Source organism: Roseburia sp. 1XD42-34, assembly GCF_009917385.1.
Lineage (GTDB): Bacteria > Bacillota > Bacilli > Bacillales > Amphibacillaceae > Virgibacillus.
Map to the genome: position 1 here is coordinate 57,672 of NZ_QWLJ01000007.1, position 109,154 is coordinate 166,825.

Sequence of the window (109,154 nt, forward strand, 5' to 3'; positions counted from 1 at the left end):
AAAAAAATAAAATATAACGCTGGATAACGTGATTCCTATAAGCGAATACAGCGTTCCTGCAACAGCCCCAAATAGTATCCCACCTGAAATACAAATGAAAATTACCGGTAAGAAAAACAGCGGCCGTAGTAAATGAAAACTGATAAATAATATTGGAGCGAATAAGCCTCCTTTTTCAATGAAAGCCAATAGATAATTCCCCAAAAGTTCCATGCTCTGCCTCCTCCTTGTTGAACTATTACAGATGACAAATCTCTGACAGTAGTACATGTATATGACAGGAGACGAGCCTTTATGACAAGAAAAAGGGATACGCCCACTATTTTAAGGTCTTCTAATATATATCATTTAGTTGAACAAACACTAACCAACTGTGTTTCTGTATAAAAATCAAACTCCTAATGCCCATCTTAAATACACGATCCATATGCAGTAACTAATAAATACCATCGGCACCCCGATGACGAAACGCTTATGTTTGGTTTTATGGCGGAAAATTTTCATTCCAAACCAAATTCCCAGCGCTCCACCTAAAATCGCCAACATCCATAATGTCCGTTCTGGAATTCGATATTGTTGCTGTTTTGCTTTTTGCTTATCGACTCCCATGAACAAAAAAGCAATGCTATTGACGCCAAGCAAATATAAAAAAATTGCATTCCAATTATCCATCCTACTTTTTTCCTCTCTGAGCTTTAACTTGGTTGCTGTCCAAACTACCTTTCGTGTATGTATTCTAATTCATGAAACGGCCTCTAAATATCTCTACTATAGTAGGTTATCCCTTATGCTTTCAAAACATTAAGACTTCCATCCAAGGAACAAAGACGCAGAGCGCCCGTTTAGCAACGTAGCAACTGGAACGAAGCAACTAAAGTTTTAGGAATCATGCTCCTGCAACAGAAGTATGCCGACGCCTGAGCGGCAAGCCCGTTTTAGTCGGCCTTCCTCTTAACCACGAACCGATGTGACTTATCGTAGGGCGATTCGTGAAGTTGCCTAGTTGCTGGGCGCTTAAGCGGGACGTGGCTATTCCGTTTTATCGGTGCCCCAAAGCCAAAATTTTTATACTTTCTTAAAAAAAGGGACCCAAATACTTTGCAGTGGCAAAATATTTGGTCCCTTCTATTTCAATCAAGGGGGAAGAAAAAACCCGACGGATTGAAATTTAACTTATTTTAATGCTTCTTTTGCTTTTGTTACTAATTGAGAAAAAGCTTTTTCATCATTAATTGCTAAATCAGACAGCATTTTACGATTAATATCAATTCCAGCAACTTTCAAACCGTGCATTAGCTTGTTGTAAGACATATCGTTTAAGCGAGCAGCTGCATTAATACGGGAAATCCAAAGTTTACGGAAATCACGCTTTTTCTGTTTACGGTCACGATAAGCGTACTGACCTGATTTCATTACTTGTTGTTTCGCTGTTTTAAATAATGTTCTCTTTGAACCATAATAACCTTTAGCTAATTTAAGGACGCGTTTACGACGTTTACGCGTTACTGTTCCACCTTTAACACGTGGCATAATAATTCCCTCCTAATACAAATCAAAAATAAATTTTACCGTTCCATTCATTCCAATGCTTGCTTATTTATAAGGAAGCATCGTTTTAATTCTTCTAAAATCTCCAGCTGATACTGTAGTTGTTTTACGAAGTTTACGTTTCTGTTTTTGAGATTTATTTGCAAACATGTGGCTTGTATATGCATGCCCACGTTTTAATTTTCCAGTACCTGTTTTCTGAAAGCGTTTCTGAGAACCTTTATGGGTTTTCATTTTTGGCATTGTGTTTTTCCTCCTTGTAACATATCTAACAGTCTCTCATACGCAACAATTGCAATTTATTTTTCACTTACTGGAGCAAGCATCATAAACATATTGCGACCTTCCATTTTTGGCTTTGTCTCTACAGTCGCAATGTCTTTTACTTCCTCAGCAAACCGATCAAGCACTTCTCGTCCTAATTCTTTATGCGTAATAGCGCGTCCGCGAAAACGAACAGCTGCTTTTACTTTATCGCCTTTTTCTAAGAATTTACGGGCATTTTTCAGCTTCGTTTCAAAGTCATGATCGCCAATTCCCGGGGTAAACCGAACCTCTTTCACGTTAATGACTTTTTGTTTTTTTCGTGCTTCTTTCTCTTTTTTCTGCTGCTCAAACCGGTACTTTCCGTAATCCATAATCCGACATACAGGCGGTTTAGCATTTGGAGCAACAAGCACTAAATCAAGGTTACGCTTTTGGGCAATTTCTAGAGCTTCCTGACGTGATTTCACTCCCAACTGATCCCCATTGGCATCAATTAGACGTACTTCTCGAGCACGAATCTTCTCATTAACATTCATTTCCTTGCTAATTATCATCCACCTCCAAATATTTTCGCTGTGATCTTTTTTGACAAGCTACATTTCATCACAATGAGGCACTTAGCTAAGCTTAAGTCTTTAGACGCAGAATCTTGAAAAGTATTTTTCTTCAAGAGAAGCAAATTACTTCCTTCCCCACGTCCAAAAAAAGCGTGGGCAGTAAAGCACCCACACTTCTCCAATCGTCTATATGAATCGGTTAGAACCAGCCAACTGCCTGATGGCGTCGAACAGGTGAGAAGCGGGTGCTTCTACTTGTCTTTAGATCATTTAATTATCAACTACCTAAGAATAGCATATACATCGGATAATGTCAAAAAAAGAATAAATAAAAAGTCTGACGCGTATTCATGGGAGCTCCTCTCACCTGTTAATTTTCTTTTATATAGCTCCTCATTTGAAAAAGCTTTTACGAATTGTCGCTTTTACTTGCGGTGGATATTCATTTCCTTTTCCGTGGCGGTCAACTTCCTCAAAAAAAGAGGTTTTATGTGTAATTTTCAGCTTTCCTCCAAGACTCAACTCACTACAAGTGAGTGGGTCGATCTTTCTTGGTGGGAATCCCATCTATTATATACGACCTATGCCGTTTGCTCCAGGAGGCTCCGTGTATATCCATTGCTTGTTAGCAATTTTAACGCTACCAAAAACTCCACTTAGATTTTTTACACAGCACTCACGCAGGAGCACCTTTCCCAAGGATAACTACCCATCATGTGGCGAGGCTTTTCAATTCGCCTCTCACCCTCATATATAATATTCAAAAGTCTTTCTTTATCTTCCGAAGCTCCGTGTTCGGACAATCTTGCTACTCCACTCATCTAAAGGAAGTTTTTTTGCTATTAACCTTTCTCCTAACGTTTTCACGAAATAGCCTTACAACCATATTTTTCCACAAGTATATTTCTGCTGTATTTCCACTTGCTATCGGTTTCCTAAATCCACGCATAGCGCTTCCTCTTTTCTATTTCGCTACTTTTTGTAAATCTTGTTTATCGCAAAACATTCTATAGTTTTCTATTCACGTGGAACTTCAATCATTTAGGGACTTTCTTCCATCTCCTACAAATTGAAAAGTAAACTATCGGTTAAAATCGCAAACACCTTTAAAAAAAGAGAAATTCTACGTTTGACATTTTACTCGTCCAACGGATTTGGAGTTTTAGATACCGTTATCTTCCACTGAAATTGTCTTACATTTGCCCATAAATGTAGCAGTAGAGGAGGTCTTATAGCACCTTAATTCGGATAAAAATAAAACAGCTTTTTGTTGAAGAACAAAGCTGTTTTATTTATTTTATTCTTTTTTTAAGTGTCCGTTTTATTTCGAATTCCTATGCAACACTTTATTGTCTATTTCTTGTTTAATCATGGCTATAAATGCCTTCAGAGAAACGGTTTCTGTTTCTTTTTCTCCATAACGACGAATGTTCACTGCGTGATCGTTTACTTCATGATCACCAAGGACGAGAGCAAATGGGATTTTTTGCGTTTGCGCCTCACGGATTTTATAACCAATCTTTTCATCGCGTTCATCAACAGCAACTCTTACTCCGTCTAGTCTCAATTTGTCCGCAACCTGCTCTGCATAATCCAAATGTGCCTTAGGAGAAACTGGAATGACTTTAACTTGAACAGGAGCAAGCCACGTAGGAAACGCCCCTTTATATTCTTCAATTAAAAAGGCCACAAAGCGTTCCATGGTGGAAACAACTCCACGGTGAATAACAACCGGACGATGATGTTGTCCATCTTCACCAATATATGTTAAATCAAAGCGCTCTGGAAGGTGAAAATCAAGTTGTACCGTTGATAATGTTTCATCTTTTCCTAAAGCAGTTTTCACTTGTACATCTAGCTTGGGACCATAAAACGCTGCTTCCCCTTCAGCTTCTACATAATCCACTTGCATGTCTTCCATAGTTTCCTTTAACATCGCTTGCGCTTTTTCCCACATTGCATCATTATCCACGTACTTTTCTTTATCTTCTGGGTCACGATACGATAGTCGGAAGTAATAATCGTTGATGCCAAAATCTTCATATACTTTTTGCACTAGCTCAACCACACGAATAAATTCATCTTTTAATTGATCCGGACGAGCGAAGATATGCGCATCATTTAATGTCATAGCTCTTACACGCTGTAACCCTGCTAATGCACCAGACATCTCATAGCGGTGCATGGTGCCAAGCTCAGCAATACGTACTGGAAGATTACGGTAGCTGTACAATTGGTTTTTATATACCATCATATGGTGTGGACAGTTCATTGGCCGCAATACAAGCTCTTCATTATCCATGGTCATCGCCGGAAACATATCTTCTTGATAATGATCCCAATGACCGCTCGTTTTATATAAATCTACACTACCCAATACTGGCGTATAGACATGGTCATAGCCAAGACGCTCTTCTAAATCCACAATATATCGCTCTATGATTCTGCGGATCGTAGCACCTTTTGGTAACCATAATGGTAAACCTTGGCCGACCTTTTGAGAAACAGTAAAAATGTCCAATTCCTTACCTAGTTTTCGATGATCTCGTTCTTTACGTTCTTCCAATAATTTCAAATAATCGTCCACTTGGCTTTGTTTTGGAAAAGCAGTTCCATAAATGCGCTGCAATTGTTTGTTGTTACTATCACCGCGCCAATATGCACCGGAAATACTTAATAACTTAAAGGCTTTAATTTTGTTCGTGGAAGGCACATGAACACCGCGACACAAATCAAAAAATTCACCTTGCTTATAAATTGTTACTTGCTCATTCTCAGGAATAGCATCAATCAGTTCAAGCTTTAAAGAATCACTTTTAAACATTTGTTTTGCCTCGTCACGAGATACTTCCAAACGTTCAATTTCCAAAGCCTCATCAATAATTCGCTTCATTTCTTTTTCAATCTTCGGGAGATCTTCAGGTGTTATCGAATGCTCCATATCCATATCATAATAAAAGCCTTCTTCGATGACTGGACCTACCCCAAAGTTTACATCCTTGTACAGTCGTCTAATCGCCTGAGCCATTAAATGCGCTGTAGAATGACGCATAATGTCAATACCTTCGTCGTCCTTGCTTGTAATAATCTCGATTGAACCGCCATGATCTAATGGACGTCTTAAATCATACGCAACACCATCTAATTTAATGGCTAGCGCCTGTTTTTTTAAACCAGACGAAATCGATGCCGCGATATCTTCTCCATTTGTTCCTTCTGGGAAGTTTTTTTCTGCTCCATCCGGAAAAATAAACGTTAGTTCTTCAACCATTGCAATCACTCCTTGTTCAAATTAAAAAACGCCCATCCCTCTGCATATATGCAAAGGGACGAGCGTTGGTCACGTCGTGGTTCCACCCTAATTCCCGTAATTCAATACGGCTTCATACATCTTTAACGCAGATGCTACGCTACTGCTTGCTTCTTCACAGCAGGGCTCCAAGGTGGTCAATCATTACTAGTAAGCGGGAACTTCCAGCCTATGATTCCCTTCTCTAGCATACATCGTAAATGATTCATATCCTTTTCTAAGCCGTTCGCTAATAAAATAATAATATAATTCGTATTATAGCGCTTGAACATTGAAAAAGCAAGTCCTAATGCTGTTCTTTCTGCATATAGTGAGAAAATGGAAATTGACGGAGTGGTTCAAAAGTTACTTTTTCCTGAAATACATTAATAACGGTTAACGTTTTCGGTTCAGACGGATCGTCCCCGTAAATGTAAATATGCTCTGGAGCCATCGCAATAAGCGGAGCTAAGTTAAATTCATTTTCATCTAAACCAACCAAATATAGGGGTGCTTTTTGCATCAGCATACGTAATTCCAGATGTGAAAGAGCTTTACCGTTTTGATTAAAAAATGAAAACGTATCTCCTTGTATAATATAAATATTAGATACAGTAGATTTGCGATTTAAAACGTATCCTCTAAGCATATTAATAAATTCCTGGTGTTCTTCTTCTCTTTTATACTCATCAATTGCAAGACCGACATAGTGAACGACATAATCATGAAACACTTTCAAACGAAATTTTACTAATGAATCATAGTGAATGGTCGGTGTATCTTTTATATTAGCAATGAAGAGTGATTCGAGAATCTGTTGGGGGTCTTCATTTTTTCGTACAAATAAACTATCGTTGTCTTTTCCAGTCATGACCCAATTTGTTAATTCCATAATTTTTTCTTTTTCGTCTATATCTGTATAAAAGTAAAAATCCTCCATTACTGAAGTAATCCATTTTCCTAATCGATGCGTAATAAATACATTGGTTAAAGATTTTGCAATGGTAGGAATAAGTACTTGATTAGGAACATGTGCATCAAATTGTATATGATTCCCCCAATCTTTATGTGTTTTCCAATACAGATTAATCTGTTTATTATGCTGGCGCATCTTTTCACAGAAACGAATAACCTCTTTGTCTGACTCGATAAATAATTCAATCAATACATATCACCCTCATCCAACCAAACTGTTACATTATATGGACAAAGAGTGAAAATAATGAGTAAACCATCAAAACTAGTAATGGTCAGTAAAAGTAGATATACCTTATCAGAGCTTATCATCATCATAGACACGTTTTACAAAAAATTTAGCACTGTTATATACCTTCTAATATAAATTTTAAAATACAACAATACAGATTTCACTACACACAATGCTATGAAAGTCGGTTACTTATCCTAGTAGTGATGGGGAGTTTACTGCTACTCATTTCATGTATAAAGCAAACGAGTTATTTTCAAGAAGAAAAATACATCCTTCTTTAATCCGTGGAGTTATCTTATCCTTTACTATTCAACTAGGTTTTACCTTGTAGAAGATAGATGTGGAGGGATACTGCCAGTTAAAGGTGGGATAAAAAGGATCCAATATACAGTAAAATGCCAATGATCATAATAAATGCTCGTCTTGATCATTGGCTGTAAGCAGAATCCATGCAGATCGTACTGCAACAGATTCCTATAAGAGATTCCCTGAAAACGGATTAGCGTCATTAGCTGAAAGTCATTTTAGCGGAGGGGACTTTGACCATATGTTGCTGTTCTCCCACAAAGCGTGGAACTTAATCTAGAGTTACGTCCGGCGGTTCTCCGCAAAAATAGCAACTGGTTGACTTACCTGCTTCATCCGTTCAATAATCCGTCCTGCTTTTACTTCTTCCACACCACTTCTTGTTGAAGCCAAATGGGATTCCAGTTCTTCCATACTATAATTGGACGTAAAAAACACAGGCAGCCCTTCCATCATGCGATATTGTAATAAAGACCCTAAAATCTCATCTCGAAACCAAGGGGATAGCATTTCTGCGCCAATATCATCGAGCATCAGCACATCGGTCTTTTTAAAATAATCTAGTTTTTTATTTAGCGAATCATCCTTCATCGATGCTTTCATTTCTCTCACAAATTCAGGCATATAAATTAAAGCGGAAGAAATATACATTTCTTTTAACTTATTAGCAAGTGCACCTAAAAAATAAGTTTTCCCTACACCAAATGGTCCATACAAATATAACCCTTTAGTTGGAATTTCCTGTTCACAATTCCCAATGAATTTCAAAATTTCACGGACAGCCTGACTGCGTTTTGGATCGGAATCAATATAATCAATCTTTGCTTCTAGAATTTGTTTAGGCATATACAAGCTTTGAACTAACTTCTGTTGTTCTCGCTGTTTTTCATAATTTATTCGCTGATAGCATTTTTCATAGGATAAATGGATTTCTCCTCCTTCAACGTGCAAAACAGGTGAATATCCTGGAAGCATATTCGGGCAATTTGCAAAACTTGTGCACTTAGCACACTGCTTAGACTGCGTCATAAACTCATACAATTTTATTAAGCTTTTATTAATTTCTTTTTTGGTTAATGCTGGGTGCTTGGCTAGAAAAGTTTTAATTTCAGGATCACTTAATACTTCCCGGCGAATTTTCGCATAGTGCTCCTGAAAGTTTTCATTTTCTCTCATCCATTTTTGCAACGTCGATTGTACTGGTTTCATATCCATCATCCTTGGTATTGCTTTATTTGTTATGGTTTGAGTATTGTTTTAGCAGCATTTCAATCTCCTTCTGCTCTTGCAACTCGTCTTCTTTATCTTCCTGCGTTGCCGCAACTTCGTGTTTCTGTTGTTTCTTTTGCTGTTTAAACCATTCTGGCACAACCTCTTTCGTCTGTCTATTCCTAGTTACTGGTTTCTTCGCAGTTTTATAGCTGGTTACTTCTTTTTTAGCAAATGCCATTGCTTCTTTCGCCGTTTTCAAGTTCGCCCTAGACCAATGACTGGCAATTTTCGCCAAATAATTTTTGGACAATTTCATGTTCGTCTGCAACAACACATAATGTATTAAAACATTCATCACAGGTGCTGGCAACCCTTGCGATGTCATAACATCTCCTACTAATCGCAAATCCTGCTCTGAGGCATGGTGACCGCCTGATAAATCTTCTAACAGCTGTTTAGGCGAAATAGTTTCCAGATGATTAATCAGCTGCTCCTCTTTTGTATTTGCGGTTGATGGATTTCTTTTTGGCAGCTCTGTCATCGTTGCCTTTTCTACTAGACGTATGTGATTTTCTTTATATTTTGATTGAAATAAATCATAGCAGGCTGCTTTAAATTCGTCTACATGCAGTCTGTTTTCTTCCGTTAACGCCCATAAAATCGCTTTTTCAACCTCATATGTTTCCAATTCATATAGCAACATCATTTGTGTTATTATTTTGCAATTGTAATCAGTAAGTACCTTCTTTACAGGAATCATCCGTTGCTTTAAGCTTTGCTCAATTGGTGTAAAATCCACACTCTCCATGTTTACACCTTGCTTTGGTTGGTCTTGGTTCATCTTAGGCAAGGAATCAGGCGTAACCGTTTGAAAGACGTCTTGAAAAGAAGCAGTTATATTCTTACCGTATGTATCGCTACTGTTTGACGAGTAATGTTTTTCTAAAACGTCGTACTTCTCTATGCCAATATGATGATAGAGAAGCTGGGAAAGCATAGGGTCTTTAAAAAATTGAGCAGGAGAAAAAACAGGCATTAACACATACGTATACATTCGATTTTCCTGCGAATTTGTTTCGTACGTTTTAAGCAAACCAATGCCTTCTAATCTGAGTCTGGCTGCATAGATTTCATCTAAAGGAAGATTTAAGTAATTCATTAATGTATGATGTGTTTGAGGAATTTGTTTTTCAGCTTGTATTTCTTGTTCGTGAAGTAATGTTTGATAAAGGATAATAGCAGCCATTCCTATTAACGGTTGATATAAATGAGTTAATGATTTCGCATAATCTGTCGGCAACGTACCTCGAAATTCTACCCAGTATCCCTCAATGGGTAAAATCTTGCCTATTCTATTCATGTTTCATCTAACCCTTTCCATTCGTTCCCTGATCCTTATTATTATGCATGATGTCTTTTAACTCATCCAAAAAAACATTAATATCTTTAAACTGTCGATAGACAGATGCGAAACGTACATAAGCTACTTCATCGATTTCAGAAAGTCGGTCCATGATCCGTTCTCCTACATCTTTACTATGAACTTCTGAAATACCATCGTTTCTTATTTCTTTTTCTACATTCAAAGCAATTTCTTCGATCGTCTCCAGCGGTACAGGTCGTTTCTCACAAGCTTTGATGAGACCTCGAACTAACTTGTCCCGACTAAATTCTTGCCGGGCACCGTCTTTTTTGACAACAATCAAAGGGACATCTTCAATCCGTTCAAATGTTGTAAACCGAAAACCGCAACGCTCACATTCTCTTCTTCTGCGAATCGATTGCCCTTCTTCTATTGGTCTTGAATCAAGTACCTTCGTGCTTTTGTTATGGCAATTTGAACATCTCATCGTTCTGCCCACTCCTCATTTCAACCGTTACCTGTCTTGTTTTGTGATGAAAGGTAAAGCTTTATTTATTTCGCCATATAATTGTTGAATTACTTTAGTACTATAACCAAAATCCATTGGCAGGGCGGATTCTGTTGTAACAGAAAAGTCTACAGCTGTTTGATAAGGTCGCACCATGATAATTGTTGTAATAATAAAAGCTTTTTTTCCTTTTTTAATTTGAACGCTTATCTCTCCATGTTCTTTAGAAATGGAATGAACTTCATATTTTGAAGATTGTTCAAACATATTTTCAAGGACTTGCATTGCTTTTTCTTTCGTTGTTTTATAGTAATGCGTTTGTAAACTAGTATCCCAATGATTATCATGTGTTTCAGCATGATTACTAAAATATTTGGAAATAGTGTTCCGAAAAGCCATGTCAAATGCCACCCTCAGTACAAAATATATTCTATTGTATAGTAGTTTCATTTTAACATGTTTTTTGGAAAACCTCTATATCATGCAACAGTAAATAATAGATGATAAACAAAAAAGCATCCACACAATACTGATACACGGTTTTTTATCCTTGTTTCTATATATAATAGACAGCAATGGGTTGACAGACGCATTGTTGTCTATCAACCCATTCATTTTATATGCTTTCCAGTTGCCCAAGGCATAGTGCTCCAGTTCCTCTTGTAATTTCCAATTTCTCCACTTGCATAGCTTTTAAACCACGTTCAATAAAACGTACAGCTATATGGGGGTCTACATTTTGACCACACGTATACACATCTACACTTGCATAACCATGTTCTGGGAAACTATGAACGGTAAGATGTGATTCTGAAATAATAATCACTCCACTTATTCCGATAGGTGCAAACTTATGAAAAGTTACTTCTCTAACTTCTGCACCTGCTTTCAAAGCAGCTTCTACAAAAATATGTTCCATATCCTTTATACTATTTAATATATCTCTATGACACTTCCAAAGTTCAACAATTATATGTCTTCCCATTGTATCCATGAATAACTTCACCCTTATGGTGTTCCATTTACTATTTCTCCATTTAACCGAAAAGCCTATGTATATTCTTCTACCATAGGCATTTGTTCGGATACAACGAAAAGTATAAACGTTTTCCCCTCCATTTGCAATCATTTTTATTTCGTAGTGTGTGTCAAGTTTTTCTCGACATCGTTAAATACCAATAGTTCCAACACTCTATTTATGTATACTTTTACTGTGTTAATACACCGTTTGGTTTAGAAAGACTTGGCTTGTCGCCAAGTCTTATGACGGAAACCTTTGTTTTTCTTATACTATAAACCAAAAAAATCTTATCCTTTCCTATAGTAGAACAAAGGCGCAGAGCGCCCGTTTAGCAACGTAGCGAATGGATCCGAATCAACGAAAGATAAAGTGAAGCTTTAATTGAGGATTTTCATTGATCCTCTACGGCTTGTTAGGTACCGGAATAGTATGTTCTAAAGCCTTTTATAAAATAGGGCATTTAGGTGTTGTTATCTCCCACTTAGACTTGTTGCAGAAAAGATTATCCAACTCCTGAAGTGGAAGACTTACAGCACCTTATATACGGGATAAACCAATTGTAATGAGCCTTATAGTGATCGTAGTGGAAAACGCTACGTTCTTGGAAATCGATAAAATCACTTGATCCGTTTATTTAATGCATATAATCTTAATATCGTTAATTCCATAAGAAGGCTTCGTTCAAAACGTATTTGCCGTAAGCATCCATTTTATAATAGAGTGCCTTCTATGTTTGGTTAAGATTACCTTTGAGAAATATTTACACATATTATGCCGTAAAGAGGGGATAACTCAGTAGATATTGGTCCCCCCTTTCTCCTTGGATTAACTTATTTGCACATGTTCTTGAGTAAGGTAATATCCTACATGATTCGTTAAATCAAGCACGCGCTTCGAGTAACCCCATTCATTATCATACCATGCCAACACCTTCAATTTATGATCTTCAATAACAATGGTTGATAGTCCATCAATAATTGCAGAATAATCCGTGGTAGTATAATCGATGGACACTAGCGGCTCATCACTATATTGAATAATGCCACTATAATCAGTTTTAGCAGCTTGCTTAAATACTTCGTTAACTTGTTCAGCCGTAACTGCTTTTTTCACATCCACTACAAGATCAACTAAGGACACATTAGGTGTTGGAACGCGCAACGCCATACCATGTAACTTTCCATTTAAGTGCGGAAGCACTTCCCCTAGAGCCTTAGCCGCTCCTGTAGAAGTTGGGATAATGGATTGAGTACAGCCTCTTGCTCGTCTTAAATCTTTATGTGGATTATCAATGTTTTTCTGATCATTCGTAAATGCATGTACGGTTGTCATTAATCCATTTTCAATTCCAAAATGATCATCAATAATCTTCACAACAGGTGCAAGGCAGTTCGTTGTACACGAAGCGTTTGAAATAACATCATGTATGCTAGGATCATAATCACTTTCATTAACTCCCATTACTATTGTTTGGTCAATTTCTTTACCCGGAGCCGTAATTACAACTTTTTTAGCACCTGCCCGAAGATGCCCCCCAGCACTATCTTTCGTTTTAAATTTTCCAGTAGCTTCTATAACAACGTCAATCTTTAATTCGCTCCATGGTAATTGCTCGGGTACACGAGAATTTACCAGTTTTACATGCTTATCTCCTACCACAATTCCATTATGAAGCGGTTTCACTTCTTCATTCAAAATCCCGTGTACGCTATCATATTTAATTAGATGTGCCAGCGTCTCAGCCGGATAACTGGCATTGATTGCCACTACATCTAAGTTGTCATCTTCTATCGCTTGTCGAAAAACCATTCGCCCAATTCGCCCAAATCCATTAATTGCAAGTCTTGTTTTTCTCATACGACTTCCTCCCACTATGAGTTATACTTTATTATCCTGTTTATTAATTAGTATAACACATTAAAATAAATATGTGACCCTTAATCGCTATTTCCAGTTATGTTTCAGTTTTCGCATAATTATGAACAGGGGTGGCGTACAATCTTTTCATAATTGCAACAGAATTGCTAATTTGACTTATGGTTGGAGACCTCAACCAATCTGCCTCCCCTTCCTGTAACATGGAAAAGAAAGTTTTACTGTCTGTCATATTAGATAAATGCTTTCGATTATGAGAACAATCATCGCTGGTCTGTCATAGACAGGAGTTGTCAAAACCATTATAAAAGAAAAGCAAACTAAGTGAATGAAGTTGCTTTCCTGATATTACTTTAAACTATATTTTTAATGGGTAAATGGCAGGAATATTCCTATAAAAGCACCTAATACAATAGCGATAACAAAGAAAGAATTTCCCATGATCACCCAACCATATTTAATTAAAATAAAAACTAAAAACATGAAAATTGCAGGTGCAACAGTGACAACTATTACTGGGATTAAATAAGTAACCTGTTCATGTTTTTTGTTTAGTAAAGTCCGAGAAATAAAAAGCAATGATGGCTAATATACCCGCAATAAAGAAAACTTCTAGGCCGTTCACTAAAACCCCTCCTTACTAAACCCGTTTTTTTCATTACACAGCTTGCTGGTACCTAAAATCAAAGCCGAAATAACAATAGTACAAAATATAAATTATAAATTTAATATAAATAACGATGTGATACCTACGACTCCCATGTTGTATGCATTTCTTAAGTCGCATCGTTGCTGGAGGTGGATCAGGACCTAGCTATCCGATTATTTCGCTATCCACAAACACCTCATTTTATAGTTTCTTATAAATAAAAAACATTCGCACCAATGGTTGATACGAATGTTTAATTAATTTTAACGAGGAAGTATATTCCATGACTGTAGCAAGTTTTCTAATTGCTGGAAGGTGTGAAATTTGGAACCCGTATTATCAATGACTCCATCTGCTCTTTTTACTTTATCATTAATTGGCATTTGCGCAGCAATCCGTTGCTTTGCTTCTGCTTCCGAGTAGCTATCTCGATTCATTAAACGTTGTAATTGCGTATTTTCATCTACATAAACAACGATCGTTTTATCAACGAGTTCGGTTAAATTATTTTCAAACAAAAGCGGAATATCAAGCACCACACATTGGGCATCCCCTTGTAAATAAGCGTCTCTTCGCTCAACCATTTTCTGTCTTACGGCGGGATGAACAATATGATTCAATTGCTCTCGCTTTTGGTTATCCGCAAAAATAATTTCCCCAAGTAATTTTCGGTTTATTGTTTTATCCTCACGTAGTATGTGTACTCCAAAACGATGAATAATCTCTTCATAGGCCTTTTCTCCCGGATATACTACTTCCCTAGCAATTTTATCTGCATCAATCACAGGAATACGAAAGTCATCAAACATGAGAGAAACGGTACTTTTCCCCGTGGCAATACTGCCGGTTAAGCCTAAAACTTTACACATCTTATTCACCTCTTTAATGGCTGACAGCTCGTACAAATATGTGTACCACGCCCGCCAACTTTCAATTTAGCAATCGTACCACCACATGTTTTACAAGCTTTATTCTCCTGACCATATACATATAATTCCTGCTGAAACATCCCCATGTCACCTTGACTGTTCACATATGAACGGATGGTGGTACCGCCTTGTGATACAGCTTCTTCCAATGTAGCAATCGCTTGTTTACGGATTTCTTTCATTTCTTTTTGGGTTAATTTATTTGCAGGTCGTAATGGATGTATTCCTGCTTTAAAAAGTGTTTCATCTACATAAATATTCCCTAAGCCAGCGACAATCGTTTGGTCTAATAAGGCTGCTTTTATTACGCGCTTTGTTTTTTTCAGCTTTTTAATAAAATAATCAGAAGTAAATGCAGTATCAAATGGATCTGGACCTAGTAGGCATAGCGGTTTTTGGTTCATTTCTTCTCCCTTATAAAACAAATGCATCGTACCAAATTTCCGCACATCATTATAGCGCAATTCTTCTCCATTGGTGAATTGAAAAATAATATGTGTATGTTTTTTAACTGGTTCATCATTTCGATGGACACTATACTTCCCTTCCATACGAAGATGAGAAACGAGGACATAATCATTTAATTGAAACAGTAAGAATTTTCCTTTTCGGTGAATATCTAAAATGGTTTGCCCACTAATTTCTGCTTGAAATTGCTGGATATCATCTGGTTGTTTTACTATTCTCGGCCATTGAACATCAACATGTTTTATGGTTTTATTCATTACAAATCGTTTTAACGTATTTCGAATTGTTTCTACCTCTGGTAATTCCGGCATCTCCTTAGCTCCTTACTTAGCATCAAACCAACTATCTCCATAAGCATAATCGACCTTTAAAGGTACATTCAACGCTACGGTGTTTTCCATAATAGCTGGCACTATCTCTTTTAATGTTTCTATTTCTGACTGTGGTGCTTCTAAAATTAATTCATCATGAACTTGTAATAAGATTCTTGCTTGAAGTTTTTCTTTCTGTAACTTCTCATGCAAATCAATCATCGCTTTTTTTATAATATCTGCAGCGCTTCCTTGAATTGGTGTATTCATTGCAGTTCGTTCAGCAAAACTTCTTTGATTAAAGTTTCTACTAGTAATATCAGGTAAATACCTTCTACGATTCATTATCGTACTCACGTAACCCTGATGTTTCGCTTCTTGAACAATTTCTTCCATATATGTCTTTACACCTGGATAGCTTTCAAAATAACGATCAATAAACTGCTTGGCTTCTTTTCGCGTAATTCCTAGGTTTTGTGATAATCCATAATCACTAATTCCATAAACAATACCGAAGTTAACAGCTTTAGCTTGTCTACGCATATTTGCTGTCACCTCACCTTTATCTACATGAAATACATCCATTGCTGTTTGCGTATGAATATCTGCTTGCTGTTTAAATGCAGCCATTAGTTTCTCGTCACCCGCAATATGTGCTAATACCCTCAACTCAATTTGTGAATAATCAGCTGCAAACATAACCCATCCTTCTTCCGCCGGGATAAAAGCTTGTCGAATTTTCCTTCCTTCTTCTAGCCGAATAGGAATGTTTTGTAAATTAGGCTCAATGGAGCTTAAACGACCTGTTTGGGTCAAAGCTTGATTAAAACGAGTGTGAATTTTATTTGTTCGTTCGTCGACCACTTTTAATAAGCCTTCAATATATGTGGATTGTAATTTACCTAATTGACGATACAATAAGAGCTTTGGTATGATTTCATGCTTATCCTGTAACTGCTCTAATACATCTGCCGCAGTAGAATACCCCGTTTTTGTTTTCTTAATAACTGGCAGGCCTAGCTTTTCAAATAAAATCGGACCTAATTGCTTTGGCGAATTTAGATTAAATGGTTCGCCAGCTAACGCATGCACCTCTTCCTCTAGTTCAGCTAAGCGATTTTTTAAATCTATCTGCATTTCCTCTAAACGCCTTGTATCCACAAGTACCCCTGTATGCTCCATCTCCCCAAGAATAAGAGCCAATGGCATCTCTAATTCCTTGAATAATTCGTATTGCTCATTTTCTTTAAGCTGCTTATCCATTTGCGGTCTCAATTCATAAAGCATGGTAGCTTTTCTAACTATATGCTCTGCAAAAACAGACTGTTCAGGAAGCTTTAGCTTTGCGCCTTTGCCATATACTTCTTCATCCATGTAAACTTCTGTTCTGCCAAAACGATGGCTAATGGCAGGAATATCATGATTATTTTCCGATGGATTGATTAAATAGGAAGCCAATAGCATATCAAACGCAATACCTTTAATATGTACTCCAGCTCGCAATAAGGAAACTAGAGTTTTCTTTGCGTCAAACACATATTTCTTTTTGCTTGAATCCTCCAACCATGCCTTAAACAGATCTGATTGCAATGCTACCTTAGTAGGTAAAAAGAAAGCAGCTTTGTTATTAACGATCGAAAATCCTTGAATGGCTGCTTGATGGTAGTTCTCCTCTAACATTTCAACAATTAATGCTTCTTCTCCTGTAAACATTTCTTCGTTGATCTCATCCACTACTGAAAAATCAATAGGTGTTTGTGGATAGCCTGATGCTGTATGATTTTCATCTGCACCTTGAATACGAGTTAATAAAGATTGAAACCCAAGCTCTGTAAAAATGGCTCTCACTTTATCATGAACGTATCCATTATATTTGACATCATCTGGCTCAATTGTAATAGGTGACGTGCGATTAATCGTTACAAGTTCCTTACTCAGAAACGCTTCCTCTTTATGGTTCGCTAGCTTTTCCTTGAGTTTTTTCCCGCTAACCTGATCCAAATGGTCATACACATTTTCCAATTTATCAAATTGCTTTAATAATTTAACTGCTGTTTTTTCTCCAACCCCTGGCACACCAGGAATATTATCTGAGTTATCACCCATTAATGCTTTTAGGTCAATGATTTGCTCTTGAGTGATCTCCATTTTTTTAAGTAGAAAGTCAGGGGTATACTTTTCCACTTCGCTAATCCCTTTTTTGGTTAAATTCACGGTAACACGATCTGATACTAATTGAAGCAAGTCTTTATCTCCAGAAATAATAGTTACTTCCCAGTCATCTTTTTCTACTTTCTTCGATAATGTGCCAATAATATCATCTGCTTCATAATTATCCAATTCGTAATGCATTATGGAAAATGCGTCCAGTACTTCTTTAAGCAATGGGAACTGCTCTGATAATTCAGGTGGGGTTTTTTGCCTTCCACCTTTATACTCTTTATACGTCTCATGTCGGAAGGTGGTCTTTCCTGCATCAAACGCAACCAACATATGCGTTGGCTTCTCCTCCTCTATCATTCTTAACAACATAGTCGTAAAACCGTACACAGCATTTGTGTATACACCTTTATCGTTATTTAAAAGCGGTAACGCGAAGAATGCGCGGTAAATAATACTGTTCCCGTCAATTAAAACCAACTTATTGCTCATAGTTTCGCCTCCGATAAATTCATCATTAAGCATATTTTATCATTCCATCACTATAAAGTGAAACTCCTGCTTCCTATTAGCCGATTCCTTCAATGAAGAATGGACTAATGGTTTTTACGTAAAGCTTTATGGTTCAACAAAATATATGCTAATAAGGCTAATCCCATCAACAATGAAACCCACCTTGGAAAAAGCCAAATGAAAAAGCATATCATATTAATCTGTAAAAATATGTTCGTCCAGATAGACAGATTAAAAACGACCTCAGCCCTATAGAATATAGAACTAAAGCCGCTTCAATCATGTTTATTATTTCCACCGTCTACTTGACAGATGGCAGTTTATTTATCAAGTTGCCTTTTTATATCCATTGTCGTTCTAACAGATCGGTTGGAATAGCAAATGGGAAAATCAATCTTATAACTTTTGTAAACAGCATCTGTATCAACTGCTTTCAGTTACTCTCTTAGTGCTGTTTTTTGTCAGTATTTTAAACCTTTTAGAGAGGCAATAAGGTCAATCTCTATTGCTTTGTTCAAAGATAAGAAAGTATCAAATGAGGTGTTTGGGGATAATGAAATAACCGAATAAGCCACGTCCGGAGCATGAGCCCAGCAACTTGGCGACTTCACGAATCGCCCTACGATAAGTCATCATTGGTTCGTGGCTAAGAGGAAGCCCGACTAAAAACGGGCTTGCCGCTCAGGCGTCGGCATACTCCTGTTGCAGGAGCATGATTCCTAAAACTTTCGTTGATTCGTTCCACTCGCTACGTTGCTAAACGGGAGCTTGCGCCTTTGTTCATGTTTCGCTTTATTTTTGCATATTATTGATCGGTAAACTTACCGTTATTTTCGTCCCTTTATTTACTTCACTTTCAATTTCAATAGTACCATCATGTACTTCGACAATATGTTTTACAATTGCTAACCCAAGCCCTGTTCCTCCGGTATTCCTGCTTCTGGCTTTATCCACTCTGTAAAATCGTTCAAATATTCTTGGGAGAGCTTCCTTTTCAATACCAATTCCTGTGTCTTCCACTTCGATACAAACAGAATCATTACACTCTGTTATTCGCAAATAGATGTTCCCTTTCTCAGGTGTATAATTCACAGCGTTATCGACAAGGTTGATAATAATTTGCTTTACTTTTTCTTTATCAGCGGTTAATTGTATATGATCATCTACAGCTTTATCGAATGTTAAATGCTTATCTCCAAACCTCTGCTCAATAATCGGCAACACTTCATTGACAACATCATTCACGGAAAAGGTAGAAAGGACGAGTTGGAAGTTTTCTTTTTCCAATCGTGAAAGAATTAATAAATCTTGGATTAATAATTGTAATCGGTGACTCTCTTTATAAATAATTTCTAAAAACTCTTTGCTCTTATCCAAGTCTTTCATTGGGTCATCCAACAATGTTTCCGCAAATCCTTTTATCGACGTAATCGGTGTTTTCAGCTCATGTGATACATTAGCAACAAAGTCTTTTCGCATTAATTCCAGTTTTTTAAGCTCTGTAATATCATAAAGGACGAGAACAGCTCCCTTTAATAAGTTACGATCATCAAAAATAGGAGCCCCAACAATTTCTATATAGTATTTATCCAGACCTTTATAGTGGGTAAATTCTTCTTTAATATTTCGTTCATACAAGAAGGTTTTCTGTACCGTTTCGTGAATAGTTTCATTATGAAGAACATCATAATAAAGATAACCTTGGAAATCTTGGGTCGTTTGACCAAACATAGTTAGAAACTTGCGGTTGACGAAATGAATATAGCCTTTTGCATCGATTAAGACAAGTCCGCTCTGCGTATTTTCAATAATCGTGGATAATTGTTCTGCTTGCATTTGCTCTTGAATTGTTAATTCATTTAAATTACGGGCTAGAGCATTTATTTTAGTACTTAGCTGACCAATACTGTCTGTACTTGGATGATGAAATCTGGCTCGGTAATTTCCCTTTACAATCTCACCAACTGTCTTCGTCGCTTTTTTAACCGGTTTAATGACCGATTCATATAGATGTAACAAAAATAAGAATAAAATAATAAATTGTATAACTAGTACAGAAGCTATTACTAGATAATCTCCAATTAAAACACTTAACAAAATACCGGTTACTGAAACAACTAGGAATATACCTATTGTGTAACCAAATATTGGTTTTTCAAACAAAAATCGCATTAACTAGGGTCCTCCAATTTGTAACCAAGACCTCGTACTGTTTTAATATAAACAGGTTTTTTAGAATCTGGTTCTATTTTATCACGCAAATGAGATATATGGACATCTACGATACGTGTATCACCAACAAAATCATAATCCCAAACTCCACTAAGCAGCTGATCTCGGGAAATAACCTTTCCCTTATTTTTCGCTAAATAATATAACAGCTCAAATTCTTTTCTTGTAAAGGTAATCACTTTCCCTGCCATCTCTGCTTCGTATCTTTCAGGGAAGACGGTTAAATCTCCAACTTGAATATATGAAAAATTGGATTTTTCTACTCTTTTTGCCCTTCGCAAAATGGCTTTAATTCTAGCTACCACTTCCTTTGGGCTAAATGGTTTGGTTAAATAATCGTCTGCACCTAATTCTAGTCCAAGTACTTTATCGAATTCCTCATCTTTAGCGGTTAACATAAGAATGGGCGTATTTATTTGGTTATTTCTTAAATATCTACAAACATCCATCCCATCCATTTCCGGGAGCATCAGATCTAAAACAATCAAATCATAACTGTTGCTTTGTGCTTTTTGCACTGCCTCATAGCCGTCATATGCAACATCAGTCACAAAGCCTGCCTTTTCAATATTGAAGTTTAATAACGTAACAATTGACTTTTCGTCATCGACAATTAAAATTTTCTCGTTCATATCCAGTCCCCGTTTCTACATACATTAATAGGTTCCACATCCATCTTACACTGAAACCTTAAGAATGTGAATACGATAAGAATTTGTAAATTTATTTTTACACAGTATCCATGTTTTTACAAGGCGCCAGTAAATGAACGATATCCTATTCTATGCCCAAAAAGGGGAAAACATGCCATGTTGTTATTTATAAAATAGTAAACGCTGTTTGATGAAGGCAGAACAAAATGTGCTATTAAGAAACAAACAATCTCCTTTTATCGTATCTTTGTGCTGAGCTCACTATGAACGTACTACATTAAAAAAAGTTTTCTAGCGATTGCGCTGTTAATGTGTTTGGTTTATGAGCTGGTGTTACGTACAACTTCCCATTCAACACAATTTCACCTTCCTCATCCTTAGCGGTTACATTCATAGCAAGGCGTTTACTGCTTTCATCGATGGCAATAACCTCTAGCATCATATCGACTTCCGTATTATGATATACTGCTCTAGGGAATATCATTTCGTGGTGAACAATATGACTCCCCGGTCCTGGGAGCTCCATGGATACTAATGAAGAAACCATGCCGTATAGCATTACAGATGGTACAATTGGTCGTTTATAAGGCGTTAATGAAGCATAGTCGTGTTGAAGATACAACGGGTTCGCATCATTGGTCAATCCTAAATATAGTAATAAATCACGATCATTGATTTTGGCCTTTCGATTACACGTATCCCCTACTTGGATATCCTTTAAGGATCTACCTAATGGTCGTCTTTTCCCAATCAATCTCTTCACCCCCTCAACAATGTAAGCGCTTTCTATTATAACAAACATTCCGTTATTTGCCAATTCCAATGGATGGAACATACGAAATATCGTCAACCATAGCTCATGATGTTATAGCATGTACGACAAAACAAGAAAAAGCTTTTATCTACATATAATAAATGTAAAATAAAAGCTTTTTGCAAATCGGATTATTCTAGAACATCCAAGACTTTTTTAACCGAATCTGCCGACTTATTAAGAGCCGCCTTTTCATCTTCGGTTAGATCTAATTCAATTACCTTTTCGATACCATTAGCTCCTAATACAGTTGGTACTCCGAGATAAATATTAGAATACCCATATTCCCCCTCTAGGTAAGCAATCGCAGGTAAGATGCGTCGTTGATCCTTTAATATCGCTTCTGCCATTACAGTTAGCGAGGCTGCAGGTGCATAATAAGCACTTCCGTTACCTAGTAATCCGACAATTTCTCCTCCGCCTTTTCTTGTACGCTCCACAATTGCGTCTAAACGCTCGTTTGATATTAATGTTTCAAGTGGGATACCTCCAGCATAAGAATAACGAATTAAAGGAACCATATCATCACCATGCCCGCCTAATACGAAGCCGGTGACATCCTTTACCGAAACATTTAATTCCTGAGCTACAAATGTACAAAAACGAGCAGTATCTAATACACCTGACTGTCCGATTACTCGTTCTTTTGGCAATCCAGATTCTTTAAATACAGTATATGTCATGGCATCAACCGGATTTGTTAATACAACAATATACGTCTCAGGAGAATATTTCATGATTTCTTGTGTTACAGACTTCATAATCTTAGCATTTGTATTCACTAAGTCATCACGACTCATACCTGGTTTACGAGCAATTCCGGCAGTAATAATAACTAAGTCAGAGTCTTTTGTCTCTTCGTAATTAGATGTTCCAATAATCGAAGCATCAAAACCTTGGACAGGGCTAGCTTCCAGCATATCTAGAGCTTTTCCTTTGGTTGGATCCTCCATATTTGGAATGTCAACAAGCACAACGTCACCCAGTTCTTTTTGTGCGAGCATTAACGCAGTTGTTGCACCAGTGAAACCGGAACCAATTACAGATATTTTATTTCTCTTTATTGCCATTATAAAAACCCCTTTGTTCTAATTGGTATAAAGTTAATCGAGTAGTTTAATTAAAAGCCTCAATGATTGTAACAATGTCTATGTTGTGAAAATTTCACGCAATAGGCACGGGATAACCACCCGCACCTACTGATTGATAAAAATTAGCCCATATTTTTGATTAATTCTTTTCCGAACTCTGAACATTTTACTTCCGTAGCGCCATCCATTAAGCGAGCGAAGTCGTAAGTTACTACTTTTGAAGCAATTGTTCTATCCATTGCCTTGGTAATTAAATCGGCAGCCTCTCTCCACTCTAAGTGCTCAAGCATTAAGACAGCAGATAAAATAACCGATGAAGGGTTCACTTTATCCATCCCCGCATACTTAGGTGCTGTTCCATGGGTAGCTTCAAAAATAGCATGCCCCGTATCATAGTTAATGTTTGCGCCAGGAGCTATTCCAATACCTCCTACTTGAGCAGCAAGAGCATCAGAAATATAGTCCCCATTCAAGTTCATTGTTGCTACCACATCAAATTCATTTGGTCGGGTTAATATTTGCTGCAAGAAAATATCAGCAATGGCATCTTTAATAATAATTTTTCCGGCTGCAACTGCTTCATCTTGTGCTTTATTCGCAGCATCCTTACCTTCTTTTTCAACAATACGGTCGTATTCTGCCCAAGTAAATACTTGATCTGCAAATTCCTTCTCTGCTAATTCATAACCCCAATTTTTAAATGCACCCTCTGTAAATTTCATGATGTTACCTTTATGTACTAAAGTAACACTTTTACGTCCTTCATTTAGCGCGTATTGGATACTTGCGCGCACTAAGCGCTTGGTACCTTCTTCAGAAACTGGCTTGACACCGATTCCAGAAGTTTCTGGAAAGCGAATATTAGTTACATTCATCTCTTCTTTTAAGAAATTAATTACTTTCTTCACTTCGTCAGAGCCCTTTTGCCACTCAATTCCAGCATATATATCTTCTGTATTTTCACGGAAAATGACCATATCAACATCTTCAGGACGTTTAACCGGTGATGGTACACCATCAAAATAGCGAACTGGGCGCAAACATGTGAATAAATCTAATTCTTGACGGAGAGCTACGTTTAACGAACGAATCCCTCCACCAATTGGTGTCGTTAAAGGTCCTTTAATAGCAATTTTATATTCATTAATTTTATCTAATGTATCTTGAGGCAGCCATTCTCCTGTTTTGTCATAAGCTTTTTGACCAGCATATACTTCTAGCCAATCAATTGCTTTTTCCCCATTGTATGCTTTTTCTAATGCAGCTTCAATTACTTCTCGAGCAGCAGCCCAAATATCCGGTCCTGTTCCATCGCCTTCAATGAACGGTATAATTGGACGATTTGGCACATCCATTTTTCCATTTTCTACAACAATTTTTTCTCCCTTTGTCATAACAATGATTACCTCCTAAATTCATTCTGTATATAGTGTAGCAAAAATAAGTCCCTGTGAACATCTTTTGCATATAGACATTTCACAGGAAATATTCCTTCTTGATGATAATGCGGACAATAATCGTGTATGGTTGCCATTTACAAATCTATCGTTTATCAATCGGAATATATTCAGGTGATGTAGGACCATTGTATTCAGCACGTGGACGGATTAAACGATTATTCGCATATTGTTCCAAAATATGAGCGAGCCATCCGGATGTTCTGCTAACTGCAAAAATTGGCGTAAACAAATCGTGATCAATACCTAGACTATGATAGACAGATGCAGAATAAAAATCAACATTTGCTGGTAGACCTTTATGCTTTTTAATATAATCTTCAATTTTTACTGACATTTGGTACCATTTTGGTTCGCCAATTAATTCTGTTAATTGCTTCGACATATCTTTTAAAAATTTCGCTCGCGGATCTCCATTTCGATAAACGCGGTGACCCATTCCCATAATTTTTTCCTTATTATCTAACTTTTCTTGAATGTAAGGGATCGCATTTTCTTCTTCACCAATTTCAGTGAGCATTTTCATAACGCCCTCGTTCGCACCACCATGAAGTGGACCCTTTAAAGCTCCGATTGCAGCTGTAATGCCGGAATACACATCCGATAACGTCGCTACGCAAACTCTGCCTGTAAATGTAGACGCATTTAGCTCATGATCGGCATGAAGCACAAGCGCTTTATTCATAGCCTCAACTTCAATGTCTTTCGGTTCTTTACCATTAAGCATGAATAACAAATTTTCAGCGTAATAGTAATTAGGCTTGGGCTGAATTGGGTCTTTTCCTTTTCTAATTCTCGCGAAAGCCGTTACAACAGAAGCTATTTTTGCCTGTATACGAATTGCTTTCCGTTTGTTTGCTCCTGTATCCATTACTTCAGCTTCTTCATCATATAATCCTAACAAAGAAATAGCTGTGCGTAGCGCTGGCATTGGATGAACAGTTGACAGATCATAAGAGCGTAAATGTTCAATAATTGCTTTAGGAATTTCCATATTCGTAGCAAGCTGTGCTTTAAACGTATCTAGTTCTTCTTGCTTTGGAAGACGTTGGTTCCATAGTAAAAAAACCACTTCTTCAAAACTGGAATATCTAGCCAAATCATCAATCTTGTAACCTACATACGTAAGCTGGTCATCTATTATCGAGCTAATTGACGATTGAGTTGCTATAACTCCTTCGAGCCCTTTCGTTGTTGCTGTCATAACAAACCCTCTCCTTTGTTAAATTATTCAGTTTACTATCTTTCGACAATACTCCTAACAACTAAATAATATCCCCCAATGATAATTATAAAGTATTATGAATCTAAAGTGAATTGAAACCGATTCACTTTACTATTAAATTTTACTAGAAGACCTACGTTTTTGCAAAAAAGAGTTTCTTTTGCTTCAACTTTGGTGCGTGAAAGCAGTTCAATTATACATCTAAGCTCGGTATTATTTACCCGTTAGAATAAGGCTGTAAACTGCGTAAAGACTTCCTTTATCTAGAAAATCATTTATGGGACAATTTCAGGCTATGATCTTAATTTAATACTATTTAATACTATTTTTTGGGGGCCTTGCATAATATAGGAATATATGAGGCATGTAAACATGTCATCATCATTTTATGGAAGGGCTGCTAACTTGAGCACATTTTTGCTAAGCGTTTTGGTTAAAGTAAAACTCCTATTTTAAGCTATCTTTTTAGTCTTGTTAAAATGTAGTTCCATTCAATAGGATTTTTTCTCTTCCCTACTAATAGAAGTAGACAAAAGATAAATTCAGAAGTTCTGCTGAAAGAGAGAGTTCTATTTTTGCATGAAAACATTGCTTCCAGGCTTTGAAAATAGAATACGCTTTTTACGTTTCACACTACCAACGATGTCATCCTACAGATCTAACGAATCGGAAAGGTAGGAGCCACTATCACTCATTTCGGCTGTATTAGCTACAACTCCTGAAATTGGGAGTTTTACTGCACCGTATATATAGGATAAACAAGAAGCTAGAATTACAGATAATTAAAAACAAGGAAAATTTTAAGAAAAATGGGTTGATCGTTCAATTGAAAAAATTGATGTAAGTTTCTTTACAACTGGGCGGATGTTTATAAAGTAATAAGGAAAATGAAAATGGGGTTTTAAAGATGTACAAGCCTATTTTATCTCAAGTTCTTCGTTTTGCAAGTATAGTAGCATGTGTAATTTTGGGTTACGTTTTATTGACAGCAAGCTTTGCTTATTTATATCCAGTAGTTATCGCTAGTATCTTAGCAGCAGGGATCCATCCGATAGCCAGCTTTATGGAAGAAAAAATGAAATTCCCAAGAATGATGGCGGTAATCGGCACAATGCTATTTCTATTTGCAACAATCAGTAGTATATTGTTTATTCTCTTTTCTGAATTTATGCAAGGAACCTTATTTTTGGCTGCCCAATTACCAGACTATATTCAAACGTTTAGCCACTATGTAACAAATATCATGGAACAGAAAATTATTCCCATGTATGAGAAAATAACTTCTTACTTACAAGCGTTGAACCCCTCCCAACAAGAAGCTGTAAGTAAGTCCATTAAACAATTCACACTTAAAGTTAGCACTACTCTTTCAGAATCATTGCAAACCTTTTTATTAAGGATACCTGCTGTGTTTACAACGCTACCAAACTCATTTACAGTCATGATTTTTATTCTATTAGCAACTTTTTTAATAGCCATCGATTATAAAAAGCTTACTGCTTTTGGAAAAGAATTAATTCCGCAGTTTTTTCAAACGAAAATAAAAAATATACAGAAACAGTTAAAAAAAACCATCGCTGCTTATATAAAAGCCCAGTTTATTTTAGTACTTATTTCTGCTTTTTTAGTCTATATAGGATTGAAAATCTTACAAATTAATCATGCGTTTACCATCTCGCTATATGTTGCACTTGTTGATTTGATCCCATATATTGGGTCAGGTGTTATCTTCTTTCCGTGGATGATCTATTTATTTATTGTAGGTGATTATTCTTTGACGATTCAATTAGCGTTCCTATATGGTTTCATTATCATCATCAGACAACTGATCGAGCCCAAAATATTATCTTCCAGCATGGGAATTCATCCACTTATAGCACTGCTCACACTTTTTATTGGCTTACAGCTTTGGGGAGTTATTGGGTTCATCGTTGCTCCTGTTATACTTATTTCGATTAACGCTTTTTATCAAGCAGGTACATTTCACGATATATGGAAATTTATTAAAGGATAATTCTACCACCTTCGATAAATAATGGTTCGTTTTTTTATTAGATGTTTGATCAAGTTTTCTACTCTTTGTTTGAACAATATTCTCGTTGTCGGAATGACTAATAAAAAGCCAACTGCATCTGAAATAAAGCCTGGAGTAACTAATAAAACAGCACCAATTAAAATGCAAATTCCATCAATAATATAACCTGTTGGGGCTTCTCCACGCTGCATCGAAAGCTGCGCACGGTTCCAAGTTTCAATACCTTGTTGCTTTGCTAAATAAAAACCGACTGCTCCTGTAAGGAGGACAAGACCTACAACCCACCATGCGCCAACCCAGCCACCTACCCAAACAAAAACTCCTATTTCTAACGCTGATAAAACAAACGCAATGAGCAAAAACCACTTCATTCTGTTCACCCCTTTCAACTACTATAACATACGTTGTGCATACCGATCTCTTATACACAGTAATCGGACCAAAGACACTGAACAAAGGCGCGGGGTGTCCGTTTAGCAACATAGCGAATGGAACGAATAAACGAAAGATAAAGGGAACCTTCCATCAGCGGGAATTTCTTCATCCCCGCTGATGGTTAATACCATAAGGGTATGACCTAAAAGGCCTTTACGAAATAGGGAATTTAGGTGCTGTTACCTCCCGCTTCGACTTGTTCTTGCATCTTCTATTCTTAGACCCGTGGGAGGCTACAACGCCTTTTTACGGGATAAAGGATCATGCCACTAAAACAGGGGTATGCCGACGCCTGGGCAACAAGCCCTTTTTTAGCCGGCGTTCCTCTTACAGGCGAACCGATGATGCCTTATCGGAGGGTGCATTTCTACAGTCGTATCGTTGCTGGGCTCATGCGCCGGACGTGGGATTTCGATTATTTCGTTATCCCCAAGCACCTCATTTGATACTTTCTAATCTTATAAAAAAAGTGAAAAGAAGAAAGGAGGATTACTCCTCCCTTCTTTAATTATTAAAGCACTCTTGTATGTCCTTGATAAATGTCACCATTTGCACCATCAACTGTAATTATTTCCCCATCTGTAATAGCTTCAAACACATCTTTAACCCCTACAATAACAGGGATCCCTAGGCTAAGACCTACCACCGCGGCATGAGAAGTTAATCCACCTTCTTCAGTTATAATACCAGCCGCTTTTTCAATTGCTGGCATCATTTCACGATCAGATCCATAAGTTACTACGATATCACCTTCGTTTACTCTGTTGACTGCCTCTTCAGCTGATTTAACAACAACTGCTTTACCAAAAGCACTTTTTCTTCCAATGCCTTGACCTTTAGCAATAATATTTCCAATCACATGGACTTTTAACAGGTTCGTTGTACCACTTTGACCAACTGGCACACCGGCTGTAATGATGACGCGATTTCCATGCTCCACCATACCTGAGCGTAAGCCGCGTTCAACTGCTATATCCAACATTTCATCCGTTGAATTAGCTCGTTTGCACATGACAGCGTGAACGCCCCATACTAAAGAAAGTCGTCTGTTAACTCTTTCTGAAAATGTAACCGCAAGAATTGGTGAATGTGGACGATATTTAGAAATCATCCGAGCCGTATGTCCGCTTTCAGTCGGTGTAATGATGGCACTAACGGATAAATTCATAGCTGTGTATGTAACAGATTGACTGATCGCATCTGTTATCGTCATATCGACATTTCTGGAACGATCTTTTAAAATAGACTGATGATCAATTGCCGTTTCTGCCTTAATTGCTATATTGCTCATTGTTTGTACTGCTTCAACTGGATAATTTCCAGCAGCTGTTTCCCCTGAGAGCATAATTGCATCTGTACCATCAAAGATAGCATTAGCAACGTCAGAAGCCTCTGCTCTAGTTGGGCGGGGGTTCCGTTGCATCGAATCAAGCATTTGGGTTGCAGTAATGACAGGCTTCCCTACAGTATTACACTTTCTAATTAACTGTTTTTGGACTAATGGTACATCTTCAGCTGGTATTTCAACACCAAGATCACCACGTGCAACCATAAGACCATCACTTACTTCTAAAATACTGTCGATATTATCGACACCTTCTTGGTTTTCAATTTTAGGGATAATTTGAATATGTGTCGCATTATGTTGTTCAATCAGTTCTTTGATTTCTAATACATCTGATGCACGTCTAACAAATGAAGCAGCTATAAAATCGATGTCATGTTCGATTCCAAAGATTATATCATTAGCATCTTTTTCAGTAATTCCTGGTAAGTTTACTGATACATTAGGTACGTTAACACCTTTTTTATTTTTGATCAGTCCACTATTAAGGGCAACCGTCTTTAATTCTTGATTCGCTTTGTCTACTTTTACAACTTCCAATTCGATTAAACCATCATCTAATAAGATCTTAGAGCCTTCGTGAACATCGTCGATCAGACCAGAATAGGTCACAGAAAATCGTTCAGACGTACCCTCTACTTCCTTCATAGATACGTAGACAATATTACCTTGAACGAGTTCAGCTTGTCCATCCACAAAATCATGCGTTCTAATTTCAGGGCCTTTTGTATCTAAAAGAATAGCTACCGTTTTACCTGTTTTCTCTGATGCAGAACGAATGTTCTGAATACGTTGTGCATGCTCTTCATAATTTCCGTGTGAAAAATTAAGGCGAGCAACGTTCATGCCGCACTCGATTAATTTCTCCAATTTTTCAATTGACTCTGAGGCAGGGCCAATGGTACATACGATTTTGGTATTTCTCATTTTATTTCCTCCTTAGGTATTCCGCAACAGCTGCATTTTATTAAATGGATAATTCTTGTGAAAGCTTATACATATCATCATTGATCGTATGTTTTTCATGAAGCACTTTAGCTATATCATGATCAACTAACACATTCTTTTCAATTCCAACCATTCTACCTGCTTTACCTTCTAATAACAAATCGACAGCCTGTGCGCCAAGTCTGCTCGCAAGAACTCGGTCAGCAGCACTTGGAGAGCCACCTCTTTGAATATGTCCTAAAACAGTGACTCGTGTTTCTAAATCAGTGGACTCTTCAATGCGCTTTCCATAATCAAACCCACTGCCAACCCCTTCAGCTAAAACAATGATACTATGTTTTTTACCGCGCTTACGACCTCGTTTTAGTTTATTGACAACCGTTGAAAAGTCTTCTTTCTTCTCAGGAATAAGAATACTTTCAGCACCATCAGCTAGACCAGCCCACAATGCTAAGTCGCCTGCATTTCTCCCCATAACTTCAATAATATACGTTCTTTCATGAGAAGTTGCTGTATCACGAACTTTATCAATCGCTTCAATTACTGTATTTAAAGCCGTATCAAATCCAATTGTAAAATCTGTTCCCGCAATATCATTATCAATCGTTCCTGGTACGCCGATACAAGGATAGCCTTTTTCCGTGAGCTTTTGTGCGCCTCGGAAGCTACCATCTCCGCCGATCACAATCAAGCCTTCAATGCCGAATTTATTCAGCTGTTCAATTGCTATTTCCTGACCGGCATCGGTTTTAAATTCTTCACTTCTAGCAGAGTAAAGAATTGTACCGCCACGATGAATGATATCACCGACAGAGCCTATTTCCATTCGTTCAATATTACCTTCCATTAAACCTTGATAGCCGTATTTAATTCCATATACTTCAACGTTATGGTAAATGGCTTTTCTTACTACCGCTCGGATAGCAGCATTCATTCCTGGTGCGTCGCCACCACTTGTTAATACACCTATTTTTTTCATTGTTACATTCCACCTCTGGTCTTACAGTTTAATTAAAAAAGGTCCTCTACTAAAAGATAATGGGAAATGATCAAAATAGCAATCGAAAGCATGTAAAATAATGCACATTTTAAAATGTAAACCCTTTATATGAAGAATTTTTAACAAAATCACTTATGATACGCATTTTACCAATAAGAATAGAGGGTGACACACTTTTGCCAGCCCCCTTATTCATGACAATCATTTCTCCCTCTATAAAGATTTACTCTATGTGCTGTGATGATATAGATGCACTAATCCCAAGCTCTATTACTTTTTGAACATAATTTAAACAGCTATATGGCACGAAACGAACCGAATTTTTGTATGAGCTGTCTTATATATCTTTAGGAGGATTGATAGGAACCCATTTGCTTATACTTTTCCCATCTTTTTTCAAGTAATTCCTCAACAGAATATGGCTCTAATGACCGTAAAGAATCGGCTATTACTTGATCCAAGTAACCTGCTTGCTGATTTAAATCACGATGCGCCCCACCTTTTGGTTCAGGAACTATTTGATCAATCAACCCAAGTTTCTTCAAGTCGTAAGCGGTTATTTTCATCGACTCTGCAGCGCGTTGCGCATAGCTTGCATCTTTCCACAATATAGAAGCTGCCCCTTCTGGAGAAATAACCGAGTACGTACTATTTTCTAACATATGGATTTCATCGCCTACTCCCAATGCCAATGCGCCTCCGCTGCCACCTTCCCCAATGACAATGCAAATAATTGGGACTGTCAATCCAGCCATTTCCATCAAATTCCTCGCAATAGCTTCACTTTGCCCTCTTTCTTCTGCGGCTTTTCCTGGATAAGCTCCTTTTGTATCAATGAAGCAAATAATTGGACGAGAAAATTTTTCTGCTTGTTTCATATGGCGCAATGCTTTTCGATACCCTTCCGGGTGTGGCATTCCAAAATTACGTCGAATGTTTTCTTTCGTATCCTTTCCACGCTGGTGCCCAATTATAGTTACTGGCTTTCCTTTATAAAAAGCGATACCTGTAACAATAGCAGCATCATCCCCAAACGAACGGTCTCCATGAAATTCTATAAAATCCGTAAATAATTGCTCAATATAATCTAAGGTCGTTGGTCGTTCAGGGTGTCTTGCTAATTGAACTCGATCCCATGGCCGCAAGTTACTATAAATATCATCTTCCAGCACAGTAAGGCGTTTTTCCAATGTCGTAATTTCTTCTGTTAAATTGATATCGCTATCGGCTGTAAAGCGTTTTAATTCTGCAATTTTATCTTTTAAGTCTACAATCGGCTTTTCAAAATCCAACACTTGCTTCATGATTCTTTCCCACCTTTTTGATGAAACGACAACAATAGCGCTAACGTACTTTTCATATCAGAACGATGCACCACTTTATCCAATTGACCATGCTTCAGTTGAAATTCAGCTGTCTGGAAATCATCAGGTAACTTTTCCCTGATGGTTTGTTCCACTATTCGTCTTCCGGCAAAACCAATTAGAGCACCAGGTTCCGCCAGGTTATAATCTCCAATAGAAGCAAAGCTTGCAGAAACTCCACCTGTAGTCGGATGCGTCATTACAGAGATCATTAAACCACCCGCATCACTAAAACGTTTCACAGCTATTGCCGTTTTTGCCATTTGCATTAAACTAAGTAATCCTTCTTGCATTCTTGCTCCACCCGAAGCAGTAAAAATAATAAATGGGATCCCTTCTTCTTTTGCTCGCTCAATAGCACGAGCTATTTTTTCACCGATTACAGACCCCATGCTTCCCATGCGAAATGTAGAATCCATAACAGCAAAAGCTGTTTCCTTGCCTTCTATTGTACCTTTTCCAGTAATTACAGCTTCACGAAGCCCTGTTTTGGCTTGATCTTTCTTAAGCTTTTCCTCATACCCTGGAAAATCCAAAGGGTTGCCAGTCGTTAACTGCTCGTCCCATTCTTGAAAACTTGCCTCATCAAATAATGTATCAATGCGATGCCAAGCCTGTAATGGATGATGGTAATCACACTTTGGACAAACTTGTAAGTTTTTATTCATTTCTTTACGATAATAAATTTTATGACATCCGCTACACTTTTGCATCAAACCTTCTGGTACATCCGCTTTTGCTTGTTCACTCGGGATGGATGCATACCTCTTTCGCTTGCCAAAAAGATCTTTAAGCAAGACAATTCCTCCTTTTTTCAAAACAACCCCAAATACGTATCAGCTTTTATACGGATTAGAAATGAAATACGTTCCCACTTAAACACGTATTTGAAAGGAATAGCAAATCATTTCCTCGTATATGCGCAAGTCGTCTATTGTCTATGCAACAAAATAAAAAGTTCTTTTAGCCATTATACATAAACCAAAGAAAAAATACTGTCAAAAAACGTCAATCCTATAAGTCATTTCTTTGCTAATTCTAGATACAACAGTTCAATTCCATCATAATGGTTTGTTGCGTATAGCTGAATTAACTCTTCATAAAAACCTCTTGGATAGCTAATTCCTTCAGCTGTCGCCAAAAACTCATACATTAAGCGCCACACTTTTGTTAATAGCCGGTTGTTAGACCTCTCAAAGATATACCGAAAAAAAACAGCATGCGTTTCCTCTAATGTTTGATCTTGTTTACACAGAATTACTTGCAAGTAATTTACATCTTGTTCCGTAAACTTAGAAAAAACTAATTTTGCAGCTTCTTTTTCTAATATTCTTAAGGTTTCTGCTAAATCTATCCTTGTTTTGCTCTCTCGCAAGATGAAGGAAGCAAGTAGCTCGACCGTTTGAAACGACTGATATGTACTTAAAAACGTCCCTTCGCCGCGTCGCGTTTCAATTAATCCTAAAAACTCCATAGCACGTAATGCCTCTCGGATAGAAGATCGCCCTGCTCCAAGCGTCTGCGCAAGCTCCCTTTCTGACGGGAGCTTATCGCCTGGTTGCAAGTGTTGGGTATCCATATAGTGCCGAATCTTTTGTAAAATCCCTTGATACACTTTCTGTTTATGTGACATGGACACTGCCATGGTTCACTCCTTTTAACAGATTATTTATCATCAATTTGAGTGAGTTTTCTTGTCTTTTCAGCGATTTCTTCTGGATCCACTTCTATTCTCGCTACCCCGGATTCCATTGCAGCTTTAGCCACACTTTTCGCTACGATTGGTGCTACTCTCGGATCAAATGGAGCAGGGATGACATAATCTTCATGTAATTCGCTTTCCGAAATAAGAGAGGCAATTGCATTTGCAGCTGCGACTTTCATTTTTTCATTAATTCTCGTAGCTCGAACATCCAATGCCCCACGAAAGATTCCTGGGAAAGCAAGAACATTGTTTACCTGGTTTGGAAAATCAGATCTTCCAGTTCCTATTACTTTCGCACCAGCTGCTTTTGCAACTTCTGGCATAATTTCCGGTTCCGGATTAGCCATCGCAAAAATAATTGGATCATCATTCATTTTTTCGACCATTTCCTTCGTCAATGCTCCTCCGACAGATACCCCAATAAAGACATCTGCACCCTCAAGCATTTCTTCGAGACTGCCTGATTTTTTAGCTTGATTCGTAAACGTCGCTACACGTTCCTTTACTTCATTCATTCCTGCTGGACGCCCTTCATAAATAGCTCCTCGTGAGTCACACATAATCATGTCGCGAACACCGAAGAAATAGAGCAATTTAATAATTGCTATTCCAGCTGCTCCAGCTCCATTAGCAACGACTTTAATATCCGAAAATGATTTTCCAACTAATGTTAACGCATTAATCAACCCCGCCACAGTAACAATAGCTGTTCCGTGTTGATCATCATGAAAAATAGGGATATTAGTTTCTTTTTTTAATCGTTCTTCAATAATAAAACACTTCGGTGCTGCAATATCCTCTAAATTCACTCCACCAAATGTAGGTTCCATTAATTTAACAGTCTGTACAATTTCTTCTACTTCTTGAGTGCCTAAACAAATAGGGAACGAGTCTACTCCGGCAAAGCTTTTAAATAAAACAGACTTTCCTTCCATTACTGGAAGCGCAGCCTCTGCACCGATATTACCAAGACCTAATACTGCTGAACCATCACTGACAACCGCAACCATATTTCCCTTCATGGTATAATCGTAGACCGTCTCTACACGATCGTGAATTTCTTTACATGGCTCTGCAACGCCCGGAGAGTATGCTAAACTTAATTCTTCAGCATTGGTTACAGGTATTTTGGAATGCGTGGTTAGTTTTCCTTTATTTACTTTATGAACATGTAGCGCTTTATCTCGTAAGCTTGCCATTTTTAATATTCGCTCCCTTTCGTAGAAAAAATAATTTCTTCCATCCAACAGTGGTCAGACCACCGGTAACTATTTTATTATAACAGATGCATGTTTTCTGTAAAGTGATGCTATTCTACCGTTTAAACAATGAAATAAGTTAAACTGATCTTAGAAAAACTTGGCTTGTCGCCAAGTCCTATGGCGGAAGCCTTTGTTTTTCTTATACTATAAACCAAAAAAACCTTATCCTTTCCTATAGTGGAACAAAGGCGCAGAGCGCCCGTTTAGCAACGTAGCGACTGGATCGAATCAACTAAAGTTTTATTTTAGGAATCATACTCCTGCAACAGGAGTATGCCGACGCCTGAGCGGCAAGCCCGTTTTTAGTCGGCCTTCCTCTTAACCTCGAACCGATGATGACTTATCGGAAGGCGATTTCGTGAAGTCGCCTAGTTGCTGGGCGCTGGAGCCAGACGTGACTATTCCGTTATATCGGTATCCCAATGCCAAAATTTTTATACTTTCTTATCTCTGAACAAAGGTGCAGAGCGCCCAGTTAGCAATCAACTAAAGGTAAAGGAATCATGCCACTAAAACACGGGCATATCGACGTCTGGACAGCAAGCCCGTTTTTAGTCGACCTTCCTAGTAGCGACGTACCGATGAGGCTTTATCGGAGGGCGGATTTCTAAAGTTGCCTCATTGCGAGGCTCATGCGCAGAACGTGGCTATCCGATTATTTCGTTATCCCCAAGCACCTCATTTTATGCTCTCTTATTCTTATAAGAAAAACAGAAACAAGCATCCATCATTACTTTGGGCTCCATAAAGTTAACCTTCAACCAACGGCGTTTTTATTCATCCCTGCTGGTGGTTAGTACCACAAGGTTATAACCTAAAGGCCTTTTACGAAGTAGGGGATTTAGGTGCTGTTATCTCCAACTTCGACACTTCGACTTATTGTAAGTACAGATGATTATCTAACTCCTGAAGTAGGAGTCTTACAGCACCTTATATCCGGGATAAACTATATTCGTTTACTTATCCAAGACAACCTGCTCCGCCCCAAAATAGGCGCGTAGACATTGTAAACATCGTGGACTTGGATGAAGGTCATAATCATTGGCTAATTGATACGTTTGTTGCAACCTTTCTTGAAAAACAATGACAGGTGTATTCCCCGGGAAATGAAAAGCTATTTCCTTTAACTTGGCTAAATCAGCTTCTATATCTTCACTTGATAATTTAATAAATAAACGACCATGGCAGGTATCACCTAGTTTCGTTTCATTTAAAATTTCTACAGATGATAATAATGTTTGTAGCCCCTTATTTCTGTTTTCTAGCTTCCCTTGTACTATTACGAGCATCCCTTCTTTCCACCAACGATGTACTTGCCGATATAATTCTGGAAAGACGACTGCTTCCATCTCATCCGTTTCATCGCTAATGGTAATAAAAGCCATGGGGTCACCACGCTTAGTACGAATGGTTCTAATGAATTGAATGATACAGCCACTTTGATGCTTATAGCCATTTCCCGCTTTTCTTGCTCTTTGTAATGATATATACCCTGCACGCCGTAATAATTCACGGTAAGCAGTGATAGGGTGACTTGATATATATATACCGAGTAATTCTTTTTCATCAGTAAGCTTCTTGATTTGCGGAAAATCCTCTATATTAGCATATTCCCCTTCCAACTTAAGATCATTGGCAAAGAAGCTTCCCTGTTCTTGAAACTCCCCAAATAATTCACCTTGTTCCATTGCTTGGTCAATGGAAGCTAATAAACTAGCGCGATTATTATATAGATCATCAAACGCCCCAGCCATAATAAGTAATTCGATAACGTGGCGGGTAATTACTTTAAGCGATACACGCAAGCAAAAATCGAACAAATTACGAAATGGCCGATCGTTACGCGCGCGCACAATTTCAGCAACAACCTGATTTCCTATCCCTTTAATTTGCAGCAAGCCCATTCGAATATGCTTTCCTTCCACTGCGTACTTTCCAAAGCTGGCATTGATAGAAGGACCCAGTAATGTTAAGCCTAATTCCTTCATTTCTTTCCAATACAGCGCAAGCTTTTGATGTTGTTGCATGAAAGCACTAAGTAACTCCGCAAAAAATGCTTGTGGGTAATGAGCTTTCAAATAAGCGAGTTGATAAGAGATAATGCTATACGCCACAGCATGGCTTCGATTAAAACCATAATTAGAAAAACGAACGATCCATGCAAACAATTCATTAGCCATTGATGAACTATATCCTTGCTGGGTACACCCTTTTATAAAAGCAGACTTTTGCTCTTCGATTTTACTTTCTTGCTTTTTACTAACAGCCCTGCGGAGAATATCCGCTTTTCCGAGCGAAAAACCAGCAATTCGATGAGCAATTTGCATAATTTGTTCTTGATAAATTAACACACCATACGTTTTCTCTAAAATAGGCGCAAGATCCGGATGCGGATAAGTAACTTTCTCTAGCCCATGTTTTCTTCTGATATAAGTAGAAATAAAATCCATCGGACCTGGACGATATAGTGCGTTAACTGCAACGATATCCTCAAAATCAGTTGGCTTTAATTCTTGCAACACTTGCTTCATCCCTTGAGATTCCAATTGAAACACACCATTTGTTCTAGCCTGCTGTAATAATGAAAAGGTTAATTCATCTTGTTTAGGAATATCCTTTAAAGAAATGTGTTTTCCATATTCATAACCAATTTTTTGGAGTACCTTTTCCAAAAGTGTTAAGTTTCGTAAGCCTAACAAATCAATCTTTAATAGCCCTATCGCTTCTACATCATTCATTGTATATTGCGTTAAATACATTGTTCCTGTTCCAGAAGTTAACGGCGCATACTCCTTTAACGGAGCTTCTGAAATAACAATACCAGCCGCATGCGTCGATATATGTCTAGGAATCCCTTCCAATACAGAAGCTACCGCAAATAACTGCCGTAAAGAGGTTGAACGTTTAATATAATTTCTTAACTCTTCAGATTCATAAATAATTTGCACAAGATTTCGTTTTGATTGTACCGGAATATGACGTAACACAAACGAAGCATCTTGTTTGTTAATATCCATCGTTTTAATAAGCTCTCTCATTAAAGAACGGGCAGCAAATGTTCCAAACGTAATAATTTGTGCTACGTGGTCTGCACCGTATTTTTGTTGCACATACTCCATCACTTCGTCTCGGCGAACATCTGAGAAATCAATATCAATGTCAGGCATTGTCTTTCGATTTGGATTAAGAAAACGCTCAAATAATAAACCGTACTTGATTGGATCAACATCTGTAATTCCTAATACATAAGCAACTAAAGAACCTGTTGCAGAGCCTCTTCCCGGTCCAACAACAATATTGTTTGTCTTTGCAAAACCCACAAAATCCGCAACAATTAAAAAGTAATCACTAAATCTCATTTGCTCTATTATGGAAAGCTCATACATTAACCGCTGATGAATTTCAGTAGTTACTTCTGTATATTTTTGTGGCAACAGTTCAAGGCATTTTGTGGTTAAATATGGATGTGCCTCTTCCTGCTCTGGCAAAGGGAAGGAAGGGATGTGCCGCTTTTCAAAATCAAAGCTGAGATTACATTTTTCAGCAATTCTGGTCGTTTCATCGATAGTCTCCGGCCAGTCAGAGAAAAATTGCCTCATTTCCCCTGCCGTACATAAATGATGATTACGCCACTTTCCATCTATATGATTGCCATCCCAATGCTGTTGTTGTTTCATTGCTTGTAAACAGTCATATGCAATCACGTCCTTCTTGTTAAGGTAACGAACATCATGAATAGAAACTACCGGGTCATGATACATTTTCTGAAATTGTTTTACCTCTGAAAAAAAAATTCGTTCGTCTCCCTCATTTCCATACGACTCTACCCCTAAATAAAAATCATTTTCCTCAAAACAAGCTCGATACGTCGATACATGCTGATTTACATCAGCAAATGATTTCGCCCGCAATTGTTCTTTAATAACGCCATGCTGTAAAGAAAGTATGCCAATACAATTTGCTGTGAATGGCATGAAATGTTCCAGTGGTACAAAAGACTGGTCCTGCGTCTGAATCCATGTACTTAGTTTGACAAGATCATGAAACCCCTGATTTGTTTTAGCCAAAACAATTATTTCATAAGCTTCTGTTTGACTATCTCCAACCAAAACAGTCATACCAATAATTGGTTTTATTCCATGTTGTTGACATGCTTTATAAAATGATATTGCACCATGCAATACGTGCTCATCTGTTAGAGCTAAAGCAGAATACTCTAGTTCCGCTGCTCGCTTCACTAACTTTTCAATCGTTATGGTGCTTTTTAACAGGCTATAGCTGCTCCGTATTTGTAAGTGTGTATAAGCCATTGTATCCCGCCTTTACATGCTCTATCCAATATTATACCAATCTATGTAGAACGTGCATAAGGAAATGCCGTCGTTAGCATAACTTATTCTGTTGCTTCATAAATATATACTAGTCCATTCAAAATGCCATGCTACGTTTAATTCAAGTTTTAGACCTGGTTGTTTTTAGGTCTGCTCTTAGAAACACGGATGAAAAAAGTACAAGCATTGCGCTATGCACTTCCACCTGTGATTCGAAGAGAGATAAAATGAATCATCCAATCAGTGGAATTTTTATTCACCCACACAGCTTGTTAGTAGTAGGGCAGGGGGAAGACCTAAAGGCTTCTTTACGAAATAGCGCATTTAGCTGCTACTATCTCCCACTTAGACTTATTGCAGTACAGATAATTTAACTCCTAAAGCAAAAGATTTACTGCACCTTATATACGGGGTCAACGTGGAAAACATAAATTTCGTCATCCTTAGCATATTTTAAGCTATTTATTTAAACGCTATATATTCCTGAGAATAAGCAGGGGATTACGTATGATTATTCCAGATGAATCTATTGGAAGCAACTGCTACCTTCACAATCTGAAAATTCATTTTGCCGAGGTTAGACGGAAGGAGGCTAATTAATATGGAAGAACGTTTTTTCGAAACATTTATCCATTGTTACTTTATAGCTTTTGGGGTAGTTATAGGCGGCTCCATTATCGGAAGTATTGGTGCCTTTGTTACTGGAAACGCACCTTTAACAGAAATTGGACGAATTGCAGTTCAATTGCGAATATGGGCGATCGTAGCCGCTATTGGGGGTACATTCGATGCAATTGCCAATTTTGAAAGAGGTATTTATGATGGCTCTACGATGGATTTATTTAAACAAGCACTATTCATCCTATCCGCAATGGGTGGAGTGAAAACAGCCATCTTACTGCTTAACTGGCTAACACAGGAGGACATCGCGTAATGCATATTCCACCATATCATAAAAAAGCGACATGGCAACGTTTTTTCGTTGGGGTAATGGTTGGTGGTATACTGGCATATTGTTCTTTACTTTATATGTACGGCAAAATGTATGAAGATCTAATCATCCGAAATCATGAAATGCAAAATGAAATTAGTCAACTGCGAACTCAAAATGAGTCACTTCTGGAGGATAATGACGAACTAAATGAAAAATCAGCAGAACAAGTGAGTGTTGAATCTATTTCATTTACAGTAGAAAACACGGATGAATTGCGAATGGATCGATTAATAGCTGGTAAATTAGAGGAGCTTGTCCAAGAAGAATTAAAGCATATCATCGGTAAAGACTTAACCATCATTGCTGAAAGTGATAGCTTAATCGCAGCTGCACTGGAAAATAAAGCTTTCACCGTAGAAGAATTTGATTACTCCTTTTCCATTACGAAACTCATTATCTCCAACCATATAAAAATAACAGCCGAAGCAGAACGATCCAACTAACCTATGATCCAATGCAAAAATGAAACTATAATTAGTAGGATTTTTCACCTCGATTGGTTGAAGAATACCGAAGGATAAAAAGGATAAAGTAAAACCTTAATCAATTAGGATTTTCATTCATCCCCCATGGTTTGGTAGTTCTGTAATGGCATTGACCTAAAGGCATTTGAACGGATTAGGCATTTAGATGCTATTACCTCCAACTTAGGCTTATTGCTGTATATAGATTATCCAACTGCTAAGGTGAAATCTTAGAGCACCTGAGAGCCAAATTTCTTTTTATTTCCATTAAAATTTATTTTATGAACGTTTTATGAAATATCCGAAAATTATTCATGGTTAGCATGAATATCGTTTATACTAAAAATAACAAAGTATGCTCACTTCAATGCATTTTAATATTCTTGCTATTAACGTATAACAAGAATGGTTACTCTTTCAGTATAATGCATGAGTATGTTGCAACTTGAACAAGATTTAGCTTAATTAAATCCTAGGGAAAGGAGTAGATAAATCATGTGGGTAATCAGCCGCAGAAAGCAAAAAGATGAGAAAATTGCACGCTTAAAACAAGGAGACTCCGCATATGCAGAATCTCAAGAATTAATCCGGTTAATGAAGCGCGATATCGAAAAAGAGCATTTACAAGTCATTTATGAAGAGACCACTTCTGGTTGCTGGTTTATTCCGGTCGACAATAACAAGAGAACCTCATAATCCAGCATACTCTCCTAGATAATCTACTAGTCAATTATCCAATCCTGGAAGGGGCTTTTAGCGTATCAAGTGATGTTCACTTGATACGCTAAAAGCCCCTTCTTTGTAAGATAAGAAAGCATAAAATGAGGTGGCTTGAGGATAACAAAATAACCGAACAGTCACGTCCGGCTCCATCCCCTAAGATAAGCCACCATCGGTTCGTTTCTAAGAGGAAGGCCGACTAAAAAAACGGGCTTACCGCCCAGACGTCGGTATACCCTTGTTTTAGTAGTATGATTCCTTTATCTCGTAAAAAAAGGCGTTGTAGACTCCCATTTTAAGAATGGAAGATGTGAGCGGAACAAGTCGAAGCGGGAGGTAACAGCATCTAAATCCCCTATTTCGTAAGAGGCATTTAGGTCATACCCTTGGGTACTAACCAGCAAGGATGAAGAAACCCCCGCTGATGGAAGGTTCCCTTTATCTATCGTTGATTCGTTCCATTCGCTACGTTGCTAAACGGGCGCTCTGCGCCTTTGTTCGATTTTACAACGCTCACGCTTTCACTCCTTATCAATTTAACCCTGCTAGCAAACTTCAGCAGCTATTCCGGTAAGCTTTACATACCGTTTGTAAATCAGCAATGACCTGATCAGCTTCTTCCCATGTTGTTACAGTTGCACCAGAAGCCATTGGATGCCCCCCACCATTATATTTAGCTGCTAATTGGTTAATGATTGGTCCTTTTGATCTTAAACGAACACGAATACTTTCCTCTTCTTCAATAAATATGACCCAAGCGATTATTCCTTCCACATCACCTAAGACACTAACAAGTTGTCCTGTATCATTAGGTTTAACGCCAAATTGCTGCAGAAGTTCTTTTGTCAATTTTACATAGGTCATGCCCTCTGCTTCCTCATGGAAGTGCTGATAAATATATCCTTTTAGCTTTGCTAAATTACTCTTTATGCTGTACATATTGTCATAAATAGCAGAACGGTTGAAATGATACGTAATCAGTTGTGCAGCGATGTTAAACGTTTTTTTCGTAGTGCTTGGATATAAAAACCTTCCTGTATCACCTACAATACCAGCGTATAGTAACCGAGCAACCTCATCTGTAAGACTTAAATCCTTGTTTTCAGCAGCCGCATAGAGGTCATAAATCATCTCACTTGTCGAACTGGCTGCTGTATTAACCCATTGAATATCTCCATATTCGTCTACGTTAGGGTGGTGATCAATCTTAATTAATTTGTCTCCTAAATTGAAGCGCTGGTCAGAAATTCGGCTCGTGTTCGCAGTATCACAAACAATAACAAGTGCTCCTTTATACTGCTCATCTGAAATAATATCCATTTTTGCTAAAAAAGATAAAGAAGGTTCTTCTTCCCCAACAGCATAGACTTCTTTATCAGGAAAAGAGTGTTTAATCAATTCTTTTAGCCCTACTTGGGAACCAATTGCGTCAGGATCTGGACGTACATGCCGATGCACAATCACTGTGGAATATTGTTTAATTGCTTCTAATATGTGCTCCAAACGATCACCTACTCGAGAATTATTATTGTCTATCTGTAGCAAAATCAATTGAAAAAAGGTAAAATGGACAAAGAATCGATTGCATTGAAATGATAAAAGAATGAAATTCCAAGTTGTAACAAGACTTGTTGAACAGAATTTAACTAAGGAGAGATCATATGCTTATTTTTGCAATCATTACTGTACTGTCATTTGTACTTTGGATCTATTACAAAGTAGCAATTCTAAACACGAATGATGGATTAAAACAAGCTTATTTTCATGCTAAATCACGAATCTGCTTAGGTAGCTTCCTCGTAGCATTCACTATTAATCAATACATTTTTTACCAAACTCGTATTTCATTGTTTGTTGGAATTGTATTTCTTGTTTTTGCTATTCCACTTCTTCATCGCGGTATAAAAGAAGTAAAGTACTACAAAAACGAATGGAAGCGATTAAACATGTCGTAACAACCGAACCTCTTTAGCTGTAGTAAACCGTTGATTTGCGTCTACTACAGATGAAAATTATACGGTTGGCAGATACGTGAATAAAACGCCATCAACTAATATGTTGATGCACTAACTCACACTGGAAATATACTACGTGGTTGGCAAGACTCTCGTACTCTTGAATTGCAAAGTACGAGGTCTCACCGAACCCTAGGTCTACGAAAACTTCCGGAGCTTTAGCATACGATTGGTCATCTTTTTAAATTGCACGTTTCTTTATGTTCTGCCTTCTTTTTTCTAGCGATTCATCAATTGAGCCATTAATAAGCCTTTGCTAGCAAGCTTATGCTCTTCATATATCTCAATATCAATTTTGGCATATACTCTGCCAATTTCCAAAAGCTTTGGTTGGATACGTAATGTACTATCGATTTGCACGGGCTTAATAAAATAAACCGTTAAATTTTCTGCCACTAAGTCACCTTTTTTATATTGCATCAGTAACCTTCTGCTTGCCTCTGTCATCAAAGCAGTACAAACACCGCTGGATAATGTCCCTAATTGATTCGTCATTTGCGGGGCAACTTTGGTTTCAAAAACCCCTTGTTCCCGTTCTGATTCTACTATATTTCGTGATACAATATCATCAATGGTCTCGCCAACTTGCGGCTGCCGTTGATTTTGTTGCAATGCTTTTAAAACGTCCTGTCTTGATACAATACCTTGCAATTGATTTTGCTCATCAGCTACAGGGATCACTTCAATACCTTCCCATACCATTAAGTGGGCGACTGAAGCTAACGATACATTCGTTTGAACCGTTTTAGGTTGTTTGCTCATTACCTTAGTAATCATCGTATCATCTGATTTCCCAACTACATCCTTTGACGTCGCCATTCCCAAAACACGCATTCGATCATCAACCACTGGAAACCTGGTGTGCCTCGATTGTTTATTTAATGCATACCAATCAGCAACCTTGTCCTTATCTTTTAGATAATAGGACTTTTCATAAGGCGTATAAATATCTTCAACCAAAACAATTTCCTTTTTTATCAGCTGGTCGTAGATCGCCCTGTTAATCATAGCTGCCACTGTAAACGTGTCATAGCTAGTAGAGATGATAGGTAGTTTCCTTTCGTCTGCAAGCCTTTTTATGCCCTCTTCTGTATCAAAGCCTCCGGTAATCAGGACTGCAGCACCTTCTTTAATAGCTAGTTCATGTGCTTTCGTCCGATTGCCTACAATCAATAAGGAATCAGCCTCTGTATAACGCATCATGTCATCTAGCTGCATTGCTCCAATAACAAATTTATTTAACGTCTTATGCAGCCCTTCTCGTCCACCAAGCACATGACCTTCTACAATATTGATTAATTCTGCAAAAGTTAATCGTTCAAAATTATCTTTTTTCTTTTGCTCAATTCGAATCGTACCTACACGTTCTATAGTGCTGACGAGTCCCTTATTTTCTGCATCTTTAATCGCACGATATGCTGTCCCATCACTAACATGCAATTCTTTAGCAATTTGTCTAACGGAAATTTTATGCCCGATTTCCAATGAATGAATATGTTCGATAATTTGTTCATGCTTACTTTTCATGGCTCGCACACCATCTTTCAACTGTACTAATAAATTATTTATCACTTATTATACAGTTGAACTGGCAGAAACTCAATGGTTATAGGTTTTTCGTTGCGTTTCTTTTTTCTGTTCCATAATTGGAGGCTGAATCATTTGTAATAACGAAGCACTATTAGCACCGATTACAAGAAGAAAAAAGATTAGCCAACCTCCCCAAAATAATTGTTCTAAAAAGGTAGTACCCTGTGGTATAAATGGCCACGCTACATATAACATAAAACCGGCTAATAAAAGTCGAAGCAATGTATATTGCCCTCGCATATCATTTCCCTCCTTCTCTTATTAATTTATGAGACACACAGGTAATCAAGAACCTGCTAAGAGCAATCATAGAACTAATGCTATCGAAATGATCAGCCTGATGAAAAAATTAATAGCTTACTTTCATTGCGTAAATGCATGCATTACGATTCCTATTAATGCTTTACTCGCCTTTGGAAAGGAAATATTAAATGGTCATGACTGCTTTAATAAAATGTAATGAAGCGTGTTATATACAAGTCAATTAGATTATCGCCATTAAAATAAGCAATCCAAGCACCTATTACAATATACGGAGCAAAAGGTATAGGCTTACCAATACTTACACGTTGATATGCTAGTAATAAAACTCCTATAACCGCTCCAATAATACATGCTAGTACAAAGCATAGCAGTAGCTTTGTTGTTCCTAAAACCAAGCCAAGTAACCCAAATAATTTCATATCGCCCATCCCCATCCCACCTCGACTCAAAATAATCACTAACAATGGAAGTAGTAAGCCTACTAAGGCTCCCTGAAATGGATCCCACCAAGGTTCAAGTGGTTCTACGGTTCGAAGTAATATAAATAAAGGGAGAAAAAATAACAGTAATCGATCGGGGATCATCATGTAAAAGAGGTCTGTCACCAAGCAAATGATAAGCAAAGAGCTAAATAATAAAGCTACAGCTAATTCTAGTTTCCAGCCGAAAAACAAATAACTCATTGCAAATAATATAGCAGTTAATAATTCTATTAGAGGGTAAACCGAAGAAATTTTGTGGTTACATTGCCTGCATTTACGACTCAAGCATAAAAACGATAAGACCGGAATAAGTTCAAACCAGCTTAATCGTTTACTACATTTTGGACAGCGGGATCGTTCTGTAACAAACGACTCCCCCTTCGGTAAACGCATCCCCACTACAACAAAGAAGGAACCAAACACGAAACCACTTAAAGTAACAAATAAAAGCGCAACTGTTTCCAATATACTGTCTCCTTAGTTTTATTTTTGAGATTAAGGTTAGTTTGAGGAATACATAAATGAGGTAGCGTGCAAAAGAACTGTAGCAATTTAAGTCAATTTGCTGTTTCCATATATCGACTGTAAAATGATTCTTTTTTCTTACTTGATGGAAATGGTGGATTAATACGAAGAAGTTAATGCAAGTACCGTGAGCCAGTCGATATGACCCACGGTAATATGAATGACAGGAAAAAATTAAAGACTTACTGATTCTCCAATAGCCATTGCTATCCCCCTACCTGGATCTACCTGACTAGCAAATGCTTTAGCATCCTGTTCAATCACTGGAAATGTATTGTAATGGATGGGAACAACTTTGTTAGCATTTACCCATTTTGCAGCAATTAATGCATCTTCTGGACCCATGGTAAAATTATCCCCAATAGGTATAAATGCAAGTTCAATGTCGTTCATTTCCCCTATTAGTTTTAAATCTGAGAACAGAGCTGTATCACCTAAATGGTAAATGGTTTTTCCTTCTATCGTTAGTAAAATACCTGCTGGCATACCCGTGTAAACAACAGATCCATCGTCTTCTGTATATGCAGAACCGTGAAATGCTTGCGTCAACTTTACCGTTCCAAAGTCAAAGGTCTGCTTACCTCCAATGTGCATTGGATGTACGTTTAAACCTTTACTCCTCATAAATTCAGCCAATTCATAAGGTGCAATAATCATCGCATTTGTTCGCTTTGCAATAGCAATCGTATCTCCTACATGGTCATTATGACCATGTGTTAATAAAATAAAATCTGGAGTAATGGTTGCTGCGTCTAAATCACATGCTTCATTCCCTGAAATAAATGGGTCAATTAAAATCAAATGGGAATCGGTTTGAACTTGTACAACAGAATGTCCATGATAAGATACTTTCATGTTAACCTTCTCCTTTCTTGGCTTTGATCCATTATACCAAATATATATCATTTGTACCCGATTACTTTATTTTTTACACATCCGCTAAGAAAACACTAAAAGCAATGCCTTTGCTTTTATTTGCAAGATGGATATTTGCTATAATAATACATATAAAGTTAAGGGAGTGTCAAAGCATGGACCAAAGAATAGAAACGCTTTTAAAGAAAATGGAACAGAGTAACATGGACAGCATTTTTATCACTTCACCAGCAAACGTATATTACATAACCAATTACTATACCGATCCTCATGAACGGCTTGTTGCGGTATTCTTAAATAAATATTCAGATCCAGTCCTTGTTCTACCGGCAATGGAACAAGAAGATGCTAAAAACGCTGGTTGGAATTACTCTACTATTGCATACCTAGATCATGAAAACCCTTGGGAAATGTTAGCTAAGTCAATCACCGAGAAGGAAACTTCTCCAACTACCATTGGAGTAGAATTTAATCATTTAACATTAGAGCGTAACGTTATGTTACAGCAGCTTTTACCACGTACAGAACTGATGCATGCAGAAGAATTATTGGCTAGTTTAAGAGTAATTAAAAACGAGCAGGAATATAAACGACTAAAAACGGCAGCAGAGCTTGCAGATTTCGGTATAAAAACGGGAGTCGAAGCGCTAAAAGATGGGGTAACTGAATTAGAAATCGTTGCTAAAATTGAATATGAATTAAAAAAACAAGGTGTGCAAGCAATGTCCTTTGCTACAATGGTTTTATCAGGAACAAAAACTGCCTCTCCACACGGGAATCCTTCTATGAAGAAAGTTGCTCATGGGGATATGCTACTGTTTGACTTAGGTGTTGTTTATGAAGGGTATTGTTCAGATATAACAAGAACCGTTGCTTTTAAATCTATAACCGAAGAACAAGAACGCATATATAACACCGTTTTGACTGCCGAACAGGAGGCCATTGAAGCAGCACAAGTTGGGGTAGCGGTAGGTAAATTAGACCAAGTAGCGCGTGACTATATCACCGCGAGTGGATATGGATCCTATTTCACCCATCGAATTGGCCATGGATTAGGAATAGAAACGCATGAATATCCATCTATGCACAGTGAAAACACGTTACCTTTACAACCAAACATGAGTTTCACTATCGAGCCAGGAGTATATGTGCCTCATATTGGTGGTGTTAGAATCGAGGACATGATTTACATGACTGATAACGGTGCAGAAACTTTAACACATTTTCCAAAAGAGTTAATGATTGTAGATTAAGAAATAGGCTTATATTGTCCAGGAAATCTTAACTCATTTTTTTAAAAGCGGCGGGCGACAACCCCGCCGTTTTCGTCTTGGTCATAAAGAAAAATTAAGCGTCAAGTAATGTATGCGGATCTACGTATTCCAAGCCATGAGCTGCAGCAACCGCACTATGGCTTACAAAGCCTTTCCAAGTATTTACTCCTTTTAATAACGGCTCGTTATTTTGACAAGCTGCCACAACACCTTGGTTCGCTAATTGCAATGCGTATGGAACAGTAACATTCGTTAATCCGATTGTGGACGTTCTAGGAACAGCACCAGGCATATTAGCTACCGAGTAATGTAAGACTCCATGCTTCGTATATGTTGGATTATCATGTGTCGTTACATGATCGCTCGTTTCAAAAATTCCGCCTTGATCAATCGCTACATCTACGATAACCGATCCATCCGACATGTTTTTCACCATTTCTTCGGTTACTAATTTTGGCGCTTTAGCTCCAGGAATGAGCACTGCACCTATGACAAGATCTGACTCAGCTAATGCTACACTAATGTTCATTGGGTTTGACATCATTGTATTAATGGAAAATCCGAATATATCATCCAGCTGGCGAAGCCGCTCAGGATTTAAATCAATAAGGGTTACATCTGCACCCAAACCAACTGCAATTTTTGCTGCGTTTGTTCCTACAACTCCCCCACCAATAATCGTTATTTTAGCACGCTTTACGCCTGGGATCCCACTTAAAAGAATACCCTTTCCACCTTTTGTTTTCTCCAAAAACTGCGCACCGATTTGCGAGGCCATTTTCCCAGCTACTTCACTCATAGGCGTTAAAAGCGGCAACGTATTATTTGCTAATTGTACTGTTTCATATGCTATAGCAGTTACTTTTTTATCAATAAGTTCTTTTGTTAATTCTGGCTCTGCAGCTAAATGTAAGTATGTAAACAATATTTGCCCTTCATGAAAATAATCGTATTCTTCTGGCAAAGGCTCTTTTACTTTCATTATCATATTTTGACTCCAAGCTTCTTTAGCACTTGAAACAATTGTAGCGCCAGCATCTTCATATTGTTCATCAGTAAAGCCTGATCCTAATCCTGCGTTTGTTTCAATAAAAATTTCATGTCCTGCTTTTGTTAACGTAAGTACACCAGATGGAGCCATCGCTACTCTATTCTCATTGTTTTTTATTTCCTTTGGCACTCCAATATTCATATTCCCATTACCTCCTAGTTCATTTTTATCTATAATCTAACAGTATCAAATATTGAAAAAAATAGGAAGCAGAAAGGGACCCACAAGGAAAGGAGTCCCCTATCATATTTGTTCAAAAAAACCAAAATTGCCTATGAGCAGGCATTTTTCACGTTTTGAACCACCAAGTGCAGATTAATTTTTCCGATTATTAAACGTATAGATTCCCTTGTTATTATGCAACTGTTCAATAACCCCACTTTGATAGCTTTCATTCAGCTGATTTTTTACTGTAGCTATTCCTTTTTCATCTATGAACAATTCTTCTGAACGCTGATTCGGCTTTTGATTTTTAGTCAATTTCCTCCCACCTCTCTCTTATAGTGTAGCCATTATTTATGGTGCTATTACGCAAATAAATTTAGTAAAAATACCATATTTTGATTGTTGTTACGGCAAAATGGGTATATAGTGGAATTAGGAAGGGGAGATGAAAATGAAATATAAAAACATTGTTGTCGCTGTAGATGGATCAGAAGCGTCGGAGAAAGCATTTAAAAAATCACTCGATATTGCTAAACGAAACGATGCAAGACTTATTCTTGCACATGTTGTTGATTCACGCACGTTTGCTACTGCAGAAGCGTACGACCGCACTTTAGCAGAAAGAGCGGATGAGTATGCCAAAGAATTATTGGATAGCTATGTTAATAACGCGAAAGCAGCTGGTCTGGAAGATTTAGTTCGATGTGTAGAATATGGTTCTCCTAAAATAAAAATTGCAAAGGATATTGCCAAACAATTTGAAGCGGATCTAATTATTTGTGGGGCAACTGGTATGAATGCAGTAGAAAGATTTTTAATTGGAAGCGTATCCGAAAATATAACGCGCTACGCTAAATGTGACGTCCTTGTTGTACGATAAGTACCAAAGTGCAGCGTTTCGCGCGTTTCTTACCTGTTGACGTTGCCCTGCTCGTAAACCAGTTATTTGCGTTTTTCCAGGAGTATTGATCCATTATATTCCAGCCTTAAGAACAAAGGCAAGCGCCCGTTTAGCAACGTAGCGAATGGAACGAATCAACTAAAGTGTTTAGGATTCATGCCACTATAAACAGGGGTATGCCGACGCCTGAGCGGCAATCCCGTATTTAGTCGACCTTCCTCTTAGCTACAACCGATGATGACTTATCGTAGGGCGATGGAGTGAAGTCGCCTAGTTGCTGGGCGCTTGCGACGGACGTAGCTATTCCGTTATATCGGTATCCCAAACCCAAAATTTTTATACTTTCTTATCTTTCAAAAAAGGTTTTGTCATGGTTAAACCACGCAAAACCTTTTATCTCAATTTGTTTCCGTTAAACGCACGGTATCTCTTGCAATCATTACTTCTTCGTTTGTTGGAATAATGATTACTTTTACCGGAGAATGAGGATAATTTATGAATTGTTCTTTTCCTCGCGTATCATTTAAAGCAGGATCCCAGTACACACCCATAAACTCTAAGCCACGCAATACTTTTTCACGAATTAATCCACTGTTTTCTCCGACACCAGCAGTAAAGATAATGGCATCGACTCCACTCATTTTTGCTGCATAAGAGCCTAAATATTTGTGAATGCGCTCTGCAAATACATCTAATGCAAGCTTGGCACGTGGGTCTTCATCTGCTTTTTGCTCGATGTCTCTCAAATCACTAGAAAAACCAGATAAAGCTAACATTCCACTTTCTTTATTTAACACATGAACGACTTCGGAAGCTGATTTTCCGGTTTTCTCCATGATATACGGAATAAGTGCTGGATCGATATCTCCGGAACGAGTTCCCATCGTCAGACCTGCAAGCGGGGTAAAGCCCATCGATGTGTCAATGGATTTTCCACCTTGAATAGCAGCTATACTAGATCCATTTCCTAAGTGGCAAGAAATTAGTCGTAGATTTTCAAGCGGCACACCTAAAAGTTCTGCTGCACGTTGTGATACATATTTATGTGATGTTCCATGAAAACCATATTTACGAATCCCGTAATCTTCATAATAGTTATAAGGTAAACTATATAAATAAGATGAAGGTGGCATTGTTTGGTGAAATGCTGTATCAAAAACAGCAACCATAGGAACATCTGGAAGAATACGGCGAAATGCGTGAATTCCAGTCAAATGCGCTGGATTGTGTAACGGTGCTAATTCAGAAATTTCTTCAATTCCTTCAATTACCTGCTCAGTAATTAACACAGAATCGCTAAATTTTTCTCCTCCATGTACAACTCGGTGTCCAACTGCATTAATTTCATCAAATGACTGAATGACACCTGATTTTTTTAAACCGTCTAACAATTTTTTTACAGCTTCTTCGTGATTAGGGATGTCCCCAACAAACTTTTCCTTTTCCTCATTAGCTTTCATTTCAAATATAGCTTCATGAAGTCCGATTCGTTCTACAAGTCCTTTCGCAAGAACTTCTTCCTCTGGCATTCGGATTAGTTGGAATTTCAAAGATGAACTACCGGCATTAATGGCCAAAACATTACTCATTGCTGTTCAACTCCTCTTTTTGTACGTTTGGAACCAATTATTTATTTGATCTAATATATCTCCCATTGCATTGGTATTTGAAAATGAAGGCATTTTCACCAATAATGGTTGCTTAGGAGTGGTAGTATGGTGACCTTTTTTTTGTAGTATAAAAATGCTCTTTCTATGCTTGTCTGATTGAAAAGCTGTATCAGGTAAGCTTAATATACCTACAATATGTGCATGTTTATGAAGAAATTGCTTTAATTGCTCTGCTTGATCACTTTCAAATAAAAATTCTGGGATGACAAATAGAAGATGCCCTCCTGCTATCGTATAATTAAGACTTTGCTCGATAAATAAATGATGTGCATAGGAATGTCCTTCCTTTGCTTGTAGTTCAAAATTACTAGATCGGATATCATCGGGATAATATCCAACTGGTAAATCTGCTACAATTAAATCAACAGGATCTAGTAAGAAAGGCTGCAGACTATCTTGATGGAAAAATTCAATCTGTTGCTTCTGCATATTCGCATTCCAAGCAGCTAGCTGAATTAAAGTTGGGTCAATTTCACTTGCATATGCTTGTTTAACTTGAGATAATTGACTATATACCGTTGTAAGTAAGTTTCCGGTACCACTTGCTGGATCAAATATACGAATTTCTTTTTGGTCTTCCATCAGTTTACCGCTAAGATAAGCAATAATTAAAGCAACTGTCTCAGGGGTCATCATATGTTGTGCTTGTGTAGTGCCTTTCATTCCTTTTAATATTGCCAGTTGATTAGCCTTTCTTATCTCTTCAATTGTAAATGCCTCGATTGATTTTACTTGTAGCAACTTTTCCAACTTGGAAGATAACTGCGCTTCAAACTCTAACGTAACTTCACGGTGGAATATGATCTCCATCGCATATATCAGGCTGTCCAAATAAGTTTCATTCATATGTTCTTGAATCGTTCCTGTAAGTTCGTCCATCCATTCATACAATGTCTCTACGTTTGACTTTTTCATCAATCGCACCCTCCATTCGGTTGCTATAAAGCGCCATCTATTGTATCAAAAGCGTTAGCTGAATACAATGAATTGCTTTCATCCGATTGGACAGTAAAAATCCCTCTCACAATGGAGAGAGATGTTAAATTGCCTTCTTGGCAGCTTCCAGAGCAGCATCATAATCTGGATGGTTGCTTACTTCATTTACATATTCTACATAGCTAACTTTGTCGTTACTATCAACAACGAATATAGCGCGCGCCAGTAGGCGTAATTCCTTTATAAGAACACCATATTGGTGACCAAAACTCGCATCACGGTGGTCGGATAATATATCAAGTTGGTCAATATTGTGTTGGGTTACCCAACGCTTCTGTGCAAAAGGTAAATCCATACTCACGGTTAATACTTGAACATTCCCTATTGCATCAGCTTCTTCATTAAAACGTTTTGTTTGGTCAGCACATACCCCAGTATCAATCGAAGGAACAACACTAATTAGCTTAACCTTTCCCTTGTAATCGTCCAACGTTACTTCTTTCAAATCATTCGTCAATACGCTAAAGTCCGGTGCTTGATCACCGACCTTTACTTCATTACCTAATAGTGTGACGGGTTCATGTTGGAATGTTACGTTTGCCATAAGAATCATTCCTTCCTAAATAATTGTATTCCTCTACCATTATGAAGTGATTACAAGCTCATGTCCACTAATTTACAGGGAATAATTTGTGAACAAAATAACAACCGCTTTCATTATTGTTGAATATGATGCAACCAAGTTTCTGTAAAAAAACTAAGGAAACGGCAGCGATAAATTTTCCAATCAAACGTTAATGTGTAACCCATAAATTTCTTCTGAAATAGGGCAGTGAGGATAGTGTTCTTAGACAGTTCCCTAAGCAGGAGACTTACATAACCTTAGAGGCCGGATAAACCACAAGCTTCCTACAGTCTTTGCGTTTACTTTTTATACATCATATTGCGTTGGAGCCTGCTTTATTTTCTTTTCGGTGTCCTTCTTTGGTGACTGCTTTTTATCAGATGATTTGATTATCTCTTGGACTTTTTCTACAACTTGCGGCGCAAAATCAAGCATTTTTTCATAAATATGTGTTTGTTGGTCCAAATGCACCATCTTAATTCCTTGCTCACTGACAATTAAGAAAGCAACAGGTGTAATGGATACTCCTCCTCCACTTCCGCCCCCAAAAGGGAGTGTCGCTTCACTATCCGGTGACGAATTACTTGTTGATTGAAATTCACTACCACCTGCAGCAAAACCAAAACCAACTTTAGACACAGGAATGATGATGCTTCCTTCTGGAGCTTGAATAGGATTTCCAATTATCGTATTTGCTTCTACCATATCCTTTAAATTTTCCATTGCTGTCGTCATTAGACCTTGTATAGGATGATCGTCCATTTATTTTACACTCCTTCTCTTTTTTCACTACCTAGTACTCGCAATGAGCTTTACAAAGGTATGTATAGCATGCGTGATTCGGGTTGAAACCATACAAGAAAAAAACATTTCAAAATGACTTTGTTGAAATAAAGGCTTCACTTGTAAGTCGGGCCGACAATCTTTCTTGGTTTTTCTCATAATCCAACTAGTAATGACTCCTTTTATCCCCCATAATCCTCCAGCCGTCATTCCGGTAAGAGCTGCATCTCCTAGTCCTCCTTCTGTGTACCATCTCCAATTTCGAATAACTATATGCTGCAATGCAGTCGTAACAAGTGGATTGACCTTTGGGAGCATTTTGTATAGATCCTGTAATTGACTGAATAAAGCATGGAAAGTGTCCTTTTGCCCCTCTTGCATATGATCAATCCGAATAGACTTGTTAACCATCCGAATAAACATCCAATTTACTTGTATGGTTAACATCAAATAGGATGGGCGATATACGATTTCTATGTTGATTTTCCACTTACTTATAAAAATCATCACGATTAGTATGCAGATGAAACATAAGATAACAAAAACAACCTTCATGTTTACCACCCCATTGCTTATTTTCCCGCAAATTACTATTTTTATCCAAAAACCTAGTTGTATTTCAAGTAATTTTTTTAACATTATAACGAAACATGGTAGAATAAGATGAAACTATGTTGCATTTATAGTGGTAACAAAATGAGGTGAAATAAACATCTTGGGAGGGATGATAGCATGACAGAACGAAATAACATCTTCTTTTATTATGTAACTAGCAAAGGTATTGAAGAAAAATTATCGACACTAAGTAATGTAGCTATTGATAACGGTTTCAAAATTGTAGAGCATGCGAAAAATGCAAATATTATCGTTAGTATTGGTGGTGACGGCGCTTTTTTACAAGCAGCTAGAAAAACAGGCTATCGCCAAGATTGTCTTTACATTGGAATAAATCGATCTGGAGAATCAAGTTTATATTGCGACTTTAATATGGACAACTTTGATGAAATGCTCGACACTATGCAGCATGAGGAACTTGAAGTACGACGTTTTCCTATTATTCATGCAAACGTAAATGAGGAAACAAGTTTTTATTGTCTTAATGAGATCAGCGTCCGATCAACGATCATTAAATCAATTGTGATCGATGTATATATCGATGATCAACATTTTGAAACATTTCGTGGGGATGGCTTAATTGTAGCCACACCTACTGGAAGTACAGGCTATAATAAATCTACAAATGGTGCTGTTATCGATCCGCGTATCCCTTGTTTTCAAGTAACTGAGCTTGCATCTATTAACAATAACCGTTATCGTACACTTGGTTCTTCTTTTGTTCTGAACCAAGATAGAAAATTACGTTTGTCTGTAAGACAGGATGGAAATGATTATCCAATTATCGGTCTGGATAATGAAGCTTATTCCATCCGCAACATACACGATATTACCGTTACTTTAAGTGATAAAGTTGTAAAAACAGTGAAACTGAAAAATAATTCCTTTTGGGATCGAGTAAAACGAACCTTTCTATAGGTGTATGTTTAAACAAGTAAACGAAAGGACTATCCACAAAAGGGATAGTCCTTCTTTACCATTTCTATATTTTTTTAGAAAGTTTGTTGACCACCAAATTGTTGCTCAGCCATTTGTACTAGACGTTTTGTAATTTCTCCACCAACAGATCCGTTAGAGCGAGAAGTTGAATCTGGTCCTAATTGAACACCAAATTCTTGAGCGATTTCGTATTTCATTTGGTCTAGAGCTTGTTGAACACCAGGGACTACTAACTGATTTGAATTGTTATTTGCCATAATAAATCACCTCCTTGGTACTTATAGAATGTGTACCAAGGAGAGAATCCATTCATATTTTCAATTGGTAGTTACTGTAAGTGCTTTTAGGTTTGGCTTTAACAGAACAGCTCCATACCGTGTTTATTTAAACTAATCCGTTATCATCTTCGTTTCTAAAACAAATTTTCGTACGTATTTCCTTGCCCAGATGTAATCTTGATTGTCTCTATGTTTTGCAATGCCTCTTCCACCCATTCCGATAAATCTGCTTTTGCTTCAAAATGGTTTGCTTTCTCCCTTTTCGGTTTTGTTTTCGGTGACTTTGGTACAAAAACCGTACAGCAGTCTTCATATGGGAGGATAGATGTCTCATATGTGCCAATTTTCTTTGCTATATCAATAATTTCTGTCTTATCCATTGCAACTAGCGGTCGCAAAATGGGATAGTTAGTCACTTCATTAATGACGTTCATGCTTTCCATTGTTTGGCTAGCAACTTGTCCTAAATTTTCTCCCGTTGTTATAGATAAAATCCCTTGTTCCTGACACACCTTTTCACTTATGCGCATCATTATCCGACGCATAGTTGTCATTGCATAACCATCTGGAATTTGGCGAAATATTTCCTGTTGTAGCTTCGTAAACGGAACGAGGTGAACTTGAATAGACTTCCCATATTGGGTCAATTGTTTAGCTAAATCAAGCACTTTTTGCTTTGCTCGTTCACTCGTAAATGGCGGAGAATGGAAGTGAATAGCTTCCAATTGAACGCCTCGTTTCATCGCCAGATAGCCTGCTACAGGACTATCAATACCACCAGACAATAACAATAACGATTTACCAGATGTACCAACTGGCAAGCCTCCAGCTCCTTGCACAACACTAGAAGTTATATACGTTGCCTCGTTACGGATCTCGATTTTAATCTCTACATCTGGTTGATGAACATCAACAGTTATACCATTTGTATTCGTTAGCAAATGCCTGCCTACAACATGATTAAATTCCTGTGAACGAATCGGGAAATCTTTGTTAATACGTTTTACTGTAACTTTAAATGTACTTGCAGCAGCATTTTTCTTAAGCGCATATAATGCAGCCTCTTTCACTTTGTCAGGGTCATTTTCTTCTTTAATCGCCAAGCTTAAACTTTGTATTCCAAATATATGCTTACATTTATCGATGATTGGTTTTGGGTCATGCCCATTTAATAGAACAAACATTCTCCCCTGCGTCCGTTTCACCTTTACGTTTTTATAATCTTGTAACTTATTTTGAATATTTTCCTGTAAACGAAGGATAAATGCTTTTATGTTTTTACCTTTTAAAGCCATCTCCCCGTATCGTATTAATATATGATCGTACTGCATAGCCTCTACTCCATTACTTTTTTTAATTGCTGTATGTTTCTCCTTAATATACTCATAAACTGCTGCAATTCTTCCATTGTATTTGTATAAGTAAGACTTACTCGTAGTGCAGAAGTCGTTCTCTCTTTTGGGAGACCACAAGCTGCCAAAATCTCACTCTCATCGGTTTGTTTGGAAGAACAGGCCGATTTCGTGGATATATAAATATCATTCTCTGCTAACAGATGAATTAGTACCTCTGGCTTCACACCCGGAACAGAAAAATTAATGATATGTGGTGCTGCATGTAAAGGGGTATTTACAAAAACACTCGGAAGGTTCTCTAACTCTTCACGAATATATTGCTGCATTTGTAATAATTCATGTTTATGCGTTCTTTCCTTTTCCAAAATTAAACGTAACGCTCTTACAAACGAAACCGCACCTGCCAAGTTTTCAGTACCAGAACGCTTTGCTTGCTCTTGCGCTCCCCCGTGAAAAAGCGGAAATAATGTCGTTCGATTTCTTATATATAATAAACCCGTTCCCTTTAAGCCATGAATTTTATGACCAGACATCGTACAAAGATCTATTCCACTATCTTTCAGTGACAACGGAACCTTTCCTAACCCTTGTACATGATCTACATGAAAAAATAATTTCGGATGTCTTTTAGCAATTGCCCCAACTTCCTTTATTGGCTGTATCGAACCAAGCTCGCTGTTTACATGCATCACACTAATTAAAATCGTATCGTCTTGAATAGTAGCTTGTAAATCGTTTACGTTAATAACACCATCTTGATTAACAGGCAAATATGTGATGTTAAAGCCCAATTTCTCAAGGCTTTTACACGCTTCATATACAGAAGCATGCTCCACAGCCGTTGTAATAATATGCTTACCTCTGTGCTGATGTTCGAGGGCAATTCCTTTAATCGCCAAATTATTTCCTTCTGTTCCTCCAGAAGTAAAAACGATTTCCGAACGAGCAACTTCCAACAACTTTGCCGCCTGGTTCTTTGCCTGATGAAGGAGCTTTTCAGATTCTCCCCCTAAAGGATGTATAGAAGACGGATTGGCAAAAAAATCCGTCGAAACTTTTTCGAAGCTCTTTAAGACAGACGCTTCAGGTTTTGTGGTTGCGCTATTATCTAAGTAAATCATTATTTATTCGCCATACCTTTCTTACGAATGATGCACTATTCCAACCGATCTGATTCCTTATAAAAGTTCAGCAGAACGGATTGTAACATAAACAGCTATTAAAACGTGCAAAAAAGGATACCATCGAATGAATATCCTTTTTCCAAACGACATCTATTTAAGTTATTCTTCCACTCCAGATTGGTGTTCCTCAATTCGTTTTAATGCTCCTGACTCTACCTCTTCCACTGCTTTTGCTGCATTTTCAAGTGCCAATTCATATTCATACTTCCTAAATAACCGCTCAGACTCAGTAAGCTTCTCAGCTAGTAATGGGTATTGACTACGATATCGATTCGCATATTGGATAACCTGTTCCGTTAAATAAGCTTGTTCTAACATCAGATTCGTTTGCTCCATACAGTAGGAAACAGCATTCTTTGCGTCATTTAAAGCCTGTTGTACTTCAGCCATTTCCAAAGGTTGATTTTCCAGTGCCTTTATAACACGTGCATTTTTGTCATTAGCTGTTTCTATCAGATTCCAAATAAAAGTAGGAACTCCAGGAACGTTGCTCTTCTTAAGCTTTCGTTGTATAGAATATAACTGATTTCGCATTTCTGTCAACTTTTCTTTTGCTTCTAACTCATCTTTGCGGAGATTTTGTATCCGTTTTTTAAATGCCTCATGACTCTCTTTTAATGTTTCAATTTCTTTAAGCGCTTCTTCTATTTCATTACGAAGCTTTGTATGAGGTGATTTCTCTTCTTCCATCTCCGAGACAACTGCATCCATTTGGGAATTTAATTTCGCTATGGATTTCTCCAGCGATAAATATTTTTCCATATCGCTATCTTCAAAATAATAAGCCTTTTGCAGCTGGTCTACTTCTTGTTTCGTGTGATGAAAAGTTGCTGTAACTTCTTCCATAACATGTTGATACGTTGGCATCTTTGTTTCTACATAATTTTTAGCAATCGCTTCTTTTTCTAACAGTTGATACATCTCTTTCGAACGTACTTCGATTTCCTCAATTAATATTTCTGCGTTAGTCATATCGCCATTATCAAGTTTTTCCACCATATGTAAAAGCTTTTGCTGATAGCTGCGAATTTCCTTTTCAAACGCAAGATGCTCTACTCTGTATCCTTCACTTTTCATTTCCTTTATTCCAGAAAGAAGATCATCTAATTGCGAAGGAAGCTCCTGCTTACACATCCGATACAACTGAGGGAATGCATCAAACTGTTTTTCCAAATTATCAAGCGAAAGTTTGAGCTTATCTACAAGCTCCTTTGCCTCTAGATAATTTCCATCTTCTACCAATTGATAGTAAGTAGCAAGTTCATTAAACAACTCATCTAACCTTGCCTCAAAATAACTCTCAGCTTTCCCATATTGATAACGGTTTTGCGATAGTCTTTTGCGTAAGTCTTTCAAAGTCGGCTCGACATGTTCTATTTCCTTACGACTTTCCTCTTCAGAATGGAGCAGTTCATCCACTTCTTTAATGATTTGTTCAATTTCCACTTCCACCGTCTGCAGTATTTTTTCCACTTCAGCTAATGTCTGTTTAGCTTTTGAAAAACGGTAACGATCTGCAGCCGCTTCTGCATCAAATAGAAGCTCCTCAATATCTGTTAATTCCTTGGTAACGATATGTTCCCAACGCTCTTTCCAAGCCTCGAACTTATCTTGCGTTTCTCCAGACAAGTTAAGAATTTTTATACGGGAGAGCTCAGCATTGATGTTTCGATCCATAATATCCATTTTCCAAGCTTCATAGCGATCGACTACATCATATACCCTTTTACGTAAAATAAGTCCTGTAATTATAAGTGCAATGACTATAAGTATACTGCCAATGATGTATGCCATAAAATGCCTCCCAACTAAATCTCCTAAAAACTTGTTCAAAAAGTCTCTAAAACACATCTCATTTCATCGATGGCTTATTCCTTTACCTCTTATGTATTGATCACATATACTCTCATTCGCAGTTCTTGAACTTCTTTGTATAAGATTTGCTAGTATCCATACTGTAACTCATTACGAAAAATACAAAGCAGTTCGTCACAAGCAAGCAAAAATTTACTTTTCTTTATTCATAGGATAAGGACAACCAGACAATGATACAACTCATTTTTTCTAGAACTTCTTCGATCTAACCGACTTTGTATCTTTTTTCATTTCTTCTTTTTGAACATCACTATAAGAGATTATGATTTACTCATGAAGTAAAATTCGAATCATAATAAATCTACATATTATAATACCATGTTCGACGCTTCTTTTGCTAAAAAAATACAAATAAATTGGCGATTAGATGAAAAATGATAAAATTTGTTTCGTTTAAGCATTTTTTCTTTTTTTGAACTAGCTTCTTAAAGGGGCTGTTTATTTACAGCAATCCATAAAGTGCTGTTTAAAACTAGGCATGATCTTTTTGCTTTGTTACTAAACAATCCAGCCAATCATGTATCGTTTTCACATAGTTGCGGACGAACCTCTGATGGGAATATTCGCCGATAATTTGGTTTTTCCATTCATTTGGCATCATATATGGTGTAACAAGCATACCTTTTAATTGCATAAATAAATAGGTTCGATCATTAATCGATGATCGTTGCTCATCTAATACAGCATAGAAGGCTTTACTTAAAAGATAATTTTCCTTCGCTAAATATGTAACAGTAATTTCTCTAACAAACACCGAATCTAATGATAACTCTCTATGGATAAAACAGGAGAATTGATGCTTGTTTTGTTTATACTGTATAATGAGGAAAATTAATTCCTTTAGTTGATCCAATGTGTGTAAATCTTGGTTCTGTTGGATGATTGCTTCTACTGTTTCTAGATACTTTTCATAGTAATCTGTAACAGCAAATTCTAGCAAACCTTGTTTTCCTTTGAAATAATAGCTAATTAAGGAAACATTGACTTGTGCTTTGTCTGCAATATCACGAACCGATGTACCATGAAATCCTTTTTGAAAAAAGAGTTCAGAAGCAGCCTCGATGACTTTTTGTTTTGAGGGATTAATTTTCATCTTATTCAACTCCTTATATCACCTTTACGACAAAAGCAATTATTTATCCTGCATTTTTCGCTCGACAAAAATAACACATCTGTCGAAAATAACTTAAAAAGGGGAATGTTTTATGTTTCAAACTGCTCACTATTCCGGAAATAAACAAAAAGACTATGATTTATTAATTCGTCAGCTCCAGGCCTTAAGTGAAAATGAACATGATGAAATCGCCATCTTATCCAATGCTTCTGCATTATTAAATCAATTTCTGGAACATACAAATTGGGTAGGATTTTACATTTGGAAAGAAAAAGAGAATGAATTAGTGCTTGGGCCTTTTCAAGGGCTACCTGCTTGTATTCGTATTGGTTATGGAAAAGGTGTATGCGGGAAAGCGATAGAGGAAAATGCTACACAGCGGGTCGCAGATGTCCATCAATTCCCTGGTCATATTGCATGTGACGGCGCCACTAATTCCGAGATTGTTGTTCCAATTAAAAAAGGCGATAAAATATTTGGGGTACTTGATATCGACAGTCCTTTAACCAATCGATTTGATGAAACAGATCAAATCTACTTGGAACAATTTGTCGAAACGTTACAACGCTATTTGACTAACGCCTAAAGATTAACATTAACCCATTTAACTGGGCTATTAAATAACGGTCTTCCTCTTAGTGACGAACTAATGATGCCTTATCGTGGGGGCGCATTTCTCAAGTCGCATCGTTGCTGAGCCCATGCGCACGGACGTGACTATTCGGTTATTTCGTTATCCTCGAAGCATCTCATTTTATAGCTTCTTATACAATGAATAAGCTCCTCTGTGGACACGCATTACTACATAGGGAGCTTATCTTATCCATAGTAACTAATCAAATGAATTATCTTCACCGCCCACTGATTGAAAAGTAGAGCAAAAGCTAAGCTCGCAACGTTCCTAAAAAGAAAACACTTCTTCTACGTATGCGTTTGAAGCGTCACTTCTGTATTGTTTCTTGTCCCTTGTCCTGGAAAAGAAGGCACTTTTCCTGTGTGACACGCACAAGATCTCGGTGCCGCATAATTGGGAACTTAGGTGTCTTTATCCCCACTTAAACCCATGGAATCTACTCGGGTTCTGCGAAGAATCTTACAGCACCTTACATTAGGGATAATTAGCAATTCTTTTTCTTTCATATGCTTCCTATCCTTGTACGACACTGTTCTTTCCCATTTGCTTCGCTTTATAAAGTGCTCGATCAGCTCGAATAAACAACTCGCTAACGGAATCATCAAGGTCATTTTGCCAAGTAGATACACCACATGAAAGGGTCACGGTCGGATTTGTCATCTTTTCCACATGGTTGCAAATTTTGCCTGCTAATGCTACCGCCTCAGCAACTTGCTTATTTGGTGTATAAATGGCTAATTCCTCCCCGCCCCATCTGGCAGGAATTGCGCTATGGTCAGAATACTGATGAATCACTTCTGCTACTTGCTTTAACACATCATCACCTACATGATGCCCATACGTATCATTTACTTTTTTAAAATCATCAATATCAAATAGAATTAATGAACCTTCAGCGGTAATTTCTCTTTGTTGAATTATTTTTTCCTCTAAATACTTCCTTGAATACAGTTTGGTTAAATCATCTGTAATAACGGCCTTTTGTAATTCTTCTTTTAAAATGGCGTTAAAGAGTGCTAACGAACAATGCTGAATAAGAGACTGCATAAATTTGAACATTTCAAAGGAAAAGAAATAAGTAGATGGATGCATAATAACTACTACACCGTAAACATCTAGTCCTTGCCCCATAGGTATAACTAATAAAGAACGATAAGGTAATCCAGTATAGAAATGGTAATTCCCATGAAATGTTGCATCCTTCTCCTGCTCTAACAAAAACGTGGCAAATTGCAAACTATCTGGTTGGTGAAAGTAATCAGTACTTGCTTGTAAAATGGTAACGTCTTCGCTTCCATTTTTGAAAATAAAACCAATTTCTTGTGCTTGACATAACTCCCTAATTTTATCTCTTATATATTCGGTAATTTCTTTGAGGTCTAAATTAGAGTTTAAATGATGGGTAACATCATTAATTAATTTCAATTCTGAAATATGGTGTTTACTATGTTCCATAAGACTTGCATTTTCAATGGCCTTCCCCGCAGTTTGAGCAACATTCGTAACAAATGGAATTTCTCGTTCTGTCAAATTGCAATCTATATCTCCCAATAATTGAACCACCCCATAAACCCCTTGATTCCCTGTTAATGGTACAAAAAGATTTGAAACAGCATCTGATTGTTTTTCAATTTGTACTTCACCTGATATATATGCTTTTGTACTGGAATTCATTGACTGTTTATCGTTGTAGGCAATTGGTTCTACTGGGAAATCAATATCTATATTTGTATCTTGAGATAGCAATAGTTGTATTTTACACTTGGGATAAAAGTGCATAAATGTGTTTATTACGATCTTTACAATAGCTGCTTTTCGTTTCTTTGTAAACAGTGTCATCGTTAAATAATATAAGAATGGATACTGCGTTTTTTCATCCAGTTTTCCATGCACGACATCCAACATGTTTAGAATTTCAGAACGAATGAACAAAAGACTAGCTTCTCCAACAGGTTCAGTTGTTGTTAGCAATAGAAGGTGATCCGTATTTAATGTTATCCAATACCTATCTGGACATTGTTCATTGTACTGCTGTTTATTCTCAAACTCTTCTATAAATATTTTATCTGGAATAAGTTTGTTTGCATTTGTGTTTGTATATAGAATAAGACGTTCGTAAAAGTCTCCATCCCATCGATAAAGACAAACAGCTGAAACACCATTTAATGTATATATTTGCTTTACGATAAATGATAGGTTGTCCAAGGCATTTCGCTTTAAAATATTACGGAGCAGCTCATCATATGCTTGTTGTAGATGATCTCTTATATATTGTAAATTCATTTTTTCACCAGCTTTTTAAATTGTTTATTAACATAAAATTAATTTTTAATGAATCTCGCTTTTCTTTTACCACCTCTGAGTATCTAGGAACAAAAGCAAAACATTAAGTTCTTTTGAAAAAGAAAAAACACTTTTATGCGCGCGTATACCACTACCGAAGCGTTTTTGCTAAAAATTTTTTCTGCGTGTCTACCTCTCTAAAATTAACACCTTGTAAGTCGAACGAATTAGGCATTTAGGCTTTTCCTAACTTGTTTTTTGCCGCTTCGACTTGAAGTGGGATTTTACAATATCTTTTATCTAGAATAAACGCTAAACAATAATGCATACATCTATTATAAACGATATAGGACTTTTTTCCTATCTTGTGATTGTAAAAATTGTTTTTTCATAAATAGTTGACTTATGAACAGAAAAATTATATACTATTCGTTGTGTAAAATAATAAAGTAGCCTTAGTGATCTGGCGCTTGTAACCATGTTGTTCCTCCGTACAAGGAGGTGTATCGCGTAACTCTTAGCTGCTGGAGCGATGGTACATGAAAACATCATGAGCAAGAGGATAGAACACGCTCTTTTATTTTATACAAATAAAAGAAAAAAGGAGGAAATGTCTTATGGCTCGCTATACTGGACCAGTATGGAAAAAATCACGTCGTCTTGGCATTTCATTAACAGGAACTGGTAAGGAATTAGATAAACGCCCTTACGCACCAGGTCAACATGGACCGAATCAACGTAAGAAAATGTCTGAATATGGTTTACAACAACAAGAAAAGCAAAAACTACGTTTCATGTATGGTTTAAATGAACGTCAATTCCGTACGTTATTTAACAAAGCAGGTAAAATGAAAGGTGTGCACGGTGAAAACTTCATGCTATTGCTTGATTCTCGCCTTGATAATCTTGTTTACCGCTTAGGTTTTGCCCGCACTCGCAGACAAGCTCGCCAGCTTGTTAACCATGGTCATATTACAGTTGATGGTTCTCGTGTAGATATTCCATCTTACATGGTTAAACCTGGTCAAGTTATCGGTTTACGTGAAAAATCTAAAAATCTGGATATTGTAAAAGAGGCTATTGAAGTAAACAACTTCGTTCCTGATTATTTATCTCTAGATGAAGAAAAATTAGAAGGTACTTTTACACGGTATGCAGAACGTGAAGAATTACCTGCAGAAATTAACGAATCGTTAATCGTTGAATTCTACTCACGTTAATTTCAGAGTATATTTTTTAACAGTTTTCAAAACCCTAGAAAGCTTGTCTTATCAAGCATTCTGGGGTTTTATGTTTTTTTATGCTTAGTAAAATAATATATTCTCCCCCATTCATTTGGGGGAGGTTTTTAGCGTTTATTTACAACCATAAAACAAGTAACACTTGTATTACTTTTATTATTTAAAAGCACGGACAGGCGTTATACATAAAAAATTGAATGTATCTTCCCTTAGAGTATATTTCTTATCAATAAATACATTAACTTACCTTTTATGTTAAATAAAAACTTTAAATTAAGTCGAAATGTTATCAATATAGTAATGTTTCTTTAGGAAGTTATTCGGCAAGTAACGCATGTTTTAAAGTAACACTATTCCCTAAGGGAAGTATTCTTATTACCCAGTTGCCACCTTTTTTTGTTTGCAACCTTGTTTCGCTCCCAACCATGCCGTCTTTTCCATGACTTTACGGTATTTATGGAAACACCGTATTTCTTAGCTATATCTTTATACTTCATACCATTGTTGTAGTCTATTTCTGCTTTCTTATGTCTAGCTTCCATTTACATTAACACCCACCTCCATATGTATTCGAGTTGTTTTGTAACTAAGAAAAAGTACTCTTTATTCTATTTCATCTCTCATGCTAACTGAGAACATCCCTAATAGCATTAATCGCTACATAAACAAGTCAAATTTTATTTTAATTTCTTTTCGAGTTAATATAATACCCTTCACAGAAAACCGCTTCATATTGGCTTGTTTTTCGATTTAAGGATGTATTGCAATATTTAACGTCTGGCTTAACAAAGCTATTATTCTATGAATTGTATTTTTCTTTTTCTAAATAAAATCTATTAACAAGTATTTCTTTAATATATTTCTTTAGCATTTTGACATTATTATGAAGAAACTATTTTTGCTGTACTCTACGTAGGGTACGGTTATAGGTGTGCTCTAAATATTATGAAGTTTATTTACATTGACAAGAGCTGGGCTAACCACTTTATTTCAAGCAAAAAGAGATAACTTTTATTCCACATGTAAGGCGCCGTTAGACTCCCATTTCGAAATCTTGAGTGAATACAAAAAGTCTAAGTGAGAGAAAACGGCACCTAAATGCGAGATCCGTTCAAGGGCCTTTAGGATCATACCCTGGCGGTACGAACATCCAGTGAGAGATGGAAGAAAACTCTCACTTTATTATTCAACGATGATTTTATATAAAAATAAAGGACGTTTTTGCTTTGAAAAAATCCTCATAAACCACAACTTAACACACTTTTAATAGCTTTACATGGTAGAATATGATATTTTATTAACATGATTCGTCTATCCATCTACATATACTCAACAAAAGCATTTTTGTAAAGCGAATTCCTTAAGTGCTCATTCTTGGATAGCTGAATATAAACTTTTTACTTGGAGGTATAGAAGTGAAACGTACAGTTGAAATGATTTTTACTGGAATTGGGATAGTTATATTCTTACTCATGTCTATTAGCGTTGGGGTAATTGCATTTACTGATAATGAACAGGTAGAAGTAATGGCAAAAGACTTTGTAGAGCTTCAGGAAAAGACTTCACAACCCGGTGTAGAAAAATTTAGTGAAGAAGAGTTTCAAACTTTACTCGAGAAGGGAACAAACTACCTGTTTTTTGTGTTTTTAATTAACCTGTTATTAGGTGTTCTTGCATTATTTTTCTTAAAAGGAGACAAAAAACCAAAAGCTGCTGGAATACTGTTAATTATTACTGCCATCATTGGTACAATTGCTAGTTTTTTCTTTGGAATTATTGGCGGAGCTGCATACTTAATTGCAGGTATTATCTCTTTAGTTCGCAGACCAAAAAAACTACTTGAATAGCTTATATTCGCTTTAATGTGCGCACGGGCGGTACCAATTAAATGGTACCGCTCGTTATTTTTATGGTCTTAGAAAACCCCTGGCTATGCCGGGGGTTCCAGAAAGCTTCTAGCGTGGTGTCAAAAAAAGCCTCTCTTCATGGTAAGATAAGGTTGGTTTCCCGACCATCAAATCTCACCACAAAAGGAGGCATGTCCAAGGAAGGACAAGTATGTTTAGCACACACGCAGTGGAGCTGTCAGTATCATTTAGTTTTTGCACCAAAATATAGAAGACAAATTATCTATGGAAAAATATAAAAAAAGTATAGGAGAAATAAGCAGAGGACTCTGCGAAAGAAAAAATGTTGAAATACACGAAACAAATGCATGCAGGAACCACATCCATATGTTGGTGAGTATACCACCAAAACTGAGTGTATCTCAATTCATGGGTTACTTAAAAGGGAAAAGTAGTTTAATGATCTTTGACCGTCACGCCAACTTAAAGTATAGATATGGAAATCGAAAGTTCTGGTGTAGAGGCTACTTTGTAGATACGGTGGGAAGAAATAAAAATCAAATCCAAGAATATATACGAAATCAGCTTAAAGAGGACTACGTGAGCGATCAGTTAACATTATTTGAAGAATTTGTTCCGTTCACCGGGAAGAAAAATAAAAAGAAATAAGAGATTCTTTTAGAATCAGCGAGTGAGTGTGGTGCAGAAGGGAAAACCATTCAGTGGGCCTTTTAGGCCGAGGCCGGTAACAGAGGCTTCCAGCCGCAGAGCAAACCACCAGTCCACACTGTTTTGATTTCATATTCATATATCCTTATTCAAATTTCGCCCGCACCTTACTTGGCAGTTCCTTAAACTGCACTTCTTTCCAAGAGTCAACATAGGTACGCTTTGTTATAACCTTTAAATAAGCCGTTTCCCTCAGTTGCTTACTAGCCGTAAAAGTTACTTCATGTTTTTCTCCCGATTTATCATAACCAGTTAAGCTATATTCATAATCTCCTGTATCAAGCTCCTTACCTAATTTATTTATTTGCACAAAAATATCGGTTTCTGGCAGGAATGGATTTAGCTTATCAGTGAGCTCATTTTTAACAGCCACTGTAAAAATAATGATGGGTAAAGCAATAATTAACAAACAAACTATTAGTACTAGCAAAAACTTCCCTAACCTTTTTTTCATGTAAATTCCTCTTTTCGCTTCTTTTTACTTCAATTATAGAAAAACACATGAATAAAACCTATTGATCTAGGTTACATTTCCTTTCATTATTGAAAGATTATAAACTAAAACTTCACACAGTATTTTTTCACGACGAATCCAAATTGAGGGCTTTCCAGATATATTTCTCCCCTAAACCCCGTGTTGGAAACATATAATTATTGCAGAATGTAAAAAGAGCAGGAGGCATGAAGCTACCTGCTCTTTCATAAGGTTTTTAAAACGAAATTAAAAAGTACTTTTTCTTCCCTCGGCGAATTACCGTAAAAGCTTCTTCAATTAGGTCATCCTCTTGAAGCTCATAGCTCGTATCCTGCTTTCGCTCTCCATTAATATAAATGGCTCCATTAGCCATATCTTCTCGTGCTTCTCTTTTTGACGGGGAAATTTTGGCTTGCACTAATAAATCAACTAAGCTGATATATTTTATCTCCGCTTTAAAAGTAGGTACATTTTTGAAACCTTGCTTCATATCACTGGCAGACAACTGTTTAATATCGCCACTAAATAAAGGTGGAGAAATCTTTTTTGCTTGCTCCAGTGCTGCTTTGCTGTGAACCATCTTTGTTATTTCTTCAGCCAGCTTTTTATGAACAACAAACTTTTCGGAATGTGTTTTAATCTCATTTTCTAATTCAGCAATTTCTTCTTTGGACATAAACATGAAATAACGGATGAATTTGATAACGTCTCGATCTGGATCTGTATTCAACCAAAATTGATAAAATTCGAGAGGATGTTTTTCAGGATCGAGCCAAATTGCACCACCTGCTGTCTTCCCGAATTTAGTTCCATCAGCTTTCGTAATCAAAGGTACGGTTAATCCAAATACATTTGCTTCTTCTTTGTTCTCTCTTGTACGGCTAATTAATTCCATACCGGCAGTAATATTCCCCCATTGATCACTTCCACCTATTTGTAATGTACATCCCTCTTCTTCATACAATTTCATGTAATCTAAAGATTGAAGGATCATATAACTGAATTCTGTGTAAGAAATACCTTGTTCAATTTTAGCTGAAACAGACTCTTTTGCCATCATATATTTAATTCCAAAATGTTTTCCTATATGCCACAGAAAATCAATTACAGTCAAACTTGCTAGCCGATCATGGTTATTTCTTGCAACAACAGAGTTTTCACCAACCGTCAGTTCTCTATTAACAAGGATTTGTAAAACTACTTCGTTCCTTCATTGCAATAGACATGTATTTGTATATGTCTATATCCTATATGAATTTAAAAAGCAATAGCAGGGAAAATTTTGTTATTGCCTTCTCTAGGAATATGCTATAATAAGAAGGATTTAGGAGGGTAGACCATGGATTTGAAACAAAAACTTCGAGCTTTAATAAATAAATGGAAATCATCTTTCAATGACAAAGGTTCATCTTCTCAACCGTTCCTTGAAAAATGGAAAGAACTGTGGAATGCAGGAAAAATTCAACGTACCTCACGCATAACCTACAGTGTAATTTGGAATATTATTCTATTTTTTCTTATCATTGGTTTAATAGGTGTTTTTTTTGCTGGCGGTGTAGGTGCGGGCTATTTTGCTTCGCTTGTCAAGGATGAACCGGTGCGTTCTTATCAAGTGATGAGGCAAGATATATATAATTACGAAGAAACATCTAAATTATATTTTGCTAATGACATATACTTGGGAGAATTACAATCGGATCTATACAGAGAAGAAACTACGTTACAGAATATTTCACCGACATTAATTGATGCGGTTATCGCAACAGAAGATGAGTATTTTCAAGAGCATAAAGGGATTGTCCCAAAAGCTATTGTTCGGGCTATTTTACAGGAAGCATTAAACGCAGATACAAAAACAGGTGGGAGTACGCTAACACAACAGCTTATTAAAAATCAAATTTTAACAGATGAAGTCTCCTTTGAACGGAAAGCTAAAGAAATATTACTCGCTTTACGTCTAGAGCGCTTTTTTGAGAAGGATGAAATTTTAGAAGCTTATCTCAATGTCGTCCCTTATGGAAGAAATGCATCAGGGGATAATATTGCTGGGATAGAAACTGCTGCAAAGGGGATATTTGGTGTTTCTGCAAAAGAAATCAACCTTGCTCAAGCAGCATACTTAGCCGGGTTGCCACAGAGCCCTTCTGCTTACACACCTTTTCAAAATGACGGCACCTTAAAAGATAAAGACTTGCTGCAATATGGGATCGACCGTATGAAATCTGTTCTGAAGCGTATGTACGAATCTGACTATATTTGAGAAAAAGAATATAAACAAGCGATAGCATACGATATTACGAAAGACTTTACGAAGGGTTCCCCATCGTCAATTGATAAATACCCCTATTTAACATTTGAAATTGAAGATCGGGCAAAGAAAATTTTAATAAAACAGTTGGCTAAAAAAGATGGATATAGTGAAAAAGATTTAGAGAACGACGCTGATTTACAAGCAGAGTATGCAGAGCTCGCCAAACGTAATTTACGGGGTAATGGATATGAAATCCATACAACTATTGATAAAAAAATGTATGATGCGATGCAAAAAGCGACCAAAGCGTTTGCTTACTATGGTCCAGATCGTACGTTCACAGTAAAAGACCCGGATACTGGTAAAATGAAAGAAACAACAGAAAAAGTGCAAACAGGCAGTATTTTAATTGAAAATAGCTCTGGAAAAATTCTAAGTTTTGTTGGTGGACGAGGATATGAAGACAATAATGTCAACCACGCATTTAAAGCAAAACGCTCCAATGGTAGTACGATGAAGCCATTACTCGTATACGCGCCTGCCATGCAAGAAGGAATTATTCAACCGGGAAGCGTAATTGCTGACTACCCGAAAAGTGTGCCAGGTTGGGAATTTGGAAAGCCAGGGAACTACGGCGGAGGACATTACGGAATTGTTTCTGTCCGAGAGGCATTGGCAAAGTCATATAACTTGCCTGTAGCTGAAATATATTCCAAAATACTGAACAAAGACCCCGCTTCAAAGTATCTGGAAAAAATGGGCTTTACATCATTAACGGAAGGAGACCATGCTCATCCTTCTCTATCGATTGGATCCATGGATAAAGGTGTTTCGGTGGAAGAAAATGTGAACGCCTTTGCGACGTTTGGTAATAACGGAAAATTCAAGGATGCCTATATGATTGAAAAAATAACTACCAAAGGTGGGGAAGTTATCTACGAACATAAATCAAAGGCTGTCGATGTCTTTTCTCCACAAACTACTTATTTAATGGTTGATATGATGCGTGATGTTCTTAGAAATGGAACTGGAGTTTATGCCAATTCACAATTAAAATATCGTGGTGTTGATTGGGCTGGTAAAACAGGTACTTCTCAAGAATATAAGGATTCTTGGTTCGTTGCTACCAATCCGAACGTAACCTTTGGCACCTGGATAGGATATAAAACTCCATATCCTTTAAATAATGCAGGAATGGGCTTAAGCTATGGACAGCGTAATATTAAATTATGGGCTGAATTAATCAACAGTGCAACAGAAGTAAATCCTGAATTACTTGCTCCATCTAAAAACTTCCAGCGACCAAATGGCATTGTATCAAGAAGCTATTGCGCTATATCAGGCTTACTACCATCAGAACTTTGTCAAAAAGCTGGTCTGGTCAGGAGCGACTTATATAATAGCAAATATGTCCCTTCAAAAGTGGATGACAGTCTTGTCTCTGGCGGTAGTATGGTTATGGTAAACGGAAGAACGGTTGCCCCTGGACCAAAGACTCCAAGCGAATTTACTACTGGAAATGGCTTAGCATTTAACGCTGAATTTTTAAAACGAAAAGGATACGATAAATTGAGTGATCTAAGCATATTATTCCCACGAACCGATCGTGAAAAATGGGAGCGAATCAGTGGTGTTGCAAGCAGTTCTGGAAATGCTGTCGAAAATGACGGTAAAGCCCCAAATGCTCCTGGATCATTAGCAAAAAGCGGCGGGAATTTAACATGGAGTAAATCTTCTAGTCAGTTTGTTATTGGCTATCGTATTTATCAAGCTACCGGACCTGGCAATAGTTTTACTCAGATCGGTCATACAACAGCTACTTCATTCGGTATTAGAGGTGGGAATGGCCGTTATTATGTGAAAGCAGTTGATTATTTCGGAGAGGAGTCAGCAGCTTCAACGCAATTACTTGTTGGAGGGACTCCAAAAGAAGAACCTGAAACACCGATGAAAAATAAGGCTAAGAAAAAAGTCCAGCCTCCTAATGAGCCTTCAAACAAGGAGCAAGAACAGCAAGATGAAAGAACAGATAAAAATGATCATAAAGATAAAGTAAAAGAAAAAGAGGATGATGGAGGCGGCAAAGAAACAAAAACACCAAAAACGGATGCTAAAAATGAGGACGAAGAAGCAGAATAGCTTTCCTGTAGCGTTGCAATGTTTTACATGTATGCTCATGCAATAGAGAAACTCCAATGATCCTGTATCCTTTCTCAAGGTACAGGATCTTTTTTACCTACCTTCTACAGTTTTATCTTTTTATAGACGCTGTAGGAATAGTTTAGGTTAAAAGCTGGTCCAATGATATGATATTACCTCCTAGCAAACCTTCATTGTAGTTTTACAAAAAAACGTTCATTTATATCATTTTTCAAGTAATGTTTAGAAATCGTTCATTAATCTTACTAAAAATTCAGATCATAATGTTGTATAATACTATGTAAGCGTATTATTTAATTAGGTGGTGTATCAATGAAACATGAAAAAAAACACTATGCACTAACAAGAGAAACAGCCACAGAAACGATTACCATTGAGGGACCATTAAATGCAGAAGAATTACAGCAATACAAGTTCCATGAGGATTTAATTGCATTTCGACCTGCTCCAAAGCAATTTGAAGCGATTTTGAATATCTCTACCTTTCCTGAAGGACGGATTATAGTAGCGAGAACAAGCGATACCATCATTGGATATGTAACCTACCTCTATCCAGACCCATTAGAACGTTGGTCTGAATTTGAAATGGAAGAGTTAATTGAGCTTGGTGCGATTGAAGTCATTCCTGCCTTTCGTGGAGAACGGATTGCTTCAGGGTTACTCGAAGTATCCATGATGGATGAATTTATGGAAAACTATATTATTATTTCTACCGAATATTACTGGCATTGGGATTTAACTGGAACAAAATTAAGTATTTGGGATTACCGAAAAGTAATGGAAAAAATGATGGCTGCTGGCGGATTACTACCTGCTCCAACAGATGATCCCGAAATCATCTCCCATCCAGCTAATTGCCTGATGGTACGAATTGGTAAAAATGTATCCAAAGAATCAGTTAAACGTTTTGATACACTGCGATTTTTGCAACGGCATAAATATCGAACTATGCGGGAGGGATTATAATGCTTGTCGAAGAAATTATGAAAACGGAGGTAATTACACTGCCTCCGACGGCAACGATTCAGCAAGCGCTGGATTTATTAAACCAACATAAAATACGCCACATTCCAATTATCGATAAGGAAAATCACGTTATTGGCATTGTATCAGATCGAGATGTTCGTGATGCGAGCCCTTCAATTTTTGAATCGGATGCAGGCTCAAACAATTTACAGCATGAAATCCAATCCATTATGAGCCATCCAGTTATAACCATACACCCCTTAGATTTTGTCGAAGAAATTGCAAAAATTTTTTATGATAAAGAAATTGCTTGTTTACCAGTAGTTAGGGAAGGAAACCGACTAGTTGGAATGGTAACTGAAAAAGATATGTTGTACACCATGATTCAGTTAACCGGTACACATGTGCAAGGGTCTCACATTGAGATCAAAGTACCCCATCGGCCTGGGATTTTACCCGAAGTAACAGCTATCTTCGGCAAACGTAAAACGAATATTGTCTCCGTACTTGTCTATCCATCTAAAGATGATCCAGATTATAAAATTTTGGTCTTTCGAATACAAACGATGAACCCACTTCCCGTTCTCGAGGACCTTCGTAAAGCCGGTTATGAATTGCTTGCTCCTAACCAAGATGTGGGGCGGCAATTATGAGTCCATGTAATGCTAAATATGTGTTTTCTACAGACTTATTGCATTACCACTTTCATGAAGATCATCCTTTTAACCAAAAACGAGTACTATTGGCAACTGAATTACTGAAAGAAGCTGGCACGCTCGCCAAAAATAATATTGTTCCCCCAAGAAAAGCTACCGAAACAGAAATTAAGTTATTTCATGATCATGCATATGTAGAAGCTGTTAAACAAGCAAGTAAATGCAAGTTATCAGAACAAGCCGCTGTTGAATATGGGCTTGGTACAGAAGATACACCAATATTCTCAGGGATGCATGAAGCCTCATCGTACCTCGTAGGTGGCTCCTTAGCAGCTGTCGATGAAGTGTTATCAGGGCGAGCTACTCATGCCCTAAATCTTGGCGGAGGACTGCATCATGGTTTTAAACGCAAGGCTTCCGGTTTTTGTATCTACAATGACGGAGCCATCGCTATTCGTTATATAAGAGAAGCCTATAATTTACGAGTTCTCTATGTAGATACAGACGCGCATCATGGAGATGGCGTACAGTGGGCTTTCTATGACGATCCAAATGTGTGTACATTTTCCATTCATGAAACTGGCAGGTATTTATTTCCTGGTACAGGTAACGTAAACGAACGCGGCATTAAGGAAGGACATGGATATACTTTTAATCTTCCTATCGACGCATTCACAGAAGATGACTCATTTTTGGATGCATATACAACTGCACTAACAAAAATTGCAGCGTTTTTTAAACCAGATATCATCATTACGCAAAATGGAGCCGATGCGCATTGCTATGATCCATTAACACATTTATGCAGTACGATGAAGATTTACGAGCAGATCCCTTTATTAGCGCATAAATTGGCACATGAGTATTGCAATGGTAAATGGATTGCACTTGGTGGAGGCGGTTATGATATGTGGCGAGTTGTTCCTCGAGCTTGGGCACAAATTTGGAATGTCATGTATCAAGGACAGCCTCTAAGTGGAGAATTACCGGCAGCTTGGTTAGAGAAGTACCAAAAGGAAAGTCCTGTTCATCTTCCTACTCATTGGGAAGATGACCCTTCGATCGTTCCTATAATTCCTAGAAGAGAGGAAATAACCGAAAAAAACAATCTTGCATTACAACAATTATTAAAATATACAGTTACACCATCTAGGCAGACTTAAATAAGTGCTTATAACGAAGAATAACCAAGCAGGAGAGGCTATTATTTAGCCTCTCCTGCTTGGTTATTTACTGATTTATTTTCCAAAATCACAATTTCTACGCGTCGATTTTTACTCCAGTTAGCAGGTGATGTATTTGGCGCAATTGGTTGTGTATCCGCATAACCAACTGAAGAAAAACGAGATTTATCAAAATGATTTTCATTCAATAGGTAACGAATAACACTACCAGCTCTTGCGCCTGACAATTCCCAGTTAGAGGGATATCTATAATTAGATATCGGTCTGCTATCTGTATGACCTTCTACATGCACCGGGTTGGGAATATTATGTAATAACGAACTGACCTTATTTAAAAATGGTTTTCCAGATTCCAAAATAACTGCTTCACCTGTGGGAAATAAAATACTATCTTGTAAGACAAGTTCCACACCTTGATCTGTTCTTGTAGCAGTTATCACATTATTTAAATCATTTTCATCCAAGTATGTTTCCACTTCCTGCAACAGTTGATCTAAAGATGAACCATCGTCCTTTCCATCCTTATCAGTCGTATCAGGAAGCTGTGTTGGAGAATCAAATTCATTGGACTGCTCCGCATTTTCTTTGTTACTGGATTGTTCTGTTGGATTATCCATTGGAACAGCAGAAGGATAAAAGTCAAAAATCATCCGATTACGAAATGATTCCGAAATGGCTTCAAACTTAACCAAATCAATCTGCGACATGGAAAAAAGCAGTACAAAAAACACTAAAATAAGCGTGACCATATCCGAATAGGTAACCATCCATTTCGGTGCTCCTTTATTACCTGACCTTCTGATTTGCCTACGCTTCATGAATACTCTCCTCCATGAAATCTGCAGGTTCCTCTTCAAGTTGTTTTGCCCTTTCTTCATTAGATAAGAAAGCACTTAATTTCTCTTCCAATATTCTCGGATTCTGGCCTGATTGAACACCAATAACACCTTCGATAATGATTTGCTTCATAAATACTTCTTCTTCCGTCTTACTTTCTAATTTACTAGCCATTGGAATAAAGACTAAATTAGCAAGCACTGTTCCATACAGTGTTGTTAGTAAAGCTACAGCCATACTTGGTCCGAGACCAGCTGGGTCTTGCAGACTATTGAGCATAAGTACAAGACCAACAAGTGTACCAATCATTCCCCAAGAAGGGGCATACTCCCCTGCTTTTTCAAGTAATGCCCTTCCCTGATAATGCCGGTCCTCTACAGCAATTATTTCAGCTTCTAGAATATCCTTGATGACCTCAGGCTCAATTCCATCTACTGCAAGCAAAATGCCTTTTTTTATAAATGGATCGTCCACTTCCTCTAGTTCATTTTCTAAAGCTAGAAGCCCCTCTCGCCTGGCTCTTTCAGATAAATGAACAAATAATGCAATCAATTGCGGCAGCTGTTGGTCATGTTTATGAAAAGCTTCGCTCAATACTTTTCTTGCCAGTTTAATTTGTTCAAACTTAAACGTTATTAACATCGAAGCAATTAGTCCTCCAATTACAATAAAGATAGAGGAAATGTCCAGAAACAAACCTGCCCCTTCAGAAGTACCACTTTTGGAAACTATCGCCAACATAATCATTATAAAACCCATGGTGATGCCGAACGGAGTTAATATATCTCGTTTTCTCATCGTTCTCTCTCCTCAGAATAGAAGTTGAATCATCTCTATTCATTATATCGGCACCCAACTTACTTTGTTGAGTTTCTTTTTTCAATTCGATGAGGAAGTACGACTTTTTGGTCTTGAACTTCTTCTTTGTTCATGTACTTCGTTAATAAGCGCATTGCAACAGCACCAATATCATACATTGGTTGCACAATGGTAGATAATGTTGGACGAACCATTGTGGCTAATCGTGTATTATCAAATCCAAACACTTCTATATCATCTGGAACACGATAGCCTTTGTCTTGAATCCCATGAATAACACCAAGGGCCATTTCATCTGAGGCGACAAAAATAGCTTCTGGTTTTTCATTTTCTTCTAATAATTGATTTACTGCTTCAATTCCTGAACTATAGGAGTAATCTCCTTTTACAATCAAGGATTCATTTACAGAAAGTCCTGCTTCATTTAAAGCTCTAGCATAGCCTTTATATTTCAGCTGGTTGATATGCGTTTCTTCTAATCCAGATACAAATGCAGGAACTGCTTTATTTTGTTCAATTAGAAACTGAGTAGCTTCAAAGGCTGCTTGTTCATAATCAATGTTTACAGAAGGGATTTCATTGTTTTCATCATATGTTGCTGCTAACACCACAGGCACAGAAGAACTCTTGAATTGCTGTACATGCTGTTCTGAAATATTTCCTCCCATAAAAATGATTCCATCTACTTGCTTTTCCAACATCGTATTAATTAATTGAATTTCTTTGTCTTCATTTTGATCAGAGTTACTTAAAATCATATTATACTTATACATCGTAGCGATATCTTCAATTCCTCTTGCAAGTTCTGCAAAGAAAATGCTTGAAATATCTGGAATAATCGCTCCAACAGTCGTTGTTTTCTTACTTGCTAAACCTCTTGCAACAGCATTTGGACGGTAGCCTAAGCGCTCAATTGTAGCCAGTACCTTCTTCCTTGTTGTTGGCTTCACATTTGGATTTCCGTTTACGACACGAGAAACCGTAGCCATTGATACGTTTGCTTCTCTTGCTACATCATATATGGTTATATTACTCAATGTTATTTTCCTCCTATACAATATCGTTCTCTTTGTTCTTTATCATACTCTACTATGAAAAATTTTTCAAAGCAAAAAAGGTTGAAGGCTCCTAATTATCCTTCAACCGCTTTTATTCACCCTATAATATCGGTTATTAAAGAAGAAAGGCAAGTGTCAAGCCTCTAAGATTGTAGATATCTAGTTGCATATTTGCTTGAGTAAACGTGATGCTCTTATTATTATACACAATCTTTTCATAGTTACCAACATCTGTTGCAACTTTTATTGTTTTTATTTCATCCGTTCTGCCATATCCTCCATTTCTTCCATGAAATGATGGAACGTAGGGATATCCATTTGCTGGGCAGAATCTGATAATGCGACAGCAGGATCTGGATGTACTTCTGCCATCACACCATCTGCTCCAATGGCAATAGCTGCTTTTGCGGTTGGCAGCAATAAATCTCTTCGTCCTGTGGAATGAGTGACATCAACCATTACCGGTAAGTGCGTCTCCTGTTTTAAGATAGGAACCGCTGAAATATCAAGGGTATTTCTAGTTGCTTTTTCGTATGTTCGAATCCCACGTTCGCATAAAATGATATTGGCGTTGCCACGCGACATAATATATTCAGCAGCATTAATGAATTCAGAAATAGTTGCGGATAAACCACGCTTTAAAAGAACAGGTTTATTCACATCACCAGCCGCCTTAAGCAATTCGAAGTTTTGCATATTTCTAGCCCCAATTTGAATTACATCCACATAATCGAGCGCCTCTTCGATATGTGCCGGGTTTACTATTTCGCTTACTACTGCTAAATCATGCTCTTCAGCAGCCTTTTTTAGAATTTCTAACCCTTCAACTCCTAAGCCTTGGAAATCATAAGGAGAAGTTCTTGGTTTGAATGCGCCCCCACGCAATAGCTTCACTCCATGTTGTTTAATCGCTTTGGCAACTGTTGCTACCTGCTCATATCCTTCGACAGCACAAGGCCCCATAACAAAATGAACGTTCCCATCCCCAATACTTGCACCATTAATATGAATAACGGTATTTTCAGGTTTCTTTTTTCGCGACACGAGCAATGCTTTACGGTGGTCATCTTCCTGCAATTCCAAGCTGGCTTTAAAAATTTCCTTAAAAATATGCTCAATGGTTGCATTTTCGAATGGACCATCGTTACTGGAAGTGATTTTATCTAGCATATCTCTTTCTCGCACAGGGTCAAATCGCTTCATACTCTGCTTTGCTTTGATGTCCCCGATTTGCTGAACTAATTTAGCTCGTTCATTAATTAAATCCAATATTTCTAGGTTTACTTTATCTAACCTATCTCTAACTTGGTCTAATTCATTCATCTTCTACTCCCCCTATGCTCAGGTTTTTAATAATTAGTGAATATTATAGCTAATTATGTACCCTTTGTCGATAAATTTTTTAAATTCATGTATAATTAACCGTATTCATTACGTTAATCCTATTTTAGTCGCGCAAAACATATGCTTTTGCATTCTTACTCAAATATATAAATTTGCCTATTATTAATATGAAAGGATTATGTTTTATGAAAGAACGAGTATTTGCTTTAGATATCGGTACACGCTCCGTTACAGGTATCATTTTGAACCAACAACAGGAAGGATTCGAAGTAGTAGACTACTGTATGCTGGAGCATCAAGACCGTTCCATGCGTGATGGTCAAATTCATGATGTAGTCGCCGTTTCTGAGACGATTAAACAAGTTAAAGCAACCATCGAACAATCTCATGGTCCGTTAAAAAGCGTCTGTGTCGCCGCTGCTGGACGTGCTTTAATTACAATGGAGGGATTTGCTTCTTTACACTTACAAAACAAATCCATTACTAATCCTGAAATGGTTCAACATTTAGAGCTAAGTGCGGTGCAAAATGCTTTAGAAAAAGTAAGCCAACAAGAGGGAGAAGAAAATGTAACACCTTATTACTGTGTGGGTTATTCTGTCCTCCATTATTATGTCGATCAGCAGGAGATTGGCTCACTAATTGACCAGCAAGGAGACGATGTGAGCGCTCGAATCATTGCTACATTTTTACCTAAAGTTGTTATTGAATCGTTATTAGCAGCATTATCCAGAGCTGAGCTTAAAATGGAAGCATTGACTTTGGAGCCTATCGCCGCAATTGAGGTACTTATTCCAGAATCGATGCGGAGACTCAATGTTGCTTTAGTAGATATAGGTGCAGGAACAAGTGATATTGCGATTACGAATCAAGGGACAGTGGTAGCATATGGAATGGTTCCTATTGCTGGGGATGAAATTACAGAAGCAATTAGTGATACATACTTATTAGACTTTCCAAATGCCGAAGAAGCTAAAAGAGCCGTTGTGGAACAAGGAGAAGTAAAGGTGGAAGACATTCTTGGTTTTGAAACCACGATAGCTTATGAGCAGTTAACAAAAGACATAGCACCGGCTATTGATCTGCTAGCCTCCCAAGTAGCTGAGGAGATATTAAAATTAAATACAACCCCCCCAAGAGCTGTGATGCTGGTGGGAGGCGGAAGCTTAACACCAATGATACCAACATTTATTGCTAATAAACTACAGATTCCTGAAAATAGAGTGGCTGTACGAGATGTCAGTGCCATTAAACAGCTTTCTTTTAGTGAGGAGCTGCCGGTACGTCCTGACTTCGTTACACCGATTGGAATTGCCATTGCTGCAAAGCGTAATCCCGTGCACTATATTAGTGTCTCTATTAATGAACACACTTTAAGGTTATTTGAAATACGTACATTGATAGTTGGTGATTGTCTTATTCAAGCCGGTATAGATATTTCAAAATGGTATGGTAAGCCTGGTGCTGCTTCTATTATTACTGTGAATGGCAAAGAAGTAACATTGCCAGGAGAGTTTGGAGAGCCACCACAAATCATGCTTAATGGGGAACCAACTTCTGTAAAAACACACATAAAAAATGGCGACCATTTACAAATTAAGAAAGGCACAAACGGAGAAGCCGCCGCAATTACGATTCATGAACTATTTGGTGAAATAACTCCAATGACCGTTTGGTTTAAGAACCAACGTCATACCATTTATCCAGCTTTTTTCGTCAATCAACAGCCAGCAGATAAAAATTATCTTGTAAAAGATAAAGATGTGATTGAATGGCATCAACCAAAGCATTTAGAAGATATAATGAAACAAATTTCCAGTACCAAATATGACAAACCCGAGCCATTCCTTGTATTTGTTAATGGGAAGCAAATTCAACTAAACATGGGGGAAACACAATTTTATGTGAATCAAACAAGGGCTGAACCAAAGCAGGTGCTTCGCCATGGGGATTACATCCAAATAAAGCGAGCAAAGCAGCCAAACGTAAACGATTTATTCTCTCAAGAAGGAATGGACTTTTGGCTGACAATGACGGTGTTTTTTAACGGGAAAGCGATAGAATTAAAGCAGCCAAAATATAAAGTTAAACGTAATCAAGAATTATTAGAGGAAACGAGTTTATTATATCCAGAAGATCAACTGCAAATAGAAGCAAGCCAAAATAGTACCTTTATTTTTCAAGATGTATTTCAGTACGTTGATTTAGAATTATCCACAGCCAGTGGGAAATTTTATGTATATAAAAATAAGCAGCCTGCCCAGTTTCACGAGTCTATTCAAACTGGTGATGAACTAGAGATTGTTTGGCAGGATTAGCAACGCATATAGTTAGGAGAGGCTATTCTCACAGCACTAACGGGAATGTACTAATTGTATGAGGAGCTTGCAGTTATATTCCACATAAAGTGAACCTTCCATCAGGGGGCTTCATACCGCTGATGGATAGTACCCAAGGGTATGACCTAAAGGCTTTTGAACGAATCGGGGATTTAGGTGCTGTTACCTCCTGCTTCGACTTGCTCACATCTCCCATCCTGAGACCGTGGGAGTCTACAACGCCTTTTTACGGGATAAAGGAATTTATATCACTAAAACAGGGGTATACCGACGTCTGGGAGGCAAGCCCGTTTTTTAGTCTGTCCTCCTCTTAGTGACGAACCGATGAGGCCTTAGCTTAGCGCGCATTTCTAAAGTCGCATCGTTGCTAGGTGATCTAGCTGGGCGTGGCTGTCTAGTCGGTTATTTCGTTATCTACAAGCACATCATTTTATAGTTTCCTATACAACGATGAAAAAACCAGCACTATTTTTTGCAGGTGCTGATTTTTTTCGTCCTATTCTTATTGATTATTGTTTTCCAATTCTTCCGCTGCATCTTCCATGGCTTCAGCAACTTCCTCTGCTGCTTCTAACGCTTCGTCTTCTTTTTTGCGTTTCTCTTGAAGCTTTGATTGTACACTTTGCGTTAAATCCTTTGTTTTTTCAGCAGCTGTCTTTGTCATCTGAGAAGTGGAATCCATCGCTTTTTTCTTCAAGTCAGAACCAGTTGTGTATGCTTTATCCTTCCAGTCGGCGCTTTTTTCCTGTGCAACTTCTTTCCAGTCATATGCTTTCTTTTTAACTTCGTTAGCACCTGTATTAATATCTCCACGAAGCTCTTTGCCTGTTTTTGGCGCAAGTAAAAGTGCTGTCAATGCGCCAACAGTTGCCCCTATAAATGTCCCTAAAATAAAATCCTTACTGCTAAATTGGTTATCTGACATTTTTCGTTCCTCCCTATTACTGTGATTATTTATTTTTTTTCTTCCATAATTCCATCAAAGTAGTTCCCCACTTAATCGCCTGCGTTGTTTTTTCGGGGTCCTCATTTGCTGCTTTCGCTACACTGTTCGTTAAATCTCTTAAAGATTGATTAAATTCCGTGACGGTATCTCCAATACCTTTAAATCCATTAAATAAACTATTTAATTTACTTGACTTCTGATTCATATCATCTGCTAGCTTATTTGTTTTCGCTAGTAACTGCGTTGTCTCACTTGTGACCCCCTGCATTTGCTGTTCAAGGCTAGTTAGCGTTTCTGCTACATTATGTAACGTCTGCCTGGCAGCCTTTAACGTAATTACCAGATATACCACTAAAACAACAAACGCTACGGCTGCAATAGCAGCAGCAATATATGCTAAAATTTCCATATTAATTCATCACTCCTTTATTCACTTCAATTACTATGCTGTAACAAAAGCTATAAATAGATTAAGTTAAAGAAACGTCTTTATCAAATAGCTCAAAGCATTGTATTTAGGTCACTTCTTACGAATAAAGCAATCAGGATAAATCGAAATAAATAGACCTTCAGATTCCTTGTTTGTTTATATAAAATAACTTACCCACCTATGCTATAAATAAAACATATATACTATTAAGCCTTACTTAAGTAATTCGACAACAAAAGCCAAATCCCTTTATTTTTCCTATGTTTTTCATCAGCTTGTCCAATTCCAATTCCATTTATTCTCTGTTTATGCTGAAAACAGAGAAGTGTAACGATGCACTACATGACCTTACTCTTAGACCAAGAAATAAATAATTGTTGGCTTTGGATCATTGGCTATTTGAGCTGTCAACCATAAAATGAAAGAGCCTGCGTTTAGGTTCAGACTCTTCTTTTTGTTTATGACATTGTTACCACTTTTTCATACGCCTGCTGAAATTTCTGAATGTCACCAGCTCCCATGAAAATAAGCACACTATCTTGAAATTCTTTTAATGCTTCTGTATGAGATAATTCCAATATGGAGCTATTCTCAATTAATTTTTGTAAATCATGAATGGTCAGTTGACCACTTTCTTCTCTAGCAGAGCCAAAAATATCACATAAGAAAACATGATCTGCTTGCGATAAACTATCAGCAAACTCTTGTAAAAACGTTTTGGTTCTTGTAAATGTATGTGGTTGGAAAATGGCTACAATGGATTTGTTTGGATATTTCTTCCGAGCAGACTCAATCGTAGCATTTATCTCTTTTGGATGATGTGCATAGTCATCAATAAGTATTTGACTTTCCATTTGTTTTTCTGTAAATCTTCGTTTAACACCGCCAAAACTTGCAAGATGCTTCATACATTCTGCACTTATACCTTCATAATGGCAAATAGCTATGACTGCTAATGCATTTAAAACATTATGGTTTCCATACATTGGTATAGAGAAAGATTCGTAATACGTATTACGGACAAATACATCGAATGTTGTGCCGTTATCCGTTTCCGTTATATTTTGAGCTTGAAAATCATTAGTGGCTGCAAATCCATAATAAACAACAGGAACTTTTGCTTGTATTCGTTGTAATTGTTCATCATCACCACAAGCTATAATTCCTTTTTTCACCCGCTCCACCATAGACTGAAATGCGTTGAATACATCATCAATACTTGTAAAATAGTCTGGGTGGTCAAAATCAATATTCGTCATAATCGCATAATCGGGTTCATATTGTAAAAAATGGCGGCGATACTCACAAGCTTCAAAAACAAAATATTTACTATCTACATGTCCTTTACCAGTACCATCACCAATTAAATAGGAAATGGGAAAAGAACTGCTCAATACATGACTTAATAGACCAGTCGTCGATGTTTTACCATGCGCTCCGGTTACTGCAATGCTGGTGTATTGCTTTAACCATTCGCCAAGGAATTCATGATAACGATAGAACGTTACTCCCAGTCTCTTCGCTTCTTTTATTTCTAGATGGTCATCAGAAAATGCGTTACCTGCGATAACCGTGTAATTTTCTTTGATGTTACTTTCTGAAAAAGGGTAAATCGGAATATTCTTTTCTTCTAAAGCTTCTTGTGTAAAAAAGCTTTTCTCTACATCAGACCCTTGCACATTTTCTCCTGAATCATGCAAGATCTGAGCGAGAGCACTCATCCCTGTTCCCTTTATACCAATAAAATGGTAAGTTGTCATAAATGAACCTCCAAATTGTTGTAAAAGGATTCAATCATCTTTTATCTATTTTGCACAGCTTTTTTTATTATAGCAAATCCATTTCTAGATGAAAATAAAAACATGCTCTTTAAAAAAGTCTGTTCGTTCTTACCGAGTATGATTTATTTCTCCTATAACTCTTGCTCCAGGGATTTTTCGACCGTGTTTTTCTGGTGAAAAATGTTTTCACTTTTGTTTAATGTACGGCACTTTTTCTAATCGTGGATTCGGACGGTACTGCCTGCCCTCTTTTGCTTCTGGCGTTCCATTTAAGAGAACATTGTCTCCTGTAAAGCCAATATTTAGCTTAAGCAAACTTCTACCAACACCGTACATATCTACTGGTACACCAAGCTTTTCAAATTCTACAATACGTTTTTCTGTAAAACCGCCACTAACCATAATTTTCACGTGAGAAAACCCTTCTTCGTCAAGTGCATTTCTTAAAGCAAAGATAAGTTCTGGATTTACTCCCCTTGGGTCAAACGTCCCCATTAAGTGATGGTTACGTAAAAAATATTTATCAACTAATGTACGTGATGTATCTAATCTAACCGATTTTAATTCACTTCCAAAAGCGTGGGCAACTTTAAGGGAATCCGTAATCACATCGTTATTATAGTCAACTAGAGCAGCTAAATCGTCCTCGGGAAATAGCTCATAATATGCTTTACAAGCTGCCACAATATCACCGCGAAACATTTGAATCAATGCATGAGGCATCGTTCCCATTCCTTCTTTTCCCCACCATTCATTCATCGCATGTGTAGCTTGAGCAGTAGAACCGCCAATAAATGCTGCGTAACCATCCCCGGCTTGCTGCGTATAATGATCATCGCGATCTCCCATAAAAATGACTGGTTTTTGTTTTCCTGAAGTTCGTGCTGCTTTTACAACATTATATACATTCGTTGCGACAGATGTTCTTCTCGATAAAATCCCATCAATAATCCCCTCTAAATAACCAAACTGATGATAACCGCCTGATACGGTTAAGACAGATTCGTATGGTCTAATTTTATCTCCATCCTTCAAAGAATAGATTTCAAGTGTCTCTGGATCGTCTGCGAATTTATGTAATAAAGCAATCGCTTCATCTGTCCCACATAAAACAGCATCATTCTTTTGAAAGAATTGCATTGTCACCTGATTGTTGGGCAATTTTTTTGCTGCTATTTCCTTTGTTTTTAAAAAATATACCGCTGAAAACCAGCCATCCTTAATCCGGTCATCAAATTTGAAGGTTTTATTTGTTAAACGTTCAATTTTCCCATTCAGCTTTTGTTCGATTTCCTTCATAGTGTTTGTTTTCTCCCTTTATATGTGATCATTAAACATATCATATAAAAAAATCGTGTTGGAAACAAGAATTACTATTCGGTACGGGAGCAAGCCGTTCCTTAAAAACTATATTTTTCAAAGATCATCATGAAATATTGCGGTTCATTAAGTCACTTGTCTCAGCCAGCGCCGTTATTATATACAAGCTATTATCATCTTAAAATATAGTCTACAATAGTAAACATAAGGACAAACAACCGCTGCTCTTGTTCGGTAAAACCTAACCTATAGAGGAATGCCTACTTGTAAAGAGTTGCCAAAATAGGAGGAGATACTTTACATTTATAATATTACAGTAACATATCCTCCATTTGAGCTAACGTAACCAGAACTTCCCTTGGCTTACTGCCGTTTTGTCCGGAGATAATCCCTCGTTGTTCCAGTGTATCAATTAATCTAGCAGCTCGATTGTACCCTATTTTAAAATGGCGTTGCAACAATGACGTGCTTGCTCCATTCTGCTCTAGCACGAATAAAATAGCATCTTGTAGTAGTTCATCTTCTTCCTCTTCTGTATGAATTTGTTCAAGCAACTGCTCTTGTTCAAACAAATAATTAGGTGGTGCAATTCCTCTTACATAGCTTGCTACGCGATCAATTTCCTCATCGGACACAAACGGACCTTGTAAACGAACGCTTTTCCCTGAACCATTCTCAATGAATAGCATATCTCCTTTTCCTAAAAGTTTCTCTGCACCACTCGTATCAAGAATTGTTCGCGAGTCGACTTGGGAAGACACGCTAAAAGCAATCCGTGTAGGTATATTGGCTTTAATTAAACCGGTAATAACATCTACAGAAGGACGCTGTGTTGCTAACAAAAGATGTATGCCACAAGCTCTAGCCTTTTGCGCAATTCTGCTAATTGCATCTTCCACATCCTGTGGAGAAACCATCATTAAGTCTGCTAGCTCATCAATAACTATGACAATGAAAGGCAGCTTGTTATCAGATTGCTGCTGTTTGGTCATTTTTTCATTATATCGCTCTATATCACGAACTCCTTCATGAACGAATTTCTCATAACGCTCCTCCATTTCAGCCACAGCCCATTTTAATGCAGCAGTAGCAGCCTTTACATCGGTAATAACTGGAGAAACAAGATGAGGAATACCATTATATGGAGCTAGTTCTACCATTTTAGGATCGATAAGTAAAAATTTCACCTCTTCATGATGGGCTTTATATAGAAGGCTGATTAAAATGGTATTGATACACACACTCTTTCCTGATCCAGTAGCACCTGCAATTAATCCATGCGGCATTTTCTGTATATTCGTGATTAGAGGGTCTCCTTCTATACTCAATCCTAAAGCAATCGTTAACGGCGAGTCACTTTTCTGGAATGCTTCTGTTTCAAAAACGCCTTGCAAGCCAACCATTTGGGGCTTTGGATTCGGTATTTCAATACCAATTGTATTTTTACCAGGAATTGGGGCTTCAATCCGGATATCTCTTGCAGCCATATTTAGTTTTAAATCATCACTTAAATTTTTCACCTTACTCACCTTAACTCCAAGCTGTGGTTGCACTTCAAATCTTGTAACAGAAGGACCTTGAGTAACATTTACTACTTGTGCTTGTACATTAAAATATTTTAAGGTTTGCTCCAGTAATTGCTGCTGGTCATCCATCCATGCCTTATCTTTAGAAGCATCGTTATCCACGTCATTTAACAAGTGAAGTGGCATGGGCTTTTGAGGCTCTTGCTCTGGCTCTTTTTTTTCTATTGCATCAACTGTTGGAACATGCTTTTGCTTATCCTTGGCTTCTTGAGAGCGATTTTGGTTTGTTCGATCCCATAAGTTCTTCTTATCTCTAGGCGTCATCATTACGTTAAATGGAACAGTAGTTTTACCCGTTTGCTGCTGTCGTCGACGATGTGATAAACGATTTTCACGTTTTGATTCTACATTCGTTGGATTCGTTTGTTCTTCGGTGATTTGTTCCACATTTGGTAAAGTTACCGCAACTTTCTGATTCGATTCTTCTAGTTGTTTTTCATGTTCCTGCTGTTTTTGTTGTTTTTGTTGTTCTTGAACGGATATAGCTTGTGACGGAACAGCATTTTTATTGATCACATCCGAATTAGTATCATTTTCTCCCTTTTCAGGTGTTGCATAAGATTTTATCTCTTTTTTTATATCTATTGCCGTTTCTGTATGTTGCTTTCGTTGATACGTAGGAGTATCCTCGCTCTCTCTAGCGCTACGTTCTGGTGATTGAACTTTTCCCCATTCCTCTGTACTTCTAACTGTTTCATCAACTTGTTTACGTTGAAAAGCAGGCGTTTCTTCTATCTCTTTAGTGTGGCTTTCTGGTTTTGATTGGGAAAGCTCTATTTTCTCTTTCACTTCTCCAACGAATTCAGTTTGCCGTTTCCGTTGATATGCTGGAGTTTCCTCAACCATTTTATTTTTATTTTCATTCCGTGGATGAAATCCATAAATGGGCGAAGGTACTTCTGTCGGTTGAAATGGTTCAGGGCTTTTTTTGTATACTTTTGCTCTGGATTGCTCATCCTTATATACATCCGACTTATCCCGGCGTCGATATATAGAAGTTTTAACATCTCTTCGTTTAAATGCAGGCACTTCGTATGCGGATGTATCATCGTCCATTCGTTTGGTGTAATTTTCCTCCCATTTCCCCACTTTTTGTAGGCTTTGCTTACTCGAATTTTCAAATTCATGGTCTTTTCCTAGATCATTCCTATGGCGTTGTTCTGTCTCCACTCCCAAGTCGGGGATGACAGGAAAGCGAAACGATTTTTTTGTAGGATATTGATACATCATTTTAGCCTCAGGATGATGGTTTTCTGGCTGCTGCATATGCATATGTTCATCGTAGTGGTCTTCATCATCAATTGTAAAAAGACGCTTAATTTTTTTCTTCCAATTATCCCACATATTTACTCACTCTTTCTTTGTAATAGAACTGTTCTTCTTCATTGTAGCAGTTTTTAAATCATTTTTGAAAATCATTTCTAAGTTGGAGTCATAATATGGCATCGTCTTTACTTATTATGACTCCAACTTAGCATCAAAAAATCGAAACAATTGCAGCTGTATAACAAAGGCACAGGGCGTGATTAGCAACGGATCGAATGGAACGACTCAACTAAAGTTTTAGGAGTCATGCCACTAAAAACAGTGGTATGCTGACGCCTGAGCGGCAGCCCGTATTCGTTCCTCTTAGCTACAACCGATGAGGCTTTAATGGAGGGGCGATTTTGTGCAGTCGCCTAGTTGCTGGGCTCATGCGCCCGACGTGGTGATTCAGTTATTTCATTATCCACAAGCACCTCATTTTTACTATCTTATCTTTAATCAAAATACGCTTACAGATAAGCAATTGAAGAAATTATTTTATGTTGAGGAGGAAATATTGAAAATCTAACCTAACCCAATTTGATGAGGAGTATTTTAACGTTCAGCATAAATGAATTTTGTAAAAATTTGGATCCATATGAAAGATAGCTCCTTTACGAAACGATTATACTTTATAAAGTGTATCTTTCATCAGTAGAGGTTTTCACTCATTCTACACCGAATGATATTACCGTAATGGTTTGACCTAAAGACCTCTTACGAAATAGATCATTTAGGTGCTGTTATCTCTCAACTTAGACTTATGCAACTACTCATCCTTCTTTGCCTACATGTTTAATACTCAAAAATCAATGGATAAGTATAAATGCTTGCTTTAGAAACTGTTTTTACATTATCCATTTTTCTCTTGCATATAAGGTGGTAAGTCAACTGTAAATATGACCAAGCAAATGGTAACTGAAGAATACAAAATAGAAGCTATGCTAATTCGTTGAAAGCCTTTTGTTCTATTCATAGTTAAGTAAATCTATTTATTTTGTACATAGATTAATGACGTCCAGTTTAGAACAGGCGATCCAAAAAGATCACCTGTTTCTTTACTATATAACAACTAGTTTTTTGCTTATATTCTATATGTTAAAAGCTGATCCAATTTCATAGGAATCATTTAGTACATATATTCCTTTTTCTTTTGGCGCATTTGGCAAACCTAATTCCTTCTGTGAACAAATCATACCGTTAGAAGGTTCCCCTCTCAGCTCAGTGGGTTTTATTTTTAAACCACTTGGCATTGTTGCACCAGCTTTTGCCACTACAACATGTTGACCAGTAGCTACATTAGGCGCCCCACAAACGATTTGTAATACTTCATCACCAACATCTACTTGACAAACACTCAATTTATCTGCGTTGTCATGTTGCCGTTTTTCTTTAACATAACCAATCACAAATTTAGGACTCAAATCAAAATTTAGATCATCGTCTACTCCATTTGCTTCAAATAGTTGCTTTATTTCAGTTAACATTTCTTCTGTTAAGGTTATTTTTCCTGTTTGTAAAAAAGAAAAATGAGTAGAAGCTTGAAAAATATTGTATCCTATCTCTTTATTCTGATTATCTGTAATTCGAACAATATCAGCTATTTGTTCGTGCTGAATTTGGTAGCGGTCACCTTCTTGCAGCGGTATAATCAGTACATCTCCAATACCATCAGCATTGTAAAATACGTCCATTTATCTCATCCTTTTCTTTAGTTGTCAGTTTCCGGTCTATTTTTTGCGAGAATAAATATTGGTTCTAACTGCTTCTCATCATAAATCATTGGCAAGGAAGTAATCGGAATTCTCCCTTCCGCAAAAAATTTCATCGTCATTTGCGCTAAAATGTCATAACCCGTTTTATTTTGGACATCAGCTACAATCAATACATCTTGATGTGGGACAGCAACTGCCATTTCTCCTTTACTGTTCGCCTTCATTTCTTCCAAGAATGCTTCATTTAAAATTCTACTTGCATCGTACCCGTCCTGGGAAGCTAGAAAATAAAAATCATTATCTGCGACTCGGTCAAGTTTATAGTCCACTGGCAGCGAGCGTAAATTAAAAGACGCAATTTCGTCAATCCGCGTTTCTGACCAACCTTCTTTTTCAATTAGTGGCTGATCAATTAAACGGTATGACTTCCCTAAGTCAATGGCGTAGAAGATGCGCGTTTCTGCTGTATGCTCTTTGTAGATAAGCGGCTTATTCGCATTTGTTTTTGTAGGAAAAGAAGTTGAGCGAATGACAGGAAATATTTGTTTTTCCATCCCTTCCAATTGCTGGTCTTCGTTCATAATTCGTAACGCTTCTTTTACGTGCTCCTCTAACTCATCAATAACCGCTTCTCCCTTTTGATGGTACTTAGCAACGACATTTGACAAAGTAATAGTGATCCCTTGCTTAGACGATTTCCACTCAATTCGAAAAGTGTCTTTATCCCGGTTATACATAGTATACCAGTCCGAATTTTGGAAACGCTCGTCCAATATTTTTTTTAATTTTAGGCTTGTCATTTGCATACTGCTCTCTCCTTACTTATGCAGGATCCTTTAGCTTGAAAGATGGTTCATAAAATCCATGATCTCTTCCTTCGTTTTACGATCTTTACTAACAAATCGTCCAACCTCTTCCCCATTATGAAACGCAATAAAACTAGGAATTCCAAATATCTCATATTCCTGACAAACATCAATGAATTGGTCTCGGTCTACTTTAATAAACGAATACGCAGGATAGGCTGCTTCAATTTCTGGTAATACAGGCTCAATTACCGTACAATCTGGGCACCACCCTGCCGTAAAGTAAAGAACGACCCGCTCCTTGTTAATCACGTCTGTAAATGAATCTTGTTTTGTTAATGCTTCCATTATTATCCACTCCTTTAGTACTGTTCTCTATTCATTTAAAAGCGATTGAATTAGCTATCTTCATTATTTCTTCCGCTTTTTCTGCAAAATCTTTTTGTTAGTAAAGGTGTTTTCTTTCCCTCCGCCGAAACCAACTTGAACTTCTAATCGCTTCCTAGGCAATATTCGAAATTGATTGTCTGAAGAAAAAGACTCTAGCACCATGCCATCATTCTGCTTTGCCGTTTCATAATTCAACTGACTATTCGCTCCTCATCTGCATTATATACACCAAGCAAGTCTGATTATTATTATTACAACCAGATTATTGATCTCCTTTTGTGGATTTTCATATGTGATGGTGTAATATTTGCAACTGAGTGATTTTCCTGTAGGCTTTCATCACTATGGAAGGCACTTCTTGATGCTTGTTGTGCTTTTTAGTAATCGCCTCTTCTTCCATATTCGTGCTGCAGGCAGTTCCTGGTATGCCAATAATCTGGTTTATCCATAATCAAGACCAGTATTATAATAGCTTTATGCAATTTTCCTTCCAAGGCAGCAGCTATTTTTCCATCACCTATCTTACTATGAATGGAGACAAATTGAAACGATTTAACTTGTTAACCTCCCACTAACTATAAAACAGTAGCGGAATACTTCTCAAATATGTCGTTTTCGTTTACGATAGATGTAATCAAGCAAGGAGGAGATAATATGGAACTTACTGTCTATTTAGCTGGTCAAATTCACGACGATTGGCGCGAAGAAGTAAAACGCTTAGCAAAAGCTAAAAAATTACCTTTGCACTTTGTTGCTCCACAAACCAATCATGAACGATCTGATAATATCGGTGAAGCCATTTTAGGTAAACAGCCTGATCCTGTATACAAAGACGAGGCCGCTTCGCGCATTAATAATTTTCGTACGGAAGTGTTGATGAAAAAATCAGATATTGTTATTGCCCTCTTTGGTGAAAGCTATAAACAATGGAATACAGCAATGGATGCTAGTCAGGCGATTACGTTAAATAAACCAACCATTATCATTCGCCCGAAATCTCTCATACATCCTTTGAAAGAATTGTCAGATAAAGCCAATGTAACTGTGGAAACCGTAGAACAAGCGTTAGATGTCATCCACTACATTTTCGAATAAGGGAAGCTTTACCCATCGACACCCGGGATTGTAGTGCCTCATAGATATGAGCCTTAGCTTCTGAACAGAAATGAATATTTGACTTATAGTTAGAGCTCACACTTATGCTCATTGGGTTCATCTGATAGGATGTAAGGGAAAAGTTTACTGCCAATGACATGGCGAAAAAGCTTTAAGCCTGTAGTTTAAACAGTCTACAGGCTTTTCACAAGGCACATACTCAACCTAAAATTAATATTTAGCACTCTCCATATACATTTTACGAAGTTAACCCCATGTTTGATTCTTAGATTCCTTTTCTTCCTTAGTGAATTCCCATTGGCCGCGTAATAATTCCATTACATGACGAAACATGCTTCTTCTGGAAACCCGTTCTGCTGTAAATATGCCAACAGCTCCTTCCTGCTGTCGAACTTGCTTTCGTTTTGCAAATTCATCCATTACATCTCCGAGCTCTCTCCCCTGAATAAGCTGTTCTGTTATTTCATATGGCAATGCAATCCGGGCTCCGCTAGCAGTATACACCTGGTCAGAGGATGCTAACGCTCCCCAATTACAAAGGTACAATTGGTTACCAATAAACATAACACCGCCTTCAAGACCGATTCCAAATGTAGCATCTTGAGTGTCTAGACTGGAAAGAGCACGGTTAATAGCTCCTTGTCTCGTCTCTTCATCGGAAAAAGGTTGTAATGGTACACCCGAATCGGCATCTTTCGTTACCATAACTGCTTCTGGAAAAACTTCTTCCACAGCTTGAATTTTTGCTTTGTTCATGGAGCCAACTACAATTTTCATATACGCTATTCCCTTATACAGAACGGTGGATGTTATCCAACGTTGTTTGATCCATTGTTTTCACAAGCTTAATAAGTAATTCCTTAGCAGCAGCATAATCATCCACATGTATGATAGATGAAGATGTATGAATATAGCGTGAGCATATGCCTATTACTGCTGAAGGGATACCATTATTAGCTACATGCACTCTTCCTGCATCCGTTCCGCCTTGAGAAATAAAATACTGATACGGAATTTGATTGCTTTCGGCAGTATCTAAAACAAAGTTTTTCATTCCTTGATGAGTAATCATTGTTCGGTCAAAAATCCGTAATAACGCACCCTTACCTAACTGACCAAATTCTTCCTGTTTCCCTGACATATCATTAGCAGGAGAAGCATCTAAAGCAAAAAATATGTCTGGTTGGATCTTATGCGCAGCCACTTGCGCACCACGCAAACCAACTTCTTCTTGCACCGTTGCACCAGCATATAACTCATTCGGCAAGGTATCATGTTGTACTTCTTTCAATAACTCAATCGCTAAACCACAGCCATAGCGGTTATCCCAGGCTTTTGCCAAAATTTTCTTATCATTTGCCATAGGAGTAAACGGCGTTAAAGGAACAATCGACTGTCCTGGTTTAACGCCCATTTTCTTTGCATCTGCTTTGTCATCCGCACCGATATCGATAAGCATATACTTTATTTCCATTGGTTTCTTTCGTTGCTCAGCGGTTAAATTATGAGGTGGAATAGACCCAATTACACCAATAATTGGTCCATTATCTGTCATGATTTGTACCCGCTGGGCGAGTAGTACCTGATTCCACCAACCGCCTAAAGGCTGGAAGCGTAGCATGCCATTATCTGTGATTTGTGTCACCATAAATCCTACTTCATCCATATGACCCGCCACCATAACTTTCGGCCCGGAACCTTTTTTCACGCCAAAAATCCCGCCTAAATTATCTTGTATCGTTTCATCTGCATACTTGGACAATTCCTGCTTCATAAACTTACGCACCAAATGTTCATTACCTGGTGCCCCTTGAAGCTCTGTCAATTGTTTAAACAATGACTTCGTCTCTTCATTCATACCGTATCCCACCTTCAATAATATGTATATTAATTAGTATACTTGAAGCCACGAATAAATTTCCAGTATTCCTCCTTTCCACATGAAATAGACCAAGGTATGGGTATAGAGCATTTACAAACAAAACCGAAAGCCCTTGTTTAGTAATGATGTATAAAGGGGAAAATTGAAATATCAAGGGGAATTTTACAATGGTATCTATGCAGGCATTCATTTTTACCCACTCTATTTTCTTAAAGCCATCCTGTTTTTTATTTTCTATTTCATCCCAAATACGATATACTAGCATATAAGAAAAATTGAAAAACGAAGAATTTAATTTGAGAGCAAGAGGTGAGAAGTTCATGAGTGTAAAAAAAGCGATTATTGCAGCTGGACTTGGAGTTGCTGTTGGCTATTTTGCAAAGCAGCAAATAGACCAAATGCAAAAGGTTACACCTGAAAAAGCGTTGAAACAAGCAAAAGAAACGTTTAAGAAACAAGGGCCAATCAGTGGTTCTTGGATTTATATGCAACCTCAGGAAGTAGAAAAAAACGGCCTTTTGTATGATGCTTACCGTGGTGGAGTTACCCGTAATCTCGATGGGGAGAACAAGCAGTATGAATTTTATGTAGATGTGGAAACTGGCGCTGTCATTGATGCTGTGCAAACAACATAGTCTTTTTTAGCATTTTCTTGATATTTTACCAAATAAGCGAGAGCTAGCCTACAAATGCTATTATTCGCTTATTTGGTTTATTATTAGCTTCCATCCATGAAGGAGATTTTATTAGAAAAACTTGGCTTGTCGCCAAGTCTTATGGTGAAAGCCTTTGTTTTTTCATTTTAAAAAAGCAAGCCACTCTTTTGCAAACAAAATTGATGCTTTAAATCCTACACTAATGCAAGCCCTGACCCTTAAATCTAGACAGCCATCAGCTTATAGGCAATGGCTATCTCGATAACGATCACCGAAAAATTTCATTTGGAGACTGTTTTCTTTCCAATTGATCGACCCGCTCCCCTGACTCATTAAACTTAATCGCACGATAATATGCATCATGATAAAATGTGTACCACGCCTGTTTGCGATATCCATATTCCATCCACTTTTCTTTTTGGTGAACAGATGTTACCGGGTAATCATCATATGCTAATACCCATAATTTATTTTGGTGCGCATAAGTTGGCATAATATCTGCCATATGAATCCAGCATATATTATCTTCTTCAAAAATAATGATGCTGTGCCCGTTGCTATGACCACCAGTATGTACCATTTTCAAACCATCTGTGATCCTGATTTCATCCGTAAATGTCTGAACTTGTTCCGTAATCGCTTCCCAGTTTCTCCTCCAATAAGTATTTTTTGATCGAATGTTTGGCCTCCTCATTTCCTCCCATTCCTTTTTAGATGTATAAATAACGGCTTGTTTAAATACAGATTCATACGTATCACCAACCAAATTGGTTAAGCCGGATGCATGATCAAAATGCATATGTGTCATTAACATACCATCAATATTATTTGACGATAACCCAAGAGTTGCTAGATCTTTCATGACTTGTGACTGTTCCGAAACACCAAAATTACGTAATTGCTTTTCCGATAGCTTATTTTGACCCATCCCGCTATCAATTAAATAATTTTTTCCATCTAGCTGCAATAATATCGGATCTGTTCTCAATGTAATCTGATTTAATTCATTCGTGGGATATTTTGACTGCCACAGTACTTTAGGCACGACTCCGAACATCGCACCTCCATCCAGATTCGTTACACCTCCCCTCAGCCATGTTAAGGTTGCTCTCCCTACCTTTAATTTCTCCACACCGTTCCCTCCCTAAATAATTACCAATAAAACAAGCGTTTTCAAAATAAACATCTTTTCTATATTTTAACAGGACGACATACCTTTCGTAAATTCTGTTTTATTGTTCGTTTAAAGCGATGACATGACAATGCATTCATTACTTCTGTTAAAACGCCATATCACAAAAGCAGCTTAGCGAGCATTCAACGAACTCGCTAAGCTGTTAGCTGTTTCCTTTGTGATTACATGTGATACGGCAACGGTAGATCGGCTGACCCTTTGCTGTAAACTTCTCTTCATACTCTGTCATGCGATTTGTGGGGTCGTTCGCTTTATGCAGATCAAGATTCACTTCTTCAATTCTCATTCCATTTTGCGAAAAACTAGTTAATGAATATTCAAACAGCCCCATATTATCGGTCTTTAAAATAATTTCGCCATTGGGACGCAAAACTTCTTTATACTTATCTAAAAAAGCAAAATATGTCAATCTCCTTTTCTCATGTCGGTTTTTTGGCCAAGGATCAGAAAAGTTTAAATAAATTTTGGATAATTCATCTTTTGCAAATATTTCTGTTAAACGTTCAGCATCGACATGCAACAAACGAATATTTAGCTGTTCCGATGCTAGTACCTTTTGGGCAGCAGTAACGATAATACTTTTCGCCACCTCTATGCCAATAAAATTAATATTCGGACATTGTTTCGCCATTTCGACGATAAATTGCCCTTTTCCTGTTCCAATTTCAAGATGGATGGGTGCATCATTTGTAAACACATCCTTCCAACTGCCACGATAACTGACCGGATTGGAAATAACCGTGTCCGGATGTTCCTGTAAAAAATCATCTGCCCACGGCTTATGGCGTTGACGCATATATGTAAACCTCACTTTCTGTATACGAGTATAGAAATGAATAAATGAACAATACTATGATTAGAGGTGATTTGAAGATGGAACTAAACACAAATAACCAACTAACCTTGCTTATGGATTTATTAGATGAACATTACAGCGACTGTTGTGGAAGCGTTTCTGAATATCAACAAATTACTAGGCTAGTGAAGTCACTCATGCAAAATAGCTCGATTACCAATCAACAACTGCATGCGTTATTACCTGAAATATACCACTACGGAAAAAACGGTGAATCCTCACGAGATATAGAAGCACACATCACGGCGAATAATAAGCAGTTGGCGACGTGGATTGATGCTATTCACCAAACAAGTCTAAGTTAAAATTCCCTATTTGTTTATTTAATACTTGTAGCTCGTGCAAACGATCTACAAATTTAACACCTTCATCACGTTCTTTATGCCAACATAAATAATGAAGGGTATCAAGTAATAAATACCAATGCATCCGCCCCAGTAGGTGAGTGTCTGTTGCAATACCGTACTGACTTAACCATTCACGCCAATTTTCTTGTGGTATATACCAATTTAAAATCATTCCATAATCGATAACCGGATCGGCAATTAACGCGTTATCCCAATCGATAAGATATAAATTCCCTTCTTCGGTTAAAAGTAAATTATTATGATTTAAATCACCATGACACACGACTAATTTCTGCTTCCTCGTAACAGGAAGCAATTTTTCTAAGTTGATTAGTGCGAGATTGATCTGCTCATGTGTATGATGTAAATCAGTTTGCAATAAGCGTTTTTTGATGGTATCGAAACTTTCATCTGAAGTAATCGGTTTTTTTCCTAAGCGCATAAGCATGTGCAACAATTCAGAGGACTGGTGAATTTTTCGTAATAAGTCTGCAACTCGTAAATGTTGCATTTCTACTGGTTTTAATTCTCTTCCCTCCAGCCATTCTTGTGCTGTAATGACGTCACCATTCTCCATTCTTTTTGTCCAAATTAGCTTTGGTACAATCCCTTCTGCCGATAAAACAGCTAAAAACGGGGATGAGTTCCGTTTTAAAAATAACCGCTGGTTATCCTTCGTTGCCAGGTAAGCGTCTCCCGTAAGCCCACCTGCTGGCACTACTTCCCACTCACTACCTAGAACTCGCTTCAGCCAGTTCACCATAAATTCCTCACATCTTTCAAATTTTAGCGTTCAATAATATATTTTATCTATATCTAACCAAAAATACAAATCTGAATAGCTAATGATTTGTGCAATTAACATTTCAGGAAAAAAATTCGGAAGAAAATCCGTTTTTTCTGTTAGTTATAAGTTACTAAACAGGAAACGGACTAGCGTTAAAATTCTTCTGCAACAAATTCAAATGGGCTGCGTTCTTCTTCCCATTCCGGGCGTTTTACCGAAGTAGTTTGTACATGTTTTAATAATGCTTCCGCTACTTTTAACTGCTGGTTTTTTAATGGAGTAGACATATTTCGCTTTTGCGAGAACCAGCTATCGTATTGCTGTTTCCCAATAATTTTCGTCTGATACGGCTCAGCTAAAAATTGAACTGGATTAGATTTAGCTAGAATGGTTTTCGTAATTGGGAAATTTAAATGATAATGAGAAAGGATGCCTTTTATAATGTTTTCCGTTCGTTTTAGAGCGATGTGTGGGTTTAACAATTTTCCCCTGCTATTTTCCTTTTCAACGATCCACGTTCGGGCATCTTGCGCTACTATCGTTGCTCCAGTAGTCTCCCTTAATTGGTAGATGATTTCAATGCCGATTGGAGATATTAAAATAATTTCGCACTCTACTGGAGCTTTTTTAATTGCAAAAATAGGGTAATACAAAAATAAATACGTATCTGGAAACCGTTGTAAAAAATATTTAATCTCACTATCTTCTGTCCATTTCTTATCAACAAAGGAAATATCGGTTACCGTTGAAGTAGCCCACTTCATTTGTAAGTGCAATAATTTGTCTAAGTAATATTGCTTTAACCCTTGCTTAGTTTCAGGGAGATCAAGATCAGCAGTATATTCTTCGTGGTCTACATCAACTGCTTTTGTTTTGCGCTTCCACACCTTCCAGCGCGGATGTTCCTTTGCTTCGTGCATCATTTCAGTATGATCCACAGAGCTATTAGCTGCTTTTTCCCACATATCTTTCAATTGGTGCCAGTTTTCGTTTTTTAAGCGAATAAATTGACTAGGATATCGATATGGATTCCACTCATACCGGGAAATATAATCTTGTAATTTAATCAATTGCGCCAGTGTTTTCACCTCCCAACGCTTTAAAACAAGCTTTTACGTTGTATTTTGGCTGTTCCTTTGGAAAAATTTGATATAGGACAAAGCGGTCAACATATAACCGGTTGATGGAATGGTTCATACGTTTTGTCTGTGCTATTTCTTTTTCCATGCTTCCAGTACCGGCCCATTTCTTTGCTAATGTGATGTGAGGAATGTATGGTCGCTCTTCCGATGAGAACCCCTCTTGTACTGCTACAAACTGTACCTGTTTCGCTAAATCTGTTAAAGCCTCGGTCGATTGTACAGCAGAATAGATAACGCGAGGTTTATCAGTGGAGCCAAAAGTACCGATGCCGCCTACTTGTACATAAAAGGGAGAGAAAGAAATTGTTTGCAACTTCTTCACCAATTCCCATACTTTACTATCGGACACCGGTCCTAAAAACTTTAAAGTAATATGAAAATCCAGCTCATGTACCCACTGCTTGTAAGGAAGCTTAGACCTTAAAATTGCTTGCTCCTTACGGCAAGCAGATTGCATCTCTTTAGATAATGGGATAGCAATAAAATAATGTGGCTGTTGTAACATCATTAGCCTCCTATAAAAACCTATACTCATTCAAGACTATTTTGCTTTAAATTTCATACAGTAATTTTAATTCTTCTGTGTTTAATTCTCGGTATTGACTCATTTTAAGCGTATCGTCAAGTCGTAGTTTTCCCATCCTCGTTCGTTTTAAATATAGTACTTGTTTATTAACGGCACGAAACATTCGTTTAACTTGATGAAATTTCCCTTCTGTTATAGTAATCTCTACCGCTGATGTTTCTCCCTGTTGCAAAATGCTTAATGTAGCAGGCTTGGTTATATAACCATCATCCAGCGTAACTCCATTAGCAAAAACGTTACCATCTTCTTCTGTTACTTCACCTTTAATCTTTGCAAAATACGTTTTGGGCACATGTTTTTTCGGAGATAATAATTCATGCGCTAATTGTCCATCATTTGTTAGTATTAGCAATCCTTCCGTATCCTTATCAAGCCGACCGACAGGAAATGGACGAAATTTTTGTAACTCCACCGGCAACAAATCAATGACTGTCTTTTCTTTTTTATCCTCGGTTGCGGAAATTACACCAGGTGGTTTATGCAGCATGATATAGATATATTTTTGATATTGAACAAGCTTCTCGTTTACTTTTATCATATCGTTATCCGGATCAATGTGAGCAGAGCCATCTTTCATTACTTTATCGTTCACCGTAACATGTCGTTTTTTAAGCAATGCTTTTACTTCTTTTCTACTTCCAATTCCAGCATTGGCTAAAAATTTATCAAGCCGCATTTTTTACTCTCCTATCGCCGGAAAATTTTATCTAAAAACCGAATTCGATTTCCAAGCACTCTTTCTAACAATGTTGAAGCATAAGCCAACCATAAATAAACAAATCCACCCAAACATACACATACAATTAATGTGAGCATCATCCCAAAACGAGTATCTGGTACTGCTATACCTAACAAATATTTACCTAAAACGATCACTAAGCTCATTATTGCTATGAAAATCAATATTAATAACGTTCGCTTAGCTAATGGTTTATAGGAAAAGTGGACCGCTGACCGAATACACCATAAATTAAGTACAGTAGCAATACCTACAGCCAATGCTGTTCCTAAAATAGCACCCTTTGCCCCGAACATATAAATAAGCTGTATGTTTAACAATAGTTTTACGAGCACACCTGCCGATAAACTAATAACAGCAAACCGTTGTTGATTAACGCCCTGTAAAATAGATGAGGTAACTGTAAAAAGCCCAAAAAACAAACCTACGGGAGCATACCAAGCGAGCAATTCACCTGAAATTTCAATTTGTTCCAAACCAAATAATGCTCCATACGCTTCTGTAGATAACAGAGAAAGCCCAGCAACAGCAGGAAGAATTAGAAACATTACAATTTGCAGGGCCTGGTTAATTTGCTTCTTTAACAGCTGGTTATTTTGTTGTGTAAATGCTTTGGTCATTTCTGGAAGTATAGCTAAAGATAAGCCTGTTGCAATTGTGACAGGTATAATAACCAGTTTATGACCATAGAAATTCACGACCGAATAGGTAAAATACCATAAATCTTCTCGGCCACTAGCTACCATTGCCCTTTCAAAAGTAAATTGATCAATCAATTGGTACAAAGGAGTTGCTAAGCCGACTAAAACAAACGGACCCGCATAGCGAAATAACTCTTTTAACATATCACGAGTGCGAATATCATACATATATATTTGTTGCTTCCGTTGTCTATCCATATACGGTTTTCGCTTTTGCCAGTAAACCCATAATACAACACAGGAAGCGACTGCACCAAGGAAAGCTGCAAAAGTCGAAAATCCAACAGCTGCAATAATGGACCCACCTAAAACATTAACAATAACAAAGGATCCTGCTAAGATAAAAAAGATACGTACAATTTGTTCCATTACTTGTGATAAAGCTGTAGGACCCATCGAATGATACCCTTGAAAGAAGCCTCTAACGATACTCATAGCGGGAATCAAAATCAACGCAAAGCTTACCATCTTAATAACAAAAGCTACATCTGTTCTTGATATTGCTTCGGCATTTTCGCTCGTAATCATTCCAGCCGCCAACAAATCGGCGCTAAAAAACAGCACAAAAAAAGCGATTATCCCAGTTGTAACCATCAAACTCATCCCAGTACGGAACATGCGCATTCCTGTTTCATAATCTCCAACAGCATTATATTTAGAAACAAACTTGGATACAGCTAATGGCACTCCAACAGTAGAGATACTAATAAATATATTGTAAGGTGTGTACGCTAAGGAAAAAAGCGTCCCACCAGTTGCACCAACTAATGAATTAAAGGGAATGACATAAACCATTCCTAATAATTTAGACAGAAAGGTAGCTCCTGTTAACAATATCGTTCCACGTACTATATTCGACATTTTTTCACCTGCATTTATCAACATTTAATAAAAAGCTTCTATATATTATGTAATTCGTTTTTCAAAATTAGCATATGATCTATTTTATCACATTTTTCTTTGTTTCCTCTCCTTAAATGACAACATTGTTTTACAAAATGTTTCTTCTTCTTCATACATTACCGTTTACCAAGATAAATTGTCTCTTTTCCTTGTTCATGGTACGATACTACGGAAAGGAATGAAGAAAATGTCCTATGACGTAACCATTATTGGTGGAGGACCTTCTGGTTTAATGGCTGCTATTGCCGCAGCTGAGTCAGGTGCCAACACTTTATTACTGGAAAAAGGAAAGAAACTAGGAAAAAAACTGGCTATCTCAGGTGGTGGCCGATGTAATGTAACGAATCGTCTGCCTCAAGAAGAAGTCATTAAGCATATTCCAGGAAACGGAAAATTTTTATACAGTGCTTTTTCTATATTTAACAATTACGACATTATTGATTTTTTCACCCATTTAAATGTCCCATTAAAAGAAGAAGATCATGGCAGAATGTTTCCAGTTACTAATCAGTCTAAAACGGTAGTTTATGCATTACTGAAGCGCATGGAAGAGCTAAATGTCACAGTAAAGCTAGAGATGCCTGTAAAAGCAGTCCACTACGACAAGAAACACCATACTATTATCCTCTATAATGGGGATAAAATTCAATCTAAAACCATTATCATTGCTGTTGGAGGTAAAGCGGTACCTCAAACAGGTTCTACTGGAGATGGGTATGCATGGGCAAAAAAAGCCGGACATACAGTTACCGATCTATATCCTACAGAAGTTGCTTTAGTATCTAAGGAACCTTTTATCCAAAATAAATTATTACAAGGTATTTCCTTACGTAACGTTCGTTTATCTGTGCTTAATCAAAAAGGAAAAAACATTATTTCCCATCAAATGGATATGATTTTTACACATTTCGGGATTTCTGGTCCAGCAGTACTGCGTTGTTCCCAATTTGTTGTTAAAGAAATAAAAAAAGGGCAAACTGCTGTTCCAATGGAGCTTGATCTATTTCCTAATGCCACTGAACAAGACCTAGTTCAGCAACTCTCGGAAAAGATTCAAGCAACACCTAAAAAATCGATTAAAAACTTGTTAAAAGGATGGGCGCCAGAAAGGTTTATTGGGTTTTTACTGGAACGACATGGCGTATTTGAAGATCAAAAAGCAGGAAATCTTTCCAAGCAATGGGTATTGGATTTTATACACGATTGCAAACAGTTTACATTTTATGTTCATGACTCCCTCCCCTTGGAAAAAGCGTTTGTTACTGGTGGTGGCGTTTCCATTAAAGAAATTGTTCCAAGTACTATGCGTTCTAAGGTAATGGAACGTTTATATTTTTGTGGGGAAATATTGGATATTCATGGCTATACAGGAGGTTATAATATAACATCTGCACTTGTTACAGGCAGAATCGCCGGTTTAAATGCTGCTATTGAAGCAGAGGTTGGAAGTTGATACCTTGTATCGTTTTTAGGCTTTTGCTTAACCTAATAATGTCTGTTTTTATCACTCTAAGGGCAAAGAAAGGATCGATGATGGTGCAAAAAAGTGGAATGTGGATACCAATTATTGCTTCTGTAGGCGTAGGTGCTGCTACATTTTATACGATGACGAAAAACAATCAAAATTTTGGTCAAACCATGCAAAAAATGATTCCTTTTGTATCGCAAATGTCAAATTCTAACACTGCTAATAACGGCGGTTCGCAACAATTAGGTCCTTATGGGATGAGTTAAATGGGCAAAGCGCACCTTAGTAAGGTGCGCTTTTATTAAAAGATAAGAAGTATAAAATGATGGCTAGGGGATAACGAAATAACCGAATATCCACGTCCGCGCATAAGCCCAGCAACTAGGCGACTGCACAAAATCGCCCCTCCATTAAAGCCTCATCGGTTGTAGCTAAGAGGAAGGCCGACTAAATACGGGCTTGCCGCTCTGGCATCAGCATACCCCTGTTTTTAGTGGCATGACTCCTAAAACTTTAGTTGATGCGTTCCATTCGCTACGTTGCTAAACGTGCGCCCTTGCGCCTTTGTTCCCTTTTTGTATAGAGGGGAGGCGTTAATTGCTTGAGCAGGAATAAATGCTGATTCAAATGCCAGCATTATGAATAAAATAATTATTCAATAGCAAGGTATTCATATAATTGTACTTTTTTCTGAATATGCATGTTAGACGAATTTATACATATTGTGTACAATAGATAATATTAAAATGAAAGGAGGACGATCCATTTGAAAGGTTTTGGATTACTACTACGCATTATCATCGCTATAGGACTAGGGATTGCGTTTGGTTCATTTCTAAATGACTGGTTTATACGTTTATTTGCAACATTCAATGATCTGTTTGGTAACTTTTTAGGATTTATAATACCGTTAATTATTCTCGGATTTATTATTCCTGGTATCGGTTCAATGGGAAAAGGAGCTGGAAAATTATTAGGACTGACAGCAATTATCGCATATTCTTCGACAATTATTGCTGGAATCATTGCCTTTTTATCTGCTAAAATGATTTATCCTAACTTATTAAATCAACAATCACTTCAGTCTTTTTCCGATCCAACAAAATCATTAAGCAGCGGATTTATCCAAATTGAAATGCCCCCACCCATGGGCGTGATGACCGCATTATTGCTTGCTTTCGTACTTGGATTAGGAATTGCAGCAATTAAGGGAGATACGCTTTACAAACTATCCCTTGATTTTAGAGACATTATTCATTTAGTAATTGAAAAGGTAATTATTCCGTTACTTCCGTTTCATATTTTTGGTATCTTTGCCAATATGACTGCTGCTGGTCAAGTAAGTACTATTTTAGCTGTTTTTGCTAAAGTCTTTATTATGATAATCATCTTACATTTGCTTTACTTATTCGTACAATATACAGTTGCAGGAGGTTTAAGCAAGCAAAACCCATTATCTATGCTCAAAATAATGGCACCTGCCTATTTTACTGCTTTAGGAACACAATCTTCAGCAGCTACCATCCCCGTTACTTTAGAGCACGCTAAACGACTAAAGGTACGAGAAAATATTGCAGATTTCACAGTACCATTACTGGCAAACATTCATTTATCAGGCAGTACTATCACGTTAGTAAGTTGTGCATTAGCTGTATTATTTTTACAAGGCGAAGCAGCTACGCTTGGAACTATCTTTCCATTTATATTAATGTTAGGCGTCACAATGATAGCTGCACCAGGAGTTCCAGGTGGTGCAGTTATGGCAGCAATTGGACTTTTGGAGAGTATGCTAGGCTTCGACTCAACCATGGTATCACTGATGATCGCCTTATACTTAGCCCAAGACAGTCTTGGAACAGCTTGTAACGTTACTGGCGACGGAGCAATTACAGCTATAACTGACAGCTTAAGCAGTAAGAGAGAAACCTTCAATGGTGAAGCTGATATAGCTCAGTCTTAATAAATAGTTTCAATGTTTTTAGCAAAGTTTATCCAAGTACTCCTCCACACATGTTTTCAACTTGTTGGAGGAGTCTTCATTTTAGTGAGAGAATCTAGTTGCCTATTTAGAGTTTGAACGAATTTTCCAGTGCTTTACATTCTCTGCTTAAACGCCAAGATCGCCATGCCTTCATTTGCGGATAAAAGAGATACTGAGCGTAAAAGTAACAAATTAAGGCAAAAAATATGTAAGTAATAGTGAAAACTCTCCACCAGCTCTTTTAACCTTAGTTGATTTTTTTAACCTTCTTGTTACCATAATATTTTTTTTTTCATTCGCTCAGCTCCCAAATAAATGACGTTTAACACTTTTATAGTGTTACTTACCTCATAGCCATTACTGAATGGCTATGATAAGCGAATGTAAGTTTTTTTTCTTTTCCAACCACAGGAACGCTCCCTTCTATGCTGAAATACTTCTACTTTTACAGTTTTTTAGGTAAATCATTTATCTAGCTTATTTTTTGTCACAAGCTTAAAATGAACCCCACAGATAACTTAAAGTTGATGTTTTAACGAAATTCGTATATTGCTGGTAGTGGTCGTTCGTAAAAGATATGCCGACAATGCATCTTTTCTTAAATCTTATTGTTACAAGATATCTGATGTAAAGTAAACTTATTGCTTGGCTTTTTACAACATGGATATTCTGGTCTTTTACTTTCGTAGGAAGCTCGATGCATCATTGCCCTGACCCCTTTTTCTAATTAGGAACAACACATATTTAGTATGAGCATAATTTTTGTCCCTTTCTGTGGATTGTTACAATAAGGAGTACCACCAACCAGGTTTAGTATAGAGCCTAATGTTCTAGAAAAACAAAAAAACTGACCATCTTATTTGATGTGTCAGTTTTCGCCTTATTGCCTGGCGGCGTCCTACTCTTGCAGGGGCA

At 37.4% G+C, this 109,154-nt stretch carries 94 protein-coding genes, 2 pseudogenes and 1 other annotated feature (1 of these 97 only partly in view); of the genes and pseudogenes, 24 read left to right on the top strand and 72 right to left on the bottom strand.

What is annotated here, in order from left to right:
- From D1839_RS05690 to citZ, 22 genes are all read right to left on the bottom strand, one after another.
- Window positions 1-213, bottom strand: partial view of a TVP38/TMEM64 family protein gene (locus D1839_RS05690; protein ID WP_120379069.1) — the 5' portion only. It extends 372 nt beyond the left edge of the window; only the first 213 of its 585 coding nucleotides appear in the window; it begins with the start codon at window positions 211-213; the stop codon falls past the left edge of the window.
- A gap of 177 nt (window positions 214-390) precedes the next feature.
- On the bottom strand, window positions 391-672 hold the full coding sequence (locus D1839_RS05695; protein WP_120379070.1) for a DUF1294 domain-containing protein: 282 nt from the start codon (window positions 670-672) through the stop codon (window positions 391-393).
- Window positions 673-1,173: 501 nt separating this feature from the next.
- The gene (gene rplT / locus D1839_RS05700; protein ID WP_050353335.1) at window positions 1,174-1,530 is read right to left on the bottom strand and encodes a 50S ribosomal protein L20; all 357 of its coding nucleotides are present in this window, start codon (window positions 1,528-1,530) and stop codon (window positions 1,174-1,176) included.
- A 63-nt stretch (window positions 1,531-1,593) separates the two neighbouring features.
- On the bottom strand, window positions 1,594-1,791 hold the full coding sequence (gene rpmI / locus D1839_RS05705; RefSeq protein WP_050353336.1) for a 50S ribosomal protein L35: 198 nt from the start codon (window positions 1,789-1,791) through the stop codon (window positions 1,594-1,596).
- A 56-nt stretch (window positions 1,792-1,847) separates the two neighbouring features.
- On the bottom strand, window positions 1,848-2,369 hold the full coding sequence (gene infC / locus D1839_RS05710) for a translation initiation factor IF-3 (RefSeq protein ID WP_199689986.1): 522 nt from the start codon (window positions 2,367-2,369) through the stop codon (window positions 1,848-1,850).
- Window positions 2,370-2,510: 141 nt separating this feature from the next.
- Window positions 2,511-2,635: a sequence feature (ribosomal protein L20 leader region), on the bottom strand.
- Window positions 2,636-3,693: 1,058 nt separating this feature from the next.
- Window positions 3,694-5,643: a threonine--tRNA ligase gene (gene thrS / locus D1839_RS05715; RefSeq protein WP_120379071.1), complete on the bottom strand. Its 1,950-nt coding sequence runs from the start codon at window positions 5,641-5,643 to the stop codon at window positions 3,694-3,696.
- Window positions 5,644-5,968: 325 nt separating this feature from the next.
- The gene (ytxC, locus tag D1839_RS05720) at window positions 5,969-6,826 is read right to left on the bottom strand and encodes a putative sporulation protein YtxC (protein ID WP_120379072.1); all 858 of its coding nucleotides are present in this window, start codon (window positions 6,824-6,826) and stop codon (window positions 5,969-5,971) included.
- A gap of 633 nt (window positions 6,827-7,459) precedes the next feature.
- Complete coding sequence (gene dnaI / locus D1839_RS05725; protein WP_120379073.1) at window positions 7,460-8,386, bottom strand: primosomal protein DnaI; 927 nt, start codon at window positions 8,384-8,386, stop codon at window positions 7,460-7,462.
- Between the two features lie 22 nt (window positions 8,387-8,408).
- Window positions 8,409-9,749, bottom strand: a complete 1,341-nt coding sequence (locus D1839_RS05730) for a replication initiation and membrane attachment family protein (protein ID WP_120379074.1) — start codon at window positions 9,747-9,749, stop codon at window positions 8,409-8,411.
- A gap of 7 nt (window positions 9,750-9,756) precedes the next feature.
- Entirely contained in the window at window positions 9,757-10,239 is a 483-nt protein-coding gene (nrdR, locus tag D1839_RS05735; RefSeq protein ID WP_120379075.1) for a transcriptional regulator NrdR, read from the bottom strand.
- A 27-nt stretch (window positions 10,240-10,266) separates the two neighbouring features.
- Window positions 10,267-10,659 carry a cytosolic protein gene (locus D1839_RS05740; protein ID WP_120379076.1) on the bottom strand — a complete coding sequence of 131 codons (393 nt, stop codon included), beginning with the start codon at window positions 10,657-10,659 and terminating at the stop codon, window positions 10,267-10,269.
- A gap of 217 nt (window positions 10,660-10,876) precedes the next feature.
- Window positions 10,877-11,254 carry an adenosylmethionine decarboxylase gene (speD, locus tag D1839_RS05745; RefSeq protein WP_120379077.1) on the bottom strand — a complete coding sequence of 126 codons (378 nt, stop codon included), beginning with the start codon at window positions 11,252-11,254 and terminating at the stop codon, window positions 10,877-10,879.
- Between the two features lie 852 nt (window positions 11,255-12,106).
- Entirely contained in the window at window positions 12,107-13,138 is a 1,032-nt protein-coding gene (locus D1839_RS05750; RefSeq protein WP_120379078.1) for a glyceraldehyde-3-phosphate dehydrogenase, read from the bottom strand.
- A gap of 930 nt (window positions 13,139-14,068) precedes the next feature.
- Entirely contained in the window at window positions 14,069-14,674 is a 606-nt protein-coding gene (coaE, locus tag D1839_RS05755; protein ID WP_120379079.1) for a dephospho-CoA kinase, read from the bottom strand.
- A 5-nt stretch (window positions 14,675-14,679) separates the two neighbouring features.
- A complete protein-coding gene (mutM, locus tag D1839_RS05760) occupies window positions 14,680-15,513 on the bottom strand; it encodes a DNA-formamidopyrimidine glycosylase (protein ID WP_120379080.1) in 834 nt (277 codons plus the stop codon).
- Between the two features lie 12 nt (window positions 15,514-15,525).
- Window positions 15,526-18,165 (bottom strand): DNA polymerase I, encoded by a 2,640-nt coding sequence (polA, locus tag D1839_RS05765; protein WP_120379081.1) that lies wholly within the window; start codon window positions 18,163-18,165, stop codon window positions 15,526-15,528.
- Between the two features lie 813 nt (window positions 18,166-18,978).
- Window positions 18,979-20,358 carry a two-component system histidine kinase PnpS gene (gene pnpS, locus D1839_RS05770; protein WP_120379082.1) on the bottom strand — a complete coding sequence of 460 codons (1,380 nt, stop codon included), beginning with the start codon at window positions 20,356-20,358 and terminating at the stop codon, window positions 18,979-18,981.
- Window positions 20,358-21,050: a response regulator transcription factor gene (locus D1839_RS05775; RefSeq protein WP_050353350.1), complete on the bottom strand. Its 693-nt coding sequence runs from the start codon at window positions 21,048-21,050 to the stop codon at window positions 20,358-20,360. The genes pnpS and D1839_RS05775 overlap by 1 nt, the downstream gene beginning before the upstream one ends.
- A gap of 298 nt (window positions 21,051-21,348) precedes the next feature.
- Entirely contained in the window at window positions 21,349-21,825 is a 477-nt protein-coding gene (locus D1839_RS05780) for a MaoC/PaaZ C-terminal domain-containing protein (protein ID WP_199689987.1), read from the bottom strand.
- A 191-nt stretch (window positions 21,826-22,016) separates the two neighbouring features.
- Window positions 22,017-22,955 carry a malate dehydrogenase gene (gene mdh, locus D1839_RS05785; protein WP_120379083.1) on the bottom strand — a complete coding sequence of 313 codons (939 nt, stop codon included), beginning with the start codon at window positions 22,953-22,955 and terminating at the stop codon, window positions 22,017-22,019.
- A gap of 143 nt (window positions 22,956-23,098) precedes the next feature.
- Window positions 23,099-24,370 (bottom strand): NADP-dependent isocitrate dehydrogenase, encoded by a 1,272-nt coding sequence (icd, locus tag D1839_RS05790; protein ID WP_120379084.1) that lies wholly within the window; start codon window positions 24,368-24,370, stop codon window positions 23,099-23,101.
- Between the two features lie 148 nt (window positions 24,371-24,518).
- Window positions 24,519-25,637, bottom strand: coding sequence for a citrate synthase (gene citZ, locus D1839_RS05795; RefSeq protein WP_120379085.1), 1,119 nt, complete (start codon window positions 25,635-25,637; stop codon window positions 24,519-24,521).
- Window positions 25,638-26,565: 928 nt separating this feature from the next.
- Between citZ and ytvI the strand changes: the two genes are divergently transcribed.
- Window positions 26,566-27,672: a sporulation integral membrane protein YtvI gene (ytvI, locus tag D1839_RS05800; protein WP_120379086.1), complete on the top strand. Its 1,107-nt coding sequence runs from the start codon at window positions 26,566-26,568 to the stop codon at window positions 27,670-27,672.
- A 2-nt stretch (window positions 27,673-27,674) separates the two neighbouring features.
- On the opposite strand, the gene D1839_RS05805 is transcribed toward ytvI, so the two are convergent.
- The 7 genes and pseudogenes from D1839_RS05805 to dnaE all read right to left on the bottom strand — a co-directional run bounded on the left by D1839_RS05805 (window position 27,675) and on the right by dnaE (window position 40,062).
- Window positions 27,675-28,064 (bottom strand): FxsA family protein, encoded by a 390-nt coding sequence (locus tag D1839_RS05805; RefSeq protein ID WP_120379087.1) that lies wholly within the window; start codon window positions 28,062-28,064, stop codon window positions 27,675-27,677.
- A gap of 575 nt (window positions 28,065-28,639) precedes the next feature.
- The gene (gene pyk / locus D1839_RS05810) at window positions 28,640-30,400 is read right to left on the bottom strand and encodes a pyruvate kinase (RefSeq protein WP_120379089.1); all 1,761 of its coding nucleotides are present in this window, start codon (window positions 30,398-30,400) and stop codon (window positions 28,640-28,642) included.
- Window positions 30,401-30,440: 40 nt separating this feature from the next.
- Window positions 30,441-31,400, bottom strand: coding sequence for a 6-phosphofructokinase (pfkA, locus tag D1839_RS05815; RefSeq protein WP_120379090.1), 960 nt, complete (start codon window positions 31,398-31,400; stop codon window positions 30,441-30,443).
- A 368-nt stretch (window positions 31,401-31,768) separates the two neighbouring features.
- Window positions 31,769-33,582: pseudogene (gene accA / locus D1839_RS21280) on the bottom strand (acetyl-CoA carboxylase carboxyl transferase subunit alpha).
- A 224-nt stretch (window positions 33,583-33,806) separates the two neighbouring features.
- Complete coding sequence (locus D1839_RS05830; RefSeq protein ID WP_120379093.1) at window positions 33,807-34,430, bottom strand: FadR/GntR family transcriptional regulator; 624 nt, start codon at window positions 34,428-34,430, stop codon at window positions 33,807-33,809.
- Window positions 34,431-34,450: 20 nt separating this feature from the next.
- Complete coding sequence (locus D1839_RS05835) at window positions 34,451-35,689, bottom strand: NAD(P)-dependent malic enzyme (RefSeq protein ID WP_120379094.1); 1,239 nt, start codon at window positions 35,687-35,689, stop codon at window positions 34,451-34,453.
- Between the two features lie 1,019 nt (window positions 35,690-36,708).
- Complete coding sequence (dnaE, locus tag D1839_RS05840; RefSeq protein ID WP_120379095.1) at window positions 36,709-40,062, bottom strand: DNA polymerase III subunit alpha; 3,354 nt, start codon at window positions 40,060-40,062, stop codon at window positions 36,709-36,711.
- A gap of 622 nt (window positions 40,063-40,684) precedes the next feature.
- On the opposite strand from dnaE, the gene D1839_RS05845 reads away from it, so the two are divergent.
- The 3 genes from D1839_RS05845 (at window position 40,685) to D1839_RS05855 (ending at window position 42,237) form a co-directional block, all read left to right on the top strand.
- The gene (locus D1839_RS05845) at window positions 40,685-41,017 is read left to right on the top strand and encodes a YtrH family sporulation protein (protein WP_050353363.1); all 333 of its coding nucleotides are present in this window, start codon (window positions 40,685-40,687) and stop codon (window positions 41,015-41,017) included.
- Window positions 41,017-41,520 (top strand): sporulation membrane protein YtrI, encoded by a 504-nt coding sequence (gene ytrI / locus D1839_RS05850; RefSeq protein ID WP_120379096.1) that lies wholly within the window; start codon window positions 41,017-41,019, stop codon window positions 41,518-41,520. Before D1839_RS05845 ends, ytrI begins: the two co-directional genes overlap by 1 nt.
- A gap of 516 nt (window positions 41,521-42,036) precedes the next feature.
- Entirely contained in the window at window positions 42,037-42,237 is a 201-nt protein-coding gene (locus D1839_RS05855) for a hypothetical protein (RefSeq protein WP_050353366.1), read from the top strand.
- Between the two features lie 579 nt (window positions 42,238-42,816).
- Here D1839_RS05855 and D1839_RS05860 read toward each other — a convergent pair.
- Window positions 42,817-43,764 carry a DHH family phosphoesterase gene (locus D1839_RS05860; RefSeq protein ID WP_120379097.1) on the bottom strand — a complete coding sequence of 316 codons (948 nt, stop codon included), beginning with the start codon at window positions 43,762-43,764 and terminating at the stop codon, window positions 42,817-42,819.
- A 158-nt stretch (window positions 43,765-43,922) separates the two neighbouring features.
- Between D1839_RS05860 and D1839_RS05865 the strand changes: the two genes are divergently transcribed.
- On the top strand, window positions 43,923-44,216 hold the full coding sequence (locus D1839_RS05865) for a YtpI family protein (RefSeq protein ID WP_120379098.1): 294 nt from the start codon (window positions 43,923-43,925) through the stop codon (window positions 44,214-44,216).
- 279 nt (window positions 44,217-44,495) lie between these two features.
- Here the strand turns inward: D1839_RS05865 and D1839_RS05870 are convergent, their stop codons facing one another.
- The 4 genes from D1839_RS05870 to D1839_RS05885 form a co-directional block, all read right to left on the bottom strand.
- On the bottom strand, window positions 44,496-45,803 hold the full coding sequence (locus D1839_RS05870) for a DRTGG domain-containing protein (RefSeq protein WP_120379099.1): 1,308 nt from the start codon (window positions 45,801-45,803) through the stop codon (window positions 44,496-44,498).
- Window positions 45,804-45,875: 72 nt separating this feature from the next.
- On the bottom strand, window positions 45,876-46,106 hold the full coding sequence (locus D1839_RS05875) for a hypothetical protein (RefSeq protein WP_120379100.1): 231 nt from the start codon (window positions 46,104-46,106) through the stop codon (window positions 45,876-45,878).
- A gap of 206 nt (window positions 46,107-46,312) precedes the next feature.
- A complete protein-coding gene (locus D1839_RS05880; RefSeq protein WP_120379101.1) occupies window positions 46,313-47,077 on the bottom strand; it encodes a prepilin peptidase in 765 nt (254 codons plus the stop codon).
- A 234-nt stretch (window positions 47,078-47,311) separates the two neighbouring features.
- Window positions 47,312-47,992, bottom strand: coding sequence for a metal-dependent hydrolase (locus D1839_RS05885; RefSeq protein WP_120379102.1), 681 nt, complete (start codon window positions 47,990-47,992; stop codon window positions 47,312-47,314).
- A 176-nt stretch (window positions 47,993-48,168) separates the two neighbouring features.
- Between D1839_RS05885 and D1839_RS05890 the strand changes: the two genes are divergently transcribed.
- Window positions 48,169-49,266, top strand: coding sequence for a M24 family metallopeptidase (locus tag D1839_RS05890; protein ID WP_120379103.1), 1,098 nt, complete (start codon window positions 48,169-48,171; stop codon window positions 49,264-49,266).
- 94 nt (window positions 49,267-49,360) lie between these two features.
- Here the strand turns inward: D1839_RS05890 and ald are convergent, their stop codons facing one another.
- Complete coding sequence (gene ald, locus D1839_RS05895) at window positions 49,361-50,479, bottom strand: alanine dehydrogenase (protein WP_120379104.1); 1,119 nt, start codon at window positions 50,477-50,479, stop codon at window positions 49,361-49,363.
- A gap of 174 nt (window positions 50,480-50,653) precedes the next feature.
- The gene (locus D1839_RS05900; RefSeq protein WP_166554441.1) at window positions 50,654-50,818 is read right to left on the bottom strand and encodes a hypothetical protein; all 165 of its coding nucleotides are present in this window, start codon (window positions 50,816-50,818) and stop codon (window positions 50,654-50,656) included.
- Between the two features lie 136 nt (window positions 50,819-50,954).
- Here D1839_RS05900 and D1839_RS05905 point away from each other — a divergent pair, with 136 nt between their 5' ends.
- On the top strand, window positions 50,955-51,383 hold the full coding sequence (locus D1839_RS05905; RefSeq protein ID WP_286164735.1) for a universal stress protein: 429 nt from the start codon (window positions 50,955-50,957) through the stop codon (window positions 51,381-51,383).
- A gap of 419 nt (window positions 51,384-51,802) precedes the next feature.
- Here the strand turns inward: D1839_RS05905 and D1839_RS05910 are convergent, their stop codons facing one another.
- The 5 genes from D1839_RS05910 to D1839_RS05930 all read right to left on the bottom strand — a co-directional run bounded on the left by D1839_RS05910 (window position 51,803) and on the right by D1839_RS05930 (window position 55,973).
- On the bottom strand, window positions 51,803-52,993 hold the full coding sequence (locus D1839_RS05910) for an acetate kinase (RefSeq protein WP_120379106.1): 1,191 nt from the start codon (window positions 52,991-52,993) through the stop codon (window positions 51,803-51,805).
- Between the two features lie 6 nt (window positions 52,994-52,999).
- The gene (locus tag D1839_RS05915) at window positions 53,000-53,989 is read right to left on the bottom strand and encodes a class I SAM-dependent methyltransferase (protein WP_120379107.1); all 990 of its coding nucleotides are present in this window, start codon (window positions 53,987-53,989) and stop codon (window positions 53,000-53,002) included.
- Window positions 53,990-54,113: 124 nt separating this feature from the next.
- Window positions 54,114-54,614: a thiol peroxidase gene (gene tpx / locus D1839_RS05920; RefSeq protein WP_120379108.1), complete on the bottom strand. Its 501-nt coding sequence runs from the start codon at window positions 54,612-54,614 to the stop codon at window positions 54,114-54,116.
- Window positions 54,615-54,941: 327 nt separating this feature from the next.
- A complete protein-coding gene (gene ytfJ, locus D1839_RS05925; RefSeq protein ID WP_120379109.1) occupies window positions 54,942-55,397 on the bottom strand; it encodes a GerW family sporulation protein in 456 nt (151 codons plus the stop codon).
- A gap of 27 nt (window positions 55,398-55,424) precedes the next feature.
- Window positions 55,425-55,973 carry a DUF2953 domain-containing protein gene (locus D1839_RS05930; RefSeq protein ID WP_158589610.1) on the bottom strand — a complete coding sequence of 183 codons (549 nt, stop codon included), beginning with the start codon at window positions 55,971-55,973 and terminating at the stop codon, window positions 55,425-55,427.
- A gap of 177 nt (window positions 55,974-56,150) precedes the next feature.
- Between D1839_RS05930 and D1839_RS05935 the strand changes: the two genes are divergently transcribed.
- Entirely contained in the window at window positions 56,151-56,951 is an 801-nt protein-coding gene (locus D1839_RS05935) for an NAD kinase (RefSeq protein ID WP_120379111.1), read from the top strand.
- A 74-nt stretch (window positions 56,952-57,025) separates the two neighbouring features.
- Here D1839_RS05935 and D1839_RS05940 read toward each other — a convergent pair whose 3' ends face one another.
- The 5 genes from D1839_RS05940 to refZ form a co-directional block, all read right to left on the bottom strand.
- Window positions 57,026-57,229, bottom strand: a complete 204-nt coding sequence (locus D1839_RS05940; protein WP_050353382.1) for an alpha/beta-type small acid-soluble spore protein — start codon at window positions 57,227-57,229, stop codon at window positions 57,026-57,028.
- A gap of 155 nt (window positions 57,230-57,384) precedes the next feature.
- The gene (gene thiI / locus D1839_RS05945) at window positions 57,385-58,581 is read right to left on the bottom strand and encodes a tRNA uracil 4-sulfurtransferase ThiI (protein WP_120379112.1); all 1,197 of its coding nucleotides are present in this window, start codon (window positions 58,579-58,581) and stop codon (window positions 57,385-57,387) included.
- Between the two features lie 5 nt (window positions 58,582-58,586).
- Complete coding sequence (locus D1839_RS05950; RefSeq protein WP_120379113.1) at window positions 58,587-59,726, bottom strand: cysteine desulfurase family protein; 1,140 nt, start codon at window positions 59,724-59,726, stop codon at window positions 58,587-58,589.
- A gap of 162 nt (window positions 59,727-59,888) precedes the next feature.
- The gene (gene ezrA, locus D1839_RS05955; RefSeq protein ID WP_120379114.1) at window positions 59,889-61,583 is read right to left on the bottom strand and encodes a septation ring formation regulator EzrA; all 1,695 of its coding nucleotides are present in this window, start codon (window positions 61,581-61,583) and stop codon (window positions 59,889-59,891) included.
- A gap of 553 nt (window positions 61,584-62,136) precedes the next feature.
- Window positions 62,137-62,757 carry a forespore capture DNA-binding protein RefZ gene (gene refZ, locus D1839_RS05960; protein WP_120379115.1) on the bottom strand — a complete coding sequence of 207 codons (621 nt, stop codon included), beginning with the start codon at window positions 62,755-62,757 and terminating at the stop codon, window positions 62,137-62,139.
- A 112-nt stretch (window positions 62,758-62,869) separates the two neighbouring features.
- Here refZ and D1839_RS05965 point away from each other — a divergent pair, with 112 nt between their 5' ends.
- Window positions 62,870-63,364: a GAF domain-containing protein gene (locus tag D1839_RS05965; RefSeq protein WP_120379116.1), complete on the top strand. Its 495-nt coding sequence runs from the start codon at window positions 62,870-62,872 to the stop codon at window positions 63,362-63,364.
- A gap of 561 nt (window positions 63,365-63,925) precedes the next feature.
- Here D1839_RS05965 and D1839_RS05970 read toward each other — a convergent pair.
- A complete protein-coding gene (locus tag D1839_RS05970) occupies window positions 63,926-65,695 on the bottom strand; it encodes a diguanylate cyclase (RefSeq protein ID WP_120379117.1) in 1,770 nt (589 codons plus the stop codon).
- A 617-nt stretch (window positions 65,696-66,312) separates the two neighbouring features.
- Here D1839_RS05970 and rpsD point away from each other — a divergent pair.
- Window positions 66,313-66,915, top strand: a complete 603-nt coding sequence (rpsD, locus tag D1839_RS05975) for a 30S ribosomal protein S4 (protein WP_050353389.1) — start codon at window positions 66,313-66,315, stop codon at window positions 66,913-66,915.
- Window positions 66,916-67,286: 371 nt separating this feature from the next.
- Here the strand turns inward: rpsD and D1839_RS21210 are convergent, their stop codons facing one another.
- A complete protein-coding gene (locus tag D1839_RS21210; RefSeq protein ID WP_120379119.1) occupies window positions 67,287-67,478 on the bottom strand; it encodes a phage terminase small subunit-related protein in 192 nt (63 codons plus the stop codon).
- A gap of 873 nt (window positions 67,479-68,351) precedes the next feature.
- Here D1839_RS21210 and D1839_RS05985 point away from each other — a divergent pair.
- The gene (locus tag D1839_RS05985; RefSeq protein WP_120379120.1) at window positions 68,352-68,783 is read left to right on the top strand and encodes a DUF4064 domain-containing protein; all 432 of its coding nucleotides are present in this window, start codon (window positions 68,352-68,354) and stop codon (window positions 68,781-68,783) included.
- A 191-nt stretch (window positions 68,784-68,974) separates the two neighbouring features.
- Window positions 68,975-69,452: pseudogene (gene tnpA, locus D1839_RS05990) on the top strand (IS200/IS605 family transposase).
- 145 nt (window positions 69,453-69,597) lie between these two features.
- Here the strand turns inward: tnpA and D1839_RS05995 are convergent.
- On the bottom strand, window positions 69,598-69,966 hold the full coding sequence (locus D1839_RS05995; protein ID WP_120379121.1) for a YxeA family protein: 369 nt from the start codon (window positions 69,964-69,966) through the stop codon (window positions 69,598-69,600).
- A gap of 256 nt (window positions 69,967-70,222) precedes the next feature.
- Entirely contained in the window at window positions 70,223-71,176 is a 954-nt protein-coding gene (gene tyrS, locus D1839_RS06000; RefSeq protein ID WP_120379122.1) for a tyrosine--tRNA ligase, read from the bottom strand.
- A gap of 150 nt (window positions 71,177-71,326) precedes the next feature.
- On the opposite strand from tyrS, the gene D1839_RS20300 reads away from it, so the two are divergent.
- The 5 genes from D1839_RS20300 to D1839_RS06020 all read left to right on the top strand — a co-directional run bounded on the left by D1839_RS20300 (window position 71,327) and on the right by D1839_RS06020 (window position 77,183).
- Complete coding sequence (locus D1839_RS20300) at window positions 71,327-72,247, top strand: transglycosylase domain-containing protein (protein ID WP_199689988.1); 921 nt, start codon at window positions 71,327-71,329, stop codon at window positions 72,245-72,247.
- A gap of 135 nt (window positions 72,248-72,382) precedes the next feature.
- A complete protein-coding gene (locus D1839_RS06005) occupies window positions 72,383-74,377 on the top strand; it encodes a transglycosylase domain-containing protein (protein WP_199689989.1) in 1,995 nt (664 codons plus the stop codon).
- Window positions 74,378-74,710: 333 nt separating this feature from the next.
- Window positions 74,711-75,364 carry a GNAT family N-acetyltransferase gene (locus D1839_RS06010; RefSeq protein ID WP_120379123.1) on the top strand — a complete coding sequence of 218 codons (654 nt, stop codon included), beginning with the start codon at window positions 74,711-74,713 and terminating at the stop codon, window positions 75,362-75,364.
- Complete coding sequence (locus D1839_RS06015) at window positions 75,364-76,017, top strand: acetoin utilization AcuB family protein (protein ID WP_120379124.1); 654 nt, start codon at window positions 75,364-75,366, stop codon at window positions 76,015-76,017. Before D1839_RS06010 ends, D1839_RS06015 begins: the two co-directional genes overlap by 1 nt.
- On the top strand, window positions 76,014-77,183 hold the full coding sequence (locus D1839_RS06020; RefSeq protein ID WP_120379125.1) for an acetoin utilization protein AcuC: 1,170 nt from the start codon (window positions 76,014-76,016) through the stop codon (window positions 77,181-77,183). The genes D1839_RS06015 and D1839_RS06020 overlap by 4 nt, the downstream gene beginning before the upstream one ends.
- Window positions 77,184-77,224: 41 nt before the next feature.
- Here D1839_RS06020 and motS read toward each other — a convergent pair whose 3' ends face one another.
- The 4 genes from motS to D1839_RS06040 all read right to left on the bottom strand — a co-directional run bounded on the left by motS (window position 77,225) and on the right by D1839_RS06040 (window position 81,241).
- Window positions 77,225-78,022, bottom strand: coding sequence for a flagellar motor protein MotS (gene motS / locus D1839_RS06025; RefSeq protein WP_120379126.1), 798 nt, complete (start codon window positions 78,020-78,022; stop codon window positions 77,225-77,227).
- Window positions 78,012-78,839 (bottom strand): flagellar motor protein MotP, encoded by an 828-nt coding sequence (gene motP, locus D1839_RS06030; protein WP_120379127.1) that lies wholly within the window; start codon window positions 78,837-78,839, stop codon window positions 78,012-78,014. Before motP ends, motS begins: the two co-directional genes overlap by 11 nt.
- Before the next feature lie 59 nt (window positions 78,840-78,898).
- Complete coding sequence (gene ccpA, locus D1839_RS06035) at window positions 78,899-79,897, bottom strand: catabolite control protein A (protein ID WP_120379128.1); 999 nt, start codon at window positions 79,895-79,897, stop codon at window positions 78,899-78,901.
- 273 nt (window positions 79,898-80,170) lie between these two features.
- Window positions 80,171-81,241, bottom strand: coding sequence for a bifunctional 3-deoxy-7-phosphoheptulonate synthase/chorismate mutase (locus tag D1839_RS06040; protein ID WP_120379129.1), 1,071 nt, complete (start codon window positions 81,239-81,241; stop codon window positions 80,171-80,173).
- A 206-nt stretch (window positions 81,242-81,447) separates the two neighbouring features.
- Between D1839_RS06040 and pilM the strand changes: the two genes are divergently transcribed.
- Entirely contained in the window at window positions 81,448-83,580 is a 2,133-nt protein-coding gene (gene pilM / locus D1839_RS06045; protein WP_120379130.1) for a pilus assembly protein PilM, read from the top strand.
- 523 nt (window positions 83,581-84,103) lie between these two features.
- On the opposite strand, the gene D1839_RS06050 is transcribed toward pilM, so the two are convergent.
- From D1839_RS06050 to D1839_RS06090, 9 genes are all read right to left on the bottom strand, one after another.
- A complete protein-coding gene (locus D1839_RS06050; RefSeq protein WP_120379132.1) occupies window positions 84,104-84,526 on the bottom strand; it encodes a YtxH domain-containing protein in 423 nt (140 codons plus the stop codon).
- Window positions 84,527-84,551: 25 nt separating this feature from the next.
- Window positions 84,552-84,956, bottom strand: a complete 405-nt coding sequence (locus tag D1839_RS06055; protein WP_120379133.1) for a DUF948 domain-containing protein — start codon at window positions 84,954-84,956, stop codon at window positions 84,552-84,554.
- A gap of 479 nt (window positions 84,957-85,435) precedes the next feature.
- The gene (gene murC, locus D1839_RS06060; protein WP_120379134.1) at window positions 85,436-86,737 is read right to left on the bottom strand and encodes a UDP-N-acetylmuramate--L-alanine ligase; all 1,302 of its coding nucleotides are present in this window, start codon (window positions 86,735-86,737) and stop codon (window positions 85,436-85,438) included.
- A 207-nt stretch (window positions 86,738-86,944) separates the two neighbouring features.
- The gene (locus D1839_RS06065) at window positions 86,945-88,057 is read right to left on the bottom strand and encodes a nicotinate phosphoribosyltransferase (RefSeq protein WP_120379135.1); all 1,113 of its coding nucleotides are present in this window, start codon (window positions 88,055-88,057) and stop codon (window positions 86,945-86,947) included.
- A gap of 332 nt (window positions 88,058-88,389) precedes the next feature.
- Entirely contained in the window at window positions 88,390-91,008 is a 2,619-nt protein-coding gene (locus tag D1839_RS06070; RefSeq protein WP_120379136.1) for a DNA translocase FtsK, read from the bottom strand.
- Window positions 91,009-92,060: 1,052 nt separating this feature from the next.
- Window positions 92,061-92,663 (bottom strand): YtpR family tRNA-binding protein, encoded by a 603-nt coding sequence (gene ytpR / locus D1839_RS06075; protein WP_120379137.1) that lies wholly within the window; start codon window positions 92,661-92,663, stop codon window positions 92,061-92,063.
- A 17-nt stretch (window positions 92,664-92,680) separates the two neighbouring features.
- A complete protein-coding gene (locus D1839_RS06080; protein ID WP_120379138.1) occupies window positions 92,681-93,490 on the bottom strand; it encodes a DUF1444 domain-containing protein in 810 nt (269 codons plus the stop codon).
- Window positions 93,491-93,520: 30 nt separating this feature from the next.
- Complete coding sequence (locus D1839_RS06085) at window positions 93,521-93,838, bottom strand: thioredoxin family protein (protein ID WP_120379139.1); 318 nt, start codon at window positions 93,836-93,838, stop codon at window positions 93,521-93,523.
- Window positions 93,839-93,901: 63 nt separating this feature from the next.
- Window positions 93,902-94,075, bottom strand: coding sequence for a hypothetical protein (locus D1839_RS06090; RefSeq protein ID WP_158589611.1), 174 nt, complete (start codon window positions 94,073-94,075; stop codon window positions 93,902-93,904).
- Window positions 94,076-94,534: 459 nt separating this feature from the next.
- Between D1839_RS06090 and D1839_RS06095 the strand changes: the two genes are divergently transcribed.
- A complete protein-coding gene (locus D1839_RS06095; RefSeq protein ID WP_120379140.1) occupies window positions 94,535-94,975 on the top strand; it encodes a YtoQ family protein in 441 nt (146 codons plus the stop codon).
- 267 nt (window positions 94,976-95,242) lie between these two features.
- Here D1839_RS06095 and D1839_RS06100 read toward each other — a convergent pair whose 3' ends face one another.
- Entirely contained in the window at window positions 95,243-95,773 is a 531-nt protein-coding gene (locus D1839_RS06100) for a DUF84 family protein (RefSeq protein WP_120379141.1), read from the bottom strand.
- 13 nt (window positions 95,774-95,786) lie between these two features.
- Window positions 95,787-96,854: a M42 family metallopeptidase gene (locus D1839_RS06105; protein WP_120379142.1), complete on the bottom strand. Its 1,068-nt coding sequence runs from the start codon at window positions 96,852-96,854 to the stop codon at window positions 95,787-95,789.
- Window positions 96,855-97,198: 344 nt separating this feature from the next.
- Here D1839_RS06105 and D1839_RS06110 point away from each other — a divergent pair, with 344 nt between their 5' ends.
- The gene (locus tag D1839_RS06110) at window positions 97,199-97,513 is read left to right on the top strand and encodes a PepSY domain-containing protein (RefSeq protein WP_050353411.1); all 315 of its coding nucleotides are present in this window, start codon (window positions 97,199-97,201) and stop codon (window positions 97,511-97,513) included.
- 289 nt (window positions 97,514-97,802) lie between these two features.
- Here the strand turns inward: D1839_RS06110 and D1839_RS06115 are convergent, their stop codons facing one another.
- Together D1839_RS06115 and trmB are read right to left on the bottom strand one after the other, a co-directional pair.
- On the bottom strand, window positions 97,803-98,666 hold the full coding sequence (locus tag D1839_RS06115) for a YtnP family quorum-quenching lactonase (protein WP_120379144.1): 864 nt from the start codon (window positions 98,664-98,666) through the stop codon (window positions 97,803-97,805).
- Window positions 98,667-98,871: 205 nt separating this feature from the next.
- On the bottom strand, window positions 98,872-99,525 hold the full coding sequence (gene trmB, locus D1839_RS06120) for a tRNA (guanosine(46)-N7)-methyltransferase TrmB (RefSeq protein ID WP_120379145.1): 654 nt from the start codon (window positions 99,523-99,525) through the stop codon (window positions 98,872-98,874).
- A gap of 77 nt (window positions 99,526-99,602) precedes the next feature.
- Here trmB and D1839_RS06125 point away from each other — a divergent pair, with 77 nt between their 5' ends.
- Window positions 99,603-99,890: a YtzH-like family protein gene (locus D1839_RS06125; protein ID WP_120379146.1), complete on the top strand. Its 288-nt coding sequence runs from the start codon at window positions 99,603-99,605 to the stop codon at window positions 99,888-99,890.
- Here the strand turns inward: D1839_RS06125 and D1839_RS06130 are convergent.
- The 5 genes from D1839_RS06130 to D1839_RS06150 all read right to left on the bottom strand — a co-directional run bounded on the left by D1839_RS06130 (window position 99,865) and on the right by D1839_RS06150 (window position 104,748).
- A complete protein-coding gene (locus tag D1839_RS06130) occupies window positions 99,865-100,695 on the bottom strand; it encodes a phosphotransferase family protein (protein ID WP_120379147.1) in 831 nt (276 codons plus the stop codon). The two genes, D1839_RS06125 and D1839_RS06130, sit on opposite strands and share 26 nt — an antisense overlap.
- Before the next feature lie 176 nt (window positions 100,696-100,871).
- Window positions 100,872-101,807 (bottom strand): NERD domain-containing protein, encoded by a 936-nt coding sequence (locus D1839_RS06135; RefSeq protein WP_120379148.1) that lies wholly within the window; start codon window positions 101,805-101,807, stop codon window positions 100,872-100,874.
- Window positions 101,782-102,366 carry an RNA 2',3'-cyclic phosphodiesterase gene (thpR, locus tag D1839_RS06140; RefSeq protein WP_158589612.1) on the bottom strand — a complete coding sequence of 195 codons (585 nt, stop codon included), beginning with the start codon at window positions 102,364-102,366 and terminating at the stop codon, window positions 101,782-101,784. The genes D1839_RS06135 and thpR overlap by 26 nt, the downstream gene beginning before the upstream one ends.
- A gap of 46 nt (window positions 102,367-102,412) precedes the next feature.
- Window positions 102,413-103,123: a pseudouridine synthase gene (locus D1839_RS06145; protein WP_120379150.1), complete on the bottom strand. Its 711-nt coding sequence runs from the start codon at window positions 103,121-103,123 to the stop codon at window positions 102,413-102,415.
- 11 nt (window positions 103,124-103,134) lie between these two features.
- Window positions 103,135-104,748 carry a putative polysaccharide biosynthesis protein gene (locus tag D1839_RS06150; protein WP_120379158.1) on the bottom strand — a complete coding sequence of 538 codons (1,614 nt, stop codon included), beginning with the start codon at window positions 104,746-104,748 and terminating at the stop codon, window positions 103,135-103,137.
- A gap of 229 nt (window positions 104,749-104,977) precedes the next feature.
- Between D1839_RS06150 and D1839_RS06155 the strand changes: the two genes are divergently transcribed.
- The 3 genes from D1839_RS06155 (at window position 104,978) to D1839_RS06165 (ending at window position 108,218) form a co-directional block, all read left to right on the top strand.
- Complete coding sequence (locus D1839_RS06155; protein ID WP_120379151.1) at window positions 104,978-106,243, top strand: NAD(P)/FAD-dependent oxidoreductase; 1,266 nt, start codon at window positions 104,978-104,980, stop codon at window positions 106,241-106,243.
- 80 nt (window positions 106,244-106,323) lie between these two features.
- Entirely contained in the window at window positions 106,324-106,524 is a 201-nt protein-coding gene (locus tag D1839_RS06160; protein ID WP_120379152.1) for a hypothetical protein, read from the top strand.
- A gap of 500 nt (window positions 106,525-107,024) precedes the next feature.
- Window positions 107,025-108,218 carry a dicarboxylate/amino acid:cation symporter gene (locus D1839_RS06165; RefSeq protein WP_120379153.1) on the top strand — a complete coding sequence of 398 codons (1,194 nt, stop codon included), beginning with the start codon at window positions 107,025-107,027 and terminating at the stop codon, window positions 108,216-108,218.
- The last annotated feature ends 936 nt before the right edge of the window (window positions 108,219-109,154 follow it).

Excerpts from the sequence above, each read along its gene's own strand:
- citZ (WP_120379085.1), bottom strand. The coding sequence starts at position 25,637 with ATGACAGCAACAACGAAAGGGCTCGAAGGAGTTATAGCAACTCAATCG.
- D1839_RS06095 (WP_120379140.1), top strand. The coding sequence starts at position 94,535 with ATGGAACTTACTGTCTATTTAGCTGGTCAAATTCACGACGATTGGCGC.
- D1839_RS06065 (WP_120379135.1), bottom strand. The coding sequence starts at position 88,057 with ATGAAGGAAATCGAACAAAAGCTGAATGGGAAAATTGAACGTTTAACA.
- D1839_RS06010 (WP_120379123.1), top strand. The coding sequence starts at position 74,711 with ATGAAACATGAAAAAAAACACTATGCACTAACAAGAGAAACAGCCACA.
- D1839_RS06160 (WP_120379152.1), top strand. The coding sequence starts at position 106,324 with ATGGTGCAAAAAAGTGGAATGTGGATACCAATTATTGCTTCTGTAGGC.
- thrS (WP_120379071.1), bottom strand. The coding sequence starts at position 5,643 with ATGGTTGAAGAACTAACGTTTATTTTTCCGGATGGAGCAGAAAAAAAC.
- D1839_RS05935 (WP_120379111.1), top strand. The coding sequence starts at position 56,151 with ATGACAGAACGAAATAACATCTTCTTTTATTATGTAACTAGCAAAGGT.
- D1839_RS05730 (WP_120379074.1), bottom strand. The coding sequence starts at position 9,749 with ATGAATAGAATAGGCAAGATTTTACCCATTGAGGGATACTGGGTAGAA.
- refZ (WP_120379115.1), bottom strand. The coding sequence starts at position 62,757 with ATGAAAATTAATCCCTCAAAACAAAAAGTCATCGAGGCTGCTTCTGAA.
- coaE (WP_120379079.1), bottom strand. The coding sequence starts at position 14,674 with ATGTGTAAAGTTTTAGGCTTAACCGGCAGTATTGCCACGGGGAAAAGT.
- D1839_RS05845 (WP_050353363.1), top strand. The coding sequence starts at position 40,685 with ATGGAAGAACGTTTTTTCGAAACATTTATCCATTGTTACTTTATAGCT.
- pnpS (WP_120379082.1), bottom strand. The coding sequence starts at position 20,358 with ATGCGATTTTTGTTTGAAAAACCAATATTTGGTTACACAATAGGTATA.
- D1839_RS05930 (WP_158589610.1), bottom strand. The coding sequence starts at position 55,973 with ATGAAGGTTGTTTTTGTTATCTTATGTTTCATCTGCATACTAATCGTG.
- D1839_RS06015 (WP_120379124.1), top strand. The coding sequence starts at position 75,364 with ATGCTTGTCGAAGAAATTATGAAAACGGAGGTAATTACACTGCCTCCG.
- infC (WP_199689986.1), bottom strand. The coding sequence starts at position 2,369 with ATGATAATTAGCAAGGAAATGAATGTTAATGAGAAGATTCGTGCTCGA.
- trmB (WP_120379145.1), bottom strand. The coding sequence starts at position 99,525 with ATGCGTCAACGCCATAAGCCGTGGGCAGATGATTTTTTACAGGAACAT.
- rplT (WP_050353335.1), bottom strand. The coding sequence starts at position 1,530 with ATGCCACGTGTTAAAGGTGGAACAGTAACGCGTAAACGTCGTAAACGC.
- ytpR (WP_120379137.1), bottom strand. The coding sequence starts at position 92,663 with ATGGACGTATTTTACAATGCTGATGGTATTGGAGATGTACTGATTATA.
- D1839_RS05915 (WP_120379107.1), bottom strand. The coding sequence starts at position 53,989 with ATGAAAAAGTCAAACGTAGAGACATTGTATGAATGGATGGACGAACTT.
- ytvI (WP_120379086.1), top strand. The coding sequence starts at position 26,566 with ATGTACAAGCCTATTTTATCTCAAGTTCTTCGTTTTGCAAGTATAGTA.
- D1839_RS05890 (WP_120379103.1), top strand. The coding sequence starts at position 48,169 with ATGGACCAAAGAATAGAAACGCTTTTAAAGAAAATGGAACAGAGTAAC.
- D1839_RS20300 (WP_199689988.1), top strand. The coding sequence starts at position 71,327 with ATGGATTTGAAACAAAAACTTCGAGCTTTAATAAATAAATGGAAATCA.
- dnaI (WP_120379073.1), bottom strand. The coding sequence starts at position 8,386 with ATGAAACCAGTACAATCGACGTTGCAAAAATGGATGAGAGAAAATGAA.
- D1839_RS06070 (WP_120379136.1), bottom strand. The coding sequence starts at position 91,008 with ATGTGGGATAATTGGAAGAAAAAAATTAAGCGTCTTTTTACAATTGAT.
- D1839_RS06125 (WP_120379146.1), top strand. The coding sequence starts at position 99,603 with ATGGAACTAAACACAAATAACCAACTAACCTTGCTTATGGATTTATTA.
- D1839_RS06100 (WP_120379141.1), bottom strand. The coding sequence starts at position 95,773 with ATGAAAATTGTAGTTGGCTCCATGAACAAAGCAAAAATTCAAGCTGTG.
- D1839_RS05885 (WP_120379102.1), bottom strand. The coding sequence starts at position 47,992 with ATGAAAGTATCTTATCATGGACATTCTGTTGTACAAGTTCAAACCGAT.
- D1839_RS06055 (WP_120379133.1), bottom strand. The coding sequence starts at position 84,956 with ATGGAAATTTTAGCATATATTGCTGCTGCTATTGCAGCCGTAGCGTTT.
- ezrA (WP_120379114.1), bottom strand. The coding sequence starts at position 61,583 with ATGGCATACATCATTGGCAGTATACTTATAGTCATTGCACTTATAATT.
- D1839_RS06150 (WP_120379158.1), bottom strand. The coding sequence starts at position 104,748 with ATGTCGAATATAGTACGTGGAACGATATTGTTAACAGGAGCTACCTTT.
- murC (WP_120379134.1), bottom strand. The coding sequence starts at position 86,737 with ATGACAACTTACCATTTTATTGGTATAAAGGGAACAGGGATGAGTGCT.
- D1839_RS05965 (WP_120379116.1), top strand. The coding sequence starts at position 62,870 with ATGTTTCAAACTGCTCACTATTCCGGAAATAAACAAAAAGACTATGAT.
- thpR (WP_158589612.1), bottom strand. The coding sequence starts at position 102,366 with ATGTTACAACAGCCACATTATTTTATTGCTATCCCATTATCTAAAGAG.
- D1839_RS05830 (WP_120379093.1), bottom strand. The coding sequence starts at position 34,430 with ATGGCAGTGTCCATGTCACATAAACAGAAAGTGTATCAAGGGATTTTA.
- D1839_RS05870 (WP_120379099.1), bottom strand. The coding sequence starts at position 45,803 with ATGAAAAGTAAGCATGAACAAATTATCGAACATATTCATTCATTGGAA.
- D1839_RS06040 (WP_120379129.1), bottom strand. The coding sequence starts at position 81,241 with ATGAATGAATTAGACCAAGTTAGAGATAGGTTAGATAAAGTAAACCTA.
- D1839_RS05995 (WP_120379121.1), bottom strand. The coding sequence starts at position 69,966 with ATGAAAAAAAGGTTAGGGAAGTTTTTGCTAGTACTAATAGTTTGTTTG.
- ytrI (WP_120379096.1), top strand. The coding sequence starts at position 41,017 with ATGCATATTCCACCATATCATAAAAAAGCGACATGGCAACGTTTTTTC.
- motS (WP_120379126.1), bottom strand. The coding sequence starts at position 78,022 with ATGAAGCGTAGGCAAATCAGAAGGTCAGGTAATAAAGGAGCACCGAAA.
- motP (WP_120379127.1), bottom strand. The coding sequence starts at position 78,839 with ATGAGAAAACGAGATATATTAACTCCGTTCGGCATCACCATGGGTTTT.
- D1839_RS05865 (WP_120379098.1), top strand. The coding sequence starts at position 43,923 with ATGCTTATTTTTGCAATCATTACTGTACTGTCATTTGTACTTTGGATC.
- mdh (WP_120379083.1), bottom strand. The coding sequence starts at position 22,955 with ATGGCAATAAAGAGAAATAAAATATCTGTAATTGGTTCCGGTTTCACT.
- polA (WP_120379081.1), bottom strand. The coding sequence starts at position 18,165 with ATGAGCAATAAGTTGGTTTTAATTGACGGGAACAGTATTATTTACCGC.
- D1839_RS05910 (WP_120379106.1), bottom strand. The coding sequence starts at position 52,993 with ATGAGTAATGTTTTGGCCATTAATGCCGGTAGTTCATCTTTGAAATTC.
- ytfJ (WP_120379109.1), bottom strand. The coding sequence starts at position 55,397 with ATGGACGATCATCCTATACAAGGTCTAATGACGACAGCAATGGAAAAT.
- rpmI (WP_050353336.1), bottom strand. The coding sequence starts at position 1,791 with ATGCCAAAAATGAAAACCCATAAAGGTTCTCAGAAACGCTTTCAGAAA.
- tpx (WP_120379108.1), bottom strand. The coding sequence starts at position 54,614 with ATGGCAAACGTAACATTCCAACATGAACCCGTCACACTATTAGGTAAT.
- icd (WP_120379084.1), bottom strand. The coding sequence starts at position 24,370 with ATGACAAAGGGAGAAAAAATTGTTGTAGAAAATGGAAAAATGGATGTG.
- pyk (WP_120379089.1), bottom strand. The coding sequence starts at position 30,400 with ATGAGAAATACCAAAATCGTATGTACCATTGGCCCTGCCTCAGAGTCA.
- dnaE (WP_120379095.1), bottom strand. The coding sequence starts at position 40,062 with ATGGCTTATACACACTTACAAATACGGAGCAGCTATAGCCTGTTAAAA.
- D1839_RS06105 (WP_120379142.1), bottom strand. The coding sequence starts at position 96,854 with ATGAATGAAGAGACGAAGTCATTGTTTAAACAATTGACAGAGCTTCAA.
- D1839_RS06130 (WP_120379147.1), bottom strand. The coding sequence starts at position 100,695 with ATGGTGAACTGGCTGAAGCGAGTTCTAGGTAGTGAGTGGGAAGTAGTG.
- D1839_RS05905 (WP_286164735.1), top strand. The coding sequence starts at position 50,955 with ATGAAATATAAAAACATTGTTGTCGCTGTAGATGGATCAGAAGCGTCG.
- D1839_RS05775 (WP_050353350.1), bottom strand. The coding sequence starts at position 21,050 with ATGAACGAGAAAATTTTAATTGTCGATGACGAAAAGTCAATTGTTACG.
- D1839_RS05950 (WP_120379113.1), bottom strand. The coding sequence starts at position 59,726 with ATGATTTACTTAGATAATAGCGCAACCACAAAACCTGAAGCGTCTGTC.
- pilM (WP_120379130.1), top strand. The coding sequence starts at position 81,448 with ATGAAAGAACGAGTATTTGCTTTAGATATCGGTACACGCTCCGTTACA.
- D1839_RS05805 (WP_120379087.1), bottom strand. The coding sequence starts at position 28,064 with ATGAAGTGGTTTTTGCTCATTGCGTTTGTTTTATCAGCGTTAGAAATA.
- D1839_RS06145 (WP_120379150.1), bottom strand. The coding sequence starts at position 103,123 with ATGCGGCTTGATAAATTTTTAGCCAATGCTGGAATTGGAAGTAGAAAA.
- ald (WP_120379104.1), bottom strand. The coding sequence starts at position 50,479 with ATGAATATTGGAGTGCCAAAGGAAATAAAAAACAATGAGAATAGAGTA.
- D1839_RS05855 (WP_050353366.1), top strand. The coding sequence starts at position 42,037 with ATGTGGGTAATCAGCCGCAGAAAGCAAAAAGATGAGAAAATTGCACGC.
- rpsD (WP_050353389.1), top strand. The coding sequence starts at position 66,313 with ATGGCTCGCTATACTGGACCAGTATGGAAAAAATCACGTCGTCTTGGC.
- D1839_RS06110 (WP_050353411.1), top strand. The coding sequence starts at position 97,199 with ATGAGTGTAAAAAAAGCGATTATTGCAGCTGGACTTGGAGTTGCTGTT.
- pfkA (WP_120379090.1), bottom strand. The coding sequence starts at position 31,400 with ATGAAAAAAATAGGTGTATTAACAAGTGGTGGCGACGCACCAGGAATG.
- D1839_RS05970 (WP_120379117.1), bottom strand. The coding sequence starts at position 65,695 with ATGAATTTACAATATATAAGAGATCATCTACAACAAGCATATGATGAG.
- D1839_RS05835 (WP_120379094.1), bottom strand. The coding sequence starts at position 35,689 with ATGGCAAGCTTACGAGATAAAGCGCTACATGTTCATAAAGTAAATAAA.
- D1839_RS06020 (WP_120379125.1), top strand. The coding sequence starts at position 76,014 with ATGAGTCCATGTAATGCTAAATATGTGTTTTCTACAGACTTATTGCAT.
- speD (WP_120379077.1), bottom strand. The coding sequence starts at position 11,254 with ATGGATACAATGGGAAGACATATAATTGTTGAACTTTGGAAGTGTCAT.
- D1839_RS05740 (WP_120379076.1), bottom strand. The coding sequence starts at position 10,659 with ATGGCTTTTCGGAACACTATTTCCAAATATTTTAGTAATCATGCTGAA.
- D1839_RS05695 (WP_120379070.1), bottom strand. The coding sequence starts at position 672 with ATGGATAATTGGAATGCAATTTTTTTATATTTGCTTGGCGTCAATAGC.
- mutM (WP_120379080.1), bottom strand. The coding sequence starts at position 15,513 with ATGCCGGAATTACCAGAGGTAGAAACAATTCGAAATACGTTAAAACGA.
- D1839_RS06080 (WP_120379138.1), bottom strand. The coding sequence starts at position 93,490 with ATGCAAATGACAAGCCTAAAATTAAAAAAAATATTGGACGAGCGTTTC.
- thiI (WP_120379112.1), bottom strand. The coding sequence starts at position 58,581 with ATGCAGTACGATCATATATTAATACGATACGGGGAGATGGCTTTAAAA.
- D1839_RS06050 (WP_120379132.1), bottom strand. The coding sequence starts at position 84,526 with ATGTCAGATAACCAATTTAGCAGTAAGGATTTTATTTTAGGGACATTT.
- nrdR (WP_120379075.1), bottom strand. The coding sequence starts at position 10,239 with ATGAGATGTTCAAATTGCCATAACAAAAGCACGAAGGTACTTGATTCA.
- D1839_RS06155 (WP_120379151.1), top strand. The coding sequence starts at position 104,978 with ATGTCCTATGACGTAACCATTATTGGTGGAGGACCTTCTGGTTTAATG.
- D1839_RS06085 (WP_120379139.1), bottom strand. The coding sequence starts at position 93,838 with ATGGAAGCATTAACAAAACAAGATTCATTTACAGACGTGATTAACAAG.
- D1839_RS05940 (WP_050353382.1), bottom strand. The coding sequence starts at position 57,229 with ATGGCAAATAACAATTCAAATCAGTTAGTAGTCCCTGGTGTTCAACAA.
- D1839_RS05875 (WP_120379100.1), bottom strand. The coding sequence starts at position 46,106 with ATGCGAGGGCAATATACATTGCTTCGACTTTTATTAGCCGGTTTTATG.
- D1839_RS05750 (WP_120379078.1), bottom strand. The coding sequence starts at position 13,138 with ATGAGAAAAACAAGACTTGCAATTAATGGATTTGGGCGAATTGGGCGA.
- D1839_RS21210 (WP_120379119.1), bottom strand. The coding sequence starts at position 67,478 with ATGGAAGCTAGACATAAGAAAGCAGAAATAGACTACAACAATGGTATG.